Source organism: Emticicia soli, assembly GCF_037860775.1.
Lineage (GTDB): Bacteria > Bacteroidota > Bacteroidia > Cytophagales > Spirosomataceae > Emticicia > Emticicia soli.
Window position 1 is genome coordinate 1 of record NZ_JBBEWC010000008.1, and the last position, 115,343, is coordinate 115,343.

Annotated in this window: 100 protein-coding genes, 2 tRNA genes and 1 pseudogene (1 of these 103 running past the window's edge); 60 read left to right on the top strand and 43 right to left on the bottom strand. The window is 40.0% G+C overall.

Features of this window, described 5'->3' with window-relative positions; all coding sequences use genetic code 11:
- Positions 1-76: 76 nt before the first annotated feature.
- From WAE64_RS13785 to WAE64_RS13805, 5 genes are all read right to left on the bottom strand, one after another.
- A complete protein-coding gene (locus WAE64_RS13785) occupies positions 77-511 on the bottom strand; it encodes a type II toxin-antitoxin system death-on-curing family toxin (RefSeq protein ID WP_340237385.1) in 435 nt (144 codons plus the stop codon).
- A gap of 1 nt (position 512) precedes the next feature.
- Positions 513-1,523, bottom strand: a complete 1,011-nt coding sequence (locus tag WAE64_RS13790) for a DNA-binding protein (RefSeq protein WP_340237386.1) — start codon at positions 1,521-1,523, stop codon at positions 513-515.
- Positions 1,524-1,647: 124 nt separating this feature from the next.
- The gene (locus WAE64_RS13795; protein ID WP_340237387.1) at positions 1,648-2,136 is read right to left on the bottom strand and encodes a hypothetical protein; all 489 of its coding nucleotides are present in this window, start codon (positions 2,134-2,136) and stop codon (positions 1,648-1,650) included.
- Between the two features lie 206 nt (positions 2,137-2,342).
- A tRNA-Thr gene (locus WAE64_RS13800) sits at positions 2,343-2,415 on the bottom strand.
- Between the two features lie 158 nt (positions 2,416-2,573).
- The gene (locus tag WAE64_RS13805) at positions 2,574-4,835 is read right to left on the bottom strand and encodes a DUF349 domain-containing protein (protein ID WP_340237388.1); all 2,262 of its coding nucleotides are present in this window, start codon (positions 4,833-4,835) and stop codon (positions 2,574-2,576) included.
- Between the two features lie 405 nt (positions 4,836-5,240).
- Between WAE64_RS13805 and pdxH the strand changes: the two genes are divergently transcribed.
- The 3 genes from pdxH (at position 5,241) to WAE64_RS13820 (ending at position 8,557) form a co-directional block, all read left to right on the top strand.
- The gene (pdxH, locus tag WAE64_RS13810) at positions 5,241-5,882 is read left to right on the top strand and encodes a pyridoxamine 5'-phosphate oxidase (protein ID WP_340237389.1); all 642 of its coding nucleotides are present in this window, start codon (positions 5,241-5,243) and stop codon (positions 5,880-5,882) included.
- A gap of 145 nt (positions 5,883-6,027) precedes the next feature.
- Complete coding sequence (locus WAE64_RS13815; protein ID WP_340237390.1) at positions 6,028-7,629, top strand: GMC family oxidoreductase; 1,602 nt, start codon at positions 6,028-6,030, stop codon at positions 7,627-7,629.
- A gap of 307 nt (positions 7,630-7,936) precedes the next feature.
- Positions 7,937-8,557 carry a class I SAM-dependent methyltransferase gene (locus WAE64_RS13820; RefSeq protein WP_340237391.1) on the top strand — a complete coding sequence of 207 codons (621 nt, stop codon included), beginning with the start codon at positions 7,937-7,939 and terminating at the stop codon, positions 8,555-8,557.
- A 75-nt stretch (positions 8,558-8,632) separates the two neighbouring features.
- Here the strand turns inward: WAE64_RS13820 and WAE64_RS13825 are convergent, their stop codons facing one another.
- The 6 genes from WAE64_RS13825 to WAE64_RS13850 form a co-directional block, all read right to left on the bottom strand.
- The gene (locus WAE64_RS13825; protein WP_340237392.1) at positions 8,633-12,391 is read right to left on the bottom strand and encodes a T9SS type A sorting domain-containing protein; all 3,759 of its coding nucleotides are present in this window, start codon (positions 12,389-12,391) and stop codon (positions 8,633-8,635) included.
- Positions 12,392-13,200: 809 nt separating this feature from the next.
- Positions 13,201-13,836, bottom strand: a complete 636-nt coding sequence (locus WAE64_RS13830; RefSeq protein WP_340237394.1) for a Crp/Fnr family transcriptional regulator — start codon at positions 13,834-13,836, stop codon at positions 13,201-13,203.
- 267 nt (positions 13,837-14,103) lie between these two features.
- On the bottom strand, positions 14,104-14,517 hold the full coding sequence (locus WAE64_RS13835; protein ID WP_340237396.1) for a DUF1761 domain-containing protein: 414 nt from the start codon (positions 14,515-14,517) through the stop codon (positions 14,104-14,106).
- Between the two features lie 243 nt (positions 14,518-14,760).
- A complete protein-coding gene (locus WAE64_RS13840) occupies positions 14,761-15,453 on the bottom strand; it encodes a helix-turn-helix transcriptional regulator (protein WP_340237397.1) in 693 nt (230 codons plus the stop codon).
- 119 nt (positions 15,454-15,572) lie between these two features.
- The gene (locus WAE64_RS13845) at positions 15,573-16,205 is read right to left on the bottom strand and encodes a hypothetical protein (RefSeq protein WP_340237399.1); all 633 of its coding nucleotides are present in this window, start codon (positions 16,203-16,205) and stop codon (positions 15,573-15,575) included.
- Positions 16,206-16,369: 164 nt separating this feature from the next.
- A complete protein-coding gene (locus WAE64_RS13850; RefSeq protein ID WP_340237400.1) occupies positions 16,370-17,290 on the bottom strand; it encodes a sugar phosphate isomerase/epimerase family protein in 921 nt (306 codons plus the stop codon).
- A gap of 583 nt (positions 17,291-17,873) precedes the next feature.
- Here WAE64_RS13850 and WAE64_RS13855 point away from each other — a divergent pair.
- Positions 17,874-18,071 carry a hypothetical protein gene (locus WAE64_RS13855; protein WP_340237402.1) on the top strand — a complete coding sequence of 66 codons (198 nt, stop codon included), beginning with the start codon at positions 17,874-17,876 and terminating at the stop codon, positions 18,069-18,071.
- Positions 18,072-18,227: 156 nt separating this feature from the next.
- Here the strand turns inward: WAE64_RS13855 and WAE64_RS13860 are convergent, their stop codons facing one another.
- Positions 18,228-19,403 (bottom strand): WG repeat-containing protein, encoded by a 1,176-nt coding sequence (locus tag WAE64_RS13860; RefSeq protein ID WP_340237403.1) that lies wholly within the window; start codon positions 19,401-19,403, stop codon positions 18,228-18,230.
- A gap of 700 nt (positions 19,404-20,103) precedes the next feature.
- Between WAE64_RS13860 and pheT the strand changes: the two genes are divergently transcribed.
- From pheT to WAE64_RS13875, 3 genes are all read left to right on the top strand, one after another.
- Positions 20,104-22,536 (top strand): phenylalanine--tRNA ligase subunit beta, encoded by a 2,433-nt coding sequence (gene pheT / locus WAE64_RS13865; protein ID WP_340237405.1) that lies wholly within the window; start codon positions 20,104-20,106, stop codon positions 22,534-22,536.
- 354 nt (positions 22,537-22,890) lie between these two features.
- The gene (locus WAE64_RS13870) at positions 22,891-23,154 is read left to right on the top strand and encodes a hypothetical protein (RefSeq protein WP_340237407.1); all 264 of its coding nucleotides are present in this window, start codon (positions 22,891-22,893) and stop codon (positions 23,152-23,154) included.
- Positions 23,147-23,758 carry an ATPase gene (locus WAE64_RS13875; protein WP_340237409.1) on the top strand — a complete coding sequence of 204 codons (612 nt, stop codon included), beginning with the start codon at positions 23,147-23,149 and terminating at the stop codon, positions 23,756-23,758. The genes WAE64_RS13870 and WAE64_RS13875 overlap by 8 nt, the downstream gene beginning before the upstream one ends.
- 23 nt (positions 23,759-23,781) lie before the next feature.
- Here the strand turns inward: WAE64_RS13875 and mce are convergent, their stop codons facing one another.
- From mce to WAE64_RS13890, 3 genes are all read right to left on the bottom strand, one after another.
- On the bottom strand, positions 23,782-24,186 hold the full coding sequence (gene mce, locus WAE64_RS13880; RefSeq protein ID WP_340237411.1) for a methylmalonyl-CoA epimerase: 405 nt from the start codon (positions 24,184-24,186) through the stop codon (positions 23,782-23,784).
- 327 nt (positions 24,187-24,513) lie between these two features.
- Positions 24,514-24,936: a DUF6010 family protein gene (locus WAE64_RS13885; RefSeq protein ID WP_340237413.1), complete on the bottom strand. Its 423-nt coding sequence runs from the start codon at positions 24,934-24,936 to the stop codon at positions 24,514-24,516.
- 168 nt (positions 24,937-25,104) lie between these two features.
- Positions 25,105-25,857, bottom strand: a complete 753-nt coding sequence (locus WAE64_RS13890; protein ID WP_340237416.1) for an MBL fold metallo-hydrolase — start codon at positions 25,855-25,857, stop codon at positions 25,105-25,107.
- 174 nt (positions 25,858-26,031) lie between these two features.
- Between WAE64_RS13890 and WAE64_RS13895 the strand changes: the two genes are divergently transcribed.
- Both WAE64_RS13895 and WAE64_RS13900 read left to right on the top strand, forming a co-directional pair.
- Positions 26,032-26,613, top strand: coding sequence for a TetR/AcrR family transcriptional regulator (locus WAE64_RS13895; protein WP_340237417.1), 582 nt, complete (start codon positions 26,032-26,034; stop codon positions 26,611-26,613).
- Positions 26,614-26,673: 60 nt separating this feature from the next.
- Positions 26,674-27,465 carry an SDR family NAD(P)-dependent oxidoreductase gene (locus tag WAE64_RS13900; protein ID WP_340237419.1) on the top strand — a complete coding sequence of 264 codons (792 nt, stop codon included), beginning with the start codon at positions 26,674-26,676 and terminating at the stop codon, positions 27,463-27,465.
- A 31-nt stretch (positions 27,466-27,496) separates the two neighbouring features.
- Here the strand turns inward: WAE64_RS13900 and WAE64_RS13905 are convergent, their stop codons facing one another.
- The gene (locus tag WAE64_RS13905) at positions 27,497-27,895 is read right to left on the bottom strand and encodes a hypothetical protein (RefSeq protein WP_340237420.1); all 399 of its coding nucleotides are present in this window, start codon (positions 27,893-27,895) and stop codon (positions 27,497-27,499) included.
- 819 nt (positions 27,896-28,714) lie between these two features.
- Between WAE64_RS13905 and WAE64_RS13910 the strand changes: the two genes are divergently transcribed.
- The 3 genes from WAE64_RS13910 (at position 28,715) to WAE64_RS13920 (ending at position 33,748) form a co-directional block, all read left to right on the top strand.
- A complete protein-coding gene (locus tag WAE64_RS13910) occupies positions 28,715-30,244 on the top strand; it encodes an ATP-binding protein (RefSeq protein WP_340237421.1) in 1,530 nt (509 codons plus the stop codon).
- A 267-nt stretch (positions 30,245-30,511) separates the two neighbouring features.
- Positions 30,512-31,933: an Asp-tRNA(Asn)/Glu-tRNA(Gln) amidotransferase subunit GatA gene (gene gatA / locus WAE64_RS13915; protein ID WP_340237424.1), complete on the top strand. Its 1,422-nt coding sequence runs from the start codon at positions 30,512-30,514 to the stop codon at positions 31,931-31,933.
- A gap of 276 nt (positions 31,934-32,209) precedes the next feature.
- Complete coding sequence (locus WAE64_RS13920; protein WP_340237426.1) at positions 32,210-33,748, top strand: lytic transglycosylase domain-containing protein; 1,539 nt, start codon at positions 32,210-32,212, stop codon at positions 33,746-33,748.
- A gap of 473 nt (positions 33,749-34,221) precedes the next feature.
- Here WAE64_RS13920 and WAE64_RS13925 read toward each other — a convergent pair whose 3' ends face one another.
- From WAE64_RS13925 to WAE64_RS13945, 5 genes are all read right to left on the bottom strand, one after another.
- Complete coding sequence (locus tag WAE64_RS13925; protein WP_340237428.1) at positions 34,222-34,497, bottom strand: hypothetical protein; 276 nt, start codon at positions 34,495-34,497, stop codon at positions 34,222-34,224.
- Between the two features lie 440 nt (positions 34,498-34,937).
- Positions 34,938-35,213, bottom strand: coding sequence for a hypothetical protein (locus tag WAE64_RS13930; protein ID WP_340237429.1), 276 nt, complete (start codon positions 35,211-35,213; stop codon positions 34,938-34,940).
- A 284-nt stretch (positions 35,214-35,497) separates the two neighbouring features.
- Positions 35,498-38,125, bottom strand: coding sequence for a DNA mismatch repair protein MutS (mutS, locus tag WAE64_RS13935; protein WP_340237432.1), 2,628 nt, complete (start codon positions 38,123-38,125; stop codon positions 35,498-35,500).
- 121 nt (positions 38,126-38,246) lie between these two features.
- The gene (locus WAE64_RS13940; RefSeq protein ID WP_340237436.1) at positions 38,247-39,164 is read right to left on the bottom strand and encodes a helix-turn-helix domain-containing protein; all 918 of its coding nucleotides are present in this window, start codon (positions 39,162-39,164) and stop codon (positions 38,247-38,249) included.
- Positions 39,165-39,238: 74 nt separating this feature from the next.
- Positions 39,239-40,075: an NmrA family NAD(P)-binding protein gene (locus WAE64_RS13945; RefSeq protein ID WP_340237442.1), complete on the bottom strand. Its 837-nt coding sequence runs from the start codon at positions 40,073-40,075 to the stop codon at positions 39,239-39,241.
- A gap of 345 nt (positions 40,076-40,420) precedes the next feature.
- Between WAE64_RS13945 and WAE64_RS13950 the strand changes: the two genes are divergently transcribed.
- From WAE64_RS13950 to WAE64_RS13970, 5 genes are all read left to right on the top strand, one after another.
- Positions 40,421-40,843 carry an OsmC family protein gene (locus WAE64_RS13950; protein ID WP_340237444.1) on the top strand — a complete coding sequence of 141 codons (423 nt, stop codon included), beginning with the start codon at positions 40,421-40,423 and terminating at the stop codon, positions 40,841-40,843.
- A 363-nt stretch (positions 40,844-41,206) separates the two neighbouring features.
- Positions 41,207-41,425, top strand: a complete 219-nt coding sequence (locus WAE64_RS13955) for a hypothetical protein (protein ID WP_340237446.1) — start codon at positions 41,207-41,209, stop codon at positions 41,423-41,425.
- 244 nt (positions 41,426-41,669) lie between these two features.
- Positions 41,670-43,931, top strand: a complete 2,262-nt coding sequence (locus WAE64_RS13960; RefSeq protein ID WP_340237448.1) for an acyl-CoA dehydrogenase family protein — start codon at positions 41,670-41,672, stop codon at positions 43,929-43,931.
- A 303-nt stretch (positions 43,932-44,234) separates the two neighbouring features.
- Positions 44,235-45,455 (top strand): DUF2809 domain-containing protein, encoded by a 1,221-nt coding sequence (locus WAE64_RS13965; protein WP_340237449.1) that lies wholly within the window; start codon positions 44,235-44,237, stop codon positions 45,453-45,455.
- A gap of 154 nt (positions 45,456-45,609) precedes the next feature.
- The gene (locus tag WAE64_RS13970; RefSeq protein WP_340237451.1) at positions 45,610-46,404 is read left to right on the top strand and encodes a thymidylate synthase; all 795 of its coding nucleotides are present in this window, start codon (positions 45,610-45,612) and stop codon (positions 46,402-46,404) included.
- A 144-nt stretch (positions 46,405-46,548) separates the two neighbouring features.
- Here WAE64_RS13970 and WAE64_RS13975 read toward each other — a convergent pair whose 3' ends face one another.
- The gene (locus tag WAE64_RS13975) at positions 46,549-46,941 is read right to left on the bottom strand and encodes a DUF2141 domain-containing protein (protein WP_340237453.1); all 393 of its coding nucleotides are present in this window, start codon (positions 46,939-46,941) and stop codon (positions 46,549-46,551) included.
- Positions 46,942-47,120: 179 nt separating this feature from the next.
- On the opposite strand from WAE64_RS13975, the gene WAE64_RS13980 reads away from it, so the two are divergent.
- The 3 genes from WAE64_RS13980 to WAE64_RS13990 all read left to right on the top strand — a co-directional run bounded on the left by WAE64_RS13980 (position 47,121) and on the right by WAE64_RS13990 (position 49,919).
- The gene (locus WAE64_RS13980; RefSeq protein WP_340237455.1) at positions 47,121-48,842 is read left to right on the top strand and encodes a PHP domain-containing protein; all 1,722 of its coding nucleotides are present in this window, start codon (positions 47,121-47,123) and stop codon (positions 48,840-48,842) included.
- 93 nt (positions 48,843-48,935) lie between these two features.
- On the top strand, positions 48,936-49,499 hold the full coding sequence (locus WAE64_RS13985; RefSeq protein ID WP_340237456.1) for a Crp/Fnr family transcriptional regulator: 564 nt from the start codon (positions 48,936-48,938) through the stop codon (positions 49,497-49,499).
- Between the two features lie 93 nt (positions 49,500-49,592).
- Positions 49,593-49,919: a DMT family transporter gene (locus WAE64_RS13990; protein ID WP_340237458.1), complete on the top strand. Its 327-nt coding sequence runs from the start codon at positions 49,593-49,595 to the stop codon at positions 49,917-49,919.
- A 283-nt stretch (positions 49,920-50,202) separates the two neighbouring features.
- Here the strand turns inward: WAE64_RS13990 and WAE64_RS13995 are convergent, their stop codons facing one another.
- Together WAE64_RS13995 and WAE64_RS14000 are read right to left on the bottom strand one after the other, a co-directional pair.
- On the bottom strand, positions 50,203-50,463 hold the full coding sequence (locus WAE64_RS13995; protein ID WP_340237460.1) for a hypothetical protein: 261 nt from the start codon (positions 50,461-50,463) through the stop codon (positions 50,203-50,205).
- A 63-nt stretch (positions 50,464-50,526) separates the two neighbouring features.
- Positions 50,527-51,249 (bottom strand): carboxylesterase family protein, encoded by a 723-nt coding sequence (locus WAE64_RS14000; RefSeq protein WP_340237461.1) that lies wholly within the window; start codon positions 51,247-51,249, stop codon positions 50,527-50,529.
- Between the two features lie 314 nt (positions 51,250-51,563).
- Between WAE64_RS14000 and WAE64_RS14005 the strand changes: the two genes are divergently transcribed.
- The 7 genes from WAE64_RS14005 (at position 51,564) to WAE64_RS14035 (ending at position 59,008) form a co-directional block, all read left to right on the top strand.
- Positions 51,564-54,395 (top strand): outer membrane beta-barrel protein, encoded by a 2,832-nt coding sequence (locus tag WAE64_RS14005; RefSeq protein WP_340237462.1) that lies wholly within the window; start codon positions 51,564-51,566, stop codon positions 54,393-54,395.
- A 156-nt stretch (positions 54,396-54,551) separates the two neighbouring features.
- Entirely contained in the window at positions 54,552-54,887 is a 336-nt protein-coding gene (locus WAE64_RS14010; protein ID WP_340237463.1) for an ArsR/SmtB family transcription factor, read from the top strand.
- 61 nt (positions 54,888-54,948) lie between these two features.
- The gene (locus tag WAE64_RS14015) at positions 54,949-55,803 is read left to right on the top strand and encodes an arsenite methyltransferase (protein WP_340237465.1); all 855 of its coding nucleotides are present in this window, start codon (positions 54,949-54,951) and stop codon (positions 55,801-55,803) included.
- A 3-nt stretch (positions 55,804-55,806) separates the two neighbouring features.
- Positions 55,807-56,223: an arsenate reductase ArsC gene (locus tag WAE64_RS14020; RefSeq protein WP_340237467.1), complete on the top strand. Its 417-nt coding sequence runs from the start codon at positions 55,807-55,809 to the stop codon at positions 56,221-56,223.
- 169 nt (positions 56,224-56,392) lie between these two features.
- The gene (locus tag WAE64_RS14025) at positions 56,393-57,565 is read left to right on the top strand and encodes a hypothetical protein (RefSeq protein WP_340237470.1); all 1,173 of its coding nucleotides are present in this window, start codon (positions 56,393-56,395) and stop codon (positions 57,563-57,565) included.
- A 15-nt stretch (positions 57,566-57,580) separates the two neighbouring features.
- Entirely contained in the window at positions 57,581-58,444 is an 864-nt protein-coding gene (locus WAE64_RS14030; RefSeq protein ID WP_340237472.1) for a chromate resistance protein ChrB domain-containing protein, read from the top strand.
- A gap of 57 nt (positions 58,445-58,501) precedes the next feature.
- Positions 58,502-59,008, top strand: coding sequence for a hypothetical protein (locus tag WAE64_RS14035; protein ID WP_340237473.1), 507 nt, complete (start codon positions 58,502-58,504; stop codon positions 59,006-59,008).
- A gap of 119 nt (positions 59,009-59,127) precedes the next feature.
- Here the strand turns inward: WAE64_RS14035 and WAE64_RS14040 are convergent, their stop codons facing one another.
- On the bottom strand, positions 59,128-59,499 hold the full coding sequence (locus WAE64_RS14040; RefSeq protein ID WP_340237476.1) for a hypothetical protein: 372 nt from the start codon (positions 59,497-59,499) through the stop codon (positions 59,128-59,130).
- Between the two features lie 343 nt (positions 59,500-59,842).
- On the opposite strand from WAE64_RS14040, the gene WAE64_RS14045 reads away from it, so the two are divergent.
- From WAE64_RS14045 to WAE64_RS14055, 3 genes are all read left to right on the top strand, one after another.
- Complete coding sequence (locus tag WAE64_RS14045; RefSeq protein WP_340237478.1) at positions 59,843-61,210, top strand: FGGY-family carbohydrate kinase; 1,368 nt, start codon at positions 59,843-59,845, stop codon at positions 61,208-61,210.
- A gap of 123 nt (positions 61,211-61,333) precedes the next feature.
- The gene (locus WAE64_RS14050; RefSeq protein WP_340237480.1) at positions 61,334-62,350 is read left to right on the top strand and encodes a zinc-binding alcohol dehydrogenase family protein; all 1,017 of its coding nucleotides are present in this window, start codon (positions 61,334-61,336) and stop codon (positions 62,348-62,350) included.
- Positions 62,351-62,481: 131 nt separating this feature from the next.
- Positions 62,482-63,573, top strand: a complete 1,092-nt coding sequence (locus tag WAE64_RS14055; RefSeq protein ID WP_340237481.1) for a fatty acid desaturase family protein — start codon at positions 62,482-62,484, stop codon at positions 63,571-63,573.
- Positions 63,574-64,060: 487 nt separating this feature from the next.
- Here WAE64_RS14055 and WAE64_RS14060 read toward each other — a convergent pair whose 3' ends face one another.
- The 6 genes from WAE64_RS14060 to WAE64_RS14085 all read right to left on the bottom strand — a co-directional run bounded on the left by WAE64_RS14060 (position 64,061) and on the right by WAE64_RS14085 (position 69,884).
- Positions 64,061-64,735 (bottom strand): response regulator, encoded by a 675-nt coding sequence (locus tag WAE64_RS14060; protein WP_340237483.1) that lies wholly within the window; start codon positions 64,733-64,735, stop codon positions 64,061-64,063.
- Positions 64,736-64,903: 168 nt separating this feature from the next.
- Positions 64,904-65,704: a sensor histidine kinase gene (locus WAE64_RS14065; RefSeq protein ID WP_340237484.1), complete on the bottom strand. Its 801-nt coding sequence runs from the start codon at positions 65,702-65,704 to the stop codon at positions 64,904-64,906.
- Positions 65,683-66,333 (bottom strand): hypothetical protein, encoded by a 651-nt coding sequence (locus tag WAE64_RS14070; RefSeq protein ID WP_340237485.1) that lies wholly within the window; start codon positions 66,331-66,333, stop codon positions 65,683-65,685. The genes WAE64_RS14065 and WAE64_RS14070 overlap by 22 nt, the downstream gene beginning before the upstream one ends.
- Before the next feature lie 259 nt (positions 66,334-66,592).
- Positions 66,593-67,021, bottom strand: a complete 429-nt coding sequence (locus WAE64_RS14075) for a hypothetical protein (RefSeq protein ID WP_340237486.1) — start codon at positions 67,019-67,021, stop codon at positions 66,593-66,595.
- A 772-nt stretch (positions 67,022-67,793) separates the two neighbouring features.
- Positions 67,794-68,423 (bottom strand): orotate phosphoribosyltransferase, encoded by a 630-nt coding sequence (gene pyrE / locus WAE64_RS14080; RefSeq protein WP_340237488.1) that lies wholly within the window; start codon positions 68,421-68,423, stop codon positions 67,794-67,796.
- A 174-nt stretch (positions 68,424-68,597) separates the two neighbouring features.
- Positions 68,598-69,884 (bottom strand): hemolysin family protein, encoded by a 1,287-nt coding sequence (locus WAE64_RS14085; RefSeq protein ID WP_340237490.1) that lies wholly within the window; start codon positions 69,882-69,884, stop codon positions 68,598-68,600.
- 173 nt (positions 69,885-70,057) lie between these two features.
- On the opposite strand from WAE64_RS14085, the gene WAE64_RS14090 reads away from it, so the two are divergent.
- The 4 genes from WAE64_RS14090 (at position 70,058) to pxpB (ending at position 76,139) form a co-directional block, all read left to right on the top strand.
- The gene (locus tag WAE64_RS14090; RefSeq protein ID WP_340237492.1) at positions 70,058-70,729 is read left to right on the top strand and encodes an NUDIX hydrolase; all 672 of its coding nucleotides are present in this window, start codon (positions 70,058-70,060) and stop codon (positions 70,727-70,729) included.
- Between the two features lie 182 nt (positions 70,730-70,911).
- Positions 70,912-72,408 (top strand): T9SS type A sorting domain-containing protein, encoded by a 1,497-nt coding sequence (locus WAE64_RS14095; RefSeq protein ID WP_340237493.1) that lies wholly within the window; start codon positions 70,912-70,914, stop codon positions 72,406-72,408.
- A gap of 655 nt (positions 72,409-73,063) precedes the next feature.
- A complete protein-coding gene (locus tag WAE64_RS14100; protein ID WP_340237495.1) occupies positions 73,064-75,076 on the top strand; it encodes a thioredoxin domain-containing protein in 2,013 nt (670 codons plus the stop codon).
- Between the two features lie 394 nt (positions 75,077-75,470).
- Positions 75,471-76,139, top strand: a complete 669-nt coding sequence (gene pxpB / locus WAE64_RS14105) for a 5-oxoprolinase subunit PxpB (protein WP_340237496.1) — start codon at positions 75,471-75,473, stop codon at positions 76,137-76,139.
- Between the two features lie 15 nt (positions 76,140-76,154).
- Here the strand turns inward: pxpB and WAE64_RS14110 are convergent, their stop codons facing one another.
- Positions 76,155-76,505, bottom strand: a complete 351-nt coding sequence (locus WAE64_RS14110; protein WP_340237498.1) for an RNA polymerase sigma factor — start codon at positions 76,503-76,505, stop codon at positions 76,155-76,157.
- Positions 76,506-76,801: 296 nt separating this feature from the next.
- On the opposite strand from WAE64_RS14110, the gene WAE64_RS14115 reads away from it, so the two are divergent.
- From WAE64_RS14115 to WAE64_RS14160, 10 genes are all read left to right on the top strand, one after another.
- Positions 76,802-77,122 carry a hypothetical protein gene (locus WAE64_RS14115; protein ID WP_340237500.1) on the top strand — a complete coding sequence of 107 codons (321 nt, stop codon included), beginning with the start codon at positions 76,802-76,804 and terminating at the stop codon, positions 77,120-77,122.
- 90 nt (positions 77,123-77,212) lie between these two features.
- The gene (locus WAE64_RS14120) at positions 77,213-77,692 is read left to right on the top strand and encodes a hypothetical protein (protein WP_340237502.1); all 480 of its coding nucleotides are present in this window, start codon (positions 77,213-77,215) and stop codon (positions 77,690-77,692) included.
- 63 nt (positions 77,693-77,755) lie between these two features.
- Positions 77,756-78,865, top strand: a complete 1,110-nt coding sequence (locus WAE64_RS14125) for an alcohol dehydrogenase catalytic domain-containing protein (RefSeq protein WP_340237504.1) — start codon at positions 77,756-77,758, stop codon at positions 78,863-78,865.
- Positions 78,866-79,004: 139 nt separating this feature from the next.
- On the top strand, positions 79,005-79,835 hold the full coding sequence (locus tag WAE64_RS14130; RefSeq protein WP_340237505.1) for an alpha/beta hydrolase: 831 nt from the start codon (positions 79,005-79,007) through the stop codon (positions 79,833-79,835).
- A 241-nt stretch (positions 79,836-80,076) separates the two neighbouring features.
- Positions 80,077-81,027, top strand: coding sequence for a 5-oxoprolinase subunit C family protein (locus WAE64_RS14135; protein ID WP_340237506.1), 951 nt, complete (start codon positions 80,077-80,079; stop codon positions 81,025-81,027).
- Between the two features lie 91 nt (positions 81,028-81,118).
- Positions 81,119-81,874 carry a LamB/YcsF family protein gene (locus tag WAE64_RS14140; protein ID WP_340237508.1) on the top strand — a complete coding sequence of 252 codons (756 nt, stop codon included), beginning with the start codon at positions 81,119-81,121 and terminating at the stop codon, positions 81,872-81,874.
- Between the two features lie 416 nt (positions 81,875-82,290).
- A complete protein-coding gene (locus WAE64_RS14145) occupies positions 82,291-83,607 on the top strand; it encodes an MFS transporter (RefSeq protein ID WP_340237510.1) in 1,317 nt (438 codons plus the stop codon).
- Between the two features lie 256 nt (positions 83,608-83,863).
- A complete protein-coding gene (locus WAE64_RS14150; protein ID WP_340237511.1) occupies positions 83,864-84,613 on the top strand; it encodes a hypothetical protein in 750 nt (249 codons plus the stop codon).
- Between the two features lie 433 nt (positions 84,614-85,046).
- Complete coding sequence (locus WAE64_RS14155; RefSeq protein WP_340237513.1) at positions 85,047-86,162, top strand: glycosyltransferase family 4 protein; 1,116 nt, start codon at positions 85,047-85,049, stop codon at positions 86,160-86,162.
- A gap of 88 nt (positions 86,163-86,250) precedes the next feature.
- Complete coding sequence (locus WAE64_RS14160) at positions 86,251-87,435, top strand: glycosyltransferase (RefSeq protein WP_340237515.1); 1,185 nt, start codon at positions 86,251-86,253, stop codon at positions 87,433-87,435.
- A 34-nt stretch (positions 87,436-87,469) separates the two neighbouring features.
- Here WAE64_RS14160 and WAE64_RS14165 read toward each other — a convergent pair whose 3' ends face one another.
- The 4 genes from WAE64_RS14165 to WAE64_RS14180 all read right to left on the bottom strand — a co-directional run bounded on the left by WAE64_RS14165 (position 87,470) and on the right by WAE64_RS14180 (position 91,861).
- Complete coding sequence (locus tag WAE64_RS14165; protein WP_340237517.1) at positions 87,470-88,132, bottom strand: endonuclease III domain-containing protein; 663 nt, start codon at positions 88,130-88,132, stop codon at positions 87,470-87,472.
- A 114-nt stretch (positions 88,133-88,246) separates the two neighbouring features.
- Positions 88,247-89,224 (bottom strand): NAD-dependent epimerase/dehydratase family protein, encoded by a 978-nt coding sequence (locus tag WAE64_RS14170; protein ID WP_340237519.1) that lies wholly within the window; start codon positions 89,222-89,224, stop codon positions 88,247-88,249.
- 84 nt (positions 89,225-89,308) lie between these two features.
- Positions 89,309-90,295 (bottom strand): alginate O-acetyltransferase AlgX-related protein, encoded by a 987-nt coding sequence (locus tag WAE64_RS14175; protein ID WP_340237521.1) that lies wholly within the window; start codon positions 90,293-90,295, stop codon positions 89,309-89,311.
- Positions 90,296-90,451: 156 nt separating this feature from the next.
- Positions 90,452-91,861 carry an MBOAT family O-acyltransferase gene (locus WAE64_RS14180; protein WP_340237523.1) on the bottom strand — a complete coding sequence of 470 codons (1,410 nt, stop codon included), beginning with the start codon at positions 91,859-91,861 and terminating at the stop codon, positions 90,452-90,454.
- A 268-nt stretch (positions 91,862-92,129) separates the two neighbouring features.
- Here WAE64_RS14180 and WAE64_RS14185 point away from each other — a divergent pair.
- From WAE64_RS14185 to WAE64_RS14215, 7 genes are all read left to right on the top strand, one after another.
- A tRNA-Arg gene (locus WAE64_RS14185) sits at positions 92,130-92,203 on the top strand.
- A gap of 619 nt (positions 92,204-92,822) precedes the next feature.
- Positions 92,823-93,632, top strand: coding sequence for an oxidoreductase (locus WAE64_RS14190; protein WP_340237525.1), 810 nt, complete (start codon positions 92,823-92,825; stop codon positions 93,630-93,632).
- 1 nt (position 93,633) lies between these two features.
- Positions 93,634-94,203 (top strand): Crp/Fnr family transcriptional regulator, encoded by a 570-nt coding sequence (locus WAE64_RS14195; RefSeq protein ID WP_340237526.1) that lies wholly within the window; start codon positions 93,634-93,636, stop codon positions 94,201-94,203.
- 756 nt (positions 94,204-94,959) lie between these two features.
- Positions 94,960-95,169, top strand: coding sequence for a hypothetical protein (locus WAE64_RS14200; RefSeq protein WP_340237527.1), 210 nt, complete (start codon positions 94,960-94,962; stop codon positions 95,167-95,169).
- A gap of 46 nt (positions 95,170-95,215) precedes the next feature.
- Positions 95,216-95,557, top strand: a complete 342-nt coding sequence (locus WAE64_RS14205) for a potassium transporter KefB (protein ID WP_340237528.1) — start codon at positions 95,216-95,218, stop codon at positions 95,555-95,557.
- Between the two features lie 204 nt (positions 95,558-95,761).
- Positions 95,762-97,081 carry an amidohydrolase family protein gene (locus WAE64_RS14210; protein WP_340237533.1) on the top strand — a complete coding sequence of 440 codons (1,320 nt, stop codon included), beginning with the start codon at positions 95,762-95,764 and terminating at the stop codon, positions 97,079-97,081.
- A 118-nt stretch (positions 97,082-97,199) separates the two neighbouring features.
- On the top strand, positions 97,200-97,787 hold the full coding sequence (locus tag WAE64_RS14215) for an ankyrin repeat domain-containing protein (RefSeq protein ID WP_340237535.1): 588 nt from the start codon (positions 97,200-97,202) through the stop codon (positions 97,785-97,787).
- Positions 97,788-97,798: 11 nt separating this feature from the next.
- Here WAE64_RS14215 and WAE64_RS14220 read toward each other — a convergent pair whose 3' ends face one another.
- Positions 97,799-98,203 carry a hypothetical protein gene (locus WAE64_RS14220; protein ID WP_340237537.1) on the bottom strand — a complete coding sequence of 135 codons (405 nt, stop codon included), beginning with the start codon at positions 98,201-98,203 and terminating at the stop codon, positions 97,799-97,801.
- A gap of 121 nt (positions 98,204-98,324) precedes the next feature.
- Here WAE64_RS14220 and WAE64_RS14225 point away from each other — a divergent pair, with 121 nt between their 5' ends.
- A complete protein-coding gene (locus tag WAE64_RS14225; protein WP_340237538.1) occupies positions 98,325-98,960 on the top strand; it encodes a heavy metal-binding domain-containing protein in 636 nt (211 codons plus the stop codon).
- A gap of 83 nt (positions 98,961-99,043) precedes the next feature.
- Here WAE64_RS14225 and WAE64_RS14230 read toward each other — a convergent pair whose 3' ends face one another.
- Both WAE64_RS14230 and WAE64_RS14235 read right to left on the bottom strand, forming a co-directional pair.
- The gene (locus WAE64_RS14230; RefSeq protein WP_340237539.1) at positions 99,044-99,850 is read right to left on the bottom strand and encodes a helix-turn-helix domain-containing protein; all 807 of its coding nucleotides are present in this window, start codon (positions 99,848-99,850) and stop codon (positions 99,044-99,046) included.
- A 75-nt stretch (positions 99,851-99,925) separates the two neighbouring features.
- Complete coding sequence (locus WAE64_RS14235; RefSeq protein ID WP_340237541.1) at positions 99,926-100,948, bottom strand: SDR family NAD(P)-dependent oxidoreductase; 1,023 nt, start codon at positions 100,946-100,948, stop codon at positions 99,926-99,928.
- Between the two features lie 405 nt (positions 100,949-101,353).
- Here WAE64_RS14235 and WAE64_RS14240 point away from each other — a divergent pair.
- Positions 101,354-102,202, top strand: a pseudogene (locus tag WAE64_RS14240) (PDDEXK nuclease domain-containing protein); the annotation flags it as partial.
- 44 nt (positions 102,203-102,246) lie between these two features.
- On the opposite strand, the gene WAE64_RS14245 reads toward WAE64_RS14240, so the two are convergent.
- Positions 102,247-102,777 carry a DinB family protein gene (locus tag WAE64_RS14245; protein ID WP_340237543.1) on the bottom strand — a complete coding sequence of 177 codons (531 nt, stop codon included), beginning with the start codon at positions 102,775-102,777 and terminating at the stop codon, positions 102,247-102,249.
- 364 nt (positions 102,778-103,141) lie between these two features.
- Here WAE64_RS14245 and WAE64_RS14250 point away from each other — a divergent pair, with 364 nt between their 5' ends.
- Positions 103,142-104,299 (top strand): PKD domain-containing protein, encoded by a 1,158-nt coding sequence (locus WAE64_RS14250; RefSeq protein WP_340237545.1) that lies wholly within the window; start codon positions 103,142-103,144, stop codon positions 104,297-104,299.
- Positions 104,300-104,339: 40 nt separating this feature from the next.
- Here WAE64_RS14250 and WAE64_RS14255 read toward each other — a convergent pair whose 3' ends face one another.
- Complete coding sequence (locus tag WAE64_RS14255) at positions 104,340-104,888, bottom strand: DNA-3-methyladenine glycosylase I (protein ID WP_340237546.1); 549 nt, start codon at positions 104,886-104,888, stop codon at positions 104,340-104,342.
- A gap of 327 nt (positions 104,889-105,215) precedes the next feature.
- On the opposite strand from WAE64_RS14255, the gene lepB reads away from it, so the two are divergent.
- Positions 105,216-106,373, top strand: a complete 1,158-nt coding sequence (gene lepB / locus WAE64_RS14260) for a signal peptidase I (RefSeq protein WP_340237548.1) — start codon at positions 105,216-105,218, stop codon at positions 106,371-106,373.
- 175 nt (positions 106,374-106,548) lie between these two features.
- Here the strand turns inward: lepB and WAE64_RS14265 are convergent, their stop codons facing one another.
- Positions 106,549-107,067, bottom strand: coding sequence for a hypothetical protein (locus WAE64_RS14265; protein ID WP_340237550.1), 519 nt, complete (start codon positions 107,065-107,067; stop codon positions 106,549-106,551).
- Between the two features lie 469 nt (positions 107,068-107,536).
- Between WAE64_RS14265 and WAE64_RS14270 the strand changes: the two genes are divergently transcribed.
- Positions 107,537-108,385, top strand: a complete 849-nt coding sequence (locus WAE64_RS14270; RefSeq protein ID WP_340237552.1) for a glycine-rich domain-containing protein — start codon at positions 107,537-107,539, stop codon at positions 108,383-108,385.
- A gap of 179 nt (positions 108,386-108,564) precedes the next feature.
- Here WAE64_RS14270 and WAE64_RS14275 read toward each other — a convergent pair whose 3' ends face one another.
- Positions 108,565-109,269: an NUDIX hydrolase gene (locus WAE64_RS14275; protein WP_340237554.1), complete on the bottom strand. Its 705-nt coding sequence runs from the start codon at positions 109,267-109,269 to the stop codon at positions 108,565-108,567.
- A gap of 122 nt (positions 109,270-109,391) precedes the next feature.
- On the opposite strand from WAE64_RS14275, the gene WAE64_RS14280 reads away from it, so the two are divergent.
- The 4 genes from WAE64_RS14280 to WAE64_RS14295 form a co-directional block, all read left to right on the top strand.
- Positions 109,392-111,029: a carboxylesterase/lipase family protein gene (locus WAE64_RS14280; protein WP_340237556.1), complete on the top strand. Its 1,638-nt coding sequence runs from the start codon at positions 109,392-109,394 to the stop codon at positions 111,027-111,029.
- Between the two features lie 183 nt (positions 111,030-111,212).
- Positions 111,213-112,814 (top strand): carboxylesterase/lipase family protein, encoded by a 1,602-nt coding sequence (locus tag WAE64_RS14285; RefSeq protein WP_340237558.1) that lies wholly within the window; start codon positions 111,213-111,215, stop codon positions 112,812-112,814.
- 501 nt (positions 112,815-113,315) lie between these two features.
- A complete protein-coding gene (locus WAE64_RS14290; RefSeq protein WP_340237560.1) occupies positions 113,316-115,286 on the top strand; it encodes an alpha/beta hydrolase domain-containing protein in 1,971 nt (656 codons plus the stop codon).
- Positions 115,287-115,325: 39 nt separating this feature from the next.
- On the top strand, positions 115,326-115,343 hold the 5' end (the start) of the coding sequence (locus WAE64_RS14295; protein ID WP_340237561.1) for a CitMHS family transporter. 1,278 nt of this gene lie beyond the right edge of the window; only the first 18 of its 1,296 coding nucleotides appear in the window; it begins with the start codon at positions 115,326-115,328; the stop codon falls past the right edge of the window.

The following is a 115,343-nucleotide window of genomic DNA, read 5'->3' on the forward strand; positions in this document are numbered from 1 at the left end:
TGTTTAAAGTAAAATTAACATTTTAGCTAAATTTTACCTTGACACAGTTTAATTTACAGTCTCCATAAAGATTTATTTATAACCCACTTTTAGCCGCTATAATTTTTAACTTCAATGCTTCACTATAATCATTTTCATAAATCAATGAATAGATTATCTCAAACAATAAGTCTTTATCGATTCTATTATCAGCTACGTCAACTGCAATATTTTCTGTTTCCTGAATGAATCTTCTCACAATAAGCTCGCAATTATTAATCTCAAGAAAGTACGCCGATAATGCTATTGACGCTCTTTTGTTACCATCAGCAAAGCAATGATTTTTATTGATGGAAAAAAACAAATGGGTGAGTTTATCTTCTAGCGTTTCATAGTAAAAATCGTTTTGAACATGCTCTAGTGTGCTTGTTAGTAAACCAGCATTCAGAATACCAAACGAGCCACCACTGGTTCTGATAATTTCGTCATGGGTAAAAATAGCGTGTTCTGTATCGAAGTATTGGAAGCTCATTTTATCTGTCTTTTAGTCGTTTAAAAACGTCTAAAAGTTCAGGACTATCCACTATCCTTTCTATTAGACTTTTGCTTTTTTCTCCCAGAAATTTTTCATAATCAGTGCTGCTCATTGCACCAATATAAGATTCTAACTTGGTGTGAATCGCATCACGCAAACTATAATCTCTGCTAGCCATGTTTCTTCGAGCTTCTTCTAAAAGAGGAATCCAGAATCTTTGTTGAGTAAAGTCATTTATTAGTATATTCAATTCTTCTGGTGCTAGCTTTCTTTGTAGTTTATCTGACTGTTGTTTCATGGTATCAGCAATACCAATTTCAAATGAAGAAATTAACCTCAAGATGTCAGAATACATAGTATCTCTTTCATTCTCCTTTTCTTCTAATTGTAATATAGCTTTATACTCATTGGCATCTTCCTTAAAAATAGCTTTGTATATTGCATCTTTATAATAGGCATATTTATAATTACCCATTTCCAGATACAAATTCAAAGCTTGTGTAAACTCTTTGTGATATAAAGGTTCTTGCAATGTCGCAATCAGAAAATCTTCATCTCTTTGATTGATGTACTTTGTCGAACCTCCCAGTTTTTGATTTAAGGTATCAATTACTATATCTAAAATTCTACTTCGTAATGCTTTCGCTTTTTCGCTTTCAGTAAGAAGCATTCCTAAATTTAAGAATGAGCGAAAGTTAAAAAGACCTAACTGAGGAGCTTTTAAGCCCGTTTTTAATTCCCCTTTTAACTCGTCTTTTAATTTTTTAAGTAAACCTCCTTTAAAGTTTACATAGCCATTGCGTTTTAACTCCTCTTCATATTTTATAAGATATCTTTTAGTAGTCCTTTTATCAATACCAAAAAAAGTTTCTACTTGTTGACTTGTGAAAAGATATTGCCCCTCGAATAGTATTCCTTTTATCCCTATATAGTTTTGTATATTTTCAATAGCAATAGAGTTGTTAAGGATATTTTGTCTGTCTATTTCTGAGTTCGTTAAATCTTTCATAGTAGTAATTCTAAATGTTTGTGACATTAATGTCACAAACGTTGTGTAATATGTTGATTATAAGGGATTTATTTTTCTTAAAATTAGTTCTTCTATTTATTCTTCGAAGTAAAATACGATATACCTAGCAGAAGCAGATTTTTATTTTCAAGTTTAAAATGAAAAATAGTATGGCTATAAATATGATTGTTCCATGTAAATAGGAATAAACTCTATCTCTCCTAAAATAATCCTTATTACTATATATTTTTTCAACATCTTTTTTTATCATATTGAATACTGGTTCTGCTATTGAGCTCGCACGTTCTGCTCGTTTCTGGTGCATTTTTATAAAAGGTCTAGTCTTAGTAATAAAAATTATTGCAACAACGTTTATCACCAAAATAAATAAAAATGCTATAAAAGAATTTGCAGTAGTTAATTTTTCAGGGTCGCTTAAGCATAATACACACAGACCAGCGCTTATTGTAATAACATAGTTACAGAAATTTTCTCTTCTTGACTCTAATTTATCTATTCTATCATATTGTGATTGATAGAATATGTGAAAACTTTCATAATGGTTAAAATCATCAGTCTTTTTAGGCTTTTTAGTCTTTTCTATATCTTTCATTTTAATATAAACATAAGGCGTTTTAATTGACTAGGTAATTAGTGAGAGACAAATTGAACAAATGTTAAATATTGCCGTAAGTTTTGTTAAAGATAATTTAGTATTCTGGATAAAAACAAAACCTAAAGTATTTTTATTTTGCGGTAATTTTTTTAATACAAAACAAAAAAAACTCCAAGACAAAGTCTTGGAGTTTCAATTTTAAGAGCCCCCAGCCGGGATCAAACCAGCGACCTACTGATTACAAGTCAGTTGCTCTATCAGCTGAGCTATGGAGGCATTTTATTTCTGATTTCAGCGCTTCGTGTTACCCGTTGTTCTGATTTCGTGATGCAAAATTAGTACTTTCTGATATACCACGCAAGCGTTTTTTTGAAATATTTTTTAATAATTTCTTAACTCGTTGAAGGCCAACGAGTTAAGAAATAAAATTTTTTTTAATTCGCTGCTACTATGATTTTCAACTTCTGTTTTAGCTCTGCTAATTCTTTTTCTGCGCCTTTTATTTTCTCTTCGTACTCGGCACGAACAGCATTGGCGTTTTTAGAACGTGCAAAAAATTCGATGTTGTTTTGCCATAGACTGATGTCGTCTTCAAACTTCTTCATCTTACGACGAATATCGTTTTCTTTCTTATCAAGCTCTCTGCTGTTGCCTTTGTCGTTTTTCAAGGTAACATCAACTTCGTTTTGCAACAACATTTTTTCTTTCTCTGTACCACTTACGCCCGAGCTGGCTTTTACATAGGCATTAATGGCATCAACAAAGCGGCGTTGAATGTTTTGCATCTCTTTGCGAGGTACAAAGCCTATTTCGTTGTAGCGTGCCTTAAAGCCCGGTAATTTGCTTAGGTCGGCTTCGCCTGCTTTGGCTGCGGCTTCAATCTCGTCGCAAAGGGCAATTTTCTGAGCCAGGTTTGCCTCGTATTCTTTTTCTACTTCGTTGCCTTTGGCACGTTTGCCGTTAAAGAAGGCATCGCAGGCTTTCTTGAAACGGTCGTAGATTTTATCTTTGAATTTCTCAGGTACGTGGCCAATCGTTTTCCAGGTTTTTTGTAGTTCTACAACTCTGTCGGTATTGGCAGGAGAGAAGTCGCCCGATTCCAACAATACTTCTACTTGCTCGCACAACGAAGTTTTGGCTTTCAGGTTGCTTTCTCTTTCGGCTTCCAGTTTATTGAAGAACTCACCTTTGTTACGGAAGAAAGTTTTCAACGACGACCAGAACTCACGGCTGATTTCCTTGCCTTTTTCTTTCGGCATGGCACCTTTTATTTCGTTCCATTGGTCTTGTATCGCCAATATCTCTTTCGTTTTGGCGTTCCATTCGTTTATACTATCAGTATTGAAAGCAATATATGGTTTCAGGTTCTCAACCAATCGAGATTTTGCCTGATAAATTTCTTCCTGCAAAGCACCCGCTTGCGACGATTGCTCACGGCGTTTGTTATGAATAATATCAAAGGCTGCTTTCAGGCGTTTCCAAAGCTCGTCTTGTGCTTCACGCTGTGCCGGGCCAATGTGTTTGTATTCTTCCAACAAATCATTCGCCTGGCGTAGCGTAGTGTTGCTCAAGCCGCTTTCTTCCAAAGTTTTGGCTATGGCTTCAATGCGCTCTACTATCTCGGTTTTGGCCGTCAGGTTTTTCTTGCGGTCAAGGTCTTTCAGTTCGTTCTGAATATGACGGATACTGAAATATCTGTCAATCAAAGCGTTGTAGGCCGACCACAACGAAGTATTGTGCGGAGAGTTTACGTTTCCGGCCGCTTTCCAATCTTCTTGTAGTTTCTTAAATTCCTGCCAGTTGTTTTTAGTACCGCCTTGCTCTTCTTGCTCTACTATTTCACGCAGGCGTTGTAACAAACCTGTTTTGCGTTCGAAATAATCTTCTTTCTGGCGTTCTATTTTCTGGAAGAAACCATTTTTTGCATCACGTATCTGAGCGCTCAATGATTCAAAACGAACCACAAAATTGTCGTTCTTAAACTCAAAGCCCTCGTTGTTGCCGTTGTCTGCAATATATTTTTTCAATGCCTCCGATTTCTCACGTGCTTTCAGGTCATCAAATATCGGTTTGATTTCCTTCATTACGTTGTCGGCATTTTTTACGTCTGAAATATTAACACCCTCGGCTTTGATAGAAGCCAATAGTTTTTCGCCAAGGTCTACGAAATCCTTTTTAGAGAAATTGCTGTAATCTACCTCTTCAGTGCTAACAGGCGCAGCCTCTTCGTCTCCTAATTCAAACGAATGAGGTAGTTCCTCGGCGCTCGCTTCTTCAACCTCAACCGGCTTCGGCGATACCTCTACCATTACCGTTGGGTCGGTGCTTACTACAATTTCTTCCATTGGGCTTTCGTCAGCACCCAACACAGGCGTACCGGTTTCGTCGGTTGCTGCGGGGTCTGTTACAATAGCAACGTTTTCAATGGGAGCTTCTGTTGTTGTCGGCTCATCAGTAGTAGTAGCCGAAACAGGAGTTTCTTCTGTGCTTTCAGCAACGGGCGCATCATCGTTCACCTCTTTTGTGCTGTTTTCAACAGGTTCTTCACTTGAAGTGTCGATGGAATCTTTCGGTTCGTTCATAATTTCTTTAGAGTCTTGAGTATTGGCCGAAGCCTCTGCATCTGTTAAAGAAGATTCTTTTACTTCGGCAGCATCAGTCACGGTTTCTGCTAAATCGAGTTCTTTGTGCGTCATTTGTAAATGTTACGATTCGTAGTAACGTGGAATGTTTTCATTAAGATTTGCAAATGTAATAAATATACTAATACTTTTGCTTAACAATCCACAGAGAGTATTTGTAAAAATTATTTATCGGGAAAAACCACCTGATTTTAGCCCAATTAAGCAATATTTGCACTTACTCTATGGTTTTTGAAAATAAATTTACTTGATTCCCCAACCCGATAAGCATCAGTTAGTAACAAAAGGCCTGAGTGCTAAAGTTGTTTTTATTTTAGAAAGACCAACATATAGCGGCCGGAGGAAAATAAAAAAGACTATTGTATCATCAGCGCCATGCTACCAGGTGTCGGGTTTGTTCGTTAAACTGAACAGTCTCTATATTTAAATACGTAAAAAAGGCATAAAACGTTGCAAAAAATGAATAAAAAAACAGATGTAGCATCGCTTCGACTTAATTATTTACTCAACGAATTAGTTGAAGAAAATGTTTTAGAAAACCCCATTAAACAATTTGAAAAATGGTTTAACGAGGCCGTTGACGCAAAAGTGCTTGAGCCAAACGCCATGCATCTGGCTACAATCTCCAACGGTAAGCCACATGGCCGAATTGTACTGCTAAAGGGATTTGATGAGAACGGATTCGTTTTTTTTACGAATTATGAAAGCAATAAGGGTAAAGAAATGGCCGAAGTGCCTTTTGCTTCGCTGACATTCTTCTGGGGTGGGATGGAGCGACAAGTGCGCATTGAAGGACAGATTGAAAAAACCAGCGCAGCGGAATCAGACGAGTATTTTCAGGTGCGCCCACGTGGTAGCCAGATAGGGGCATGGGTTTCGAAACAATCGAGCGTTGTGAGCCGTGAAGAATTAGAAGCCCGCCAGCAGCAGCTTGAAGCACAATACGGCGATGGGTTTATTCCACGCCCGCCACATTGGGGAGGTTACAGGCTGATACCCGAAAAAATAGAATTCTGGCAAGGCCGCCCCAGCCGCCTGCACGACCGTATATTGTTTACGGATATTGACGGTAGCTGGAAAATTGAGCGTTTAAGCCCGTGATTTTGGGATGAATGTTGTGGATAAACCATTGCTTGAATTAGATTTTTTAAATGCCTCATTGGGTAGAGACAGGGCACTGCCCTGTCTCTACGTGTACACATTAAAAATTTGTTACGTTCATAATTCAACCTAAACATTCAACACCATGACCTACGACTACATCATTATCGGAGCCGGTTCGGCGGGCTGTGTGCTGGCCAATCGCTTGTCTGAAAACCCAAACCACAAAGTGCTGCTCATTGAAGCAGGCGGGCCTGATAAGAAAATGGAAATCCATATTCCGGCAGGCTATGCCAAACTACACCGTACCGAGGTCGACTGGGGCTATTACACCGAGCCGCAAGCCCACGTATTGAACCGACGCATTTATTTGCCACGTGGCAAAACGCTGGGTGGGTGTAGCTCAACTAATGCAATGGCTTATGTGCGGGGTAATAAAGAAGATTACAACGATTGGGCCGATATGGGTAACGAGGGCTGGTCGTATGAAGAAATTCTGCCTTATTTCAAGAAATCGGAGCATAACGAGCAGATTAATAACATTTTTCATGGGCAGAATGGCCCGCTCAATGTAACGTTTGCCAAGCATTACAAAACACCATTTACCGATGCATTTGTGCAGGCTTGCGTAGAAAAAGGCTTCAGCGAAAACAAAGATTATAATAGTGATAAGCAAGAGGGTGTATCGTTGATGCAGTTTACAATAAAAGATGCCAAGCGACACAGTGCCGCCACGGCGTTCTTGAAGCCAGCCATGAGTCGCCCGAATCTGATGGTTTATACCAATACTTTAGTAAAACAGGTTTTGATTGAAAACGACCGAGCCGTTGGCGTAGAAGTGATACGTGGCCGAAACAATACCGAAAAGATTCTGGCCAGCAAAGAAGTGATTCTTTCGGCAGGCTCTTTCAATTCGCCACAAATACTCATGCTATCAGGTGTGGGCGATAAAGACGAACTCAAAAAAGCGGGCATAGCCTGCAAAGTAGAATTGCCAGGCGTAGGCAAAAACCTGCAAGACCACCTGTTTATGGGTGTTACGGCACTGTCTCGCCAGCAATTCGGGCAAAACCATCATTTATCAAAGTGGAATCAGGCGAAGGCATTGGCGAAATATCTTTTCACCAAAAAAGGTATCCTGACAATCGGGCCTTTAGAGGCCACAGCTTTCGGCATGACCGACGATAGCCCCGATAGAGTTAATTACCAATTCCACTATGCCTCGGTACAAAATGGCGACGATTATACGGTTGATATGTATGATATCACAACCTATCCGCTCAATGACGGTTTTACTGTTCTGCCAACTTTGCTTCGGCCTAAAAGTAGGGGTTATGTGGGTATCAGAAGTAATAATCCGCTCGATGCACCGCTTATTCAGCCTAATTTCTTATCAGAAGAGCAAGACAGTATTACGTTGCTGAAAGCCACCAAAAAAGCCATTGAGGTAATGAACGCCAAAGCCTTTGATGTGTACCGAGACAGGTTGATTACCCCACCCGACCAAAGCTCTGACGAGGCTATTTTGTTACACATCAAAAAGCAGCTCGAAACCGTGTATCACCCCGTAGGCACCTGCAAAATGGGAAACGATGAAATGGCAGTTGTCGACGACCAACTGCGAGTAAAAAACATAGAAGGGCTAAGGGTAATTGACGCCAGCATTATGCCAACAATTGTATCAGGCAACACCAATGCGCCTGTATATATGATAGCCGAAAAGGGGGCAGATTTGGTTTTGAAATAGGGGAGGACTTTTAATAAGAATTGTAAGAGAAAATATTAAAAAATAAATAATTCCTATTTCGTAGAGACGACATGCTGGCGTCTCCAAGGGTTTGTCAAAATATTAAAATTTAGCTATTGAATTCCATCTTTCAAATGAAATTCTGGGATTTCATAGACCAATGGAGACGCCAGCATGTCGTCTCTACGGAATAGGATTTTTTAAGGAATTTTCGTTGGCCAACGAAACAAAAATAGCCTATCATAACCCATAAAACAAATCTAAAATGATAGCGTTTTCGCTCATCATCTAATACATAATTAAACCCATGAGCAAGAATCTTAAATCCCACTGGGACGAAGTTTATAAAACTAAAAATTTTGAAGAAGTAAGCTGGTTTCAGGCTGAACCCGAAACCTCAATTCAGTTTTTTGAGAAGCTAAAACTGCCTAAAACCGCCAGTATCATTGATATGGGCGCAGGCGAAAGCCGTTTCGTTGATTATCTGCTCGATAAAGGCTATTCGAACATAACATTGGTCGATATTTCGGAAGAAGCACTCAATAAAACAAAGGCCCGGTTAGGTACAAAAGGCGAAGCACTTAAATACATTGTAGCCGATGCCGCAAAATTTAAAACAACCGAAAAGTACGATTTCTGGCACGACAGAGCCACTTTTCACTTCCTGACCGAAATAGAAGACATTGAGTATTATACCCAAAATATCTGTCGGTCGCTCAATTCAAAAGCTTATTTCCTGATTGGAACATTTGCTGAAGGTGGCCCGAAAAGTTGTAGCGGTTTAGAAATCAGTCAATACTCAGCCGACGATTTGAGCGAAGTATTTGCCCGTTGTCTCACACAAGAAAAGAGCCTCAAAGCCACCCACAAAACCCCTAACGGTACGGTACAGAAGTTTACATTTTGTTTGTTTAAATATGATGGGTGAAACCACATATTACATAAAAGACAGGACAACCTGCCCTGTCTTTTATGTAATAATAACGTACTAAAAAACTTCTCACTATTCTTTATAAATCACAACCTTTTTTGTCTCAACCGTATTATTTGCTTTCACTCTTAAAAGATAGGTTCCGGTTTGGTGAGTGCTTGCATCAAAGTCAAAAATATTACTTCCTTTAATTCCCGAATAAGTTTTAGATTTAATTTCACGGCCAGTCATGTCAGTTAAACCTACATTTACTTCTCCGTTCTCAATCAGGTTTACTTTAACTTTTATAGCGCCGCTTGTCGGATTCGGAGCTACATTCATAAATTCTACTTTTTCTTCAAAAGTCCGTGATGTTTCATAGGCTACTCTTAAGCCGCTTGGACAACTTGTACTTTCGAAGGTAAATAGGCGGTAATCTTCAACTTGGTCAGACAGATTGCCGTAAATTTGCAGACGGTTAGCATTCCCACCACTTTCATGGTCCCAGGTGTTTTGGTTACTTGGCGCACTTATTCGGTACGAGCCTGAATTGTTCTCAAAATTCCAATAATAATAATTGTTGCCTGACACAAAAGTACCCAAAACCATAAAACTACTATTGGTTACAGTATTGGCTTTTATTACCCGTCCGGTACCATCCATACTTGTTATTTTATAAGAACTACCAACCGATTCGAGTTTCCATTTCTGGTCGTTCTGGTTATTGGCGGCATTAATTTCAACACCTCCGCCCGACATCGCCTGTAAGTAATTATTATTAACAACCGATTTGATTTTATAACAATTGCCACTCACAATGCTGCCCGGTGGAAGCGATTCATTAGAAAAATAAGGTGTCCCATCTGACCAATTAAGTTGGTTGTAACCCGAAGGCGTCGGGAACACCGTTGAGTTTGGCACTTCTAAATTGTCATAATTACTACTAGGCCACGAGAAACAATTAACAAGATTGGCATAGTTACTATTGGCAAGCGTAACATCAGAGCGTTGAAGCATACCTGCTCCACGAACCACAAATTTATCAGGATTAGAAGAGATTCTTTGTGTAAGCCAGTATTGACCATGAAAATATCGAGCAACAAGCGTTTCACCTGTTACAGTCCATGTTCCCATAGTGAGGTTGTCTGAAAGTGCAGCGCATTGTCCGGCAGAGTAATAAGGTGTTCCGTCTTGATAATGAAGAAGCGAATAACCCGCAGGTGTCGGGAACGTCGTTGAGTTTGGTACTTCTAAATTGTCATAATTGCTACTAGGCCATGAGAAACAATTGACAAGATTGGCATAGTTACTATTGGCAAGGGTAACATCAGCGCGTTGAAGCATTCCTGCCCCACGCACCACAAACCTGTCTGGGTTCGACCCGATTTTTTGTGTAAGCCAATATTGGCCATGAAAATACCTTGCTATGAGCGCATCACCCGTTACAGTCCATGTTCCCATAGTCAGGTTATCCGAAATGGCCGAACATTGGTCTGTTGTGTAGTAGGTTACCCCATCTTGTCCGGTGAGCATAGTATAGCCACTTGGTGTCGGAAACTGGCTTGAGTTTGGCACTTGTAGGTTACTATTGCCGCTACTTGCCCATGAGAAACAATTGGCCAGACCCGCATAGTTGCTGTTGGCAAGCGTAACATCAGAGCGTTGAAGCATACCTGCGCCTCTCACAATAAATTTATCAGGACTAGACCCAATTTTTTGTGTGAGCCAATATTGCCCATGAAAATACCTTGCCACGAGCGCATCACCCGTTGCAGTCCATGTGCCCATGTTTAGGTTGTTCGAAATAAGCGTACAAGGGTTTGTTGTATAATAAGCTGTGCCATCTTGCCCGGTAAGCATAGTATAGCCGCTTGGCGTAGGAAACTGGCTTGAATTTGGTACTTGAAGATTGCCATTGTTACTACTCGCCCAAGAGAAACAACTGGTCAGATTCGCATAATTGCTGTTGGCAAGCGTAACATCAGACCGTTGAAGCATACCTGCCCCTCTCACAATAAATCTATCTGGGTTAGAGCCGATTTTCTGCGTTAACCAGTATTGGCCATGAAAATACCTAGCCACAAGTGGGTCACCTGTTGTAGTCCATGTACCCATGTTCAGGTTGTTCGAAACCGTCGAGCATCCGCCTACAGTTGCGCTATTCCAGCGTGCTGTTCCCAGAAATATCTGTCTGCCAGTAAGCGTAATGGTTTGGCTCCACCCGTTATAGCTTACAGTAACTTGCGTTTGTGTAGTTGGCGACGGTGCATAGGGATTCATAGCTGCTACAAGAATAGAATCTCCGCTAACCATTCCTCGCCAGATAGGAATATCGGTCATGCCTTTTGCATCTTTTTTAAAGATAGAAAAGAAATCTTGTCCGGCTGGTACAAAATGAATAGCGTTAGGGTCTTGCAGAATATGGTTAAAATGAGACAACCTATGCAAACCTTTTATTATGTATTCATAATGATGCTGGTTATGGTCGTTACCCATAATATCCCAGATATGGAAACCATCAGCACCAGCAACAATCGAAAATATAGCGTTGCCTTCACAATAAGCAGGGTCTTTGAGTGCCCACGTCAGGGTAGGGTCAGAGTTATACCTATCGTCTTTCATCCAATACCACGGTACTACGGGTTTATTGGGTGCCCATGCCTTTGCAAATTCAATGTCTTTAAGAATAAATTTCAGCCAACGCCCCGAATTCTGGCTGTAACTGCCACTCCAACCGCCATCGGTATAAGAGTTTACACCAATATGGTCGTAACCATCTAGTAAATGATTCCCAAACTGTGTGAAATTGGTGGTATCACGGTACATCATGTTGGTAAAGCTTACATCGCTTATAGCCTGTTGCCAGGTATAGGTAGTATCTCCGAATTTATCAGGTTCTTCAAGGTTGGTTGAATAATTACCAATTAAGGGCTTATCTACTACCGGAATCTGGTTAAATGCCTCTAAAACAGCATAATAACTTTTAATCTTGGCCTTATACCATTGCTTCTTGAAGTCGGCAAAGGGTAAAGATTGATACGATACAGGCATACCATTTCGCTCGGCCGATGCCGTAAAACCCGGTATCGATTCGTTCGAATTACAATTTGGATTTTGCACACATGCCAGAAAACTGTTTATGCCAGATGCCACCAACAAACCTGTGTTTGCATCTACATTAGAATAGGCCCGTTCCAGATTATACACCAACTCAAAATCAATACCTACCATATCCATGTTTTTGATTAAGGTACCGGCACTATCAACAAACCATGCTCTTAAATTTTGTTGGTTCTGAAAATTATAAGGTAGCGGAGGCGTTGAAGGAATTGGTGGGTTTCTGTTCGGGTTATAAGATAAATCACCGCCTTCCATAATGACATATTTATAACGCAGAACGGCTTCGTCGTGTGCAGCCTGATTGGTGTATCCTTCAAAACCCGAATTAAACGTAAAGGCAACTGTTTGCATTTCAAGGTATCGTTTTTTTCGTGGCGATTGCCACGAATCAATCGGTGATAGACCTATCTGATGCGTATAGCCCAGCTCATTTACCCATGTTTGGGAATGTGTAAAACCTCTTTTGAGAGGAGCTGTCCAATCCAGCCCAGACCACGAAAAGCCCGGAAACCAAACCAAATGATATTTGCTCGGAAGATGAAACTCCGGGAAGTTGGTCCATGAAATGGAGTTCAGATGCGTAGTATTATAGGCATTGGTAGTGTACGGATAATCGTAATTGACGAGATTGCTTGTTTGCGCATTTACCTGATGAACCATACCTGATAAGAAACTGAGAACCAGAGCAAAACCGCATAAAAGGTTTCGGAAAGAATTGTGTAAGTTTTTCATGATAATTAGATTTTTTGAGTTTATAGTACTAAGCAAAAAGAGTAATGAGGTAATCTTGAATGAACCGAAAAAATGATTTTAAGATTATTAATTGTTTGATTATTAAAGTATTAAGGCAATGGCGAGCCTCTTTCAATGTGCTAGATTGAAATACCTTATACTTAATTTAAGTGACTTTTTGGCCTAGAGGTAATCTAAAAAATGATGTGTGGACTTTTAAACTAAAGCCATATACGAATGTATTATTTTCGTGTACGATGCTCCTAAATACTCAATTAGTCAACTAATGATGGTTTCAGGGAATAATTATATTTTTTGTTAGCAGTTTGTTTCATAGCTCAGCTTTATTCTTTGCCAATGGCAAAGCATAGGTATCCTTTATTGCCATAAAATATGGCAACGATAATTTTATTGAAATTTTTACTTTTGTAAATCTAAACGACTTGTCGAAAAGGATTAATCGACTATGCTAAGAAGTAAAAAATCAGCCTTAACTTCGCTCTTGGCATTACTATTTTGTTGATACAAATGTACAGGGGTGCAGTAAAAAATAAAATAGACTTCTGTCTATATAAATCTTTCAAAAAATAGACAGATGTCCATTTTTTGAAAGAAGTCGTTTAGGATTTTAATTTCAGTTTAAAAATAGTGGTATTTTGAGCGAGCCAAATCAAATGATGAAGCCCCGAATGGAATTCCATAGCAGAGCTATGGTTGAAATTATTTGATGCAGGTGTAGCCAAAATAACGCATTTTTAGACGAAAGAAATAATCCTAAACAACTTCAAAGTTAAAAAGCATATCTCAATTTATTTTTTTATAGGCAAAGCCCGAATCCTGCTTAAATGCCTGGGGCTTATATTGAGATAAGTAGCTATTTTTTTCAACGAAATGCGTTGGTGAAGATGTGGGTATAACTCAATGAATTTTTGATACCTTATCAGCGTGTCTTTTTCTCTTAGTAACTCAAGGCGTCTTTCATATTCAATCAATGCTTTCTCATAAAAAAGCCCTAAGATTTTTCGGCCTTGAGGCATAATTCCCAGCAAAAAATCAAGGTCTGTTTTGGGCATAGTTATCACCACAGAGTCTTCTTCTGCCTTTATATAACACTTCGAAGGAGTGTTTTCCAGAAAACTTCTTACGTTATAAACAAAGTTGCCTTCTGCCATAATCCACGATGTATACGTATCGTCTTCATAGATACTTTCAAAATCGTTCAGATAAACGGTTTCGGTAGCACCCTCAGGCGGGGTGTAGTAGAATTCACGCAAAAGCCCTTCAGAAATGTAAATGATGGTATCAGAATATTCGCCTTCACGAAGAAGCAATTCGCCTTTTGCATACTTTTTTACTTCTATACATTTTTTTATTGTGTTTATTTCGTCTTCGCTAAAATCAGCGGCTATTCTGAGTAGTTCAATATAAGTAGATTTAGGGTTCATGGGTGCACAAGCATTTTTAGAAATATGGGAATCGGTACTCCAACAGAGATTTAGCTTAAAAGTAAATAATTTGTGCGTAGTGAATTAGATAGAGAGAAATAAAAATTATAAGCAAGATATTTCTGATGTTGCGTTGATAAGTATTTTAATAGGAGAGGCTTAGGGCTAGAAGAATGTAATGTACATTAAAAATATGAAAAAATCAAGACAGGGCATTGCCCTGTCTTGATTTTTTACGGACAGATTTTTCAAGAACTTACCTTAAAATCACTTCATTAAAAACAAAATTAACCCAGCCAATAAAATCCCCACCAGATGGTATGAGCCGCTGATAGCACTATACAAAATTGGCCTAGGGATATTGGGGTTAATAGCAATATTTGTAGTATTGGCTACCAGAAAACCAATACCAATAAGTAAGCAAAACTCAACCATACCACCCATAGACTGAATATTGAGCGCATACATTAAAATAGCACTCGTAAGCGTAACTACAAATGTACAAATAGCAGGGCCGGCAATAAAAATCGGATTGTTGGGCAGGGCTTCGTTGGCTTTTCCGAGCGAAATTTTATAAGCCTTGGCGAATAGCAATGTAAACCACAAAGCCCCAATGCCGTTGTAGACGATAAAGGCCAATAAAACACTAATCCAATTCAGGTTTGCTAGTTGATTAATCATAAAATTGTTTGTTTTTGTTTATGATGCAAACTTAGCGGTGACCTGCGACAACCATATGTCAAAGGTGTTTTAGTGTCTATAAAGAAATTGTTTAAGTTAATCTTGTTGAATTGAAAAAGTTGCTTTTTGTTCAATACTTCGCTTTAAAAATCCTCATTTAGCTCTGCTAAACTCCGGTTTTTAAATCTCGTCTTGAAGCAAAAATCATTCTTTTTCTTTTTCAAAATTTAACTTAAACAGTTTCTAAGATTTATCAAAAAATTCCTGCAAGGTCATTTTATGGGGTGTAAACTTTTCGGGCATTATATCCAGACTCTTTATTCTATCGATACGGAAATACCTGAAATCTTCCCGAAGCCTACACCAGGCTATCAGCAGCCAGTTGTTTTCTTGGGTGCTTACAATGGCAAAAGGCTCAATCAAGCGTTGCGTTGTTTCGCCATCTTTATTGGTATAGCTAATTTTTGTAATAGTAAAATTGGTAAGCGCATATTGCAAATCAGATAATACATGGCTGTTACGTTCCCGATTAATATTAAGGTCGAAACGGGTACGCTCGGTCAGTAGATTGGTCTTATCTTTTATGTTGTGCCGCAGCACAGCCTTTATTTTATCAATGGCCTCAATATAATCTTTCACAAAGGCCGAATCCCTGTTTTTCAGCACCAGTTGTTCGGCCAGTATCAAAGCATTTGCCTGATTTTCGGTAAACATAATGGGCGGAATCCGGTAATCTTCCATCAACGAATACCCCTTGCCTTCTTCCGTAACAATGGGCACACCTGCCTGCTCCAATGCCTTCATATCTCGGTATATTGTACGGGTACTTACGGCAAACCGCTCGGCCAGTTCGGCCGCTGTGAGCATACGTTTGGCCTGCAACTGGGTAAGAGTAGCAGTCAGTCTCGAAAGGCGTTTAATATCATTGCGGCTCATTTGTTACAATTTTTGATTACCTGAAAAGCAAATATACATGTTGAAATAAAAAGAGACAAGGCGAGTGCCTTGTCTCCGATGGTCAATCTTCTGAACCGTTTTTCTGACTTTAATACCTCTTAACGGGCATTTGCAGTAATTATGATAAAAACAGTTGAAATAGCAGTGCCAATAGCCCAGTTTTTCCAGACTTTCTTCGACTTTGTCTTTTTTGCTTGTGTATTATAGCCTTTAGCATATTCGGGGTTATTCTGATACGCTTCAATATTCGGTACACCCAAATTATGTAATTTTGGTGTAGTTGCACTACAAGCTACTGCAGGTATAAGGCCAATTAGGCCATTTAGTAAAAGAGAGGTTATCAGGGTGCCACCTTTACCGCTGTTTTGTCCGGTATAGTATATTTCGGCGTCGGCTACTCCTTTGTCATAGGTGTACTTATTGCCCTTTGTACTCAAAAGACTATTCCCCGACGGACTGCTTTCAAAAAATATTTCGTTGGCAGTAGGTTTATCGTTAGAGAAAATATCCTTTTGCCCATTTTCGTATTTTATCATCAAAATAGTCGATTTCAAAATAGTGTAGGTAGGGCCTTCAAGATTTTCAAATTTCAGATAACTGATTTCCTGGTCTTTTACTTCTTTTACTTTGGCTTTAATTTCTTCTCCGGTTTTCAGAAAAATAATGTCTTGTGCATAAGAGTTTATAATTAGTACGCAGCATAAAAAGGTAGTGATAATTGTAGGTCTCATAAAATGTGTTTGAACGAGATTGGTTTTGGTTAAAAGGTGCAAAAATACGTATATAGCTAAGAAATGTATTAATTCGGGATATTTTTATTTTAGAGATTTGAGCGCAAAAAAAAGACAAAGCAATAAGCCCTGTCTTAAATAGCATTATAGCAGTTTCCCCAAGCTTATTTCAAATACCGCTTCCTGAGCATTTGCATCATATACACATTTATACCCCATTGGTCGGCGAGTGGTTGCTTGGTGTAGGGGAGGGTGGGCAGGTAATTTGGCGGACCAAACTCTGTAAGTACAGTAAGCGTATCGCCCGATTTTATTTTATATTCAACCACCTTATCCCACCAGGCTAGGTGTGCTTTTACTACGTTTTCCCACTCGGGGGCTCTTGGGTCGTTTACCTGTGGCCCTTCCTGATGACCGATTCGTGAGTGTATATGGTCTACTCTTGCCAGCGCAGCCTGTACGGCCTCGGTCTGGTCTTCAAGCAGCGACTCATGCACATTGCACCAATGCGAAATATCGAGCGTAAGGCGCAGGGCAGGGTTTTTCTCTATAAAATTATGAGCAATATGTGCCGCAAAGAGCATTCGGCCACGGTGGGTTTCGTGCAGAATCTTGATGCCGCTTTTCTGGCTGGCCTCTGTGGTATGGTCAATAAAAAGTTTATTTTGCTCATAAGTAAAATAATCTCGACCACTATGGCAATTGATATACAAAGGTTTATGGCTCGACAGCACAGTGGCATTTACCGCTTTCTTGAAAGTTTCCAGGTGTTCTTTAGCATCTTTTTGATAACCACCGCATAGAAAACCCACTTCTAGCTGATGCTTATCAAGTGCAGTAAACAATTCCTGTTGGTCTTTCTTTTCGTTAGGCCACCACATCTCAATACCATCGTAACCTTCTTTTTTTGCGGCCGCACAAAAGGCATCGGTAGTACCAGAGAAACCCCAGTTAGTGGCGAGAACTTTAAGTTTTAAATCGGCATTGGGTGTTGTTTGATAGGGGTTTTGTTGCGCCACGGTCTGGATAGCATTAAGCATGATTCCACCTCCGGTGCTTGCACCTAAAAAATCTCTGCGGTTCATAGTATAATAAGGTAGCTGTTTAAAATCGTTTTGAAATTAGTGAAAAATCGTGGGTCAGTAAATGAATTTCTGAAAGAACTTTTTGAGTAAGGCACAGGTAATCGGGCAAAATTTTAATACTTACTCACTGCAAATAAATACTAGACCGCCATACTACTTATACTTATATTAGCTGCTAACCGAAAGCTCATAGTATAAAAAGTGTGTTAAGGCTTCATATACAATTACCTGCAAATCTCGCCAATTATCTAAGTAAACCTACCACTTATCGCCACCATCTACCACTTTGCCAAAATATACCGCCACTTACCGGAAATACACACCATTTAACCCTCATTTCCTGCCATTCACCGAAACTATCCGCCATCTTTCCGCTATTTTCTACCACTTGTCGATACAAACTGCCACTTATCGGTCTAACCTTACCAAACGTCGCCGTTTAATACCAATTATCTTGGAAATGTTTCCGAAAAAGCTTTAAATTTGTCTTTTCATCGAAAACGGTCCCAAATCTCCCTTTGAACGATGTATTTTTGTAACATCAAACCAACAGGGACGATAACCCAAACTATTGAGTAAAAAAATGAAAAAGATTCTGACAATTGCTATTTTAACAATTTTAACTTCAAGTGCCGCTTTTGCTAACGATGACAAACCAACTACTAAAGAGACAAAAGACGAAAGCTCTAAAGTAGTAATCTCAAAAGAGTCAATGAAGTTAATCAAAAAAGAAAGAAAGAAGTTGAGTAAAATGTTTAAAGAAAAAAATCTGATGTGCTAATGATTTAAGCATTACAACACAAAAGAAAACAAAACAACAAAGGCTGAAAAAAAAGAGTACAACGGGAAGAGGAACAAACGATGAATGATTTTAACAAAAAAAGCGAAATGCCGAAACGGCACCTCGCTAATTGAACAGAGATTAATTCAATGTAAACTAATCGTTGTTTATGCTTGATAAAATGCTTTTTGGCATTTGATTATCAGGAAATACCTCACGTCCGTTTTTATTAATAAATCCACTTTTGCCGAAAAGACTGATTCTGGCCAAACCCTCAGAAAAGTTGTAGGCATCATCATAAATCAATGGTATGACTTCCTGCCCGGATTTGTCAATGAAACCGTATTTGCCATTATTTATCGCTCTTGCATATCCATCCGAGTATCCCCAAAGATTATCATACTTTGCAGGCACAATTTCTTTACCGGTTTTGTCTATCACACCAAATTTTTTGTTGGTATAAACAATTATCATTCCTTCTGAAGCTCCCTGAATAAAATCATAGGTACTTGCTACCAAATCAGCACCGGTTTTGTCAATTACTTTCCATTTATCGTGGTTGCGTACTACGGCTAATCCTTCCGAATAATTATCTACTTCTTCGTAGTTGGCGGCAATCACCATATTGTTGTTGGCATCAATAAAGCCCCATTTTTTAGCGTCGTTTTTTACAGCGGCTCTGCCTTCAACAAAACTTTTGGCACCTTTATATACCATCGGAATCACCTCTTTGCCTTTGGTATCTATGAAACCATATTTTCCGGCAACGGCAACCATCGCAAGGCCCTCTGAATAACTCTCTACTTTATCGAACTGTGGTTTTGCCACAAAATGGTTTTTCTCGTTTATTACACCCCATTTGCCCTCTTGTTTTACAAACGCTAGGTTTTCTCTGAAACTCAATGCTTTGTCGTAATCAAATGGCACTTTTACTTTACCTTTTTTATCAATAAAACCCCATTTGTCGCCAAGTTTAACAGCGGCCAACGAGTTTGAGAAATTCTGTACATCGTCATATTCAAAAGCAATAACCTCCTTACCTGCTTTGTTCATAAAACCCCACTTGCCATCTTTACGAATCGCAGCCATATCTTCGGTCATGTCGTAGGCGCTTTCATATTTAATTGGCGCAACTTCTTTGCCTTCTTTATCAAGAAAACCAACTTTATTGTTTTTCTCGATACGCACAACGCCCGATTGGAAATCAGTAAAATTAACATCAGAAGCAGGTTGGGCTTTTTCGGGTGCTTGCGCAAGCGCAGCCTGTGCTACCAGCAGCGACAGCCCCAGTATTGCACTTTTAGCAGTTTTTATGTTTTTTCTCAAAGCCATTGTCTTAGTTTTTATGGAGTTAAAGCCCTTATTCACTGAATATATTGTAATATAGATAATGCGAAACTTATGCCAATAGGTATAAAAAGCTTGGAATCTTACTAAGCGGATACATTTTTTGGTTTCCCACAGTGAGGCAATCAAGAAAGATTTAAAAAATATTCACGCATAGCATTCGATATGAATCCTTACAAACTCAATGCCAAGTTTTACGCTATACGTATAATATTATTTAGTGGATACAAAATAAGTTTTTGAAAGGGTTTTGATTTTTTGGCACGGTAGCGGATAAGCACCAGCATAGGGTATTTTTACGGGGTTTTGCCTGAGTTTAGATTTGTACTATTTTATTATCACTCAAGGTAAAATAGTGCTTATCAGTAATTTGTCTTTTATCGAAAACACTATTTATAACATCATAATAGAGATTGACGGAGAAATCAGAAATAAAGTTATAGTAAAAAAGCAGTTTTTACGCAACAGCATCAACCAAGATATTACCCCACCTACAACAATATATTTAAGCTAAATCTTTATCTTTGCCAAAATTTACTGGCTAGCATTACAGGCATAAAAACAATTGACAATCAGTAAGTGAACGAAGCAGATATAGTATATAAAACCTAATCACTCATTCGCTCAATCACTAAATCACTCAATTGGCATAATCCTCGGCCATTTCACTACAATTATTGTTTGCATGAAAATTTCGTATAATTGGTTAAAGAGTCTGATAGAGATTAATGAATCACCGGAGGAAATCGGAAAATTATTAACAGGCACTGGCTTAGAAGTTGAAGGAATTGAAGAAATAGAATCGGTAAAGGGCGGCCTGAAAGGCTTTGTGATAGCAGAGGTGCTTACCTGCGAAACCTTTATGGTGAAAGAAAAACAATTGAGCCTTACAACTGTTGATATTGGCACCGAAACCCCTTCGACTATCGTTTGTGGCGCAGCCAATGTACGTGCAGGCCAGAAAGTTGTGGTTGCTACCCTTGGCACAACCATTTATTTTGCCGATGGTAAATCGTTCACGATTGACAAACGCAAGGTTTACGGCCACCCATCAGAAGGCATGATTTGTGCCGAAGATGAAATCGGTATCGGAACATCGCACGATGGTATTCTGGTTTTGGATACCGACCTGCCAAATGGCACGCCTGCTGCTAAATATTTTGCCTTAGAACCTGACTTTCAGATTGAGATAGGTCTTACGCCTAACCGTGCCGATGCGGCCTCACACTATGGTGTAGCCCGTGATTTAAAAGCCGTGTTGGGTCGTGAAATAAAATTGCCATCGGTTGAAAAATTTGCTGTTTCTGCACAGAAAACAGATTTTGAAGTAATTATCGAAAACACCGAGGCTTGTCCACGTTTTTGTGGGCTCGAGATTCAGGGTGTTACCGTGCAGGAATCACCTGATTGGTTGAAGAAAGCATTGCTCTCGATAGGTTTAAACCCTATTAACAACATTGTAGATATTACCAATTATATATGCCATACGCTTGGGCAACCCATGCACGCCTTTGATGCCGACGAGGTAACAGGCAAAAAGATAGTGCTGCGTGTGCCAGAGAAAGGAACAAAATTCGTAACGCTTGACGGTGTAGAAAGAACTCTTTCTGGACAAGACCTGATGGTGTGCAATGCCGAAGAACCAATGGCTATTGCAGGGGTATTTGGCGGACAAAAATCGGGTATTAAGGCTACTACAAGCAATGTGTTCTTAGAAGTAGCTTATTTTAGTCCGGTTTGGGTGCGTCGCACGGCTACGTTTCATACCCTTAAAACAGATGCTTCTTTCAGATACGAGCGTGGCACCGACCCTAACATGCCGCCGTTTGCTATTAGAGTAGCGGCCTTGTTGATGCAAGAACTTGCTGGAGGCACGATTCTGGATGGTGTGATAGATAATTATCCGGCGCCAATCGAAAACCTTACTATTACAGTTAAACACAAAAACATCAACCGTCTGATTGGTAAAAACCTTGACGATGAGCTGATTCATACGATTCTTCAGAGCCTTGATATAAATGTGTTGAGCGACGACGCCTACGAAATGACCGTGAGTGTGCCGCCATACCGTGTTGACGTAACCCGTGAGGCCGACGTAATTGAAGAAATTCTTCGCATTTATGGTTTCGATAACATTGAGCTTTCAGAAAACTTACAGGCCGATTACCTGTCGAGTTTCCCTGATAAAGATGCCGATAAATTGCAGATGCGCTTAATTGAATTGTTGGCAGCCAATGGCTTCAATGAAATTCAGACGCTTTCAATCACCAAACCTGCATATAACGATGCCCTGCAAAGCCTTGCCAAAGGCGGACAGGTAACTTTGTTGAATCCACTAAGCGAAGAATTATCGGTAATGCGCCAGAGCCTATTGCTGACAGGTATGGAATCGGTGGCTTATAATATCAATCGTCGCCAGAAAGACCTGAAATTGTTTGAATTTGGCCGTTCGTATTTCACGAAACAAGAAGAAGGACAAGATAAAAAATACAAAGAGAGCAAGCACCTGAGCTTGTGGCTAACGGGCAACCAACAAAGCGAAACATGGCAAACAGCCAGCACGCCTGTGAGTTTCCACGATTTGGCTTTGGCAGTACAAAAAGTACTGAAAGCCATGAAGGTAGCAAAATTTGATACCCAAGAGCTAAGCTCGCCTGTGTATCAATATGGCCTTACTTACATAGTAAACAAAAAGCCTATTGTGAGCCTTGGTTTGGTAAAACCATCAATAGCCAAATTGGCCGATGTAAAACAAGCCGTTTTCTATGCTGATTTCGATTGGGAATTCCTTTTGAAACAATATTCGGAGAAAGTAGCTTATGTTGAAATAGCGAAGTTCCCGGAAGTACGCCGAGATTTATCGTTGGTGATAGATTTGGCTACGAGTTTCGACCAAGTATCGGCCATTGCCTACAAAGTAGAACGTAATTTACTGAAAGCCGTAAATATTTTTGATGTTTACCAAGGCGAAAAACTCGGCGAAGGCAAAAAATCATACTCGGTAAGTTTTATTTTGTTAGACAAAGAAAAAACACTCACCGACGAGACCATCGACAAAACAATGCAACGCCTGATAGCCGCCTACGAAAAAGAACTAGGCGCAATAATCAGAAAATGAAGTTGTTTAGTAGTTTAATTTCTGTTTAAAAATAGGGGTGTTTTGAGCGAGACAAATCAAATAATGAAAGCCCGAATGGAATTCCATAGCAGAGCTATGATTGAAATTATTTGATGCAGTCACAGCCAAAACAACACATTTTTAAACGAAAGAAATAATACTAAACAACTTCAATAATATAAACACAAAAAAGGCTCTGGAAACAGGGCCTTTTTTGCTTTGGATTGATAAGTAATATTAAACAGATTATCTACTCAATAATTTGGAATGATTAGAATGCGTTTTAATGCTAAAGCTGAATTTTGAGGAAAATTGAATAAAAATGCTTAGTTTTACTAAAACAAAGAAATCTAAATGCGAGTCTTGAATTATAATTTTGAAAGCAGAGTTACAAAACGTATCACCACACTACGTAAACAAAAACATGAAGCTGGTTTTCCGTTTATGGTAGAGAGCTATGGCGAATTACCTACCAATCAGGCATATATGGAATATGCTGATGGACGGGTTGAAATTGTAGAATTTGACGATAAATTTCAAGACTATGCGAGTATAAAAGAACTTAAAGGAAAAGATTTAAGCGATTTTCGTCAAAAATATAAGCTTCAAGATGCCTGAGTTATTTGTAATTACAGGAGCAAATGGTGCAGGAAAATCTACCCTTTCAGCAGATTTATTACCCGCGTCTTTTTCGGCTTTAAAAGTTTTTGATGGAGATAAATACTTTGTAGAACAATTATCATTGATTTTTCCTGCACAGATTAGGTCTCCTAAATATGCTCGTGATGAAGCCTTCAAGAATACGGTTGATTATTTTGAATTATTGGTAAGTCAAGCAATCAGCACTAAGTCTGATTTTGCATACGAAGGTCATTTCAGTAGTGAAGCTCCCTGGACTGTTATTCAACAATTCAGAGAAAACAATTATCGCATCACGATGTTTTTCCTGATGGTTCGAAATTTAGAACTATCTCAGAAGCGGGTTACTGAACGGGTAAAAACAGGTGGGCATTTTGTGAAATATAACGAAGTGGAACGCAACTATTATGGTAATCTTACCCAATTAAACAAACATTACAATCTGTTAGATGAGCTTGTAATTGTAGATAACACAACAGATGCAAAGTTGCTATTTCATAGCGCAAGCAATACCCAAATATTTAAAGCAAATAGCTTACCTGATTGGTTCTCTGAATACTTGCCTGCGCTTTCTGAAATATAACATAGATATGTAAGGTAAAAATACTATCTCCGCTCCTGACACAACTCAACCAAAACCCCATTGCTACTTTTTGGGTGCAAAAAACACACTAACTTATTATCGGCTCCGAGTTTGGGTTCGGCATTTAGTAACACAAAGCCCTCGGCTTCAAGGCGTTTCATTTCTGCCAGAATATCGTCAACTTCAAAAGCAATGTGGTGTATTCCCTCGCCCTTTTTTTCTATAAACTTTGCAATAGCACTAGCTGGATTACTAGCTTCCAATAGCTCTATTTTGGTTTCGTTCACCTTAAAAAAAGAAGTCAGCACGCCCTCACTCTCCACCGATTCAGATTTATATGGGGCTATATTCAGCAGTTTTGTAAACAACTCATTTGACGCTGCCATATCTTTTACGGCAATACCTATATGTTCAACATTAGTAAGCATAGAAATCAGGTTTTGTTTGTAGCAAATTAGGGATTATTTTGGGAAGAATAAAATTGGGGTGGGTGTGGAGGGAGGATTTTTATTGTAAATTAAATAGCCACGACCTTTAGATAGTAGATTAAATAAATGAAGTTAAATTTAGGCTAAAAGCAAATGATTTAGCAGTCTCATAGAGACGTAGAGACGTATTGCGATACGTCTCCAAATGACTATCCATGTTTTTGAACGAAATATGGGCACATTGCCTCGAAAATTTGAGAAATCGCCTTTTTCTTCTTATTTGAGGAACGTTTATTTCTTGAATCTTAATAAACAGATAGCAATTAACTAGGCATTTCGTATTGCCCCCTTCCCCCTAAACCAATCAAAAACATTTGGTGCACCCATAAAAAGCCAGATAGCCAGAATCGGGTCACAGATAGCGCAGCCGAGCGAAGAGGAGGGAGCCATTGGTACTATTGGGTTGGCATATAGGTGGTGTAAAATATCATAGACCGTATGCACCAACCAGCCTGCGGCCAGAAACTTATAGTTTTTTAGCCCCTTAAAAGCCAGAAAAATCATGATTACGCCTAACGGAAATTCAAAATAACCTAGTCCGCTGCTCCAGTAGGTAGCACCTGCTCCGGCAATAATTAATGCGTTAATAATTTGTCGGTTGGGTTCTTTTACCAACGAGAAAAGCATGATATATACGCTTGCGATGAGTACAGCGCCGAGGGCTGTCATAAAAATAGATTCCGGTGTCATTTGCTTGTGTTTAACATTGCAAAATTCCGGCTTTATAGCTAAGCAGGTTAGTACATAATAGGCTGATTTTAGGATTTTTCAATCATTCGGCCATCGCACAAGTTTTAACCATCGTTTGGAGTTGAGGCTTTTTCTGACTAAAACACCCGACAACAAACGGCCAAGAGCTTATGCTTCCGTTAATTTCATTACCGATTTTTTGAAATCATGATAAAACAGCAATGTCCAGTTTTCGGCTTGGGCTTGTTCAATCCAGTGTTTTCTCGATTCCTGAGCCTTTTTACCATCATAATCGTTTTTATAAGCATAGTTTTTTTCGACATACGCCGTGCGAGGTAGTTCATCAGCGGCAAACAAAACGGTTTCGTTCACTTCCCTAATCCAGATAACCTGATGAAATGGTGTGTGGCCACCACTTACGGCATAGCTAATATGTTCGTTGATTTGCCCTTCGTCGCTTTCCAGAAATTCTATTTGTGCATGATTACTCAGCCCCAACAACGTTGGCTCATGGTACGAAGCATTTCCTTTTTGCGCAAGGGCATAATCAAGCTCACGTTTTTGGAGATAATACGTCGCATTCGGGAAATTTAGTTGATACTCACCATTGTCAAGCGTTTGGCCTAGCCCTCCTGTATGGTCTTTGTGCAAATGAGATAATATCACTTTCGTAACATCGTCGGGCTTTATACCCAGCTTTTGCAGAGCACTCATAAGCTGTAACTGGCCATCTTTGGCAAAACCCAGCCCGGCATCAAGCAAAACTATATCAGACCCAACGCTGATTAAAAACGGTTGTACGGTCAGTAGAACACTTCCAGCCGGAATATCCGTCATTCGGTCGGTTTCTTTGTTAAAGGGTACAAATACTTTGGTCGAATCAACCGTAAATAAGCCTTCGTTGAGTGGAAAAATCTTCATGTGTGCGCTGGGTATAGTATTAAAAACTGATTTATATGCCAATGATTAATAAAGAAGCTATTAGCCCCTTAGTAAATCAACAGCCCCAAAGGCTTATAATGTTCCCGATGAAGTAATTGTTTGGGAGTTGAAACAAATTTACTAATTTTGTAATGTTCAATACAAAAATAAAATATGAGAGGCCGACCAGTTGTTTTTGAAAACGAAGAACTCATCAGTAAAGCCCAGCAGGTTTTCTGGGAGAAAGGCTACACCGCTACTTCGCTCAGCGATTTGCTCGCTACAACAGGCGCAGGGAGTGGCAGTTTCTACAATACCTTTAAAGGCGGTAAAAAAGAGGTTTTCGGTAAAGCTATTCAGCAACGCCGTGCCGCATTTATGGCATTTAAAAAAGAACTTGAGCAGAGCGAATCACCTATCGAACTCATAAAAGCTTTTTTCAGAAGCATTGCTCATGAGCCTGTGGCTTCGCACCAACGGGGCTGTATTATAGCCAATACGGTGGTTGAAATGACCTATATTGATGCCGACCTTGAGAAACAAGCCGCTGATATATTGAAAGAAGTAGAGCAGATGTACACCGAGGCCATCAGGCAGGCACAACAAAAACAACAAATAAGTAACCAGACCGACGCCAACATTCTAGGCAAATACCTGATTACCTTCTGGTGTGGGCTCAACACGCTACGGCGAATATACCCCGACCCGCAACTGCTGGCACAACAAATAGAAATGCAATTAGCTGTACTCAGCTAATTTTTTTAGGTATTTATGTATCAATCATTACAAAAATAAAAAAACTATAAACCCAAAAATATGGATTTGAAATTAGAAGGAAAGAGGGCCTTTATTAGTGGTTCTACGCAAGGCATAGGCTATGCCATTGCTCAACAATTGCTCAACGAAAACGCCGAAGTAATAATTAATGGCCGCAATGCCGATAAAACTGCGCAGGCCGTTGCCCAACTACAAGCCGAGTTCCCGAAGGCAAAAGTAGCTGGCATTGCTGCCGATTTTGCCAATGCCCAAGCGATAGAAAACTTACTTGCGCAATTAACCAACATAGATATGCTAATAAACAACGTCGGTATTTTTGAACTGAAAGACTTTGAAAGCACCTCAGATGCCGACTGGCAAAGGATGTTTGATATAAATGTAATGAGCGGCGTGCGATTATCACGGCATATATTGCCACAGATGCTTGCCAAAAACTGGGGTAGAATCCTGTTTATCAGTAGCGAATCAGGTGTGAATGTACCCGAAAACATGATTCACTACGGCATGAGTAAAGCCGCCATGATGGCCGTAGCCAACGGCGTATCGAAACTAACCAAGGGCACAGCAATAACAGTAAATACTATTTTGGGAGGCCCGACTTATTCGGCAGGTGTGGCGGCTACCGTTGAGCATATTGCGCAGACACAAAACCTGAGCGTAGCGCAAATGAAAAATGCCATTGTGCAGCAAACCAATCCAGATTCATTATTGCAACGCTTCATTGAGCCGGCAGAAATTGCCTCATTAGCTGCGTATCTGTGCAGTCCCTTGGCAGTTGCAACCAACGGCGCAAGTTTAAGGGCTGATGGTGGGGTTTTGAGGGTTTTGTGAGAATCAGTGAGGAACTACGGACCTAAGCATTTCAGAGTAAAATCTCAGGGTAGGGGTGAAAAATCTTGTAAACCCGCCAGCCTATGTACCCAATGCCAAAACAAAACAAGGCCAATGTTTGCCATTTGAAAAAGCTAAGCGCATTTACTTTTTCTATCACGGTTTCGGGAAGCATAAAAAATCGACGTATCAAGGCATATAAAAAGGCGAGAAATACACCAAATACAAGGCTGATAACAAAGTTTATGCCGAGCCTGCTCAGCAGATAACTTTCGGGGGCAGCCGTGTAAAACTCAAACATCGCTTCGGGCGACAGTAAGGTTTCTTTAGTTATAAATGTGGTATTGAGCAACACAGCCATAAAGCCCCATACTGATATAGCACAATAGCCAAAAAAAGTAAATAAAATAACTCCGAAAACTGCTTTCATCAAGGCGTGCTAAATGCTATTATGGTTTATAAAAGTAGATAATTATTCTGACACCAAAGCATTTGTATTGTATTTAGACGTAATTTTCTGTTCATATTTTTATATCTACAAAGCAAAAAATACGTAAGAAATCCGCCGAATAATATATAATCATTGCCGCATTTCTGAGCAAAATAAAGTTTAATAAATCTAAATAAAAAGAAGGAGACTTCAAGAGCAACAGCTAAGAATTGTATCAAATAAAAAAAGTACGCCGTTTAATCAAAAAAAACGGTATAGTATTTGTCCTATTAATAGAATACGCTTCTCACAAAACGCCGAAAACGTAAGTTTATTATTCGTTTTGAGAGAAAGTTAAGCAATACACGATGAAATTACCCGATTGACTCAAGTCCTTCACCTCAATTTAATATTGACAAAGACCGTGCCAATCACCAAGTACCCACAGCTAATTCATAAAGAGAGATTATCGAGCAAGCAAGTATTTTTACCTGTTTTTATTCTTATTTTAAATTAAAAATAAGCGTGCCAAAACCCATTTATCGTTACTGGTAGATGGCAACAGCGAAGCTTATCAGATGTCCCCATCTGAATTTAGTTTCAGACCATAAGGTGCCCATTGATTTCCCTGTCCGGGAAAAACTTTGCGCTCATATTTGCTTGTTTTCCAGCTCCGAATTGAATTATATAAAAACGGCCATCCTTTATAATTAACCACATCACCAACCATTACTAAACGTGCTTTGATGTAAAAGCAATGCGGGAGCCTGTGCGCCTGATTGCCAAAATAACTCATAACCCAATCTTATCACTAAGAGTATGAAACAAGTTATGGATGCCGACAATTATCATTTATTATTTGCTGAATTAATTAACGAACATTTACCCAAAAACCATTCAAGGTATAAATTCATGGATGGTTTTCTGAACGCTGTTAACAAACTGTGTGTGAACTTCGAACATGAAAAAGAACAACTGAAAGCGCAGGTGCGCCCAAGTGAACGAAGATATGCCGAAGCTAACCGAAAACTACAGGAAGAAATTGAGCAAAAAAGGGAATCTGTTCAGAAACTTACAGAGGGAATTGCAAAACTTGATTTACCCAAGCATTACAAACTACCCGAATTTAATGATGATAATCTGTTCGAAATCGCTGTATTCATTAAAAAACTGTTGATTTATCAACAAGGCATCGAAATCCAGTTAAGAAGAGCAAAAGATGAAGCCGACAAGGCCTCTGATGCCAAAACTGAGTTTTTATCGATGATGAGCCATGAGCTCAGAACACCGCTAAACGGAATCATTGCCATGACCTACCTGATGCAACAGGAGAAACATAGCGCTGAAATGACCGAAAATCTGAAGATTCTTCAGTTTTCGACCGAAAACCTGAATGTGCTTATCAATGATATTCTTGATTTCAGTAAGATTGAGGCCGGCAAAGTTGAACTCGAAAACATTGAGTTTAACATAAAAGACCTACTGACGAACATCAAGAAATCGATAGAAGTACATGCCGCCTCTAAAGAGGTAGAGATTGATTTGGAATTTGACGACAGTATTCCCGAAAACCTAGTCGGCGATCCACTGCGCCTGAGCCAGATAATGAATAATCTGGTAAACAATGCAGTGAAATTTACCGACAAAGGGCGCATCAGCATGAAAGCCCGCATGAATTATCTGCTTAATGATTCGGTGGCTATCGAGTTTTCGGTGAAAGACACTGGCATTGGTATAGCCAAAGAAAATTTATCGAGAATCTTCGAGAAATTTGCGCAGGCCGAAAAGCAAACAACCCGCCGTTTTGGTGGCACCGGCCTTGGGCTGGGCATTACCAAAAAACTGGTAGATTTGCACGGTGGCAAAATCAATGTATTGAGCGAGGTAGGGCAGGGCTCAACTTTTTATTTTACAATTGAACTCCAAAGAGGCGCACAGCCCGAAAGAGTTTTAAGAAAAGAAGAAATGCTCGACGAACAAACCCTGAAAGGTACGAAAGTACTATTGGTAGAAGATTACCCTATTAACGTAAAAATTGCAACCAGATTTCTGGAAAAATGGGGAATGCACTACGACACCGCCGCCAATGGCCGGATTGCCGTTGAAAAACTGGCGCAGAACGATTACCAGATTGTATTAATGGACCTCTTAATGCCCGAAATGGATGGTTATACAGCTACCGAAAATATAAGAAAATTCGACAAAACAACGCCAATTATTGCCCTTACCGCCTCTGTATTAAACACGCAAGATAGAGTATATCAGGTAGGCATGAATGGTTTTGTTACCAAGCCTTTTAACCCCAAAGAATTGTTTCAAAAAATTAACAAATATGCAACAAGAGCCTGAATCCCTACCTCTTGATTGAATACCTACCTAGTAAGAAAAGACATTAACCTAGCTCAAAGCCTCATTCTTTTATGAATGGGGCTTTTTGTTTTAGATAAGGTTTATGCCCCATTTTGTAGGCAATAATCTCTGGCTTTCATTTCAATTCTGAAAGTTTTTTAGGAAATTGCAACTTCAAACAGTTTTAAACGCCAAAGCTTACACTTTGTAAGTGTAGCGCAGGCACTATTTTTAAAAAAGGCAGATTTCAAAAGAAAAACCTACAAAATGGCGAAATATAATTCATTAAGAGAAATTCAGGAGGCTATCAGTAAGCAAGAAACATCTTGTGTTGAATTGGTTAAATATTATCTGCAACGAATTGAAGAAAATAAAAATCTTAATGTTTTTTTAGAAGTATATGCCGACGAAGCCTTGAAACAGGCCGAAGAGGTTGACAATAAAATCAGAAACAACACAGCAGGCCGCCTGGCCGGAATGGTGATTGGTGTAAAAGATGTGCTGGCACACCAAAACCACGGGCTACAAGCTGCCAGCAAGATACTCGATAAATTTGAGTCGCAGTTTACGGCAACGGCTGTACAACGTGTGATTGACCAAGACGTGATTATTATAGGCCGCCAGAACTGCGACGAATTTGCGATGGGTTCATCAAACGAAAACTCGGCTTTTGGCCCTGTGCGCAATTATGCCGATGCCAGCCGTGTGCCGGGAGGCTCTTCGGGGGCTTCGGCAGTAGCAGTGCAAGCCGATATGTGCCTGGCTTCGTTGGGCTCTGATACAGGCGGTTCGGTGCGCCAGCCGGCTGCTTTTTGTGGCGTAATTGGGGTAAAACCTACTTATTCACGCATATCAAGATGGGGCCTTATTGCCTACGCTTCGTCGTTCGACTGCGTTGGGCCTATCACCCGTGACATTGACGATGCAGCCCTGTTGCTCGAAATTATGGCCGGTGCCGATGAGTACGACACCACCGTTTCAACAAAGCCGGTGCCTGCGTATTCGGCAAATCTGGAGCCTAAAAAACACTACCGCATTGCCTACATGAGAGAGGCCCTTGAAAGCGAAGGGCTGAGCGAAGATGTAAAGCAACGAACTTTTGAGAAAATAAATTGGTTAAAAGACCAAGGGCATGTGGTGGAAGCTGTTGACTACCCATTGCTAAAATATCTACTTCCTACTTATTATATACTTACAACTGCCGAGGCCAGTTCTAATTTGTCTCGTTTCGATGGCGTAAAATACGGCTATCGGGCGGGTGCAGAGAAGATAAAAAATCTGGAAAATTTATACAAGAAAACCCGTGCCGAAGGATTCGGAGCAGAGGTGCGCCGACGCATAATTTTAGGTACTTTTGTATTAAGTGCAGATTATTATGATGCTTATTATACGAAAGCACAGAGGGTTCGTCGTTTAATAAAAGAATCGACAGATAAAATCTTGTCGACATACGATTTTTTAATTTCGCCTACTACTCCTACACCAGCTTTTAAAATTGGAGAAAAATCGGAAGATCAGTTGCAAATGTTCTTAGCTGATATTTTTACAGTGCAAGCGAACGTGATTGGCAATCCGTGTATTTCGATACCGAACGGTCAGAGTGCTGACGGTTTACCGATTGGAATACAGGTGCTTGGCAAGAATTTTGAAGAAAGTGAATTGCTTGCTTTTGCCAAATTTTTGCAGTGATAATAAGCACAGAAGAGGTCTGAGAAAATCGCCCTGTTTGCTTCAAAATGACCGCTTTTTGTTGAACAATGAAAAGCCCGAACACGCATTTTGAAACAAAAACTTTGACTCAAACTAATTCTAAAGCCCTTATTATTTTTTCAGAAAAATTTGAAAATATCAAAAAAAACTTTACAATTACTTGACAAACAAGAGGTTATGGTTTAACTTTGGAAAAGTTTGCTTTCCTATATCCATAACAAAAGCTAAGGTCCCTTAGTTAACGAGATTGAAATTATGACATTATTCAAGAAGTTGCTCGTTCTATCGAGTCTTATTGGCAGTGCCAGTGTTGCGTCGCATGCCCAGTCTGTAATCCCTCAAGAAGCCATTCCGGTTTCTGTGGAAGACACCACAATCGCTGAGCAAATCACCCCTGTTGAGGCCTTTATTCCTTCTGCTGATGTTAACAGAGTACGTGAAGGTTTCCAGCAAATGCAAAGAACAATGCCATTAGAGTATAATGCCACTGTTCATAGTTTTGTAGACTACTTCATCTACAAAAAACCGAGCTTCACCAAGCGTATGCTTGAAAGAAAAGATTTTTATTTCCCGATTTTCGAGAAATACCTCGCAAAGTATGAAATGCCTGACGAACTTAAGTATCTCGCACTCATAGAGTCAGGTCTGAATCCGAAAGCCGTGTCAAGAGCAAAAGCAGTTGGCCTTTGGCAGTTTATGAAACCAACCGGGCGTGAGCATGGCCTGAGAGTAGATGAATATATAGACGAAAGAATGGACATCGAAAAATCTACCGATGCTGCTTGTAGATATTTCAGACAATTGTACCGCATCTTTGGCGACTGGGAACTTGTACTTGCTTCTTACAACACAGGCCCAGGTAATTTGAGAAGAGCCATCCGCCGAGCAGGCAATATTACTAACTACTGGCAACTTCACCCTTATCTTCATAAAGACACCCGCACTTATGTACCACAATTTACGGCTATCATGTATATGATGCATCATGCCCACGAATATGGTATTGTGGCCGAAGACTCATTGAAAATGGGGCCGAGAGATTTCCAGACCATTACGGTTGACGGCTACGTAGACCTTGAGACTTTCAGTAATGCAAGTGGTATCAGCATGGACGATATTCAGTTGTTAAACCCTCATTTCCTGAAAGGTTTTGCACCAAGCTGGAGCCGTGGATTAGATATAAAAATACCTGCCGAAAGTTTTGCTTTCTTTCAGGAGAACCGCCAGATGATTCTGGACTCGGCATCAAGAGACCACGGGCCTGTAATGCTGGCGTCAGACCGCCAATCACAAGCCGAACCGGGTGTGATTATCATAGGTGGCAACACCAAATATGCCACAGCCGATGATGCTGGCGGAGAAGACGACGAAAACGTAAAACCCGAGCGTGTTGAAGAAGAAGTGAAAAAGATACGCAAGGTTAAGAAACGAGTATACGTTGTTAAACGAGGCGATGTGCTAAACAGAATAGCCGAGAAATTTGATGTTGATATGTACGACATCAGAGTTTGGAACAAGATGAAGTCGTCGAAAATAATGGTAGGCCAGCGCTTGGTGATACTCGACGATGACAACGAAGAAGTAGCCGAAGTAGAGCGCACCATAAAAGCCGAAAGAAAAAGCCATAAAGAAATTGAGCGTACAAAACCTAAGTACCATGTTGTACAAAGAGGCGACACGCTTTGGAAAATTTCACAACGTTATGGCGGTATCTCTATCGAGAAAATCAAGAAAATGAATGGTTTGCGCTCAAACAGCGTAAAAACAGGACAGAAATTGAAAATAAGCACTTAATAAGGCTTAGCTGATATAATTGAAACGAGGCCGTCTCAAAAGAAAACTGCACAAAATATTATTTGGTAAGGCTTCAACCCCACACCCCAACCCCTCTCCCCAACAATGGGGAGAGGGGCTTTTTTGTCCCCTCCCCATTGTTGGGGAGGGTTAGGGTGGGGTCTTTCCCAAATATTATTTGGTATAGAAAACTTTTGAGACAGCCCGTTTTCATTGTATGGAGTTGAGAAATAGAGATTCTGAATTATCCTATTAAATCAATTGCATGCTCCTTAAATCTTGAACCCTAATAAGGTCATGGCAATTGAATGCAACTTTTGCTATTAAACTATCTATAAAACCGAAAGCCGATTGAAAAATATTTCTGAGAGTGAGACTGGCATACAACTCTGTATACGCCAGATGATAGATTCTAATAAAAACAGCCGGTAAATATCATAAAAACAAAGGCGGCAAATTCAGCCGCCTTTATGCTAAGTAAGAAATTGTGCAATAGTATTCTCTATTTTTTTAATGGGAACTAAGAAAGGCTTATCTGTAATAGTTACTTCTATTTTTGTAGCGGAACTTTCGGTTTCCGATAATACAAGATAACTGCCTTTGATATCACCAATCGGTGTATCGAGGGTAAACATTCCTTTGTTGTTATCGCCATTAAAAACGCCACCTTTTGAAGTGATTGCGCTGTTGGCTGTAACTACAAATTGATTGGAAGAACCCGGAAAATCGATGTTAAACGATGATGCCATTGTACTAAAGTTTAATGGTGAGGTTATGATTCAATAATGTGTAATTTACGCAAAAAACTTAAGGTCACCAACCTTTTGTCTATATTTAAAACAACAGATTATTTGGCAAAGTTCGCTTTGCATACTATCCCGATGCGCATTTTAAGGAATAAGCCTAAACCTTAAAATGCTTTATACTCATAAAATTCGGCTTTTATAGCTTATAGTTAGTAGGTTAAATATAATAGCCGAGAAAAATTTTAAGGTAGATTAAATTTATTTTTTAAGCTAGATTAAAAAAAAATTAATATTGCTCTTCATACGAATTCCATTCTTGTTAAAAGCTATATATTGTAGAATTTTAAGCGAAGTGGCCATAGAGAAATTGCTATAAAATTGAGGTATTAGAAGAGCCTCCTGTGTAGGCTGGAAATTAATAAAGTTTCAGATAAATATCTCTGTTAGAGTTTAACATAACTTCCTAGTATAACCATTGTTAGACCATACCCAAGAAAAGCAAGCCATAAAATTGGCGTTAATTTATTTATTTGTTTCACAGCTTCATTATCTATGTCTTTATTTAATGACACAGGATTAAACACTTTTTTAAGTAAATCAAAATCATTTTTGTATTTCAATTTAAAGTAATTATATCTGAGTTTAAAATACTTAAGACTTAAAAAAACTACGGGTAAACCCAAAAATACAACAGTTAAAAAAGTTAAAAGCGGCGACATAGCATTATTGGTTAAGTCACTTTGAAAGATTTTCAATCTGGTAACAAATTTAAATCCAATCTATGGAAAAACTAAAGATAGATCCAATAAACCTCTATAATATATTATTATCACAATACTATTTTTGGATGTATAATGAAAGTCTCCTGTGTTTGGTAGAAAAGTGAATAGCAAACCGACTCTGCGTGAATGAGGTACAAAAACGCCGAGTCTCCTTGGCAGGCATTAGCCTAATGCACACGGGAGACTCGGCTCATACAAAATTCCTATACGCCACTAAAACCTTACGCCAGTTTCACCAGTTCGTTTAGTTTCAATAAGGCTTCAATCGGCGATAGCGTGTTTACATCTATTGCCTTCAATTTATTTTTCAGTTCTTCGATTTTTGGGTCTTGTGGCTCAAAGAAACTCAACTGCATATTGTTTTTAGGTGCTTGTTGTAGTTTCTCTTTGTTATCTTCTTTTATATGGTCTTGCTCAAGGTGGTGCAGTATTTCGTTGGCTCTTAGTACCACCGACTGCGGCATGCCGGCCATTTGCGCTACATGAATACCAAAGCTATGCTCACTACCGCCTTCTTTCAGCTTACGCAGAAACACCATTTTATTATCAACCTCTTTTACAGCTACATTGAAGTTTTTGATACGGGCAAAATCTTCTGTTAGCTGATTTAACTCATGGTAATGCGTGGCAAAGAGCGTCCAAGGCTTATGTTTGGGGTGATTGTGCAGGTATTCGGCAATACTCCAGGCAATACTTACACCGTCGTAAGTGCTTGTCCCACGTCCGATTTCGTCCATGATAATTAAACTACGGTCGCTTAGGTTATTCAAGATACTGGCGGTTTCGGTCATTTCAACCATAAACGTCGATTCCCCCCTCGAAAGGTTATCACTTGCGCCCACACGAGTAAATATCTTATCGACCAAGCTCAATTCGGCACTTTCAGCAGGCACAAAACTACCTACCTGTGCCATTAGCACAATAATGGCCGTCTGCCGCAATAACGCCGACTTTCCGGCCATATTCGGGCCTGTTATGATAATAATCTGCTGGGTTTCGTCGTCCAGAAACAAATCGTTCGGTACATAGCTTTCGCCGAGTGGCAATTGTTGCTCAATTACCGCATGGCGGCCTTCTTTTATATTGATAACCTTGGCATCGGTAATGCGTGGCTTACAGTAGTTGTTTTTGCTGGCTACTTTGGCAAAAGATGCCAGGGCATCGAGCACCGAAATAATGCGGGCGTTTTGCTGTATCTGTGCCACAAATTCGCCTGCGGTAGCTACAAGGTCATTGAAAATCCGCTGCTCTATCTCAAATATCTTGGTCTCGGCAGTCAGAATCTTGTCTTCATATACCTTTAGTTCTTCGGTAATATAACGCTCGGCATTTACAAGGGTTTGTTTGCGAATCCACTCGCCCGGCACTTTGCTTTTGTGTGCATTTGATACCTCAAGATAATAGCCAAAAACCTTGTTATAAGATATTTTTAAAGACGGAATCCCCGTGCGTTGAGATTCACGGTTCTGAATTTCAATCAGGAAGTCTTTACCCGAAAAAGCAATTTTATGGTATTCGTCGAGGTCGGCATCGATACCCGACTTAATCATGTTTCCCTGATTAGTAAGCACCGGCGCTTCGTCACGTATTTCACGCTCAATTTTATCGACCAGATACTGGCAATCGGTTAGCTGATTAAGGTATTTCTGCAAAATGCTGAACTCTTTGCTGCCTATCTCTAATAGCTTTTTGATAGGTACAATCTGTGCCAGCGCACGTTTCAATTGCACCATTTCTCGTGGGTTGATACGCCTAACAGCCACTTTAGAAATCAGCCGCTCAAGGTCGCCGATAGGTTTCAGCAATAGTGCCAGATTTTCGGCAATTTCGTCGTTCTTTACAAAAAACTCAACCGTATCAAGTCGCTCTTGTATCAGGCTTTTTTCTTTTAGTGGCAATACCAACCATTTACGCAACAGCCGTGCGCCCATTGGTGTAATGGTGTGGTCGAGCACCTGGATAAGCGGCACGCCGCCCTCGTGCTGGGCAAAAACCAGTTCAAGGTTACGAATCGTGAATCGGTCGAGCCATACGTATTTATCTTCATCGAGCCTTGTGAGGCGTGAGATATGGCCCACTTCCTTATGCTCGGTGTCAGACAGGTAGCGAAGAATCACACCCGCCGCCACAATGCCCTCGGTGAGGTTTTCTACCCCAAAACCTTTGAGCGATGAGGTACGAAAATGGTTGATGAGCAGATTGTAGCCAAAATCATATTTATAGGCCCAGTCTTCAAAACAAAACTCATTGAATTTATCGCCGAAAAGTGTCTGAAACTCGCCACGGTGTTTTTTGCAGTATAAAACCTCTGAGGGGGCAAAACTTTGCAGAAGCTTATCTATATAAGCCGTGTTTCCTTCGGTTGTCAGAAACTCGCCCGTAGAAACATCTAAAAAAGCAATCCCAAAGTAATCAGGCTTAGCAAAATGTACCGATGCCAGATAATTGTTTTGCTTGGTGTTCAGTACGTTGTCGTTGAACGATACCCCCGGCGTTACCAGTTCGGTAACACCTCTTCGCACAATGCCCTTGGCTGTGCTTGGGTCTTCGAGCTGGTCGCAGATGGCCACACGTTGCCCTGCTCTTACGAGTTTAGGCAGGTAGGTATCGAGCGAATGGTGCGGAAAACCCGCCAGTTCTTCTTGTGCACCGCCATTATTACGGCGAGTAAGCACAATACCTAATATCTTTGAAGCCTTGATGGCATCTTCGCCAAAGGTCTCATAAAAATCGCCCACCCGAAACAAAAGCATTGCTCCGGGGTATTTTGCCTTAATCTGATTGTATTGTCGGTTGAGAGGGGTCTCTTTTGCTTGCTTAATTAACTCTTCTTTAGACGGACGTGCCACTTTGTATGAATTTTATCTCCTAAAACTGCCAAAGTTACACATTTTTGTTGAGCCAAGCTAGCATGAGTAAGGTCGGAATTTTATGTGGGAATAGATTTTTGTTCTATTAATTCCACTCCCATCAATTAAACGCCTGCCTAAAAGCTAGTGGAGAAAAGTTGGTTTTGGTCTTGAACAATTTACTGAATGATTGCGGATGCTCAAAGCCCAAATCATATGCAATTTCGCTGACCGATAGGGTAGTGGTCGATAATTTCTCTTTTGCTTTATCAATCAGTTTATCATGAATATGCTGCTGGGTATTTTGGCCCGTAAGCACTTTTAACAAACCCCGCAGATAATTTGGCGACACATTCAGGGCTTCAGAGATATATTGCACCGTAGGTAAACCGGATTTTTGTAAATCTTTATGGTTAAAATAATCGGTCAGCAATTGTTCCAGACGGTCGAGTAGCTGATGATTGGCTTTTTTGCGGGTGATAAACTGTCTGTGATAAAACCGCTCGGCATAATTAAGCAGCGTTTCAATCTGCGAAACAATAATTTGCTGACTAAACTTATCGATATTAGCATGATACTCCTGCTCAATATGCGCAACAATATTGTTTAAAGTATTTTCTTCTTTGTCTGATAGAAATAGTGCCTCATTTACAGAGTAATCAAAGTATTCGTACTGCTTAATACCTTTGGCCAAAGAGGTATTCCATATAAAATCGGGATGGATGAGTAGCATCCAACCCGAATGTTTTGGCGGCGAATGGGCATCAATCGAAATATTAAAAACTTGTCCGGGAGCCATAAAAAACAGTATGCCTTCATCGAAATCATATTCTTGCTGGCCATATTTTATTTTAGCTCCCGAGTTTCGTTTCAACGAAATAGAATAAAAATCAAGTATCCAGCTATATTGCGCAGTATCGGCCGGATGCTTTATCTGGGCGTAGTCTACCACACTTATCAGCGGATGCTGCGGTTTCTGCAAGCCACGCAATTGATGAAACTCGCTGATGGTTCGTATTCTATGTGTTGTTGTTGCCAATGCCTTATTGTTTATGGTATACAGCCGCAAAATCTTTTGCAAAATCAGTAAGTTTGGTTGGGCTCAGAACCGGCTTATTGCCGTAATAATCTTCGTACAATACCCCACCACGGCGAGCGGCGTTCATTTCCATTACGCCTTCCTTGGGCGGTTTCGGGGTTCATGCCTGCTGTTATCATGCCGTTCAGGCTTTGCTCGTCTGACACCTCCAACCATTTTACATCGTTTCTGCCTATTGCCTCGCCAAGTGTATGGGCTATTTCATTTGGCGATATTTCGTCGCTGGCTATGTATCGAACACTTCTACCGCTAAAAGGTTTTTCGATTTCTTCGGCAATCACAGCCGCAATATCTGTGGTTGATACCCACGGTTCTTGCTCGTGGCCGCCATAATTGGCAATAATTACGCCTTTGGCTTTTATGCTTGGTATAAACGCAAACATATTGTAATAAAATCCAACCGGACGCATAAACTTAATATGCACATCGGCTGGCAATTGGTTAAGGCTTTTTTCAACGTTGTAATGAAACCTCAGAATCCCGTTACCCTCGGCCATGTGTGCGCCAATGCTGCTTAGGTGAATAATCTGTTTTACGCCTGATTGCTCCACAGCCTGTCTGTAATTCTCTCCAATTTTACTTAAACCCGCCACAAAATCAACACTATGGTCGAAAAAACTATTATGGGCGAGCGTTTCCATTAAATAAACTACGTCGGCACCTTTAAAAGTACGTGCCAGAAAATCAACATCTTCCATTGTTCCGATGGCGGCCTTTGCGCCTAAATCTTCAATGGCTGCTTGTCGTGCCTGATTACTGCTGATAACCGTAACCAAATGCCCTTGTTGCACTAATGCCTGTGTTAATGGCTTACTGATGTGTCCTAACGAACCTGTTACTACTATTTTCATTTTTTGTTATATTTATAACGCAAAATTCAGCAGAAGGCAGGAGACACACGTAGCCAAAACGCTCTTTGTTGTAGTCAAAAAAAATATAGGTTCAAAACCCACATTGCGTGAAATAGATTTTAAGGTTTTAATATATCTTCCTTGTAGGACGAAAATATCCTTTAGGATAATATATTTTAAATGCCACCCAACGGGATTAATAGGAATATTTCGAATATCTGATTGTTTAAACCAATCGGTGCAATCCGGAAACTTTACCAAGAGCGTTAAATGTTATGAATAAACAATATATTTGTGGCCTATTAGTTTCACGAATAAGTATCCAGCATTACAACAAATAAAAATATGAAAGTTGAATTAGTAAGAGTAGACGATGCGTTTCATTTTGAAGCGAACGGCGCATCAAGCGTAGGCGTAAACATTGATGCCAATGTTGATATTGGTGGCCATAATCTCGGCGCTCGCCCAATGGAATTGCTCCTGATGGGCTTGGGCGGTTGCACAGCCATCGATGTAATATTGGTTCTGAAAAAACAACGCCAGGTAATTGAAGATTTAAGAATTTCGGTAGAAGGCGAACGTGTGCAGGTAGAAGGAACAGAAATGAAACCTTTCAGAAAAATAAACGTACACTTTGCGTTTAAAGGCACAATCGACCCTGAGAAAATAGAAAGAGCCATTAAGCTCTCGATGGAGAAATATTGCTCGGCCACAGCGCAATTATCAGCCTCAGCCGAAATCACGCATTCATATTCCTTGAATCAGTAGCCTATATTTACTTTTTGAAATGATGTTTTATAATCACAACTAAAAATTGTAACCTTAAAACATCATTTTCTGTTGAGGCGGACGGCTAGTCTACGATTAAAAATCAGCCAGAATATATTTCTAAAAGAAAAAAACTATCAGATTTTTAATTGTACGAGTTTAAATGATGCCTCTTTTGCGGACGGCTAGTCTTGTGTTACTTTTTTTCAGGTAAAAAAAGTAACAACACTCCAACCATAAAAAAAGTAAAGAACTATATTGGTTTAGAGTCCTAAGTTGAAATTGATAATTGCATGATGCACTTGGCATAGTGTTTGTTTCGTTAAAAACATACGTGTTTTTCAACAATAAACATACACTATCATGAAAACTTCAATCACCTATCGTGTGTTGGCAATTGCATTTTTAAGTGTTTTTATCGGCGCATCGGCCCAAGCCTTTGACTGGGGTAAAAGCAAACGAAAAAAAGACAAGCAAGAAGCCAAGTGCTGCAACAAAGCAATGGAAAAGGAATGTGCCAAAGAAATGAAGCAAGCCAGCAAAAGAGCAGCTAAAACCAACAGCGAAAAAGAAACACGCTGAACCAATTGCTTGTATTAACAATCCCTAGTATATATTTTTCTGTTTTGATTACGTAAAATGGTCCTCGAATGGTTCGAGGACTTTTTTTTGTATTAATTCCAATTAATCAAACCCTAATCTACCAATCACTAAATCGCTCATTCACACAATCACTAAAACAATATTCCCTAAGTTGCTGTTGGCTATTTATGCATTAATTACATATATTTACCATTATCAATTACACAACCTTAGTACAAATCACATGGAGAACACAAAATTCAAGGCATTCTTGCCACATTTCTATTTAGTATGGTCTGACGACCTCCTGACCCAAAAAGAGTTAGCTTCTTTCAGAGAATTTATAGATAATCAAAACTGGCTTAGTGAAGAGGAACAAGAAAAACTGCTGGCTAATATTAATATCTCTACGCCACCCTCAAGACCTCAGCTAAACAAGTGGAAAGCCGAAATTGAAGAAGGCTTGAAAAACCTGCCCGAAGCCAAAGATATTTTTGATATTTCGGTATGGTTGTCAGATAACAACCCCGATATTATAGCGCAGGAACAAGCCTTTACGGCGCTCGAAACCCAATTAGGTTTGGCAGGCGAAGAGGCTATCAGTCAGTTCAAGACCTTGGGCAGCAGCTTTACTTCGGTGCACCATACCGTTAGTAGTTTCGATACCGCAAAACTCACCCAGATACTTGATGGCGACACCGCCGATATTATAAAAAAAGTAAAAAGCGTTATCAGTCGGCCAGAATTTGCCTACGAAACTTCAACCGATATTGATGTGTATCGCCAACGGGTTTTTGAATGGTGCAAGATATTGGCCGACGAGAATCTGGGGAATATGGCTTACCCGAAAGCCTACGGCGGTGGCGAAAACATAGAAGATTACTTTGCCATAATGGAAACCCTGAGCTACCACGACCTGAGCCTTGTGATTAAATTTGGCGTGCAGTTTGGGCTTTGGGGCATGAGTGTGATGTCGTTGGGCACAGAAAAACATTATAAAAAATACCTGAAAGACATTGGTTCTTTAGAACTGCCGGGCTGCTTTGCCATGACCGAAACCAATCATGGGTCGAATGTTAAAGGCATTGAAACCACGGGTACTTATAACCACAACGATGGCACTTTTACCATAAATACGCCACACCCAAATGCCCAGAAAGAATACATAGGCAATGCAGCAAAGCATGGGCAAATGGCAACGGTATTTGCCAAGCTGATAATTGATGGCAAAGACTATGGCGTAAATGCCTTTGTGGTGCCATTGAGAGATAAAAAAGGAAAAACCGTAAAAGGCGTTACCATTGGCGACTGTGGCCATAAAATGGGCTTGAATGGCGTAGATAACGGCACTATCCGCTTCGATAACGTGGTGATTCCGAAAGAAGATATGCTGAATCGCTTTGCTTCGGTAAACGATGCAGGCGAGTTTGAAAGCCCGATTCCGAGCGATAACCGCCGTTTCTTTACCATGCTTGGTACTTTGGTAGGCGGGCGCATTGGTATTCCACGTTCTGCGCTTTCGGCCTCAAAATCGGGCTTGTCTATTGCCATTAAATACGGCGACCAACGCCGCCAGTTTGGGCCTGAAGGTGGTTCTGAAGTACCAATTCTCAATTACCGTATGCATCAACGCCGTTTGATACCGCTATTGGCTAAAACCTATGCCATGCACTTTGGGCTGCAATACCTTACGAGTCGATTCTTACATCGCACCGAAGCCGAAATGCAGGAGATAGAAGCACTGGCTGCCGGAATGAAGTCGTACGTAACCTGGAGTGCCAGAGATATTCTGCAAGAGTGCCGTGAGGCTTGCGGAGGCAAGGGCTATTTGTCGGAAAACCGCATTGATGCCTTGAAAAATGATACCGAAATTTATACTACTTTCGAGGGAGATAACACCGTGCTGATGCAATTGGTTGCCAAAAGCCGCTTGGCCGAGTTCAGGAAATCGTTCGAAAATCTGGATAGTATGGGTATGCTGAACTATGTATATGAGCAAACCAAGATTGTGATTATGCAGAAGAACCCAATGGCTACCCGCAATACCGATGAAGCCCATTTGCTCGATGATACATTCCATAAGAATGCCTTCGAATACCGTGAGAAGGTGATTCTGGCATCGGCCGCCAAGCGTCTGAAAAAACTGATTGACGGCGGACTTGACTCTTACGATGCCTTCAACGTGGCACAACACCAGATGCTAGATGTTGCACAGGCTTACCTCGACCGCCTGATGCTTGAGCAGTTTCAGCAGGCAGTTAATGCCATTGAAGATGAAGGCGTAAAAACCATACTTACTAAGCTGAAACAATTGTTTGCTCTGTCGCAAATTGAAGAAAACAAAGGCTGGTATCTGGAAGAGGGCTACATGGAAGCCGTGAAAACAAAGGCTATCAGAAAGCTCGTAAACCAGTTATGTTGGGAAATAAGAACCGACGCTGTACCATTGGTTGAAGCCTTTGCTATTCCGGATTCTTGTCTGGCTGCGCCTATTGCGTTTTTGTAATGGTTCAGCTCATATAAAAGGTATGTTTTTATTCTGATAATATGTTAAAAGTCTCCCTCTCCAGTTGGAGAGGGAGATTTAGAGGGTGAGGACAATTACCGTCAATTTCACTCAATCCTCCAATACTGCAGAAAATACACGCCAAAAGTCTACACTACAGCCCACAGATTTTCCCTAAATTCCATTTAGCCCTCAATTCTTCTCCTATAAACCCCGAGTATCACAAAAAATCTCATAAAATGTATTGCTATTATACTTTCAATAAGTAACTTTGTTTTACAAAGTACTTTTAATCTTTTTGATATGTTCAGTTTCAGACCTAAATATGCACTATTGGCTATTGCTTTTTTCGTAATCGAAGTACTTATTGCCATTTATGTGCATGATTCTTTCGTACGGCCATTCGTGGGCGACTATCTGGTGGTTTTTCTGGTATATTGTTTTGTGCGTGCATTCTTCAATATTAATTATCTGAAAGCCGCTGTCGGCGTATTGCTTTTCTCGTATCTGATAGAAACCCTGCAATACTTTCAGTTTGTGCAGCGTGTGGGGCTGGCAAAATATAAGATTATGGCCATTGTACTGGGCACAAGTTTCGAATGGTACGATATGCTAGCCTATACCTTAGGCTTCATTACCATCATTCTGATAGAATACCGTAGGGGGAGAAGCGTTGAAATTTACCCCAAAACAAGGCATTTAAACACAAGCGTCATGACAGATTTTGTTGACAAAAACTCGATAGTAAGAAAAGTCTGGAGTAATCCTGATGTGATATTGTTCATCTTTGCAGGTTCGGCTGCCGAATTTGCCTTGAACAAAGCGGTTGATTGGCTATATTTTACCGGAAAAATACCTTCTGACCCTCTCGGTCGACTTTTTTCAACTGTGCGTTATGCACAAATGATTGTTTTCTCTGACACCGAAACAGCCCATAAAACCATCGATAAAATAAACGGTATTCATCAGGGCGTTGAGCAAAGCCGTGGCGCTCGTATTCCTGATTGGGCATATAGAGATGTGCTTTATATGCTCGTCGACTACTCGATTACAGCTTACGAATTACTTGAAAGGAAGCTCGAGCCAGAAGAAAAACAAGAACTTTTCAGGGTTTTTCAGGAAGTAGGCCAAAGAATGGGCCTGAAAGATTTACCACAGAATCATGAAAGCTGGCTACCATCGCGTGAAAAGCATTTGCAGGAAGACCTGCTCAATGGCAATTATACAGCCGACCTTTTTCAGCAATACAAAAAACACTTGGGCACGGCACGTTACCTTATTTTATTAGAATGCCAGAAACTAGTTGTTCCGGCAAGGGTGTCGCACTTATTAAATTTTGGTAGCTCCTTTACGGCAAAAACTTTACTTAAGCTGTATTTACTAAGTCGCCAACTGAAAGCTGATAAACTGGTGAAGCATTTTTTATTACCAGCCGAATACAGCGACCAGATACGAGACCTTGATTATAACCAAGCCGCAAAGGCAAGGCAAAAAGAGGCTGGAAACCTTGTGGCGCAATTTTGATTGGGGCTTAGCTTTGCTATTAACTATAATTGCCTTTATGTAGTATGTAAAGAATTAGTAGGGCTAAAATGTTTAGTTTTGCAGCAAACAAACTTTTATTCGGTGAAAAAAATAGATTTGCTACCTTTGCAAAAATATTACGCCAAAACTCCCCATGAAACAATACCAGGATTTACTCCGTCATATTCTTGAAAACGGAACACGAAAAACAGACCGCACAGGCACAGGTACTATCAGCGTTTTTGGGTATCAGATGCGGTTCAATTTACAAGAAGGTTTTCCGCTCGTTACAACCAAAAAAGTACACACCAAATCTATCATTCATGAGCTATTGTGGTTTATCAAAGGTGAAACCAACACGGCTTATCTGAAAGAAAACGGCGTGTCTATCTGGGACGAATGGGCTGATGCCGACGGGAATCTGGGGCCTGTATATGGCAAACAATGGCGTAGCTGGGCAACTACCGACGGTCGCAGTATCGACCAGTTGAAAGATGTAATCAATACCCTTAAAAAATCACCCGATTCACGCCGTATCATTGTTTCGGCCTGGAATGTGGGCGAACTTTCAGAAATGGCGCTTATGCCTTGCCATGCGCTTTTTCAGTTTTATGTAGCCGATAACAAACTTTCGTGTCAGCTTTACCAACGCAGCGCCGATGTATTTCTTGGCGTGCCCTTTAATATTGCTTCTTATGCCTTGCTTACCATGATGATAGCGCAGGAATGCGGCTTAGAAGCGCACGAATTTATCTGGACAGGTGGCGATACACACATTTATCTGAATCACCTGGAGCAAGTTGAATTGCAATTATCAAGAGAACCACGCAAATTGCCTAAAATGTGGATGAATCCTGAGGTAAAAAGCATTTTCGACTTCAAATACGAAGACTTCAAACTAGAAGAATACGACCCATACCCGGCCATCAAAGCTCCGGTTGCGGTTTGATGATTTTCCGTCTTGAACTTTGATTTACCTGATTAAATGATTAAAATGACTTTTAGTGACGTAATTATTATTAATCAGAGTCATTTCCTACAACAATCAGCGAAATCAGGTTAATCAATTAAATCAAAGTTCAAGACGAATAACTTACTTCAAAACAATCTCCAGAGTCTTATTCTCTTTCAACCAGAACAAGCTTTCGTTAAAATCTGGTGGGCCCATTACGGCCTTTACGTTGTTCGACATCCCCCAGTCTTCTTTCGGAATCCCAAACATACCTGTGTCGAGTTTTTTGTTATCGTTTTCATCATGAAATACCCTTACTGAATACTGTCCTGCGCTTAAATCAGTAATATCTACCGTTACCTGTTTATTTACGATAGGCAACATCAGGCGTTTAAGCGATTTTTTCTGAGGCGATAACACCTCCAACATCAACGTACCTTTGTTGCTTTCAAAACCTTTGATGTTTACTTTCAACACCGGATTCTGCGCCACTGCAGCCACAGAAATTAGCATAAAAAACAGTACCTTTCTCATAATTTATTGCTTACTTTGGATTTTTGAAAGATCAGCGAATAAATTCGCCGGCTAATGTAACAAAGGATTGCTTTAATATTTTAATGCGGACTTAAGTCCGCTTATGTAAGTAAAAATTCCTTTGTTGTTTTAGGCACTGAATTTATTCGGTGAAAACAATATTCAACAAATATACACACATGGTTACGAATTCCTATATCATAGAAACACTCGAACTCACTGCAAAGTTAATGGAATTGCACAATGCAGACGAGTTTAAAATAAGAGCCTACACCAACGCAGTTTTTTATTTAGATAAATATACCGGAGATTTAGCCGTACTAGATTTCAGCCAGCTTACGCAGATTCAGGGAGTAGGGAAGATGATGGCCGGAAAAATAGTTGAGATTGTAAGTTCGGGCACTTTGCGTGAGCTGCAGGAATTACTCACCACCACCCCCGAAGGTGTGATTGATATGTTCAGAATCAAAGGTATTGGTGTAAAAAAGATAAAAGTCCTTTGGAAAGAACTAGGCATTGATAACATAAACGACCTGCAAATTGCCTGCGAAAACGGCACAATTGGTAAAGTAAAAGGCTTTGGTGGCAAAACACAGGAAGCAATATTGGCATCGATAGCGTTTTTGAATAGTCAGGCAGGTAAGTTGCGCATGGATAAAGCACAAGCATTGGCCGAAGTGATACAGGAAGATTTACAGAAATATTACGCCAAAGTTGAAATATCGGGGCAAGTACGTCGCAAAAACGAAGTTGTAGATTCGTTGCTATTTCTTGTTTCGAACACTGAGCCACAAACTGGTGGATTCTTTGCCGCTTTGCCCGAAAGTTTTGTTGAAAACGCCAAGGCTTCGTCGCCTTTCACGTGGCGAGGCAGTTACCTTGATAACAAAATTGACCTCGAAATAAAATGGGTACCTCAGAACCAGTTTCTACACAAGCAATTTGTGTATTCGGCTGATGCCAATCACCTGAAACACAAAAACGAAAAAGGACAAACCCTGTTGAAACTCAGCAAAACTGATGGTTTGAACAACGAAGAAGAAATCTACGAAAAATACGGTATCCCCTATATAATTCCAGAAATGCGTGAAGGTGATTTTGAGTTCGACTGGATTCAAAAACGCAAGAACGAAGACCTTGTAACCTGGGATAGCCTGAAAGGTATTGTGCACAATCACTCGACTTATTCTGACGGTCGCCACTCATTAGAGCAAATGGCCACTTATTGTCAGGAGTTGGGTTTTGAGTATCTGGGTATTGCCGACCACTCGCAATCGGCGCAATATGCCTCGGGCTTGCTCATTACAAAAGTGCAGCAGCAGCACGCCGAAATTGAGCAACTCAACAAAAAACTCAATGCCGCAGGAGGTAAACCTTTCAAGATTCTGAAAGGCATTGAATCGGACATTCTAAGCGATGGTTCGTTGGATTATCCCGACGAAGTACTGGCAAGTTTCGATTACATTGTGGCATCTGTGCACTCAAACCTGACCATGACAGAGCCACGTGCCACCGAGCGACTGATAAGAGCCATCGAAAACCCTTATACAACTATTTTAGGCCATCCAACGGGGCGTTTGTTGCTATCTCGCCAAGGCTACCCGATTGATTATAAAGCCATAATAGATTGTTGTGCCGAAAATGGCGTAATAATGGAAATCAACGCCAGCCCGTATCGCCTCGATTTAGATTGGCGTTGGATACAATACTGTATCGAAAAAGGTGTGATGCTTAGCATAAACCCCGATGCTCACGAAATGGAAGGTTATCACGATATGCACTATGGCGTAGCCGTAGCCCGCAAAGGCGGCCTAACTACCGACATGACCTTTAACGCCCTAAGCCTTGTGGAAATGGAAGCGTTTCTGGCGAAGCGGAGGAGTAGAGCATTGGTTGGGTGATATGATAGACAATAGATGAGTAATTAATTGGATTGGTCTTTCAAGGCTAATCCAATTATAGTTTTTATTTCTGTGCTAATGATGCTTTAACTCATGCAAATCCAACAAATCCTCAACCAAATATACCCATTACCAGAGGCTTCGCTGGCGCAGTTGTTAGCCTGTATTGATGAAGTTAGTTTCCCACGAAAACACCTTTTACTAAAAGCCGAGACTATTGAAAAGAAAATCTATTTCATCAAAAAAGGCATTGTAAGGGCTTATGCTTATCAGAACGATACCGAAATTACCTTCTGGTTTGGCAAAGAGGGCGAAACCATCATATCAATGAAAAGCTATGTGGCCAATCAACCCGGCTACGAGAATATAGAATTATTAGAAGACTGCCAACTCTACGAACTACAAACCGAAAAACTGCAAACCCTTTTTGAGCAAGATATTCACATAGCCAACTGGGGCCGCAAGTTTGCCGAACAAGAACTCATAAAAACCGAAGAACGCCTCATTGCACGCCAGTTCAGCACAGCAGCCGAGCGCTATACCGACCTGATTAAAAACCATTCAGATTTGCTCCGCCGAGTATCGCTCGGCTATATTGCTTCATATCTGGGTATTACGCAAGTGAGCCTGAGCCGCATAAGAGGAGAAAAACGATAAACAAAATCGTTTTTTAACATTTGTAAAAGGATTCCGATTCGGGCAGCCCGACCTTTGTACCAATATTTAAACATAAAGAAAGTACAAAGACACATGAACTGGATAATATTAATCATCGCCGGATTATTTGAAGTCGCATTTGCCACCTGTTTAGGCAAAGCAAGAGAAAGCACAGGCACCGAAGCCTATTGGTGGTACACAGGTTTTGCCGTATCTTTAGTAGCCAGTATGCTATTGCTCATGAAAGCACTGCAAAGCCTACCCATCGGCACAGCCTACACCGTCTGGACGGGGATAGGGGCAGTAGGCACGGTGTTAGTAGGTATATTGATTTTTAAAGAGCCAACCAATTTCTGGCGGATATTCTTTTTAATGACCCTTGTCGGCTCTATTATTGGGCTGAAGGCTATTTCGCATTAGAACAAGAAAGTATTTAAAGATAAATAGGTTATACCTTCTGAATGAAATTAGAATATGACATCCCTATGGGTATGCCCAGTCGGGCTATAAAATTGCTCATTTTTGAGTTCCGGAGGAACGTTATATTGGTAGAAAAATAGGTATTTTAAGTGCCAATATCCCTTAGGGATAATACATTTCTGAGTCCCGTTTTTAGAACAGCATTTAGTAGTCAGTAATAGTCTGCAGCATAAAAAAAGCCTCTAAAAAGAGGCTAAAAATAGTATCAAGATTATTTGAATGATTACTTGTTGAAAAACAAAGAATCAAAAAAACGCAGATTCCAGAATGGGATAAAATTATATTTCAGGTCTTGCTTATTTATTTTCCCTATCGCAATTAGTCGGTTGCCTGAAATATAAGGATGATACACTAAAGCCCATACAAGTATAGCAATGGCAAAAAATTGAGAGCTTACCAAATCAAGTTTTGATACCAGCATCAATATTGATAGTGGAGCAAAGATTAAAACATAAAAATTCAATGGATTCTTGAGTGATTGCATATCGTTATAGGGTTTTGATTTCAATCTACAAAACTTTTGGTAAAAATGCAACCCCGTCGGCCTTCACTTCCCTCGCTTCCACTTCAACATCCAATCATAAATATCATCTTTTTCGTATAGATACTGTATCGTATGGCCTTCATTTTCTAGTTTGGTGAATGTAACATTACCCTTGCATTGCTCCAATACTTTTACAACCCGCTCCGTTTCGCTGATAGGAATAATGTTATCGGCTATACCGTGGAAAGTCCAGATAGGCATCTTTTTCAGTGTACTGCATAGCCTTGTCATATCGCTGTCGTTTACACCTCCGCAAAGCGGCACTATGGCTGCCAATTTATCGGCATGGTCCATACCGCCTATAAAAGTGCCATACCCGCCAAGGCTGATGCCTGTCAGATACACACGGTCGGTATCAATTCTGTATTTACTTTTAAGCTCGGTATAGAGCGAATCAAACCAGTTTTCGCTGCTCCAATACTTACCGTCAGGGCACTGCGGCGACACCACAATAAAGTTAACCTCCTTGCCTTTGTCAATCACGTAGGGTAGGCCGTAGCCTTTTAGTTTGTTCAAATCATTTCCCCTATGCGAGCTTCCGTGCAGGTAAATAATCACGGGGTATGGCACAGTTTTTTCGCCATAATCCTTGGGTAAGTACAACAAATAGTTGTAGCGTGCCTTAGGTTTATCGGTTGGCTGGGCATAAGTGCTGTGTTCACAGTTAAATAAAAACAAAAAGAGTAAGGCAAAACAGAGGTAAAAATGCTGCTTGAGTATATACATCACGAATATTGGTTTAAATGCTTGAATATCAGTTTTTTGTATTGATTTTTGGTGTAAAGGTATGCCCGTATACGTTTTTGCTGGCTGCAAGTGCAATTTTACAGAGATTAAATTTTATTTTCTCCATAGTCGAAACATAATTTTAGCTTAATTTAAATAAATGATATTAGATTAATACAATACCAATGTGTAGATAATCGGTCTATTTGATGTGTTTTATCTACACAACTTGCAGGTTGGTCGCCATATTCTTAAGGGGTACTAAACTTTATACCCTTTTATTATTCTAACGTAATGTTAACGATTTACTAACAATGAATAAGCATCTATTTATACTATCACTCACACTTTTAGTTTCTGCTAAAGTCTTTGCTCAAGGAGTAGAAGTAACAGGAACGGTACAAGAGGCCAAAACCAAAATAGCAGTGGTTGGTGCCAGCGTATTTTTAATTAACCAACAAGATAGCACACAACGCAAAGGTGTGCAGGCCGATACTGCCGGTTTCTTCCGATTCACAGGGGTGCAGGCTGGAGCCTATAAGGTTCGAGTAACATCAATCGGCTACGACGACCTCGAAACCAAAGTTACTGTTAGTAATAGCAACAAGAGCCTCGGTACGCTAATAATGGGCGAAAACGCCCGCCAGTTAAGCGAGGTTGTAGTGCGTGAAAAACAGATTCGGGTAGAGCAAAAAGGTGATACTGTGCAGTATAATGCCAGTGCCTACAAAACAAATCCTGATGCCTCGGCCGAAGACCTTGTGAAAAAAATGCCCGGTGTAACCATCGAAAATGGCGTAGTAAAAGCACAAGGCGAAGATGTACGTAAAGTAACGGTTGATGGGCAAGAATTTTTTGGTGATGATGCTACACTGGCATTAAAAAACCTTCCTGCCGAAATTATCGACAAAGTTCAGGTTTTTGACCGCCTCAGCGAGCAAGCCCAGTTTACAGGTTTTGACGATGGCAACTCCGTGAAAACAATTAATATTACTACCACACAAGGCAAAAATAACGGACAGTTCGGCAAAGTTTATGCTGGATATGGCGAAAACGACCGCTATCAGTCGGGTGTGAGCATGAACTTGTTCAAAAAAGACCAACGCCTTACTATTATAGGTTTATCTAATAACATCAACCAGCAAAACTTCTCGAACGATGACATCCTTGGCGTGTTGGGCACCTCAGGCGGTGGTGGTGGTTTTGGTGGCGGCGGCGGCGGTGGTGGCCGTGGCGGCGGTAATTTCGGTGGTGGTGGCGGTGGCCGCCCTGGTGGTGGCGGCGGTGGCGCAAGCGCCCGTGATTTTATGGTAGGTCAACAACCGGGTATTGCCAAAACTACTTCAATAGGTTTGAACTATACCGATAACCTTGGTAAAAAAGTAAAACTGAACACAAGTTATTTCTTTAACTCGGCCAATAATGGTAATTCAAGTGAGTCGCACCGTGAGTATTTAGGAACATTACCACAAACCTACGATGCCGTAAGCACAACCGGAAACGACAATATGAACCACCGGATGAATATACGCCTTGAGTATAATATTAATAAAGATAACTCAATCATATTTACGCCCCGCATCAGTTGGCAAGATAATACCTCGCTTTCAACACTCAACGCACAGACAATACTCGATGGGTCGTTACAAAACACAACCGAAACATCAAGAAACTCAAACAACAAAGGGTTTAATTTGTCAGGAGAATTGCTATACCGCCATAGATTTGCCAAACAAGGTCGTACATTCTCGGTAAGTTTACAAAATAACACAAACGACCGCACAGGCACTAGCAATCAGTACTCTATCAGCCGCTTTTTCTCGCCAACTGATACAACCCAGATTATTAACCAACAAACCAAGTCATTAACCAATAGCAACCGTATTTCGGCCAACTTAAGCTATACCGAGCCTGTGGGTAAAACCGGACAATTACAGTTCGACCACAACATATCGTATAACATGAGCAAGTCTGACCGCCGTGTGAATGCATTTGACGACGAAACGAATACTTATTCTATTCTAAATCAGGGCCTGAGTAGTGTTTTCGATAACGACTACCTTACTAACCGCTCGGGTGTTAGCTATCGTATCCGTAGCAAACAATCGTTCTTTACTGTTGGCGCAGCTTATCAGAATGCACAATTGGCCAGCGAACAGACATATCCGCTTACACAAAACGTGAAATATACATTCAACAGCATTTTGCCAAATGCCATGTTTAATTTCCGTTTCGAAAACAAAGCTAATTTGCGTGTATTTTACCGCACCAATACCAATGCGCCATCGGTTAACCAATTGCAAGATGTTATCGATAACAGCAACCCAACGCAATTATCAACAGGTAACCCAGACCTGAAACAAGATTATTCACACTCGGTGTCGGTGCGTTTTGGTTCAACACAATCAAAAACTGCGCAAAGCATCAATATTTTTGGTAATGTAAGCTATTCAAACAACGCCATTGTGCAGTCGACATTCATTGCCGACCAAGATTATGAGCTTGCCAATGGTATTATACTCTTTAAAGGCTCCCAATTAAACAAACCTGTAAATATGGATGGCCTGCTCAATATCCGTTCGTTTGTGAGCTATGGTATTCCGGTATCATTCATTAAGTCGAACGTCAATTTCAATGCTGGCTTTAGTTATCTCAAAAACCCGAACCTTATCAACAACGCCAAAAGTTTTACCAACAACTACGGCATAAACGGTGGAGTAGTGGTGAGCAGCAGCATGAGCGAAAAACTCGATTTCACGGTTTCGTTTTCGCCAAGCTACAACATTGTGCGCAACAGTTTGCAAACCAACCTGAACAGCAATTTCTTTTCGCAAAACAGCAACCTGAAAGTTAACTGGTTGTTTGGTAAAGGCTTTGTGTTCCAGACCGAGGTTGTCAACCAATCGTACTCTGGTTTGGGTGCAGGTTATAATAGAAGCTTTACACTTTGGAATGGAGGTTTAGGTTATAAATTCCTGAAAAAACAAGCAGGTGAGTTACGCTTCAATGTATTTGATATTCTGAAACAAAACAACAGCATCAGCCGTAACGTATCAACTGCCTACGTAGAAGACGTAAGAAACATGGTACTTGGCCGCTACTATATGCTCACATTTACCTACAACCTGCGTAATTTCAGATTGTAAGAATTTTTAGAAATCATATATAAATCAAATCCCCGCTGTGCAAATGGCGGGGATTTTTTGTAGGAATTTTTAGGCAATAGCTTCAATTCGGTAAATAAAAATTTGGAAAACAAAATCTATGTCGTATATTTACGTCATAGATTTTTATTTTTAACAATGACTCACGCCAAAACACAATTATTTGAAGCCAATCAGCAAGAGATTGCACAAATAGCCAAAGCACTTGCGCACCCGGCTCGTGTAGCCATCATTCAGTTTCTTGCCAAAAAGCAGGTATGTATTTCGGGCGATATTTCAAATGAATTACCACTTAGCCGAACAACAGTATCACAGCATTTGCAGGAGTTAAAAGCCTTGGGTATTATACAGGGCGAGGTAAGCGGGCTTAATGTATGTTATTGCCTCGACCTGAAAGTAGTAAAGCACATCAAGCATATTTTCAATATTTTTTTCGACGAAGCATTGGCTAATCCTCCGGCGCAATGCTGCTAAAATTTTTTGCTTATATATGTCGTAATTATACGTCATAGTTCATTTTTAATTATATAATACCATGTCAAGTTCAGAACAAGATTTAAAAGAATTAGTAAGGCAGAAATATAGCGAAATTGCCTTGCAGGAAGTAGAGGTAAACAAAGCATCGTGCTGTGGAGCAGGGGCTTGCTCTACCGAAGTGTACAACATAATGTCAGACGACTACACCGAGCTGTCAGGCTACAATACCGATGCCGATTTAGGTTTGGGCTGCGGACTACCAACCCAATTTGCCCGCATCAAAAAAGGTGACACAGTAGTAGATTTAGGCTCTGGTGCAGGCAACGATTGCTTTGTAGCAAGAGCCGAAACCGGAGAAACCGGCAAAGTAATAGGCATCGATTTTACAGAAGCCATGATTACAAAGGCACGCGCAAATGCCCAGAAACTTAACTATACCAATGTAGAGTTTCGCCAGGGAGACATAGAGGATATTCCGCTGAGAGATAATACTGCCGATGTAGTAGTAAGCAATTGTGTGCTAAATCTGGTGCCAAACAAAGCAGCGGTTTTTGCCGAAATAAAGAGAATACTTAAACCGCAGGGGCATTTCAGTATTTCGGATATTGTATTGCTTGGCGAACTGCCCGAAAAAATTAAGTCAGTAGCCGAAATGTATGCAGGTTGCGTATCGGGTGCTATTCAGAAAAAAGAGTATCTGCAAATGATTCAGGATGCAGGCTTTCAGAATGTTGTTATCCAGAAAGAAAAACAAATAATTATTCCAGACGATATTCTTGCCAATTATCTTGATACCGAAGAAATTGCCGCTATGAAACAACAAGAAGGCGGCATTTTTAGCATAACAGTTTATGCCCAGAAAGAAGCACTAAGCAAAAGTAATTGTTGCCCACCTGAATCAAACTGTTGCTAAAATATGAAGAAAGTACTGATTTTGTGCACAGGTAATTCTTGCCGTAGCCAGATAGCCGAGGGATACCTTAAGTTTTTTGCAGGCGATAAGGCAGAAGTTTACAGTGCCGGAGTAGAAACACACGGCGTAAACCCAAGAGCCATAGCTACTATGCTTGAGGACGGAATCGATATAAGTGCCCATACCTCAAACCATATTGATGAATACATGGCTATAGACTTTGATTATGTGATTACGGTTTGTAACAATGCGCTCGAACGCTGCCCTTATTTTGCAGGTAATGCCCAGAAACTACACCATGATTTTCCGGACCCTGCCAAATTTCAGGATACTGACGAAACAAAAATAATGGATGAGTTTCGTCGGGTACGAGAGATGATAAAAGCCTATATGCAGCAATTTGCTGTTTCTTCTTTATAATTATTAGTTGCCTGAGGTTGGGGTATCAGGCAACTAATTCAAACCCTTCGGCCGAAAAATAAATATTTTATTAAAACTAGGTCGAGAATTTTCTGGCTTCATTTTTTTGAGGCATCTTGCATATAATTTTATTGAATTCAAATACCCTTATATGAAAAAACTCTAACTCATGAATGCTGTTTTATTAAAAAAATTACGATTCTACCTAATTCAAATTCTCGCACTTATTATCATCATTGAACTGTTCTCTTTTGTTGCCATTCGTCTGTTTCACATTGGCTTGCCTCCTAAAGTTTACTCCAATCAGTTTTTACCATTTTTTGTTGATAACAACAAGGTTTTTGGCGCATGGCACTATGCCAATGCCACCACCAGGCACATTGGGCCATGCTGGAACGTGGAATACAAATTTAATAGCTACGGTGCTCGGGATTCTGAAAAACAAAAAACATCAGACAAAAAACGTATTTTATTTCTGGGCGATTCTTTTATTGAAGGTTATGGAGTAAATGAAGAAAACCGCCTCACAAACATAATGGAAAAAGAAACAGGCATTGAGTGCCTCAACTTTGGTACATCGGGCTCGTTTGGTACTACACAAATGCGCTTGCTTTACGAAACCAAAGCCAAAGATTTCTCGCACAATGCAGTTGTGCTCTCTTTTTTTCCGTTCAACGACCTTGTTGACGACGATTACGAGTTTGGTAAATCGTTTTTTTATACCAAAAACCGTTACCGACCTTATATGGTAAAAGATTCAATCAAAAACGATTATGAACTAATCTACCACGTTGATGCGCTAGAGAAATCGCAGGCACATCCTGATAGTGTTATCAGACGCAGCACCGCCGATTTATTCCGTGATATTTATTATTCAAATACACACGCAATCAATAAAATAGGGGCCTTCATCACCGATTTTACCTATACAGGTGCTATGGTTAATTTCATTGCCGACCGCATTAAGTTTATGCAGGCTGGCACCGAGAACACCTATAAGAGCGAGGTATTTAAGCAGCAAAACGCCAAAGGCATGGAGTTGTTTCAATACAATGTAGCCAGATTAAAAACCGAAATGGGTGCAAAGCCCCTCATAATTTTACTCATTCCGCACCCGCTCGACCTGATTGAGTACAAAAGCACTAAAAAGAGTATTTTCCGTGATGAACTTTTGCGCTTCTGCCAAGCCCAAAACATTGTACTGGTTGATTTGCTTGCAGATTTCGATAAACTCGAATCAACAGAAGGCTATTTTTTGCCATGCGATGGGCACTGGTCGGCCAAAGGCAATGAGTTTGTATCACAAAAACTGAAAGAGAAACTGAAGGGAATTAATTTATAGGTACGCAATAAAACTATGAAATGGATAACCCGAGAAAGACCCAAAATTGATCGTTTGGCTTGTCCATGGTTAATCAGGAAATATGTAGATTCTAATGCCCAGTTTTTTTATGTACCTTTTGATGAAATATTAAAAAAGGCAGCAGAACTAAACGCTATTCCGTTTGACATTCCGGATGTAGAGTTTACACATTACGGCGACCAATGTACATTTGATTACATAGTTAAGAAATATCAGATAACCGACCCCGCCGTTCATATTCTTGCTGATATTGTAAGGGCAGCCGATACCGACAGATATAGTATAGCCAAAGAGGCTGCCGGGCTAGGTGCTATTTCGGCCGGATTGGCTTATAATATCAGAGACGACTACCAATTGCTTGAGCAAGGCTATATAATTTATGATGCCCTGTATAGCTGGGCAAAGCACCTTTACCAACAAAAACACTTACAGAATAGCCCTTTCGAAAAACTTTTGCATGAAGTTTATCATAAGATTCTGAAAGAAAATGATAAAAAGAAAACGCCTGTTTGGGTAAAAGAGCTGAAAAATATTATTCAAGACCAGATTGATATGCAATTCACGTTTGACTTGAAAAAAATCTCGGATGAACTAACCCTTAATCCATCGTATCTGTCAAGAGAATTTTCTAAGTATTTCGATGACCTGAATTTCGGCGAATATGTAAGAAAAAAGCGTATCGAAAAAGCAATCGAATTGATGCAGCAGCCAGAATATTCGCTTACCGAAATTGCGTATCTTACGGGTTTTTCTGACCAAAGCCATTTTACACGTTCTTTCAAACATATTACAGGCGAAAACCCATCAGCATTTAGAAATAAACTCAAAAAAAGTAAAGTAGATACAAAAAGTAAATAGCGTCCTATTTTAGCTCTTTATCCCAGCATAGTTTTGCGCATTACAAAATTCAAAACTATGTTTTTAAGATTCTTCTTTCTGTCAATTTTCTTATGCAGTACTGGGTTTGCTTATGCCCAGAATCAAGCAACTGTTACACATCCCAGAGTAGCGGCTTATGTTGGTATTGTGCACCCAATTGTTACTTTTAGCGAGCATACTACCATCAACTTTAAAGATAACTATATAGTGGGTTTCCCGGTAGGTATCAATCTATGGAAATCACATAAAATAGGTTTTTCTTTAGAAATAGTGCCGCATATATTAGCCGAAAAAGCTACTAGCCGCATGAGCAATCTATTGATCCATCCAGGAATTTTAGTATCGCTTGGCAAAGGCTATACTTTTGCAGGTCGTGCGGCTTTTGAAACCACAGGTCGGTATGGTGTTACGCCCGTGTTCAATAAAGTTATCAAGAAAAACACTAATAGTAATTACTATATAGCTGTACCAATGCCGCTTCGGATGGGTAATAACCGACCTTTATCGTTTACACTCGGCTTTCAGTTCGGCCTGAGTTTCTAAGAACTTAAAGCGCAATTTATGAAAATAATCTTTCTGTAATCAGTAGTTTACTTCATATAAAACACACCAACAAAAAAGGTAGCCCGCATGGGCTACCTTCTATATTGAACTTCACTTTACTATTTCAAAGCCATTTCATCATCTCGTTCAATATCTTGCGCTCTTTTGGTGGCTTCTTTGTGGCCGCTATTGGTAAGCAAATTCTTTTGTTTATAATTTTTGTGCCTGTTGCCTAATTTAACATCATAAACCGTGCTCGAAGGCTCTGGCGTATTAACATGTGCTTTATAATTGCGGTGATTCGCCAACGGATTTGTTGTGTAATCGTCTGACAACGCAATTTGAGACTGTTGAGCAGGCTTGCTCTTCTTTGCTAATAACAGATTTTGCTGCTTATAGTTGGCCGGAGGCGAAGTTTTGCTCTGAGCAAATGCAGTGGTTGTTATCGCAAGCGCAGATAACACCACTAGTGTGGTTATTTTCGTTTTCATTGTTTTTTCGAATAAATTTTGTGTATTAGTACTTACCGTACTACCTATATAACGGCATAAATACTCAAAAAGTTGCGGACAAATTTAAAATTAATTTTTTTTTAAGGTTGTCTGATAAATTACACATATAAGATGATTACCGCCCGATTGTTAGTAAAAAATCCCTTATGCCCATAAAAATGTTCTTATGGTTTGGTATAAGCAATATAAGTACTTTTACTCATTAATCAAAACGAAATTAAAAAATCATTATTCTGGCAATAGCAAAAGAATTATGAAGCGCAAAAGTGCATTAATTGAAACTTGTTTCTTAATTTTGAAACCAAAACACTCATACACATAAATGACTGAAAAGAAAACTTCTACGCCTGTTTGTGCCGTTTTTGATATTGGTAAAACAAATAAAAAATTACTTGTTTTCGACCAGAATTATGAACTATTAAAAGAAGAACAAGTGCAGTTGGAAGAAAGACTCGACGACGACGGTTATCCTTCTGACGACCTGCTTCAACTCACAAACTGGATAAAAAATAGTTTTCAGGCCCTCTCTCAAAATCCTGATTTTACGATAAAAGGGCTGAACTTTTCGGCATACGGTGCAAGTTTTGTGCATTTAGATGGCAATGCCAGGCCCGCAACTGCCCTCTACAACTACCTGAAGCCTTTCCCGAAGCCTTTGCGTAAGTCTTTTCTTGAAAAACACGGCAGCGATGTTTTCAGAGAAACCGCCTCGCCCGATTTAGGTATGCTCAACTCGGGTTTGCAGTTATACTGGCTCAAAGAGCAAAAACCTGCGCTATTCCACCAGATACGCTATTCGCTGCATCTGCCGCAATATTGTAGCTTTTTGTTTAGTAACAAGGCCATCGCTGAGATAACCAGCGTAGGCTGCCATACAATGCTCTGGGACTTTGATAAAAACAATTACCACGCATGGGTAGAAGCAGAACACCTGCACTCGGTTGAGCAGGCGCCCATGTTAAGCAACAATGTTTTTACCGATGTTATACCAAATCTGGCTATTGGCGTAGGTATCCACGATAGCTCTGCGGCTTTGGTGCCATACCTTAAAACCTTCGACGAAGACTTTATCCTGCTTTCTACGGGCACTTGGGCTATCAGCCTTAACCCTTTCAACGATACCCCGCTTACAAGCAGCGAACTGGCCAAAGACTGCCTCTGTTACCTCAATTACGAAGGTAAACCCGTAAAAGCTTCAAGAATATTTGCCGGAAACGAGCACGAGCGACAAATAAAGCACCTGGCGAGCTACTTCAACGTGCACGTAAATTATTATAAAGACGTGAAGTTTGATAGTAACTTAATTGTGTATCTGCGCAATAAATTCAAACAGGCAACGCCTGATACTGCCGATGTGTTGCTAGACTGCCCATTTGTAGAGCGAAACATCAACCTCTTTAAATCTTACGAAGAAGCATACCACCAGTTTATGCTCGATTTGGTGGCGCAACAAATAGCTTCTCTGAAACTAGCCATTGGCCGCACCGACGTAAGAAAGATTTTTGTTGATGGCGGGTTCTCAAAAAACGAGATTTATATGAATCTACTGGCCGATGCCTTTTTCAATAAACAGGTTTTTGCTTCCGAAATCGCCCAGGCATCTGCCCTTGGCGCTGCCCTGGTAATCCACGAACACTGGAACACCCAGCAAATCCCCGAACAGATTATTAATTTGAAAAGATACTTTTAAAAATGGTGAATTTTGAATGGTGAATTAGCGAATAAATCAGGTAGTATCATTTATGATTAGCTATTTTAATTATTTATTCGCTAATTCACCATTCGCCATTCACAATTAGCTCCCCAAACACAAATGAAAACCCTCACGCTACAAGAAGCCGGAAACTTTGTTTATGGAACACTGCCCGAACCAACCAATATTGAAGCCCACGAAGCACTCGTGAAAATACACCGCATAGGTATATGCGGTACCGATTACCATGCGTATCGTGGTCGGCAGCCTTTTTTTACTTATCCTCGTGTGTTGGGTCATGAATTGGGTGTTGAGGTAATAGCCGTCGGAGAGCAGGTAAACAACATAAAAGTTGGCGATAAATGCTCGGTAGAGCCATATCTGAACTGTGGGCATTGCCAACCTTGCCGCAACGGCAAAAGCAATTGCTGCGAAACCCTGCAAGTGCTGGGCGTGCATACCGATGGCGGCATGGCCGAATACATGAAACTGCCTGCCAATAAACTTTATGCATCGGCAAAACTAAGTTACGACCAACTGGCTCTGGTTGAAACCCTGGGCATTGGTTGCCATGCTGTAAATAGAGCCGACATTAAGCCTGCCGATAAAGTGCTTGTAATAGGAGCGGGGCCAATAGGGCTTGCCTGTTTGCAATTTGCCAAAATAAAAGGAGCTAAAGTAGTAATGCTCGATGTGAACGAGTCAAGACTAGCCTTTGCCAAAAACACCATGCAGGCCGATGCAACCGTGATGGTTTCAGACAATAGCGCTGACGATATTAAGGCTGCTTTTGATGGCGATATGCCTACGGCCATTTTTGATGCCACAGGCAACCCAAGCTCAATGATGCGTACTTTTGAACTGGCAGCCTTTGGCGGCAAAATCATTTTTGTAGGCTTGTTTCAGGGAGATTTAACTTTCTTCGACCCACTCTTTCATCGCCGTGAGCTTACTATTCTGGCAAGCCGCAATGCTTTGCCCGACGATTTCAGATACATCATTCAATTAATGGAAGAAGGCCGCATTGATACAAACGCCTGGATAACCCACCGCATAGCTTTTGATGAGGTAGCGAGTAGCTTTGAGAGGCTTTTGCAGTCGGGTAATGAGTTGGTAAAGGCACTAATTGCGGTTTAAAACAACTTTTTTAATAATAAAGTGCTATTAGGGCAATAAATTTTTCAAGTAATCGTATTAAAATTATAATTCTCCGAGAAATAATTGTAGATTACACAAGTTTATAACCCTTACCTACCAAAACCCATTTAATGAAAGCTTCAAAATATGCGAGAGTGAAGTTCCTGAATAAGGATAAATCACTCTTTTTTTCTGCCCTGCGTGAAAACGTGGATGCCTATTTTTATGAGAATCAAATTGCTAAAACCGGAGGAAACAAAATACTTACAAAAGCTATTTGCTTGCTCACAATCTACATTGGCTCTTATGCCATGATACTCTCAGGTTTTTATTCAAAATGGCAAATGCTGGCTTTGGCTGCGCTTATGGGCGTTGGTGTAGCCGGTGTTGGCATGTCAGTAATGCACGATGCCATTCATGGCTCTTTTTCAGAGCGTAAATGGATAAACAAATTGTTTGGCGCATCGCTATATCTGCTAGGCGGCAATGTCTATAACTGGGAGATTCAGCACAATAGACTGCACCATACCTACACCAATATTCATGATGTTGACGAAGACATAACGGGTAAATTTCTGCTGAGGCTCTCATGTTGCGACAAGCACAAGGCAATTCACCGTTTTCAGCATATATATGCCTTTTTTCTATATAGTTTAATGACAATCTCGTTTCTGTGGAAAGATTTCAAAGAGATTTCGCTCTACAACCAGATGTCGAAAACCGGGCTTGTAAAATCATTCCCACGCCGAGAAATAGTGTACCTTATTATCGGTAAACTTGCCTATATATTGATTATAGCTGTTTTGCCTATTTACTTACTCGATTTAACTTTCGGACAATGGTTTATTGGCTTTATGGCTATGCACTGTGTAGCAGGGTTGATATTAAGCACAATTTTTCAGTTGGCGCATATAGTAGAAGGTGCTAGCCAACCTGCACCCGACGAAAAAGGTAATCTGGAAAACTCGTGGGCTATTCATCAATTGCATACCACAGCAAATTTTTCGAGCAGAAACTACGCCCTTTCGTGGTATATCGGCGGGCTTGATTATCAGATAGAACACCATCTTTTTCCGCATATTTCGCATGTGCATTACCGTGCTATTTCACCAATTGTGCGTAGCACTGCACAAGAATTTGATATTCCGTATAACGATAAAGCCTCTTTTGCCAAAGGGCTCAACTCACATATCAAAATGCTAAAGCATCTCGGAAGCAACTAAGGCACTTATAAACAAAAACTGTGTAATATTGTGTTTGGTGTAATGGCTATTAGCCACAATGTACACAAAAACACAATGTTACACAGTTTTATTTTATAGCGTTCTTAAATACTATTCGTCTTATCTCACGCCCTTTGTTTGGTGTTATGTGTTTAGCCACAATGTACACAAAAACACAATGTTACACAGTTTTATTTTATAGCGTTCTTAAATACTATTCGTCTTATCTCACGCCCTTTGTTTGGTGTTATGTGTTTAGCCACAATGTACACAAAAACACAATGTTACACAGTTTTATTTTATAGCGTTCTTAAATACTATTCGTCCTATCTTACGCCCTTTATTTGGTGTTTTGTGTTTAGCCACAATGTACACAAAAACACAATGTTACACAGCTTTATTTTACGCTCTCTTAAAAATCACTAAATCGCTCAATCAATCATTCATTCACTAAATTATTCGCTAATTCACCATCCACTATTCGCCATTACAAAAGCGCCGACGGGTCAAGCAAATTGTTTTTAATTGCAAAAACCACAAGCCCTGCTGTGTTGCGCACGCCTGTTTTTTCGAGCAGGTTATTGCGGTGGCCATCAACAGTGCGGGTGCTTATAAATAGCTTTTCGGCAATTTCCTGCGCTGTGTATTGGCGGCAAATCAGGTCTAGCACTTCAAGCTCACGTTGCGTGAGTGTCGACGGGATATTGTCCTGAATCAGCAAGCGGGGCTTTTTGCCTTGCATTCTGTTTTTCATGGCTTTCAGAAAAACCTCATTAAAATAGAAGCCTTTTTCTATTACTGCCAGAATCGCCTTTTCAACCTCGACTGGTTCAACGTTTTTAAAGAGGTAGGCGTTTATGCCCAACTCCATCAGATGAGCCACAAAACGCTCATCGCTATGTACCGATAATATGATAATCTTAATATCAGGGTACTCACTATGTAAAATCTTGGTGGTTTCTACCCCGTTAAGTTCGGGCATCGATAAGTCGAGCAGAATAATATCTGGTTTAGTCTCAATTACCTCAAGTGCCTCAAGCAATGTTTTTCCATTATCAGCTTCTAGCGTTATTTGTGTATCGGCAAGCCCATTAATTATGGCAGCCATACCTTTACGGAATAGAATCTGGTCGTCTGCAATAGCAACGTTAATTTTTTTCATAAATCAGGTTTAATCAATACATGGTATTGATTGATAAAATAGTTTTGTAAACAACAGCAGTTTGAGGTAGAGTCAGAGTAAAAGATGTAAATCAGGTAAAGCGATAGCCTTACCAAGAGTAAAGTTCTTCGAGTTGGTGTAATTACAAACGTGATAGCTAAACTTCAATCAATTAGGTAGCGGAATCTCAATCCTCACTTTTAAACCTGCATTAGGCGATGTCTCAAATTTGGTAGTACCATTCAGTACCTTTGTGCGGGTTTCAATATTTTTAAGTCCTAGGCTTCGTTTCTGGTAGGCTTGCGTAAAGTCAAAACCCTTGCCGTTATCGGCATAATTGAGCAATAATACCGAGTTTTCTTTGCGCACATCAATCCGTATCTCCGAGGCTTCAGCGTGCTTTACAGCGTTATTCAGTAGTTCTTGCAATAGCCTATATGCTGCCAGATTAATCGTATTACTGATATTACTCAGGTTGCCCACATTTAGTTGTATATCAATATCCGAAACAGCCAGTATCTTTTCGCACAAGCCTTCAATGGCGTATGCCAGCCCAAATTCTTCCAATCCCTGTGGCAACAAATCGTTCGAAATCCGCCTTACGTTATCTATGGTGTTATCAATTAATTCTTTATATCGGCTGCCGGCAGTTTCCATCTCGGGCACTTTTCGGGCGGTCATTTCGCCCACGAGCAAACGCATCACAGACAACGAAGCACCAACTTCGTCGTGGAGGTCACGGGCAAGGCGTTTGCGTTCGCCTTCAATGGCTTCAAGGGTACCATAGAATAACTCTTGCTGATGCTTTGTTTCAGCCTCTTGCACGCTCATTTTATGCTCGAGCATACGTCGCTGATAAAGCACCATAAAGATTATAATACCACTGGCTAACAAAAAAAGCATAATAGTACCACCTATTATCATAACATACATATCAACAGATGCACCTACTGTCGAGGACTGTGCCATAAGCCAATTCCGATAAAAACATACATTAAGGCTACTAAACAGGCATGAATTGCCCACGATAGCATACTTAGCTGTATATCCTGTGTTAAGATTAAATTGCCGAGAACAAATAAAAACAGACTACCTGCAAAGTAAAACAGAAATCCGGCATTAATCCAAAACAAAGGAGATTTTTCTATCGAAATTATTTCAAGCGATTTTATAATTTTATAATAAGCCGTTATGGCGTAAAAGACAACAAACAAGCACTCAAGCCCACGAGGGTAGGAATTATACTCAAAAATTGATTGAACAAAAATTACATTTAGTATAGCCAGTGCTGTAAACAAAACAAAAATCCCATAGATGAGCTTAGTATTCAGAAAAGCACCCAGATACTCTTTATAAAACCATGATATTATACCAAATTCTACAACCGTATAAAAGTGGAGAAAGGGTAAATTGTTTGTTTTAAAAACTGCTGAGACAACTATGGCTATCAATTGGAAAATCAGAACAAAAGCAAGGTAGTAACACATTACTTTTAGCTCTTTTTTCATATACTTTCGCCGATAAATGGCAACAGCTATCGGAAAAAATAACACAAACGATGCATACGTTACCAGCCATGTTGTAATTGCTTTAAACATCTGGGTATTTTGTTAGGTAAATATTAGCTCCACAAATATAAGTATCGGCAGAGCTAATATTAGTACTTTTTTTTTAGCAAAGGTTGTTTTGAGTTGACGGAGGACAGTGTCAGGCATTCATTTCAATAGACAAAGTGTAATCACTTTAGGTTTTTTCCGAAATGCAGTCACATTACATTTCTTGTTTTACTATTAAAAGGGGTAAGGATTAATTACAAATATCTTAATTCTAAAGTGATTCAATTAAACATCTTGCTGCTTACTTCACATTAAGTGCACTGGTGGTGTCGCAGAAAGGCGGGCAAACCCTTGAGAAGTCGTTTACAAAATAGAGTCCATTTTTGTCAGGACCATAGTCTATCATGTCTTTGATATCCAATCTGGTTTTGGCATCTACATCTTCTGGCCCAATTGCATTAACAGAGATTAAATGAGGGCGATAAACGCCATCTTCTGTAACTTCCAAACCAATGTAAAAACGAATCCAGTTTGCTTCTGGTGCCATTGCAGAAAGCGCGGCTAAGTTATCTTTTGTGATAGCAAAGGCTTTCATTTCACTTGGCTGGATTTGCGGTTGAGAAAGGTCAAAATTTACCCAGTTTCTAACCCATTCCTGAGCAGTTGCTAACGGAATTTTGTACGGGTCTGGATTTGGCTCTCCGTGGTTTTTTGCAAGGTCTGTGTTCATGTTTGTTTCTAAAATAATAATGGTTTGGTATTGGCAAAAGTAGAACTTTTGGAAGATGTGAATATACGTAAAAATACCTGTTTTTTTATAGTCCCTCAAAATGAAGTTCTCGAAATTTTGTTTTACGGAATAAAATACTTTGCGAATTTGAAGCAAATTTGCCTGTAAAAGCTGTCAGAACAAGTTAAAATAGGTAAATGATAGGGTAAAAAAACACATAAAAATAAAAAACAGGTATTTTTACGTATTTATCATGCGGTTTTTTTTCTCAATTTTGACCCATCAATTTTTAGTGAGATATAAGCGCAATAAATCATAAGCAAATATCATCCTAACCACTTTTTATAAAACTCATGCTGTAAAGCAAAACATTAATAAGTAGTAATACATAAGTATTGCAGAAAACAGTTTACACAACAAAAGATTTTAGTAAGAATAAAATAGGGTTTGGCCTAAACAACACCAGCAAATGTTTACTTATTATTAGTAACTCATTTCTCCTTCTTTTTATTCTTCAATCTCCCTTTCAAGTTTTATTACTAATCAAGTATATTTTAATAAAGTGTTTAACCACTGAGTTTCTCGCAACGACCGACAAATTCACTAATTTCAGCAAGCATTATGAATTGTATTGATTCCTCAGTGTAACCCCGTGTAAAACTCAGCGCAACTCCGTGGTAAAAAATCACTCATTCACTCAATCACCAATTCATTAAATAAAAAAAGTGAAACCTGTTTCCAGATTCCACTTTCATATAAAACTCGGTATAGTTTACACACCCCAGGTTTCTGGCTTTCTACGCCATTTTTTCAATGAGTCGAGCGATTCGGCCGATATATAATCTTGTTTAATCGCCTCGTCAATCAAAGCATTATAATTGCTCAATGTTACCAAAGGCACTTGCTTGTCGGCAAAGTTTGTATCGGCAACTTTAAAACCATACGTAAAAATAGCCACCATACCTACAACCTCAATACCCGCATCACGTAGGGCATCAACCGCTTTAAGTGAGCTGCCACCTGTCGAAATCAGGTCTTCAATCACAACTACTTTCTGGCCTTTTTCAATACGTCCCTCAATCTGGTTACCCATGCCGTGTTCTTTCGGTTTTGGGCGCACATAAGCAAAAGGTAAGCCTAGTGCTTCGGCCACCAAAGCTCCTTGCGGAATACCCGCCGTGGCTACACCTGCAATGAGTTCGGCATCGGGAAAATGTTTTTTTATGGCTTTGGCCAACGATTTTTTAATAAAGGTTCTTGCCTCAGGATACGACAACGTTACACGATTATCGCAATAAATAGGAGAGTTCCAACCCGAGCTCCATTTAAAAGGCTGCTCAGGGCTTAATTTTACTGCTTTAGTCGATAACAAATAGGAAGCAATTTTGTGGGAAGTATTCATCTAAAATATAATATGTTATATAAATATTGAGTGAATTTTTGTCTGAACCTTGATTTACCTGATTTTAGGATTAACCTGATTTTATTAAATGGATTTTTACTAATCTTTTATCAGTATAAAAATAATTCAGTAAAATCAGATTAATCAGGTAAATCAAAGTTCAGATAAAAATCACTACTCTTCTTTCTGTACTTTCATTACCAGAATTTTATCGATACGGTTTTTGTCCATATCAATAATTTCAAATTCGTACTCGCCCCATTCAAATTTATCACCGGTGTCGGGTATTTCTTTCAGAATATTCAGCGCAAAGCCACCAAGGGTATCAAAGCCTGTGTATTCTTTACGATTGTTTATCTGTATCTCAAAATGATTCAGGAAATCATCAAAAGGCAAAGAAGCATCTACCAGAAAACTACCGTCTTCACGCTCATGGATATCATACTCAAATTCATCATCTACCGAAATATCACCTACAAGGGCATCCATAATGTCGTTAAGGGTAATTATACCCAACACACTACCGTATTCATCAATAATAATACCCACATGGATACGTTCTTCACGGAATTTCTCTAATGCCTGATACGCATGGTTGTTTTCCGGAATCAGCAAAGGCTCTTTCAATAGATTTTCCAGGTTATGTAATTCTATGTTCAGGTCTTTACCCAACAAGTCTTTGATGTAGAGCAAACCAACAATATTGTCGATACCATCTTTACAAACCGGATACACCGAGTGCTTTACGCTAATGATTTTTGCAATGTTTTCTTCAACCGAATCATCAATGTCAAGCATCGTAATCTCGTTACGGCTGGTCATAAGTGTGGTAATTTTTCTGTCGCCCAGATGAAACACATTTTGCACAATCTCTTGTTCAATTTCTTCTATGGCGCCACCTGTTGTGCCTTCCTGAATCATCGATTTGATTTCTTCTTCCGTTACAGAGTTTTCGCTTTGCTGAATACCCAGAATTTTGATAACCAAATCGGTCGATTTTGTTAATAACCAGATAAACGGTGAGGTAATTTTAGACAGGATATTCATTGGCCCTGCTACCACTTTAGCAATGGTTTCGGGGTTGGCCATACCAATACGCTTAGGTATAAGTTCACCAAACACCAATTGCATATAACCTATTATAAGTACTATTAATGTAACCGCTGCTTCGTTGGCGTATTGTGCAGGGATACCAAAGTCGAGTAAGAAAGTCTTCAGGTGCCCGCTCAGGCTATCGCCTGAAAAAATACCGGTCAAGAGACTGATAATCGTGATTCCGATTTGAACGGTCGATAAGAAACGATTAGGTGAATTTGCTAAGTCGAGAGCCGCTTGTGCTCTTTTATCGCCATTTTTACTTAATATTTCGAGTTTAGTTTTGCGGGAAGATACCAAGGCAATCTCCGACATGGAGAATACACCGTTGAGTACCACTAAAAAAAGGATAATTAGAATTTCCATTTAAAAGTTTTTGACCCGACGATTCGACGGGTCAGATGGTGATTAGAATGCAAAATAATATCTTTTATAGATATTGTAAACGAAATGTGTATTATAATTTTTTTATGACTTCTTTTACTTCCAAAAAAATTACGAACTTTGTCGCCTGAATCAAATCTGCCTGAACAAAACAAATGGTTATCTTCATTGACGACAAACCTGTAAAAATTATTAGTAAAAAAAAGTTTCATAACCTGCACGGCAGTGATTTTGATACAATTTTAGATGCACGCCTTGAGCAATTAAACGAAAAAAAATTCAAAGGCCATGTGATTGTTCTGAATACAACGGCCTCAACCATCGAAAAGTTCTTTAGGCTTATAGCTGTCAGTAAAGACTTTGAATATCAGTCGGTTGTGTTTGTTGTTGAAGACAAACAAGCAATAGCCGAGCAGATAAAAAGCTACTACAAAGTAGTGAAAGCAGCCGGTGGCGTGGTGTATAACCACGAAAACAAAATACTGATGATGCTTCGCCTGGGCAAATGGGATTTGCCAAAAGGCAAACGTGATGATGGCGAAGACTCAAAAACAACCGCCCTGCGCGAAGTAGCCGAAGAGTGTAATATAAGTGTAAATTTGGGAGAAAAAGTATGCACAACCTGGCACACCTACGCAATGGGTGGCAGCAAAATACTGAAACGCACCAAATGGTATAGAATGACCTGCACTGATGATTCGGCCATGAGCCCGCAGATTGAGGAAGACATTGAAGAGCTACGCTGGATGGACGAAAAACAGGTTCAGCAAGCATTACTTAATTCGTACAGCTCAATCCGCTATGTTTTTGATGAGCTAAACAAGTAAGTGTTTTTTGCGTTGTTATAGAGTATAGAAATCATAAAAATCTGATTTGCTTGAAAAGATACTTGAATATAACCCCACCCCAGCCCTCCGTGCGACGGTGGGGTTCTTTCACTTTACTTATATCTATCTTACTTTCATTTTTCCACCAATCACAAGCCCAATCGTGTGGAGGGAATACATTTGTGTTAAAACCGACCACAGAAAACCGTACGATTGAATGGCAGAAATTTCCTGAGTTTAGCTTGCCTTTTCAGATTGTTTATGGTGGCCCTCGTTTTGGCGATGCACACAGGTTGCCGCTTCGCTATGGGTTTAGCCATCTGGCAACGTTTGAAGGGGCCGACGATAACCTGCCAAAAAGCCAAAGGGCTTTTGCATGGTATGGGGTAGCCTATGCAGGCACCAATCAACCCTGGGAAACTGCCCGGAGTCCTTGGGGAAATAACCTTGATGGTTACCGTGCCAAATGGCAGCACGAACTGGCAACAATGCCCGAGGTTGATTTGCTTGTACCTGACCTTGAACGACAGATAAAATCGAACGATTCGATTCTTCTGCTTAAAAATCATCCGGCAACGCCAATCGCTTACCAGAGTCTTGATAATAATGCTTTTATTACCCAATATAAAAAAGATTTACAGGCACTTTATGCCGAGGCATTTGGGTTTACTAAAGCCAACAAGTCGGCGCAGATAGGTGGCTATTCCGATTCACCTATTCTGAATACATATATCAATATTTCGGGTAATTCGTGGCAACGCTGGACAACAGATGCGAGTCTGCTCAACTATTTGTTCTACGATTATTCGAGAAACACCATAGGCGGCGAAGTTTATAACCGACAAGATTTCTTTAGTCCCTCGGCTTACTATTATTACGATTATCCGCACCCGCTAGCACCCGACTATCTGGCTTATCTTTTATTTCAGATAGAAGTAAACAAAGCATGGGCACCAAATAAATCGATAATTCCGTTTGTGTGGCTGCGCTATAGTTATGTAACAAGTGCCGCCCGTAGTTTTGTAAAACCATTTATGGCCGAAGCCACCGCTATTTTTCCGTTCTTTTCGGGTGCTGATGGCCTATGGTTGTGGGACGACCCGTCACTTTTTGCAAACAACGAAAACTTTAGTGCGTACGAGCATTTTATTCATGGGCTTTATAGGCTTTCTCTATATAAAGATATGTTAAACGGCGGCCAACTGGTAATTCCGCAACCTGCCCGTGAATATGTCGACAACCGCAAACCTATCTGGCGGGGCGTAGCCAAAGGAACCGATTTTCTGGTAGCTGCACACAACCCTTATGCCAAAGACGAAAACGAGGTAGTAACCGTAGAAGCTACTTACAACAACTGGAAAGTAAACGTAACCCTGAAAGGCTATGAGGTTTTTCTATGCAAGTTTGATATGACACTCCTAAGCACAGAACCAAAGCCGCTTTCAACAGTCACAATTTACCCGAATCCATCGCAGGAACAACTTAATATCAGCATAAACAGCCTTGTGCCACAAAAAGCCCAATTGGAAATCATTGATGCCACAGGTAAAATCCTGCATCAGGAAAACACCACATTACAACCAGGTGAAAACAAAAAATCTTTGGGAATCAACCACCTGCCAAGCGGAGTTTACATTTTCAAAACTCTGAACCAAACCAAGAAATTTGTGAAAGAATAGTGGCATAGGGCATGGGGGTAAGGGCATAGGGCAAAGAGGTAATGGTTGTATATAATTTTCGTGGCTCACCGAATAAAACGGAACGCCGTCCCGGTCGATGCCTAATGTAACAAAGGAATTTATTTGTATATAAGCCTGACTCACTAGGATTTAAGAAATGAGCGTTCTTCAATTTTTTACAATAGATTTTTCAAGGTGTGCAAAGTAGAGACAGGGCAATGCCCTGTCTCTACAAAACCGTGCATTCCAAAGAACGTTTATTTTATGAAACATAATAAGTCAGGCATTTAATGGCAAATATATTTTTAGATAAAATCCTGATATCAAAATAACAACTAAAATTAAAGTCCTTAAAACATCATTTCCTGTTGAGGCGGACGGCTAGTCTACGATTAAAAATCAGGGGAAAGACTATTTTATCAGAAATGAATTAAAGGATTTTTAATTGTACGAGTTTAAATGATGCCGGCTTTTTTGGTTACTTTTTTTCCGGTAAAAAAAGTAACAACACAAAACGATAAAATCTTTTGAACCAAAGTATGCTTTTTAATAAATCTATAATAAGCATCACCCAATACACAAACAAACCCACATTAACCGAACAACTTAAGCCATTCTGATGTTTCTAACATCAAAACCAATTCCTCAAAAAAATATGCCAAATCAACTCATTCACGAAACAAGCCCTTATCTGCTACAACACGCCCACAATCCTGTTGACTGGTATCCGTGGGGAGAAGTGGCCTTGCAAAAGGCCAAAGCTGAAAACAAGCCTATCTTAGTGAGCATAGGCTATTCGGCCTGCCATTGGTGCCATGTAATGGAGCGTGAATCGTTCGAAAACAAGCAGATAGCAACTTTAATGAATGAGCACCTGATATGCATAAAAGTCGACCGTGAAGAACGCCCCGATGTTGATGCCATCTATATGGAATCGCTGCAAGCAATGGGCGTGCGAGGCGGTTGGCCGCTCAATGTATTTCTGATGCCTGATGCACAGCCTTTTTATGGCGGCACTTATTTTCCGCCGCAAAACTGGGCAAATCTGGTAGTGAGTATTAAAAGAGCTTTCGACGAAAACTACGATAAATTACAGGAGTCGGCCGAGGGCTTTACGCAGAATATGCTTTTCAAAGAATCAGAAAAATATGGCTTGCAAGCCGACGAAGAACTGGTTTTTAGTGAAGAAGAACTCGTAACAATTTTTAACCGCATTCGGGTTGATTTTGACTACGAAAAAGGCGGCATGAACCGTGCTCCAAAATTCCCGATGCCAAGTATTTGGAAATTCCTGTTGCGCTACTATGCCACTACAAAAGACGAGCGAGCTTTGCAGCACCTCGGCCTTACGCTTGATAGACTGGCACTAGGTGGCATTTATGATATTCTGGGCGGCGGCTGGACACGCTATTCGACCGACGAAGACTGGAAAGTGCCCCATTTTGAAAAAATGCTATATGATAACGGCCAGTTGGTATCGGTCTATGCCGAAGCCTACGCCCTTACCAAAGACCATCTTTATAAAGAGCGTGTTGCACAAACCATTGAATGGCTCGAAAGAGAAATGACCAGCCCCGAAGGTGGTTTTTATTCAGCACTCGATGCCGATAGCGAAGGCGAAGAAGGGAAGTTCTATATCTGGAAAAAGAAAGAAATAGATTATCTGCTGGCCGAGCAGGCGGAAGAGTTTAATCAGGCATTTAACATAACAGAAGCAGGCAACTGGGAGCATGGAAACAATATTCTGCACCTTGAAGAACGCCTGTGGGGTGTTGATAACAACAAGTGGGATAAAATGTTTGGCGTTCTGATGGCTGAACGTGACAAACGAATACAACCGGGCCTTGATGATAAAATACTTTGCTCATGGAACGGCCTTATGCTAAAGGGCTTGGTAGATGCTTATCGCTACATAAATGAGCCTAAGTTTTTGAGAATAGCGCTCAATAATGCCCATTTCATCAAAGAAAAAATGACTGCCAGTGTGCTGACAGAAGATGGCAAAGAAGCCCGTGGACTTTGGCACAATTATAAAAACGGCAAAGCCACGCTCGTGGCATATCTGGAAGACTACGCCAGCGTGATAGATGCCTATACTGCCTTGTATCAGGTAACGTTTGATGAACAATGGTTGAAAGAAGCCGAAATGCTGGCCGATTATACCCTTGCAAATTTTTATGATGCCGAAGACGAGTTTTTCTATTTTACCGATAGCCAGGGCGAAGAACTGATTGCCCGAAAAAAGGAATTGTTCGACAACGTAGTACCGGCCTCAAACTCAATTATGGCCACTAATTTATATAATTTGGGTCTCATACTCGACCGTCAGGATTTTCTATCTATCAGCAAGTTGATGCTCAATAAAATGAAAAAACTGGTGCTTACCGAGGTGCAATGGCTTACCAACTGGGCTACATTGGCTACCCAATTTGTAAAGCCAACAGCCGAAGTAGCCATAGTAGGGGCAGAGTCGCTCAATGTAAGAGCTATATTAGACGAAACCTATGCACCAAACAAAGTATATGTAGGTACAGCCGAGGTATCAGACTTGCCATTGTTACAGCATCGCACCGCCAAAAATGGCGAAACCATGATATATGTCTGCTACGACAAAGCCTGCCAGCTCCCCACATCAGACATCACCAAGGCATTAGAATTAATGCGTTGAAATATATAGTAATTGTAGGTATAAAATTAGAGTATGTTTAAATTTTATTATTCTGACCGAAAAGGACATATTTTTAAGTCAGACAAGGCGTCATTTTGCAGATGTAGCCGGCAGCTACATCGAAAAAATGCAACGCAGTATGGCTTAAAAAGATGACTTTGGAGGTCGAATGATAATTTTTAAACATACTCTTAATTAATAGTATTTTACCACGGAGTGTCACAGGGTTTTGCACTGAGTTACACAATGTCTAACTCAAAATTCTCTGTGAAACTCGGTGTTGTAAACTTGGTGAAACTCCGTGATTCAAAATTTTAATAGCAATTGATATTCTCTTTTTACTTAAATGTAAATAATCATTCATTCGCTCAAGCATTAAACCACTCAATTAGTAATGCAATTCAAAATATTTGCCCTTAGCGATTCTGCCATTACAATTGATTTTGGCGCTGTGATTGATGTTGGTATCAACACAATTGTAGGGCAATTATTTGATTATTGCAGCAAATACCCTTTCGATGGTTTTAAAGAGGCTGTTCCGGCGTATGCCTCGCTGACAGTCTTTTATGATGTGTTACAGATAAGAGCTTCGAATCCTGATGCCAAAACAGCATTTGATATAGTACAAAACTACCTCACAGCGGCCATACAAAGCCTAGAATCAGCAGAAGTTAAAGAACCAAATCTGATTGAAATACCTGTGATATACGATGGCGAAGATTTAGCGTTTGTAGCGAGCCATAACAACCTAAGCACGGCCGAAGTAATACAGATACATACCCAAGCCACTTACAGAGTATATATGATGGGGTTTTTACCCGGTTTTGCTTATCTGGGTGGTATGGACGAACGCATAGCTACTCCCCGAAAAGTAAGCCCAAGAGCCAAAGTGCCCGCAGGGAGTGTAGGCATAGCAGGCAAGCAAACAGGCATTTATCCCCTCGAAAGCCCCGGCGGTTGGCAACTTATCGGGCATACAGATACACCCTTTTTTACCCTTGGTTCTTCTGACCCAACATTGCTAAAGGCCGGAGATTTGGTGCGGTTTGTTGCCGTGAAATAATACTTTTATCTCACCTTAATTAGCTATCTTAAAATCACCCCTTATTACCTTCAAATGAGATTCATTTTTCAATGCCGAAGCTTGGTGGACTGTCAGAATTTTTTGAGTAATTCGATACAGCCAGGCAAATAAACTGGTCTTTGAAGCATCGTAGCTGTCAATATCATGAAAGATTTTGGCAAATACCAAGCCTAATAAATCATTGGCTAGTGTTTCAGAAGATGCTGTTTTAGAAATCAGGCCATATAAAGCACCTGCATAGTGGCTGTAAAGAATATCGAAACCTCTTTTATCTTTATTTTTAAGCAGAGATAACAATGCTTCTTCTTCAATGTTGAGTTTTTCTTTGGGTGAATTCTGTGGCATGATACGATTTTATGATGCTATTACAACAGCATTATATATACGTAAAAAAATATGCCAGCTATGATTTGGGAAGATGATTGGACAAAATGTAGGTGATAAATAAATATTTTTCTCGCAGACGATTTCTATAAATAATATCCACTTTTAGTAGCTTTGCTTAATCAATACCGAATAAGCTATTTGTTTATGAACCTAACAAAGAAACCTAGAAACTGTTTAACCGACTACGAGAAGGCAATGGGGAAGTAATATGTGAGCATTGGTAGGAAGTTTTATCGTAAAATAGTTTTTAGAATATGATGCATTTTGTGACTATCAAAACCAACTCATTTAAATCATTCTTACAACTATTTGATAAGAATGAGATTTTAGAAGATTTTGAATTTGGATGCACAGGATACCAAAAAGAAGGGTATATTGACGAAAAAATATTTAATGGTTTACACAGAGTTGAGGATATTCTTAATTTCGATTACGACTCTGATTGGCCAGCTTTATTCAATGCCAAAATAGATAAAATGGAGATTGTATTTATTGGCATTACTTATCATGAACGATATTACAAAGTATGTGGAGAATACTTTAAGCTAAGAATCTTGATTGATAAAATGATATAACTAAATGCATTTAAACCTGAATTTTATATTTATTCGGATGTTAGTCAGGTTTATGAATAATTTATTTTATAATCTAAAACATCATTTAATATGGGGCTCGATATTGGTATACGAATGAATAAAAAGGTTGAATCAGTTTATTTAAAAGAAAAATTTCATCCTTGGGTTGAAGAAGATTTTGATTTCGGATGTTTAAGTAGGGGGTATTGTAGCTTAATGTTGTTGCAATTTGAATCAGGGAATGAAGAACTTTTTATCGATTTAAAAAATGTTTTTGGATATGATTGTACTTTCCTCCAAAGGCCTAAAGTAAATCATGTTGAAGAGGGAGAGGATACACTCTTTCAGTTCGGGTGGGAAGAAAGTGAAAGATTTTTAGCACAACTAAAGGAATTAAAATTCATAATTGACAACAAACAGAGCTTTATAAAACCATCTCATTGGCCACTTGAATGGGGAGAATATTTTATTACAGATGGAAGTTTTTTTAATGATATATCCAATCTCGTTGAAGTACTTGAAATTTGTAATGCAGAAGGCGTAACAGAAGTCTGTTATGTTGTTGGATAAATTCTGGTTCAGCTCGCATTTCACCAACTCAAAAACTCTAAAACTCTAAGAAAACAATAACCTATGATACAAGCAAAAGCCGCCATCGCCGACGGACAAGGAAACTTTACGATTCAGACCATTGAAGTAGACGATATGCCCGTGTGGGACGAAGTGCTGATTCAAGTAAAAGCCGCAGGTATCTGCCATACCGACTGGGACTCGCAGTCGTGGGGAAAGCCACTTATTATGGGACACGAAGGCGCCGGAATAGTAGTAAAAGTAGGCCCGAAAGTAAAAAGCCTGCAAGTGGGCGACAAGGTGATATTGAACTGGGCAATTCCATGTTACCAATGTTTTCAATGTCAGGAGGGTAACCAGCATATCTGTGAGGTAAATTCACCGGTTACAGCTGGTAACAAAGTATCGGGCGGACACGCTCGTCTGGAAGCAAGCACGCTCAATGCAACACCCATAGAGCGTTCTTTTAGCCTCGGCACTATGGCCGAATATACATTGGTACGTGAAGCCGCTTGTGTTAAAATCAATGTTGATATTCCCTTTGCTTCGGCAGCTATTATTAGTTGCGGAGTCATGACAGGCTACGGCTCGGTGGTGAATGCTGCCAAAGTAAAAGCAGGGTCGTCGGTCGTAGTTTTGGGTACAGGTGGGGTAGGGCTCAACGTGATTCAAGGCGCCAGAATTGCCGGAGCCGCCAAAATCATAGGTATTGATATTAATGCATCTCGCCTCGAAATGGCTATCGAATATGGCGCTACGCATACCATTCTGGCATCAAAAGATGATGTAGGCTTGTTAGAAGCCGCCCAACAGGTAAAATTGCTCACCCAACGAGGCGCCGACTATGCCTTTGAGTGTACGGCAATTCCGGCATTAGGAGCAGCTCCGCTAGCTATGGTGCGCAATGCAGGCATGGCCGTGCAGGTAAGCGGCATTGAGCAGGAAATTAATATAGATATGAACCTCTTTGAGTGGGATAAAGTCTATATCAATCCACTCTATGGCAAGGCCCGCCCGCAAATAGATTTCCCGATTCTGCAAGAACTCTACCAAAAAGGCGACCTGATTCTTGATAAAATGGTAACAAGCGTATATACCCTCAACCAACTCTCCCAAGCCTTTGCCGACATGCACCACGGCCTAAACGCCAAAGGAGTAATTGTGTTTGAGTAGGAATAAATGTTTTAATACTTTACCACGGAGTAACACAGAGTTTTGCACGGAGTTTCACAATTAAGTTCATATACTAGCTCCGTGTTACTCTGTGAAAAACTCTGTGATACCCCGTGGTTAAAAGAAAAAACGCATAGAAATGTCAAAATTCTTTACAATAGAAATATCTGACCCAACTTACGAGCACGACAAGCTCCGTTGGATAACAGTAAAAAGCAAAGCCCTCAAAAAAAGAGCCGATGTAAGCATTTTTGTGCCAGCAGGCATCATTAAAGGCATCGTGATACTATTGCATGGCGTGTATGGTTCACATTGGGCATGGTCGCTCAAGGGAGGCGTACACAAAACTACTCAGCAACTGATTAATGAAGGCAAGATAGAACCCATGCTTTTGATTATGCCCTCTGACGGACTATTTGGCGACGGAAGCGCTTATCTGCCTCACCACACCGAGAACTACGAAGACTGGATTGTTTCAGACCTCCGAAACCTAATTTATGAGATTCAGCCTGACCTGAATCCTGATTTACCATTATTCATCACAGGACTATCGATGGGAGGTTACGGTGCTATGCGTTTGGGCGCAAAATACCCGCAGGTATTCAAGACTTTTTCGGGTCTATCATCAATCACCGAATTTGGACAACTGAAACAATTTCTGGAAAACGAAGACGATGCCCTATTGAAAGCAAACGTTTTGGCAGAAGAAAGCACCCTGCAATGGATGTTAGCCAATAAAAGCCTTTTACCGCTATTCCGATTTGATTGTGGTAAAGAGGATATACTGATAGAAGCCAACCGCCAATTGCATGAAGAGCTGCAAGCAAACGATATTCCACATATTTACGAAGAGTACGAAGGTGCTCACGATTGGCCCTACTGGCAAGCCCATATAGTAGATACTTTGTTGTTTTTTAATGAATATTTAGTAAATAAGCGCTTGAGTGATTGGATACTCAACTTGCATTGATTATTTTTTAAGTAAAAAGAAAATATTAATTGCTATTAAAATATTTTACCACGGAGGTTCACCAAGTTGAAAACACTGAGTTTCACGGAGCATTTCGAATTAGACATCGTGAAACTCTGTGCAAAACTCCGTACACTCTGTGGTAAAATATTGTTAATTAATTTTGTACCCTTACTTATGAATATTTGTTTAAGAGTTAATACTCACCAACTTTAATCACTTAATCACTAAATCCCACTTCATGCAATTCATAAAATCAGGTATATTAAGCACTTATCAGGATACAGGTCGAAACACCTATCGGTATTTGGGTATAAATCCAAACGGCGCAATCGACCTCATGGCCGTTCGTTTGCTGAATATCCTGTTGCAGAATCAGGAAAACGAAGCCGCCATCGAAATCCATTTTCCATCGCCCGAAATATACTTCGAAAATAATACTATAATTGCCGTTGGAGGTGCGGATTTTAACCCTTATCTGACTGATAAAAGCCAAAATGAAATTGAAATAAATAACTGGCAATGCACTTTTGTATCTGCTGGCACTACACTTAAATTTAAGAAAAGACATTGGGGTCAAAGAGCCTATATTGCCGTAAAAGGCGGCTTTCCGGCAACAGAATGGCTCGGAAGCAAAAGCACTAATAACCTGCTCGGCTTCAATGGCATAAGCCCCAATCATTACCTGTCAATACCCGAACACACAAAACCAGCAGTATTGCCCTATTTAGGTTTTTCTATGCGTCCGCCTTATTCGGCTTCGCCGACAATCAGGCTAATCAAAGGCAATGAGTTTGATGCACTTACAGCCGAAAGCAAAGAGCGTTTAGAAAAGCAAGAGTTTACTATAAGCCAACACTCAAACCGCATGGGTTACCGCTTGGTAGGAGGGGCTTTAAGTTTAGAAAATCCTCTGGAATTAATCTCGTCGGCAGTAGATTTCGGCACAATCCAACTATTACCCGACGGCCAACTGATTATACTGATGGCCGACCACCAGACAACCGGAGGGTACCCGAGGCTAGGCAATGTAATTAGTGCTGACCTGCCGATATTAGCGCAATGCGGCCCAAAAGACGTGCTCAAATTTCAATTCATCTCACAGGCCGAAGCCGAAGAATTGTTAATTTTGAGAGAAAAAGAAATAAAAAAACTAAAAGCGGGTATTGATTTAGTTGAGACTTTTAGATAAAAAAACTCTCCTAAGAAATCCTCTCCCCACAGTTGGGTCGAACCGCCGATGCGGATAGGGCAGGGTGAGGGGTTTTAAACCACAATGTAACATGCAACACATAGACCTTAACTGCGACATGGGCGAGTCGTTTGGTGCCTGGACAATGGGCAACGACGAAGCCCTGATGCAATACATTTCGTCGGCCAATATTGCTTGCGGCTTCCATGCCGGCGATGCCTCTATTATGCGCAAAACAGCCACCCTTGCCATGCAAAAAGGTGTAGCCATAGGCGCACACCCGGGTTTTGCCGATTTACAGGGCTTTGGCCGTAGAAATATGGCACTCAATGCACAAGAGGTTTACGATATTTGTGTTTATCAGATAGGCGCAATGCTCAACGTAAGCAAAGCTATTGGTGCACATTTGCACCATGTAAAGCCTCATGGGGCTTTATATAATATGGCCGCTAAAGATGCAGCAATGGCGCAGGCCATAGCACAAGCAACAAAGGATAGCCAAGAAGATTTAATCCTTTATGGCCTATCAGGAAGTTTGCTGATTAGCGAAGCCGAAAAAATAGGACTAAGAACAGCCTCCGAAGTTTTTGCCGACCGCACCTATCAGGCTGACGGTAGCCTTACGCCACGTACACAGCCAAACGCCATGATTGAAGATACCCATAAAGCCGTGGCGCAGGTTATCAGAATGGTAAAAGAGCAAACGGTGGTTTCAACCGAGGGCAAGATTGTACCAATCAAAGCCGATACCATTTGCATACATGGCGATGGCCCTCATGCCGTAGCTTTTGCCGAAGCCCTGAACGAAAAACTAAAAGCCGAGGGACTGATTATAAGGGCAGTATGAAAAAATAAGTGCTCTAGGCTTAAAAATTAAAGATTTATTTGCTAATTCGTCCTTAAATAGAACACCACCGAATTATCAGGATTCACAACATAAACGTTCTCTGGAGTGCCTTATTTTGTTTGTGAGGCTATCTCAAAAGTTTTTTATACCAAATAATATTTGGAAAAGACCCCACCCTAACCCTCCCCAACAATGGGGAGGGGACAAAAAAGCCCCTCTCCCCACAGTTGGGGAGAGGGGTTGGGGAGTGGGGTCTCTACCTTGCCAAATAATATTTTATGCCGTTTTCTTTTGAGATAGCCTCCTACTGTACGCACCTTAGCAGCAAAACTGTAAGAAATCAAAGAACGCTTATTTCTTGAAACCGAATTATTCGGTGTTAGATAAATTAGCAATTAATAACACTTACCGAAGAAATGTTTCAAAAAAATCAGAAGAAAGTCCTGAATGCCTGGACAATGTACGATTGGGCCAATTCAGTACACAACCTTGTTATCATAACTGTTGTTTTTCCAATGTACTTTCTGGCTACCACATCAACCAAAGATGCCGACGGAAATGTTATCAACGATGTAGTAAATTTCTTTGGCTTTCAGGTACAAAACTCGGTTCTTTATTCTTATACTATCTCGGTAGCTACGCTTTTACTGGTATTTCTGAACCCGATACTTACACCCTTGGCCGATTACAGCGGTCGCCGTAAGTTTTTCATGAAAATCTTCTGCTACCTCGGTGCTGCCAGTTGTGCCTATTTCTATTTCTTTACTCGTGACAACGTATCGTTCGTAGTCGTGGCCTTTGGTCTTTCTATTATGGGTTGGGGCGGTAGTATCGTATTCTACAACTCATTTCTGCCCGAAATAGCCACCGAAGACCGTTTCGATAACCTGAGTGCCCGTGGTTTCATGATGGGCTATATCGGTAGCGTAATACTATTGGTTTTCAACCTGATTATGATAATGAAACCCGAGTTTGTTGGCCTAACCCAAGCCGATAGCGACTCAGGACTCACGGCCCGTATCTCGTTCCTTACGGTTGGTATCTGGTGGGCATTGTTTGCACAGATACCGTTTTATTACCTTCCAAAAGACCAGGTGCGACCACTAGCCGGCAATTGGCTAAGAAGTAGCTTTAGTGAGTTAGGAAAAGTATTAAAAGAAGTAAGACAAAATAAACTGGTTACCAAGTTTTTATTAGCCTTTTTGTTCTACGATATGGGCGTAATGACCGTAATCTACGTAGCCACAATATTTGCCGATAAAATACTACACATCGAAAAAACTGGCCTTATTGTTACCCTTTTGCTTATTCAGCTAATAGCCATTCCGGGTTCGTTTTTGGCATCTTGGTTATCGAGCAAATTTGGTAATACCAAAGCCTTATTAATAGAGATTTTTGTTTGGGGTTTAATGCCACTGGCAGCCTATTTTACCACAAGCCAATACGAGTTTTACGGCATTGCGGCCGTGGTTGGCTTGGTAATGGGTGGTATTCAGTCGCTTTCACGTTCTACGTATGCCAAACTGATACCCGAAGGCACCGAAGACACCGCCTCATATTTTGGGTTTTATGATATTGTCGAAAAAATTGCCATCACCGTAGGCACGCTTTTGTTTGGTTTTGTTGAACAGATTACGGGCAATATGCGCAATTCTGTATTGGTGATACTTGTCTTTTTCATCATAGGCTTTTTGTTGATGATGCGAATCCCATCGAGAAAAATTTATAATTAATTCAATATACGAATGTTCAAAAATCCCTATCTTTGCAGGTAGGGATTTTTGTTTTGTGACTACCCGCTTGTAACGCACGCCCTATCACTCGTTGAACACACTTTATGAACCAAACTCTGTGATGAAAAAGTATTTACCACTCTTTTTTGTGCTGTTTTCTGTTGTTGTGCCATTTGGCGCTCATTTCTGTATGTTGATTATAAAACCAATTCTACAATCGCAACCATCAAATTAATTAATATTTCAAAAAAACGCTATGCTAAGAAAATTTACTTTCCTTGCACTTATTGCTGTGTCTTGTGCAAAAGATGACAACTCTCCACTGGTTATTTCTGATGTTGAAATTAACCTCAAGTATGACAAACAACACCAGTATTCTATCAAAAGAGGTAACAAAACATTAGACAACTCGGCTGTAAAATGGGAGCTTAATGACAAAAACCTTGGAACGATGGGTACCGATGGCTTATTCAAAGCCCGCAAAGTGGGTACTTCTCATGTAAATGTTACCTATAACGGAGCTCTGGCTCAAGGCAATATTAATGTAACGCCTTACAGCAATCTTTTCACAGAACCAATAATGAAATTTGGCTCATCTATGTCTGATATTAAGTATTTAGAAAAAAGAAAGAAAATTGCTGAAACTAATAATGGAATTATGTACGAAGGTGAAAATAGTAAAATACAACGTGTTGCGTATGTATTTGACAATGATAAACTAATCACAGCTTTGGTTATTTTTAAATCAACTACCGCAGTAGCAGAAGAAGCTGGTTTATTTTACAAAGAAAGATACCCAAAAGTTGTTATTGGCGACCCATACATAATTTTTGTTGATGACGATAAAATTAAAATTGTTGGAATTGGTGTAGACGACGATTACGGTCTAGTAGCTATTTATGCACGTTCGGATGCAGGATTAAGAACGAATAGTTCTAAAGCCTTAACAGAAAAACATCGTAAAGTAATTAATGAATTAAAAGCGAAATTGGCTAGCAGTAAATAATGCTGCATAAATTGGTACAACAAATGGGCAGGTAACTGCTCATTTGTGTTTATAAGCTATTAACTAAGCTAAATATTAGCACAATGTTCTCTTTTTTTGTTAATTTTGCCCTGTATTCAGCTACTACACCCACCAAAAATGCGTGTTAGCTATTTATCAATTAGTAAAAAAGAAATTCGGTTCTACTATATATTCCGAAACTCTCGCTAAATTACCGTCAACAAACAAACCAGAGGTAGTCAATCACCTCATCGAATGGCATTAATAGTTTTTTATCTTCGATAGCCTTAAGATGTCCAAAACTAGTAATGTACAATAGCATACCTTTATTTAGAGTAGAATATTTTGTTTTTGTTTAGAATTTAGAAAAAGTGTAAGCATTTTGTATCTATTGCTTTCCTAAACATAGATACGCTTACGTACATAAGCCTTTATGAAAGTCCTTTTCGATCATCAATCCTTTTCGGGTGCAAAATTTGGAGGTGTAGCAAGATATTTTTATGACCTGATGCATAACCTGAAATACCACCAGGGGGTACAAGTTAGTTTATCATTACTTTTTTCAAATAACGAGTATCTGAAAAATGCCGACGTGAAGAAACCCATGCCTTTTGGTTATTTTCTTGGCCCGGGGCTTACCAATACCTTGTTTTCGCATATCAATAGAGCTAATAGTGCTTTTCAGATAACCCGTCATAACTACGATATTTTTCATCCGACATATTTCAACGATTATTTCAAGACATTTCTTGGTAAAACACCTTACGTAATCACACATCACGATGCCATTCCTGAGAAATTCGGCGATAAATATGCCTCGCTCGATGGTTTCACTAAAGATTACAAGCAGCGTGTGCTAGACAATGCGGCCAGAATAATTGCCGTTTCGGAAAACACTAAAAACGACCTGCTCGAAATATTTAATATTGCGCCCGAAAAAATAGATGTAGTACATCACTCAACGCATTTTGCAACTTATAAGCCTGACGACGATTTTGATATTGCAACCCCCGAAAGATACCTCTTGTATGTCGGGAATCGGGACAACTACAAAAATTTTGATGTTTTTTTGAGAGCCATAGCACCTATTCTGAAAAAACAGCCAGACCTGCACCTGATGTGTGCCGGCAACGGAAAGTTTACCGATATTGAGCAAAAGTTGTTTTATGAGCTAGGCATACACAAGCAAGTGTTGCACCAGGAAATTCAGAATGATGATGTTTTGTATCGAATCTATCAGAAAGCCACGGCGTTTGTGTATCCCTCATTATACGAAGGCTTTGGTATTCCTATCCTCGAGGCTTTTGCCTGTGGGTGTCCGGTTGTGTTGAGTAATACTTCATGTTTCCCCGAGGTAGCACAAAATGCTGCGCTGTATTTCGACCCCAAAAATAGAGAGAATATCACCCACGAGGTTGAAAGGCTGCTTGACAATGCCGAACTAAAGTTGGAACTGGTGAAAAAAGGTTATGAGCGCCTGAAAGACTTTTCGCCTGGCAATACAGCCAGAAAGACTTTAGATACATATAAAAAGGTGCTCGGAAAGTAAATCTTTTATATTTATCGCACTTGAGTTTTATCAATACAACGCTGTGTTTACAGCAGTTTTATTATTAACCGAACCGAAAATACAAATTATGCGAGTAATTATTTGTGATATTTATGTGAAATTAGTAGGGCATAATTTAGGGCATATACAAAATATATTACGTTTTTTAGAACAAAACCCAAGCGAAACCGAATATGTGTTTTTGCTGAATCCTGAGGCCAAAACAATACCTTCTATACGCACATCGGCTAAAAACGTACAGATAACTTTCTTTACCGACGAAGAATTTGCACCACATACATCGGGCATTAGCCTGATAAAATCGACCCAGTTTCTCTGGAAAACCATCACAAAATATATAAACGACTGGAAAGCCGACAAGCTTATATTGATGATGGTCGATATGTTTCAGCATACTATAGGCAGTAGCCGAACTCCCTGCCAGATTACAGGTATTATGTTTAACCCTTATCCGAGGGTGATTCCGGCGGCAGATACGCTTCGTGCCAAACAGCAAACCGCCATTACCAAAGCCCGCAAGATATTTACTTCGTGGTGGATGATACGCAATAAGCAGTTGAAGAAAGTATTTATCTTTAACGACAGGCAAACGGTAAAAAACATGAATGAAACACTGGGCACAAAAGTATTTACTTACCTGCCCGACCCCGTTTATGATTATCCATCAAGAGCCGATTTAGTAATAAGAGAAAAATATAAAATTGCTGCCAACCGAAAAATATTGCTGGCTTTTGGCATGATAGACAGCAAAAAAAATGTGGCGAATCTGCTGCGAGGTTTGCAGGAACTAACAGCAGATGAAGCCGCTAAGGCTTGTTTGCTGGTAGTAGGTAAAATAAGAGCCGAATATGAAGAGCCATTGGCCGAAGCCATTGCAGAAGCAAAAAAACTACGCCCTGAGCTTCAAGTTGAACTGGAAAGCCGATTTGTTGACGACGACGAGATGGAATCTTTTGTTGGGCAGAGCGACGTTATCTCTCTGGCCTATGTAAACTTCTATTCATCAAGCGGCGTTATCGGCTTGGCTTCAAGGCATAATAAGCCTATCATTGCCACCAAATTTGGTGTAGTAGGCGACCAAACCCGTGAATATAAACTTGGCTTAACCGTAGACGGCCACAAACCAGAAGAAATAAAAGCGGCTTTTCAGTATTTTTTAAATACTGCCAAGCCAGAATATCCACAAAGAGCGGCTCAGTTTGTAGCCGAACACACCAGCGAAGCCTTTATCAGAACATTGCTGGAGTTGTAATATATGCTTGTTGGGGCAAACTTTCAGTTCGCTTTTATCTATGCTTTGTTACGCCAACCTGCTCGCAAAACTCTAGCACAGGGCAGGTGCTGCATTTGGGTAAATTACCTGTGCATATATGTTTACCAAAAGGCATTAGCAAGCGGTTAATATCAATCCATTGCGCAATTGGTACTTTGGCTTCCAGTTGTTTAAGCGTCTTTTCAGGTTGGTTTGTTTCTACAAATCCCCAGCGATTAACTACCCGATGCACATGAATATCTACACTTATGGCGGCTTGTCCGGCTGCTACACCCAATGCAAGATTAGCACATTTAGGCCCAACGCCCTTCATGGCTGTTAGTTTTTCAAAGTCGGCGGGTAGTTTTCCACCATATTCTTCAATAGCTGTTTTAGCAATGCCCAGCATCGTATAAGCCTTTTGCTCGGGGTAAGAGCTCCCAAATAGTATTTGCGCCAGGTTTTCGGGGCTTAGTTGCAAAATTTCCTGCGGTGTGCGGGCTACTTCAAAGAGTTTTAGTGAAACCGGAATCGTAGTTTCGTCAAAAGTACGAATAGAAACAATGCAAGAAATCAGTTGCTCAAATAAAGAATTATAGCCACGCTCGGCCAACTCAAACATAGCAGCTTTCGGAAAAGGCTTAACGGCCTGCTCAATGCGGGCAAGCATAAGCGTGAGGTCAAAGTTGGGCTTCATAACAGAGTTTTGTCGTAAATATCTGAGTAACAAAAAATCTGTGCCACTTATAAATGCAAAAAAGCTGGCCAAATCAAGTTTAGCCAGCTTCTGTATATTTACAAGTCTAATTTCTTAAACCAATTCTTCTACTTCTTTAGAAGCTTGTTCCGAAATCCATTGGTAGGTTTTAGTAATACCTTCTCTCAATGATTGAGAAGGAGCCCAACCAAGTTTTTCCTGAATCAAAGCATTGTCAGAATTACGACCACGAACACCCTGTGGGCCAGGAATATTTTTGATAGTAATTTTTTTGCCAGAGATTTCAGCAATCATTTTAGCGAAATCGTTGATAGAAATCATTTCTTCCGAGCCGATGTTTACAGGGCCAGAGAAATCAGACTCCATCAAACGGCGTACACCTTCAACACACTCATCAACATATAAGAACGAACGGGTTTGTTTGCCATCGCCCCAGATTTCGATAGTACCGCCATCTTCGGCCTCAATTACTTTGCGGCAGATAGCTGCAGGTGCTTTTTCTTTACCACCTTTCCAAGTGCCTTGCGGGCCAAAAATATTGTGGAAACGAGCAACTTTTACTGTAATACCCAAGTTGCGTTGGTAAGTAAGGTACAGACGCTCGCTGAATAGTTTTTCCCAGCCATATTCGCTATCAGGTGCAGCAGGGTATGCCGACTCTTCCGAACATTTAGGGTTTTCAGGGTCAAGCTGGTTGTATTCAGGATACATACAAGCCGACGACGAATAGAAGATTTTTTTCACACCTGCTTGTTGCGCAGCGTGTAGCATGTGTAGGTTACAAAGTGCCGAATTGTGCATTACGGCCGCATCGTTTTCGCCTGTGAAGATATAACCTGCCCCACCCATATCTGCTGCTAACTGATATACCTCATCAAACCCACCTTCAACTACTTGTTTACAAACTACCGGGTCGGTCAAATCGCCGATTACAAAATCATCAGCATTTCCGTTTCCGTATTCATTATATTTTAAATCTACGCCTCTCACCCAATAACCTTCACTCTTTAAGCGATTAACCAAATGGCCTCCAATAAAACCACCTGCTCCACATACCAGTGCTCTTTTCATAGAAATAATTATATGCTATTAAGTTATAAAATAAACATCTAAATAAAGTACAAATTTAGTGAACGTAGCCGTATAAAAAAAATATTATAGTTTCTGATTTACAGCATTCACCCAAATCTGCTTCCCTTGGCAGTTCCAATGGGTATCGCCAGCATCATAAAGCATTTTTTTTGAGGTGCTTATAGGCGTATAAACATCAATAAATGGCATACGTAAAGCGGGGCTTTGCTGAATGCGTTCAATCAGGTGGTTGTATTCGCCTAGTTCAGTACCTAATATTGCGCTTTTGTTTGGGGCAATGGTAAGATATACCTCATCAAAGCCGTTTTTTTTATAAAAATCGTAGGTCTTGTTTACATTCTCTACCAAACGTAAAATTTCTTTGTCTGAAATCTTATCGAACGACGAAGTAATACCACTCGGCTTTGCATCAAGTTCGTAAAAAATATGTTTTTTATCTTTCGAAACCACCACATTACTATCGGTTCTATTAAACAGATTGTAGTTAAGCATGGCCTTCAATTCTTTGATGCTCAGAAAAAAATCAGACGAAAACAATACCGATTCGTGGCGTTCGCTACTATACCAGAAACTTGATTTAGCTTCTTTTGCCAGCGCTTTTACTGCTTGTTGGGTGTTAGGCTCGCCAATTGTTAGATTTTTGTAGGGCTCTGCAAAACGCTCTCTGAAGTGACGCTCAACAGTCTCAATAATCAGGATGTTTTTCTTGGTTTTGTCTAATTTAACAAAAGGTTGTGCGCCTATAAAGAATCGCTCAAAGCCACCGCTTACAAAATCTCTGGCTTCAATACGGCCTTCTTCTGTAAAACTATCGCCAATCAGATACAAAGTTGTATTAGGTTGGGTTATGGGCATATCGGGCTCAGGACACGTTTCTTTAGCCACCCTGAATTGCGGCAGATTTGAAAAACGATACAAATCGCCATAGCGATAATCGTCTTTTACCAGGTCTTTTTTATACAGCCATTTGGCAATATGTGGCGAAAAACCCAATAGCCACAATACCGAAAAAACGATTAATGCCGTGTATTTTATTATTTTTTGATTCATTTAAGAATATCTTTTTGGAGACATAGATAAGGCTTCAAGAAATAATTGCCTATAAAAATGCCAAATTGGGTAGAGACAGGGCATTGCCCTGTCTCTACATATATATCAAAGGCGTATTTTTTATTTTATGAAGGTTAACCAGAACCTCTCTAATTTCTAAAACTGAAAATAAATAAACTGGTTCGATTCAAATACACCAAAGAAATAACAAATTACCATTAACAAAATAAATGTTATATAAAATCTTGTGGTGTTAGCTGTATCTATAACCTTATAGAACTTTTCTTTCAATAATAAACCTGCAATCAGCAACCAGCAAAACAGCATTTCTACATGGTTGAACGGCGAATTGATAGTTGTGCCATAACTGCCAAACGATAGTATTTTCTGTAATATAATCTTGGCGTTTCCTAAACCTCTGGCCCTGAAAAACACCCAGGCGAGCATCACGAGCACAAACGTAAACAACAGGTTGAAAGGCTTGCGCAAAAAGGCAGGAATAATATTGATTTTTGTTTTGAAATACTCGTCACGCAGTTGTGCCGCAATCATATATATGCCATGCAAAGCCCCCCAGATAACAAAAGTCCAGGCGGCACCGTGCCACAGGCCGCTCATCATCATCACAAAAAAACGGTTGAAATACTTGCGGCCTTCGCTAACCCTGTTGCCGCCCATCGGAATATACAGATACTCTCTGAACCAACCCGAAAGCGAGATATGCCACCTACGCCAGAACTCCGATATTGAGGTCGAGAAATAAGGTGTATCAAAGTTTTCCATCAATTTAAAGCCCATTACTCTGGCCGTACCGAGTGCAATATCAGAGTAGCCCGAGAAATCGCAATAAATCTGGAAAGTAAAGAAAACAGTACCAATCAAAAGCGTGAGGCCGTTGTGGTCTTGCGGGTTGTCGTAGCAATAATCAACCATCAGGGCAAGGCGGTCGGCAATAACCACTTTCTTAAACATACCCCATGCAATACGCATCAGCCCTTCTTTCAGGTTATTGAAATCATACTTAAAAAAGCTATGAAACTGCCACAACATATTTTGCGGCCGCTCAATTGGCCCGGCCACCAATTGCGGATAAAACATTACATAGAGCGAATAAACGATAAAATCTTTTTCGGCCTTCTGATTCCCCCGATACACCTCAATTGTGTAGCTCATGGCCTGAAAAGTATGGAACGAAAGCCCGATTGGCAAGGCAAAGTCAAGAAAAGCAAATGGGGTAGGGGTATCGAATTTTGCTAATATAATTGCCAGATTGGTATTCAGAAAATTGTAGTATTTAAAATAAGCCAGAAAACCAATATTGGTAATAAGGCTCAGTACCAGCAACCACTTTCGTTTTGAGCCTGTGGCGTTGGCTATCCAGATACCTGCAAAATAGTCTACAACAATGGTAACAAATAAGATAAGAATATAAATAGGCTTAAAAACAGCATAAAAGTAGCAACTTGCCAGAAGCAACAACCAGATTCGGCCTCGGTGTGGTAAACTGAAATAAGCTAAAGTAACAACAATAAAAAAGAAAATGAATTGTAATGAATTAAATAGCATTCAGGAGTTTTTATAGTTCAAAAATTCAAGTTTCAAAGTTCAGAGTAATTATCAAAGTTTCAAAGGTATTTTTGCAGAGAATATTTAGTAAAAGGAGATTTTGATGAAGATTACCCACCGGTTTCTAATGGAGAAGCAAAATTAAGGAGTGATGAATCTTGATGAAGCAGAAAAGATGAATGATAAATTTACAATTTTTTTACTTGCGTTTTGAATTATAAAATGAAAACACTACATTTGCACCACAATTCGGGAAAACACCCGGAACGGATCCGTAGCTCAGCTGGATAGAGCAACAGATTTCTAATCTGTGGGTCGCAGGTTCGAATCCTGCCGGGTTCACGTAAAAGCCTTATAGTCAAATGATTATAAGGCTTTTTTATTTAACAGCTTTCTAATCTGTGGGTCGCAGACGGTCGGCCGCTGCCGTTCGAATCCTGCCGGGTTCACGTAAAAGCCTTATAGTCAAATGATTATAAGGCTTTTTTATTTAACAGCTTTCTAATCTGTGGGTCGCAGACGGTCGGCCGCTGCCGTTCGAATCCTGCCGGGTTCACGTAAAAGCCTTATAGTCAAATGATTATAAGGCTTTTTTATTTAACAGCTTTCTAATTTGTGGGTCGCAGACGGTCGGCCGCTGCCGTTCGAATCCTGCCGGGTTCATAATTGCTGTTTAAACATTCCCTTACTTACCCCCATAATAGCAGAGAATAGAGAAGAGCTGCTGTTCTTTTTTATCTTCCCTATAGCCCCTCTTTATCAGTATCATACCTTTTATAATACACGTTATTGGAGAAGATTCTGTCTTAACTTTTTACTTTGTGACCGCTGCTGCAAAAGCTTAGATATTCACATTTATTTTTTTGCTCATCAACAAACATTCAAATCGCTTTTTGCCATATGACAAATATTTTGATTTTTAAATGAGCAACCTTTGCAGGGTTAACAAAAGAATAAAGAAATGAAAACAGTATTGATAACCGGAGCATCATCTGGTATTGGAAAAACAACCGCAATTTTTCTGGCACAAAATGGGTACAATGTGTACGCCACCGCACGCAGGGTAGAAAAAATGGAAGAATTAAAAAACTTCGGTATTAAACCCCTATTTTTGGATGTTACCAAAGAAGACAGCCTTGTGGCTTGCGTGCAACACATTCTGACAGAAGCTGGCCGAATAGACATTTTAATTAACAATGCTGGGTCGGGCTACTATGGGGCATTAGAAGATATGCCGATGGCTGATGCAAAATACCAATTCGATGTAAACGTTTTCGCCGCAGCCCGCCTGATGCAATTGGTTTTACCAAGTATGCGTGCAAACAAATACGGCAAGATTGTAAATATTTCATCAATTGGTGGCAAAGTAACATTGCCAATGGGCGTGTGGTATCACGCAAGTAAATTTGCCATCGAGGGATTGAGTGATGCGCTCCGCAAAGAAGTTAAAGCGTTTGGCATTGATGTGATTGTGATTGAACCAGGCGGAACAAAATCTGAAATGACGGGTTTAGGAACCGAATACCTAAACCGTATCTCGGGCAAATCAGTATACAGCCATTTGGCAAAAGGGGTCAGTAAAATGTATGCAACAACTGAGAAAAACGCATCTGACCCGATTGTGATTGCCAAGCTCATAAAAAAAGGCATTGAGGCTAAAGTTCCTAGAACAAGATACGCAGGCGCTTCAGGTGCTAAGTTTATGTTATTTTTGAAAACAGTATTATCTGACAGAATGTTCGATAACTTGGTGATGAGCCAGATGAAATAATATGGAAACAGTAATTAACTATCTGCTGCATTTTGGAAACCTGAACCCGCAACAGATTGACTTCATAACTGAAAAAGGAAGGGCATTAACGCTTGCTAAAGATGATTATTTTTCGGAGGCAGGAAAGATTGCAAAACAGGTTGGGTTTATTCTGGAAGGTATTCTCAGGGTCTGTTATTACGACAACAAAGGCGACGATGTTACCAAGTATTTTATCGATGAAAATAATTTTGTGGTAGATTTGCACAGTTTTGATAACAAAATTCCTTCCTCAGAATATGTGCAGGCCGTTACAAACGCTAAACTCATTGTTTTTTCGAAGCGTGATTGGGAGGACATTGCCGATACCATAGTAGGCTGGGAAAATATAGTAAACAAAATCATCAAAAAATCGCTGATTCAAAAAATTGAAAGGCGTAGTCCACTGGTTTCTGAAGATGCCACCACCCGTTATTTGGCATTTATGGAAACATACCCGCAATTGGTCAATCGTATCCCACTTTCTTACCTGGCATCTTACCTGGGTATTACGCAATCGTCTCTGAGCCGGATAAGAAAAGGCATACGCTGAAAACTTGTTGGATAATAGCAAACGCCTCTTTTTAGTTAGGCTATACCGAGGTATCAGATTTTTAATCAACAAAAAAATGATAGACACTTAATAGTTGCTACTTGTGTTCGTCAATATGATTTATACAAAACTAAAATCTACACCGCTTGAAAAGCTATTAAAAGATTGCTCAATAGCTTTAGATTTATAAACAAATGGGGTCGGGTTTTGTGCCTGCGAGATTACTTAAAGGGGCTGTCTCAAAAGTTTTTTATACCAAATAATATTTGGAAAAGACCCCACCCTAACCCTCCCCAACAATGGGGAGGGGACAAAAAAGCCCCTCTCCCCACAGTTGGGGAGAGGGGTTGGGGAGTGGGGTCTCTACCTTGCCAAATAATATTTTGTGCCGTTTTCTTTTGAGACAGCCTCTTTTATTTAAACAACATTCTAATATGCAGCTCGCCGACGGGTCGGCCGTTGCTGTTCGAATCCCCAATTACTGTTAAAACTATATTTCTGACCCCAATTTTTGTGTTTTTTAGCAAATCACGGATGCAATTTGGCTTGTCAAAAAAAAAAATGCATTTTTTTGCTTTGAAATGCAAAGTACTTTTAATTAACTTTGAATCGCAAAGTACTTTTGGTGTTTCGAGAGAATCAATTTAACAATGGATTTAAAAACAAATATGAAAAAGCTATTACTTAAGACGCTGCACGCTTCAAGAACAAAACAATCTAAAGCAAAAATCTTTTCACTTTTATAAACGACAAATTATGAAAAACAAAGCAGGTAAAATCATTGGCTTCATTGTAGGCATGGGGGGCTTTCTGGCATGGTTTAAAGTATTTATATTCGACACCATTCCACGAGAAGAAGAAGTGCCACCCGGATTGGCGCTTCTTACTTCAATTTTCTGTGGCTTAGTATTGGGCTTTGCAGGTAATTTATTGCAAAATTATATACGAAAACAAAAATCAATCTGAAAAGAGACTCTGAGATCTTATAATACACTAAACAGGCATTCAAATCATGACAGCGAAAAACAATTTAACAACGCAGGGTTTTAATAATCCACTATTAATCAAAAGAGTACTTATTGGTGCAGCTATTGGCTTGGTACTGATTCTTAGCTTTGTGTTAAGAGCAACAAAACCTGTTCCGGCGCATTGGGGGCAATTCTGGATGATACAACCGCTTATTATTACCCCATTAGCCGGGGCAGTAGCAGGTGTATGCAATCATTTTCTTGATTTTCTGCGTAACGAGGGCCGCACACAAAAGCTAATTGCCAACCTATTGGCCGTGCTTATTTATATTATAGGCTTATGGATGGGTACTGTTTTAGGTTTAAATGGCACTATGTGGAATTAGTTTTGGTGATTTAAGTTTGAAGGGTCTGCTCCATTTTGAGCAGGCCTTTTTTGTTAAATATCAAAATACTATAAACCCTTTTTTTACTGAAATACATGAGTTATCGATTTAATAAACTTACCTATGCCCTTGTTTTGCCTAAAAAAACATAGCTACATTTTATAATTATGCTCAATACTTTACCTTTGAAAAAAAACGACACTGATGAGTGCTAAGAATATATCGAGAAAAGATTTTATGAAAGATTCGGCAATGGCTTTAACCGGACTTGTAGGCGCACCGACTTTGTTTTCAGATAAAAGGCCAATAGGTATGCACAATGCAAAAGAATATACACTAAAAAACGTAAGGCTCGAAACCGGATTTGACTATGAGGGCGATGAAGTAGTAGCCACTAAAACCGATTTGTTTTGTATTGAAATAGCCGACGGAAAAATAAAAAAAATATTACCCAACAACCCAAAAGCCAAAGCTATTGATGCCAAAGGTTTGCTGATGCTGCCTGAATTTAAAGATATGCACATACACCTCGATAAAACCTTTTATGGTGGGCCGTGGAAAGCTACCCGAAAAAGGCAGGGTGGGGTAAAGGGCATGATTGCACTAGAGCAAAAGATTTTGCCCGAAATGCTCAAAACCTCTACCGACAGAGCCGAAAAAATGATTGAATTGCTCCAATCACACGGTTCTGGCTATGCCAGAAGCCACGTGAATATTGAGCCTACGTCTAAACTAGATTCGCTGAAAAATCTGCAAAAGGCATTAGAGAATAAAAAAGCAGGCTTCGGTGCCGAGCTGGTGGCTTTTCCGCAACATGGCATTTTCTACACCGATTCGGCGCAGTACATGAAAGAGGCCGCCACTATGGGCATTGATTACATAGGTGGCGTAGACCCATACTCGATTGATGGGAGCATCGAAAAAGCAATGGATTTTATTGTACAACTGGCTTTAGACCACAACAAAGGTATTGATATACACCTGCACGAGTCGGGCGAATCGGGTTTGAAAACAGTTGAGTATCTGATTGACCGTGTAAACGAAAATCCGACTCTGAAAGGGAAATCGTTTATAAGCCATTGCTTTGTATTGGGGCGTATCGAAAAACAAAAACAGGAAGAAATAGCCGAGAAACTGGCCAATGCCAAAATCGGTATTATGTCTACCATTCCGTTCGGTGGGTTGCTTATGCCCATACCAACTTTGTATAAATATGGCGTGAATATCGGTACCGGAAACGATAGCATAATTGACCACTGGAATACGTGGGGCAGCGGCAGCGTGCTCGATAAAGCAAAACTTATGGCACAGTTATATGGTTATAATACTGAGTTCGACCTTTCGAGGAGCTTAAAACTGGCTACTTACAATGTATTGCCGCTCGACGATAAGGGGAATCGGCAATGGCCAAAAGCAGGCGATGCCGCCGATGTAGTGCTGATAGATGCCAGTTGCTCGGCCGAGGCGGTTTCGAGGGTATCACCCGTTAAATCATTGATTCATCAGGGAAATATCGTTTACTGAAAAATCGTTTAAGCGTATGTTCTGGACAAAATCGGGAAGCATTTTTTTTCTATTTTTATATTTATGCCTGCAATCGTGCAATAGCAGCGCAGAGGTAAACAACCAAAACAATCCACAAATGATAATCATTGAAGCAGTTGAGACAGGAAATGTAGCAAAAGTTGAAAATGAATTAAAAAAAGGTGTAGATGTAAATACCACCAACAAAAACAAACAATCGTTGCTACTGATAGCCACACACCGAAACGATGTAAGGATGGCCGAGCTACTGGTCAGGTACAGGGCGAACGTTAATCAGCAAGACCAGATACTTGACTCGCCGTTTTTGTATGCGGGTGCAGCGGGGCATCTGGAATTAATACAATTATTTCTAGCCAATGGCGCACGTTTCGATGTATTCAATCGCTACAATGGTACAGCCTTGATTCCGGCCTGTGAGCGTGGGCATATTGCAGTAGTAAGAACGCTGGCTAACACAAAGGGCTTCCCGATTGACCACATAAACCGATTAGGTTGGACTGCCCTGCTCGAAGCCGTGATACTCGGCAATGGCAGCAAAACTTATTTTCAGATTGTGGAAATATTGATTGAGGCCGGAACAGATGTGAACATTGCAGATAAGGATGGCGTAACGCCATTGCAACACGCTAAGTCAAGGGGTTTTACACAGATTGCCGAATTGTTGTCAAAAGCAGCTCAAAAGTAAATAGCAAGCATTTAAAGCCCCTGATAAACTCTTTTCTCGAGCCAAACGAGGCTGATTATCACAAGGCATTCAAGCAGAAAATAAGCCATACCTAATGGTGTAAGCCTGCTATAATAATACCATACCAAAGCAATTGTAAGGCCACAATAAAGCAGGTTTGCCACCATGATTATGTTTAAAAAACTTCGCCATCGGCTTTTAAGCAAAACATAACACGCCAACGAGTAGAGCATAAATACGCAGGCTACCGCAGCCAGGCAATGTAATACATTTACGGGCATACCAAAATAGACTTCAAAATTTGTAAGCACAAATGCCAGCAGTATAGCTGTAAGCATAGCCCCAAGGCCATCAATCAGAAAAATGGTTTTAGGTTTTGTTGTGAGGGTTTTTAGCATTGGGTTGGTATAATTCATCGATTAACTTTATGAAATGGTCTCAAATTTATTGAACATTTCTAATCATGAATCTTTTTTATTGTAAAAAGAGGTATTTTTATCACCATTACTCATCTTTAAAACCTATCAAATTTAAACAATGGAAAATTGTCCAAACTGCGGTGCTAAAATAAACCCAAATTCTTTTTTTTCTCCGAATAGCTTATTATCACAAAAAGAAATTGATTTAATTAACTATTTTACTGAGGATAAAATAGAGGGTTACTGTACTAATTGTGGTTCACAACCATTTCAAGAAGCGTTAGCTTCGTTGAATCTTGAGATTGAAGAAATTAAAGAGAAACAAATAAACGCATTGAGTAATAGCGTCTTATGTTTAAATCTTCAATCACCTTTAGGATGGGACTATGACATAGTAAATATAGTTACATCCAAAGCTACTATAGAATCGAATTTTCTTAGGGGTTTAACTCAAGAAATCAATGATTTATTCGGAGTAGAATCAGGTGTTATATATAAACGAATATCAGAAACTGAAAAAAACTGTTTAGATATGCTAAGAATTCATTGTTTAAGGTTTGGGGGGAATGCGGTAATTGGTGTTAATATTAGTTATTATGAAATAGGTGAACAAAAGAGTTTAATAATGATTTGCATCACAGGTACTGCAATTAAAGTAAAAAATACTTCTGTATTTCCAGAAGAGACAAGAAAAGGGGTAGAGGATTTTAATTTTTATACGCAAAAGCTATGGGAGCTAGAACAAATAAAATAGCTTTAAGTGATAAAACATAAATTGAAAATAAATCCACACGCAGAAATAAAATATCATTGAAAGTTAGCGTGTGGATACAATTTTTACTTCAACAAACTCTGCGGCGGATACCCGAAATGATTTTTGAAAGCATACGAAAAATGCGATAGATTCTCGAAACCTACCTCAATATACACATCGCTTGGTTTGCGTTGTTTTTCCACAATATGGTAATGCGCCAGTTGAAGCCGTTTTTCATGTAACCATTTTTGAGGTGTAGTCTGAAAAACCCTCGAAAAATCACGTCGGTAAGTAGATAGACTACGGCCAGTTAAGTACGCAAATCTATCAAGACTCATGTTAAACATATAATGCCGCTCCATAAAATCAGCAAGATTTATTTTGCCCGGCTCTTCAAAATTGGCTAAAATTCCATCAACACTTTTATCGATTGAGCGCAAAATACTTATGGCCTCTTCAATCTTCACGTCAGCCAATTCTGCCGGAAAATCTTCCCCTAAATCAAAATAATAAATCAGCGATGCCAGACAGCTTTGCAACAAAGTGTGTTTGCTAAAACTATATACTTTTTGCAAGGGCTGCGAGCGACCAATGGCTTTGTGGCGGGCATAAAAATCTTTTAACTTTTTTACGGTAAGATACATAGCCACCGCCTTGTGCGGCTTACCATCTTTCGGGTAATTAATAACCGTTGTTAACTGATTACGAGGTATCAGAAACACATCGCCGGCATTAAAAGTATAAACCGCATCGGCTTGTATAATCTTGGTTTCGCCCGATATAAACCAAACCAGAATATGATGCTCAAACATCACTTCGGTTTTAAAAAACTTTCCGCTAAATTCAGATAGCTTAATATCAGGGGCAATATAATGTGTTTCAAATTCCATGATTTGCTTGGTAAATAAACCCAAACCGAAAGTAATGATTCGGCTTGGGTTTTCATCATTTTTATTTTCTATTTCTTAATCAACCCTAAAAACTACCCCTGTCAATTCCTCGCTTAAAGTCCATAAACGTTGGGCATTGTCGGCATTTACTGAGTAAGGTTTTACCCCTCGCAACGAGGCTGGGTTGGCATAATCATGGTTTATATTGCCTTCGTCTAAATCTGCAATGTCGCCATTTTCGCAATAAACTCCGCCAATGCCGTTTAATTGTGGACTTGTGGCACACCAAACTGTTGTAGCCGCTCCTTGTGGAATAGTTTTAAGTGTTGCCGCTACCTCGGGTTTAATGTTTCCGGCCTCGTCGTGCGTACCCATATGCTGAAACAAGGCCATTGGCGCCACCCGCCCCAAGTCTGTACCATTTACCGAACCCGGATGCACCGCAAAAGCCCTCACATTAAAAGCCTTGGCTCGGTGGTCAAGCTCAACAGCAAAAAGATTATTAGCCGTTTTAGATTGCCCATAACCCTGCAAAGTTTCATACTCACGATTCAGAAAATGGGGGTCGTCAAAATCAAAAGGTGCCATCTGATGTCCGAACGAAGAGACACTTATTACTCGTGCGCCGCCGCTCGCTTTTAGTGCAGGCCATAGTCTGGCTGTTAACTGAAAATGCCCCAAATGATTGGTAACCAGTTGAGATTCATAACCTCGGGCATCTCTTATCAGCGGCACCCACATAATACCCGCATTATTTACCAGTATCTCAAGCGAACTGTGAGTGGCCAGAAATTTCTCGGCAAAGGCATCGATAGAATTGGCATCCATCAAATCCATCGCTTCAATACTTACATTGGCTATACCTTTTAAGTTATTCGCTGCTTTGTTCACATCTCTGGCAGGTGCAATTACTTTAGCTCCTGCGGCTACAAAAGTCTTCACGGTTTCGAGGCCGATTCCGGCATAGCCACCAGTTACGATAATAGTTTTGCCACTAAGGTCAATACCTTGTATTACCTCATTTGAGCTTGAAAAAGCATTAAAACCTGAGTTAAGAGGTTTTTGTGAAATTCCGTTGTAGTTATCTTTTAATTCCATCTCGTTAAATAATTTAATAAGACAAAATTAGTGGGTGCTCATGAAACAGATTTTGCTCAGAAAGTCAAATTGCTTTGTTTTAAACGTCAAGTTTTGAATTGACGGAATATTTCTCTGAAGTAAGGATTGGAAAAATAGGCGGCTCGTGCATACAACTATTTCAAGCTGTTCTCTCATTAATAATTACCATCTCTAAAGGAGCTTAAAGGTCTAAATAGTGTATATTTGTAATGACAAACAAGTTATACAATGATTGAGTCAATATCTAAAAACCTATTCATTAAAATATCGGCTTTACTAGAAAATTCTCAAAAGCAGGTATTAAATTTAGTTAATCAGACGATGGTTCTTACATATTTTGAAATTGGGAGGATGCTTGTAGAAGAATAACAAAATGGAAAAGAGAGAGCAAATTATGGAAAGGCCTTAATCTCTGATATTTCAAAAAGGTTAACTCAGAATTTTGGTAAAGGTTTTTCTGAGACTAATCTTAAACAAATGCGGCAATTTTATTTAATCTATTCAAAAAGTCAGACACTGTCTGACGAATTTAAATTAAGTTGGTCTCATTATTTAAAATTAATGCGTATTGAAGACGATAATGAACGTAAATTTTATGAAATAGAATCAGTAAAAAATAATTGGAGTTTAAGGGAATTACAACGACAGTATGATTCTGCCTTATATATAAGATTATCACTTAGTAGAGATAAAAGTAAAACACTGGAGTTATCAATTAAGGGGCAAGTTATAGAAAAACCTAAGGATGCTATTAAAGACCCTTATATATTAGAGTTTTTAGGTTTGCCTGAGAAATCAGTATATTCAGAGAACGATTTAGAACAACGCCTAATAGACAAATTAGAACATTTTTTATTGGAATTGGGTACAGGGTTTACTTTCGTTGGAAGACAAAGTCGTATTACTTTTGATGAAAGGCATTTCAAAATTGACTTAGTATTTTACAATAGAATTTTGAGGTGTTTTGTATTAATTGATTTAAAAATAGGTGAACTCAAACACCAAGATATAGGTCAGATGCAAATGTATGTTAATTATTATGATAGAGAAGTACGCTTGAAAGAAGAGAATAAAACCATAGGTATTATTTTATGCCAAGATAAAAGCGAAACAGTAGTAAGATACACATTGCCAGAAAATAATGAACAAATTTTTGCAAGTAAGTATTTGACAGTCTTACCTAGTAAAGAAGTCTTAAAAAGATTAATTGAAGAAAATGGGTCCGAATTTTAAATATCGAAAGTGGGCTTGGGAAGTATTTCCTAAGCTCACTTTTTTTACCACTCCACCGCCGCATTTCCATCAATAAGCCAGGCAAAGCCATGAATGTTTTTGGCTTTTAGTCGCTCAATAATCTGCGCTGTGTGGTGCTGAATATGTCTGATATTTGTGAGGTGTAATTCAAGCCTCGTAACCGGATACCATTCAAAACCAGAAGGCTCCTGAATGGGTAATGCACTGATGTTTTGGTGTAGATTTGCCACAATATCATCAATAAAAGCAATTAATTCGCTTGGGGTATGCGTGCCCTCAACAATAACACCCTCTTCTGGGTGTTCCCACTCATTGACACCACTCAAACTCTCAGCACCTCTGATGGCGTTTTCCCAGAGCACAAATGTTTCGGGCGAAGGCGACAAATACATTTTTGTGCCATAAAGTGTATGAAACGCCAATTGCCATGTCGGCTTATTGTATTCCTTGCTGTTCCAGTGTTCTGCCGGTACTTTCTCAAGGGCATTGCGAAGCATTGTCAAAGCCGCTTTGTATTGCGATTCTAATACTTCAAAAATTAGTGTGTTTTCCATTTTTCTCACGTTGTCTTTTCAATTATGACACAAAACTACCAAGTGTGGCATCAGCGTGTGCTCTGCTACCCACCTAGAAATGGCTGATAAAATCTTTAAGCAAATTGCATGGGGGAATAATACAATAGCTCATGTTAGCGTATGATTACCAAACAATTTAGACCCTTATTTTATGCTAAACAAATCTTTTAATTCCTTATTACTTAGGTTACCAATTTGGATTTAACAAATTACTATAATTGCTTTCAAAAATCAATTTCAGACCGTTAAATAACTAAATTGCCATTAAATAAGCACTTGGTTTGATGTTGAAACCTACCTATAATTTAAACATTATATTTATGCTGCAATATCAACTTACAGCATGAAAACCATACTTATTTTATTGTTTGCGCTGGGCTTTCTGAGCGCTTGCAAAAAAACAAATACAGAAAATGTTGTCCCAGAACCCGAATTAACAAAATTCTTTAAGAGCGAAAGCACGGTGAGCTATGAAAGAAATGCACAAGTGAATATTCGTGCAAATATTCTGAAACTTAAAAAGAATACCTATGTAAGTGTAGATTGGGGCGATGGCAATAAGGATTCTGCCAACTTGATTCTGGGCGAAATAGACCCGGCAATTTCTTATGTTTCTTTCTCGCATAAATATCAGAAGAATGATAATTACAAAGTGCTATTAAAAGCAGTAAATAGCAGCATGACCGACACCCTAAGTGTGCCAATAACTATCACTAACAAAGAAGTGCCACCCGTTGCCGATTTCTCTTACGAAATACTTGAGGGTGGTAGGGTGAAGTTTAAGAATCTATCGAAAGGCAACATTGCTACATATTATTGGAGTGATTCAAAAGTAGGTTATTGGACTTATGAACAAGAACCCCAATTTATTTACGAGCTCAATGATACCTATAGTGTATCGCTTACCGTGAATGATTCTTTGGGGCAGTATTCTACAATTGTAAAACAGATACCTATCATTAATGCTAATGGAAGGCAATTGGCTAGCTTTAAAGGTACTATTTTCGGAAAAGATTATGATTGGATTGAAAATAATGTAGATTGCCGTGCATTTTTGCGTGAAATAGACCCAGGCCGTACAGCCCTTATTAATTATTTTACGAAAAGCGTTAGCCCCGATGAACACTGGCAGATAAGCGTGGTAGGCACATTTTATGTAATGAGTGCTATGTATTTCGACCCGGTTAAGAGATATACTAAGTTTAAAGAAAACCTGACCGTGGGCGTAAAAAGTGTAGGGAATCAGGGCACAAACCAATGGAATGCAGGTATATATCTGCAAACCCAAGCAAACGACGGATTTAGATATAGGTTTTTTAATGATGACCCAAATGCTTCTATTGAGATTACAGAAGTAAAAGAGGTCGACCAGCCCGGTTTGTTTAAAGATGTTTATAATAAAGCATTCTGGGTTACATTTAAACTCAAGGCCGAGTTTAAAGATTTGGGCAAAATAGAGGGTACGCTTAAAACACGCTATATGGTTTATAGAATCATGTGATGAAATAAATAAAAATCAGCCAGATAAAGGCGTAAAATCATCAGACTTTACGCCAAAGTGGTTGCTCAACCAAAACCTTTTCATAAACAGGGCATGATTCTGTGTGTGCTCCCGGCAGATACCCGATACTCATCAGAAACTCGTTTACAATCTCGCCACCCGTAAAGCGAAATGTTTTCTTAAACAACTTCACCCATTCTTCTTTTGTACGAGGGTGGTTGGCTTCCAACCATTTTTCGAACGAACCATGCGATTGCTGTAAGCCAATAATGGTACGGGCGTTTTCGATGGCTGCATTAATTTTTAGTTTATTCCTGATTATACCTGCATCGGCCATTAGTCGCTCACGGTCGGCTTCGGTGTAGTTGGCTACCACTTCAATATTGAAATTATCGTAAGCGGCTCTGAAAGTCTGTTCTTTTTTAAGAATAGTTTCCCAACTTAGGCCCGCCTGATTAATTTCAAGAATCAAACGGCCAAAAAGCTCGTTGTCATCATGTATCGGGAAACCATAATGATTATCGTGGTAGTTTTTGTGCAATTCTTTCTGCGCACCACTCATGCGCTCAATATAAAAACAGTATGACATAGGGGTATAAGTTTTAGTCTGCAAATATAAGAGTATGCTGTGTAACAATAGCTACACGAGATGAGGAGTATGTTTGAGTTTAAGAAACTGTTTGAGTTAATCTTATTGAATTGAAAAAGTCGTTTTTTATTCAATACTTCGCTTTAAAAATCCTCATTTAGCTCTGCTAAACTCCGGTTTTTAAATCTCGTCTTGAAGTAAAAAACGCTCTTTTTCATTTTCAAAATTTAACTCAAACAGTTTCTTAAATTGAAAAAATAAATTTCCCCATAACTAAACCATTTCTTTGCTTATTTGTCAAAGCCAAGCAATCTTATTTAAAAGCTAATGACCGACAAAATACCTACTACCGAACCCCCAAAAACTGCTGTACAGAAACCCAAAAAGAAATCTCCTTTCAGAGAGTGGCTCGACTCCGTTGTATTTGCCGTTGTAGCCGCTTCACTTATCCGTTGGTTATTGTTTGAGCCTTACACAATTCCGAGTGGCTCAATGGAAAATAGCTTGCTGATAGGTGATTACATTTTTGTAAGTAAATTTCATTATGGTACTCGCACCCCAAAAACTATTCTGCAAGTACCACTCACACACCAGAAAATATGGGGTACTGAAATTCCGTCTTTCGTTGATTGGATTCAGTTACCGCAATTTCGTTTACCGGGCTTTACACATGTAAAAAATGGCGATGTGGTGGTGTTCAATTACCCGGGTTGCCCCGAAAGACCCGATGATTTTGGTGGATTTGATAAATATCCGGTCGATTTACGAACCAACTACATCAAACGTACCATCGGTATTCCGGGCGATGTGGTCGAAATGAAAGAAGGGCAAACCTTTGTAAACGGTAAAGCGTTTGCGCCTGTACCCGGCTTACAGATGGAGTATGAAATAGAAACCAATACACAGATAAACGAAAAGATTTTTGTAAAAAATGGCATTACCGAGTTTGGACAGATGATAAGTGCCGACGACAAAACGCTATATATGGTAAAAGCCACCGAGCAGGCCATAAAAGATTTAAAAGCCCTCGATTTTGTGAAAAACGTTCGCCCATTGGTGCAAGCGCAGGGCGATACCAGCAATCTGAACAATAATATATTCCCGTATAATTCTCGCCTGTTCCCATACAATCGTGACAATTTTGTGCTTACTGTGCCGAAAAAAGGCGTTACGATTCAATTAGATGAAAAAAACATTGCCATGTATAAAGGTATTATTACAACCTTCGACGGAAACGATGATGCCAAATACATCAACGGGCAGATAGTGCTCAATGGCAAGCCTATTACTTCTTATACTTTTAAGCAGAATTACTATTTCATGATGGGCGACAACCGTCATGGCTCCGACGATTCCCGTTTCTGGGGCTTTGTGCCCGAAGACCACGTGGTAGGTAAAGCTGTATTAATCTGGATGTCTATCGACCAGAACGGTAGTTTCCTGAATAAAATCCGCTGGAATCGTTTGTTTAGTGTTATTAAGTGATGAGCAGAGGGCAAAGGGGTAAGGGCGCAGGGTATTGAAAAATGAGGGAAACTTTTATTATTATTAGTTTAAAATTCCCCTCATAAATAGGCTTTGATGCAGTACTTGCTAATATTACTCTATGCTATTTCCCCTTGACCCTATGCCCTCTGCCCCATGCCCTCTGCCAATTAAATCATTTCGCCCAATCAGGCACTGGTGTTTTAGGATTGAAAAGCTCGGTAACGTAGTAATCTCGGCGCATAGTTTTGTTACAAGAGTTATCGCCTTCAATAGGATAGATGCACGGCTCATAATGCCCGTTGCCTTCGGTACTCATAATGCTACTTGGTGCCTTATTAGGTAAGAGGTCATCACGATGTAGGCGATTCAAAAAGCAATGGCCTAATTCATGAAACACTAATGCCTCACGATTTTGATTGGGGGCATTTTCCCAGCATGCCAGATTAATCACAATTTCACGCTGCCCGTTTTTATCGCTGGCAAAGTGCCCGCAAACCTCCCGACTTTCTCTCTCGAATTTCATTCTAAGATTCTCAGGCACAATCTCAATGTTATGCTTCTTGGCTTCTGCCACAAAAGTAGCCAGAAAAGGCTGTAGTTTAGGGTCTATCTCATAAACCGTTGGTATTGTCTCTTTCTTGCTACAAGAGAGGCTAATTAGGAGTAGTAATAGTAGAATGGTCTTTTGCATAATTTTGTATATGTTTTCGAATAAGTAAAGAGAAAATATTAATTGTTATTAAAACTTTGAACCACAGAGTTGCACTATGTTTTGCACAGAGTTTCTCAGAGTGATTGAAATCTGAATTAAAATAACTCTGTGCATCTCCGTGCTTAACCGGGTGTCGGTCGCTCTGCGTAACTCCGTGGTAAAACGGCTCGCTGCGATATTGTTAATTAATTTCGTCTCCGTACTTATAAAAATATAATTTGAAAAACTCATTTTGAAAAATATATCAAGTGCTATCTCTTACGGTCATAAATAATTATAATTTAAATCCGATTAAATACTACTTTTCTATCTTAACGTCATCGAGTAAGGTTAAATAAAAATGTTTTATGGTGTACAACCTCTTCAAACTTTCCGCTGTCAATGAGCAAAATGAAGTGCTGAACAGCTCTTCTCTTACATAATCAATTTATAAACAAATTTGCTCTTTATGAAGTATGTATTTTGTATTATCGCATTTTTTTTATTTAAAATTGTCTCTGCTCAATCTTTTTCAGCAAATCCTTATACTGTTACGCTTCCTAATGTAAGCACTAATCAGCAAAATACCTTGTCTACTCAGCAGCCTGGTAGTTTAGTTTATAATTCTGAACAAAGTTCTGTTAACTATTTTAATGGTTATAATTGGAAGTCTCTCAGTAGTGGGCAGTATCCTAATACAAAGTATTTTACCTTACCTATGCATCTCACAACAAACAATGAGTTCGAGTGGATTGTACCTGCTAATGTCAATAAAATATTTGTAGAATTGTATAGTGGCGGAGGTTGTGGGTTTGATTCAGGTGGGGGGTGCGGTGGCAACTATGGTATTGTTACGGTTCCGGTTGTATCCGGACAGTTAGTGCGCTTTAAAGTAGGAGAAGGTTGTAGTAGGTTATATAATTCTAATTCAGGGGAAGCGAGTTATGTAAATGTAAACGACAATTATTTTACTGTATTAGGTGGCAATAGTTTCAATTTAACCAGTTATGCTTCACCATTCACTCTTAATATACCTAATGCTGAGGGTTTTGCTATTGCAGGCTCAAGCGGCACTTCAACAAAGGTGACTTATGCATATGATGGTACTGATGGCTATAAAATTTTTGAATATGGTAATGGAGGAAGTGCTCCATTCTATAATAATGGAGGGAAAGGCTCTAATGCAGTTAATAAGATAAATGCAGGAGGTAGTGCTTATGGAGCTACTTATGGAGGATTCCCAGGTGGTGGCGGCGGTGCTGTTGGGGGCGGCGGAAGTGTGAGAGGAGGAGACGGGCTGGTTATACTCCATTGGTAATCAGTTTTGCATATTATTGTATGTAAATTTACAAGAAAGCATAGCTGCGAATATAAGTAAGTGGTCTGACCCTAAATTTCCCCAATCAATTATCCGTTAGGTAAATAAGCAACATTTTCCAGCCAAAACACTATGCCGTGTGCCCTAAGTCCACGGCATAGTTCTTTTCCCTCCGCCACTTACTCCACACCCTCTTGCTTAAAACTATACAAAAACGGAGCTTTATGTGCCTTGCCCGAATATTGTTTGTCGTGGCGTTGCAGAAAATTAAGGCTTAACATTTTACGCTGAAAAGTAGTGCGGCGTAGTTTTTCGCCTAATATGGCCTCATAAACTTTTTGTAGCTCGTTCATGGTAAATAGGGGCGGTAACAAATTTACACCTACCAGTTTGCGTTCAAGGTTATCACGTAGGGTTTGCAAAGCTTTTTCTACAATCTGCTGGTGGTCTTGCATCAGCGGCGGTAGTTTATCAAGTGCATACCAATCGCAAGAGTCCGATAAAGCATCGGGCGTTGGCACTACCTTATCATAATTTATTAGGGCATAATAAGCAATAGAAATAAATCGGTCGAGCATCCAATGATTCTCAGCTACATCGTGCCCGTTGGCTTCCAGAATAGTTTTCATTACCCCAGGCTGAAAACGTGCCACATCGCCGAACGTATAAAACTGCTCAAGATAGATATTATCAAGCCCTGTGCGTTCTTTCAAACCTCTTCTTACGGCCGTGTTCAGGTCTTCGTCTAGTCTCACAAAACCACCGGGGAGCGCAAAAAAACCTGTATTATGGTATTTCATAATAAGTATTTTGAGCTTGTTGCCCGAAAAACCAAAAATGACTGAATCGTAAGCAATATGAGATAAATATTCCTTTACTTCCACGAGGCTGAGGGGTGTTTTTAATTTTTTGCAAATATAAATTTTTCAAAAATAAGTATGATTATTTCAAAAAACCAATTATTATTGTCACAAAATGAGACAATAACTAAATTTTATCAAAAAAAATGAGAAAAATATGCTATTTCGTTAGCCTATTTCTACTATCCAACATGATAGCAAATGCGCAGGGAAACAATAGCTTTGCCGTACAAACCACTATCGAAAACGGTGTAATAGAAGGAAACTATGATACTAAATCGGGAATTCAGACCTATTTTGGCGTACCATTTGCCAAACCACCGGTAGGAAACCTAAGATGGAAAGCCCCTCAACCCCTTGAAAACTGGAAAGGTGTAAAAGAAACCAAGAAATTTTCGGCAAGGCCGATGCAAACCGTAGTTTTTGGCGATATGAACTCCCGCTCAGAGGGCGTAAGCGAAGATTGCCTTTACCTGAACGTATGGACGCCTGCCAAACGTAATACCAAAGATTTACCAGTATTGGTTTACTTTTTTGGTGGTGGTTTTGTAGCCGGCGATGCCTCAGAGCCTCGTTATGATGGCGAAGCAATGGCCAAAAAAGGCATTGTAGCTGTAACAGTAAACTACCGTTTAAATATATTTGGCTTTTTTGCGCACCCTGAGCTAAGCGCCGAAGCACCTTATAAAGCATCAGGCAACTATGGCTTGCTTGACCAGGCTGCTGCCTTGAAATGGGTGCAAAAAAATATTGCTGCCTTTGGCGGAGACCCTAAAAAAGTAACTATCGCAGGTGAGTCGGCAGGTTCAATCTCGGTAAGTGCACAAATGGCATCGCCTTTATCAAGAGGTTTAATTGCCGGAGCAATCGGCGAAAGTGGTGCAGGTATCAACCCAACTTTAGCGCCTGTGCCATTGGCTGAAGCTGAGAAAGTAGGAGCAGAGTTTGCAAAAAATGCGGGCTACCCAACATTGGCGCAATTAAGAAAACTAAGTACTCGTGAAGTGTACGAGATTTATAACGAGTCGAAAAGATTTGGTTTCCCGACAGTTATCGACGGATATTTCTATCCTAAAACTATTGCGCAAATCTTTGCTGCCAAAGAGCAAGCGCAAGTGCCTTTATTGTTAGGTTGGAACTCGGCCGAAATTCCGGGGCAGGCTTTTATGTTCGGTCAGCCTTACAAAGACGAAGCCTACATTGCACGTGTGAAAAAAGAATACCCGAATGATTTTGAAGAAGTATTGAAACTGTATCCGCACGGTTCAGAAAAAGAAATTGAGTTGTCGGCTACCGCTTTGGCCTCTGACCGTTTTATTTCTTACAGCACCTGGAAATGGTTTGATTTACACCGTAACAACAGCTCGCAACCTGTGTACCGCTATTTGTACAGCAAACTACGCCCGGGCTTGGTTGACCAAACTATGGCATCTGGCCTGGCAGGTGGTACTGTTAAAAAAGATGGCAATACGCCTAAAGCACCAGAGCCTGTTGGTGCGCCGCACGCCTGCGAAATTGAGTATTGCATGGGCAACCTGCACTTGGTTAAGGAGTATGCATGGACAGCCGACGACTACAAAGTATCAGAAACTATGATGAACTATTTTGCTAATTTTATCAAAACCGGAAATCCGAATGGGGCGAAGTTACCTGAGTGGCCAGCAGCCAAAGCAGGTGACGCAACCCCTCCGGTGATGATACTGAACACGGAATCGAAAGCAGAAAACGCCAAAGACGACGCCCGCTATCTGTTTCTGGACAAAGCATATGGTAACAACAAATAAATGAGTGATGTCTGAACTTTGATTTACCTGATTTTATGATTAAACTGATTTTGTTAAATTAATTACTTAAGACTCTTTATGAGCAAAAAGTAAGTTCAGTGAAATCAGAGTAATCAGGTAAATCAAAGTTCAGATAAAATAATCACAAATCTCTTCTTTCATCCAATATCTATCCTTTAAGCAATGAAAAAAATTATCGTATCGCTGTTGGCGTTTTGCTTTGCAGCAGGTGCTTCGGCACAATTACAAACCGGAGAAAACGTAGCCGTAACCAATACCGATGCAGGTAAGGTGCGTGGCTATATTCACAACAAAATTTATACCTACAAGGGTATTCCGTATGCTGAGGCTAAACGCTTTGAGTCTCCGCAAAAACCTAAACCCTGGACAGGCGTTCGTAGCTCTTTAAGCTATGGCCCTGTTGCTCCGCTTATGACCCCGACCACAAGCGTGCAAGACGAATCAGAATTTGTATTTCACCACGATTGGGGCTTTACAAGCGAAGATTGTATGCGCCTGAACGTATGGACGCCGGGTATCAGCGACGGTAAAAAACGCCCTGTATTATTCTGGATTCACGGCGGTGGTTTTACTGCGGGTTCATCGCAGGAATTACCCTCTTATGATGGCGAGAATCTGGCTAAAAAAGGCGATGTAGTTGTTGTTTCTATCAATCACCGCCTCAATATTCTGGGTTATCTTGATTTATCAGCTTATGGCGATAAATTCAAACAATCGGCTAACCTAAGTATTGTTGACATGGTTGCGGCTCTTGAGTGGGTAAAAGCCAATGTTGCCAACTTTGGTGGAGACCCTAACAACGTAACTATTTTCGGCCAATCGGGTGGTGGTGCAAAAGTAAATACACTTATGGCTACCCCATCGGCTAAAGGATTATTTGCCAAGGCTGTCAACCAGAGTGGTGCATTCAGCACAGCACTTCTGGAAAAATCTGATACGCAGTTAATAGGTGCAGAGGTATTAAAAGCCCTTAACTTACAGCCCAATCAGGTAGATGAGATACAAAAAGTACCTTATGCCGATTTAGTAGCTGCAGGTAACAAAGCACTTAAAATTGTGGGTGATAAACTAAAAGCAGAAGGCAGAGCAACGGGTGCTTTTGGTGTAAGCTGGGGCCCAAGCCGTGACGGCGAGTTTTTACCTTATCAGTTTACTGATGCTAAAGCAGTTGAATTATCAAAAAATATTCCGTTGCTGATTGGTACTGTGAAAAACGAATTTATGGCTTCGTTGTTCAGCGGTATGTCGAATGCCAGTGCCGAGCAGGTAAACGATTTCTTGAAGAAAAGATACAACACTAAAGCTGATGCTTATATTGCCGCAGCGAAAAAAGCATTTCCGAACGATACAAAACCAACTGATTTGATGGACATCGATTTGATGTTCCGCCCGGGTGCAGTTGCGCAGGCAAATGCTAAAGCAACAGCAGGCGGTGCACCGGTATATGCCTATATGTTTACGTGGCAGTCGCCGGTGATGGATGGTAAATACAAAGCACTACACTGTATGGAATTACCATTTGTGTTTAACAACATTGCCCGTTGCGAAGAAATGACCGGAGGCGGAAAAGACGCATACGCATTGGCCGACAAAATGAGCCAGGCATGGATAAACTTTGCAAAAACAGGAAACCCAAATGCTAGCGGACTTCCGAAATGGGAGCCATATACAGTAGAAAAAGGTGCAACTATGTTTTTTGATAACACCAGCACTATTCGTTACCACCACGACAAAGAATTGCTAGAGGTTGTAGCACAAAAATAAAGTTTAGGTAAATGAGCATTGGGTGGTATTGATTTGATGAGCCAGTTGATTTCCCTGTTTATTTAGTGAGGTTTAAACAGGAAATATCAGCCTGATTACTGATTCGGTCGATATTACAAAACGAAATACAGGTTCAATCATCCAATAGCTTATTTGCTGATAATTTGTTCGTATTTCAAATGTTTCATACGCTTGGTTTTTCAATATTATTGATGGCTGCCTTGGTATAATCCATCAAATAATATTTTGGTTTATTCTATTCAGCAGAATATATTCGCTGATTCATTCTTGAATAACTCTCTGCTATATTTTAGCCAGAGAGTTATTTCTTAAAAAGCAATATTCTCTTTTAGCCAATAGAGCATACATATAATTTTACTAAAACAAAACTAGCTTCACGCCAGGGGTATAAATTATTCTGCATTGAGTAAAATACTCTGAAAAACCGCCTCTCCTTATTTTTGAGGAGAGGTTGGTGTGAGGTGAAACACTAACCCGACCATGAAAAAAGCACTCTTTCTGCTATTGTCCCTAAGCCTTTGGGTATCTACAAGCCAAGCTAAAATTGTCAGGATTTTTATTGATAAAACCGAACTCTATGCCAATGGCAGGCAGTTTGGTTCTGCGGGGCAATACCAACGCCTTACGGGCCGGGCATTTGGCGAAGTAAGCCCATCAGATATTCATAACAGCATCATACAAGATATTGCACTTGCGCCTCGTAATGCACGTGGAATGGTTGAGTACGAAATGGAATTTGTGTTGCTGAAACCGCTCGACTTAAACAAAAGCAATCAATTACTATTTTATAATGTTCCTAATCGTGGAAACGTGTTTCCGGCCGATACAAGCCTGATGAAAAGAGGTTATATTTACCTGTGGAGTGGCTGGCAAGGCGATATTTTTGGCGATAATAAACTAAAAATAAAAGTACCCGTAGCCACGCAAGACGGCAAAGAAATAATAGGCAGCCTGCACACCGAATTTATCGTGTCAGACAAAACACCTACACAAAACCTGAGTGCAGGGGCGTTTAGTGCCCAGTTTCATAAAGCTTACGAAACCGTTTCTTTAAATAATACTACTGCCACACTAACCAGACGCATTCATGCAGCCGACGAGCCCGAACTTGTACCCCATAACGAATGGGCTTTCGCCGATTGTACACAAGAAACTTTTCCGGGTAAACCCAGCACTACGCAGATTTCGCTCAAAGATGGTTTCGACCCAAATTATATTTATGAACTCAATTATACGGCTAAAAATCCACTGGTTTTGGGTTTGGGCTTTGCAGCTACCCGTGATATTGTTTCGTTTTTCAGGTATTCGCAGCAGGCCGATAATCTATTAGCTAACCAAACCAAAGCAGCCATAGGCGTAGGTGTATCGCAATGTGGTAATTTTCTTCGTAGTTTTCTGCATCTAGGCTTCAATGCCGATGAAGCCGATAAACCTGTTTTTGATGGCGTAAACGTACACATCGGCCCAAGAAGAATCACGCTTAATGTGCGCTTTGGCCGTCCGGGTGGCGGAGGTATGCAGCACGAAGAGGTGCTCTTTCCGGGCAACGAAGCACCTTTTACTTGGGCGAGCACCAAAGACCCGCTATCAGGTATTGAAGGTGGTATTTTAGATGTTTGCCAGCAACAAGGTTTTGTACCTAAAATTATGCATACCCTAAGTTCGACAGAATACTGGCAGTCTCGTATGTCGCTACGCACTACCGATGTGTATGGTACTAAAGATTTAGACCTACCTGAAAACCTGCGAATCTATCTGTTTGCCAGTACCCAGCATACGCCTGCTTTTAGCGCAAATATCAACAAACTCACAGGTTTTCCGTCGAACCCCAATAATTATATGGATGCCTGGCGAGCCTTGCAGATTGCCTTGGAACGATGGGTAATGGAAGGCCGAACCCCACCTAAAAGTATTTATCCGACCATTAAAGGTAAAACACTAGCTAAGGGAAGCGAAATCGGCTGGCAACCAATGGCAAATGTACCGTTCAGAGGGTTAGTGAATGGTATAGAAGTAAGAGATTTCGGCCCTGAATTTGATGAGAAAATGATGTCGGGGATTCTAAGCGAAAAACCGATTGTGAGCAAAGACAAACAATATACCGTATTAGTACCAAAAGTAAATGCCGATAACAACGAGCTGGGCGGCTTAACAACCCTTACGCAAAGAGTGCCTTTAGGAACTTACACAGGCTGGAGCTTGCGCAAAGCTGGCTACGGCGAGAGCGATTTGGCCGTGCTTGAGGGTATGTACATACCTTTTGCCAAAACAAAGGCCGAACGCTTAGCAAACAGCGATACCCGATTATCGTTGCAAGAACGTTACCAAAACGAGCGTAAGTATGCAAAAAAGGTAAAGAAAGCAGCCCTGAAAATGATAAAACAAGGACTGATGCTGCCGGAAGATGCCGAGAGAGAAATAAAGAAAGCCGAAAACCTGAAATTATTTTGAGTAAGACCCATTAACCGATAATTAATTAACCATACCCTTATGCTTGCACTTTTAGGT

Excerpts from the sequence above, each read along its gene's own strand:
- WAE64_RS13840 (WP_340237397.1), bottom strand. The coding sequence starts at position 15,453 with ATGAGCCGCAATGATATTAAACGCCTTTCGAGACTGACTGCTACTCTT.
- WAE64_RS14145 (WP_340237510.1), top strand. The coding sequence starts at position 82,291 with ATGTTTCAAAAAAATCAGAAGAAAGTCCTGAATGCCTGGACAATGTAC.
- WAE64_RS14180 (WP_340237523.1), bottom strand. The coding sequence starts at position 91,861 with ATGCTATTTAATTCATTACAATTCATTTTCTTTTTTATTGTTGTTACT.
- WAE64_RS13920 (WP_340237426.1), top strand. The coding sequence starts at position 32,210 with ATGACATTATTCAAGAAGTTGCTCGTTCTATCGAGTCTTATTGGCAGT.
- WAE64_RS14280 (WP_340237556.1), top strand. The coding sequence starts at position 109,392 with ATGAGAAAAATATGCTATTTCGTTAGCCTATTTCTACTATCCAACATG.
- WAE64_RS14285 (WP_340237558.1), top strand. The coding sequence starts at position 111,213 with ATGAAAAAAATTATCGTATCGCTGTTGGCGTTTTGCTTTGCAGCAGGT.
- WAE64_RS13790 (WP_340237386.1), bottom strand. The coding sequence starts at position 1,523 with ATGAAAGATTTAACGAACTCAGAAATAGACAGACAAAATATCCTTAAC.
- WAE64_RS14090 (WP_340237492.1), top strand. The coding sequence starts at position 70,058 with ATGGTTATCTTCATTGACGACAAACCTGTAAAAATTATTAGTAAAAAA.
- WAE64_RS13930 (WP_340237429.1), bottom strand. The coding sequence starts at position 35,213 with ATGTCGCCGCTTTTAACTTTTTTAACTGTTGTATTTTTGGGTTTACCC.
- WAE64_RS14055 (WP_340237481.1), top strand. The coding sequence starts at position 62,482 with ATGAAAGCTTCAAAATATGCGAGAGTGAAGTTCCTGAATAAGGATAAA.
- WAE64_RS14020 (WP_340237467.1), top strand. The coding sequence starts at position 55,807 with ATGAAGAAAGTACTGATTTTGTGCACAGGTAATTCTTGCCGTAGCCAG.
- gatA (WP_340237424.1), top strand. The coding sequence starts at position 30,512 with ATGGCGAAATATAATTCATTAAGAGAAATTCAGGAGGCTATCAGTAAG.
- WAE64_RS13785 (WP_340237385.1), bottom strand. The coding sequence starts at position 511 with ATGAGCTTCCAATACTTCGATACAGAACACGCTATTTTTACCCATGAC.
- WAE64_RS14225 (WP_340237538.1), top strand. The coding sequence starts at position 98,325 with ATGGAAAATTGTCCAAACTGCGGTGCTAAAATAAACCCAAATTCTTTT.
- WAE64_RS13995 (WP_340237460.1), bottom strand. The coding sequence starts at position 50,463 with ATGCAATCACTCAAGAATCCATTGAATTTTTATGTTTTAATCTTTGCT.
- WAE64_RS14100 (WP_340237495.1), top strand. The coding sequence starts at position 73,064 with ATGCCAAATCAACTCATTCACGAAACAAGCCCTTATCTGCTACAACAC.
- WAE64_RS14220 (WP_340237537.1), bottom strand. The coding sequence starts at position 98,203 with ATGAATTATACCAACCCAATGCTAAAAACCCTCACAACAAAACCTAAA.
- WAE64_RS14000 (WP_340237461.1), bottom strand. The coding sequence starts at position 51,249 with ATGTATATACTCAAGCAGCATTTTTACCTCTGTTTTGCCTTACTCTTT.
- WAE64_RS14045 (WP_340237478.1), top strand. The coding sequence starts at position 59,843 with ATGACTGAAAAGAAAACTTCTACGCCTGTTTGTGCCGTTTTTGATATT.
- WAE64_RS14200 (WP_340237527.1), top strand. The coding sequence starts at position 94,960 with ATGAAAAACAAAGCAGGTAAAATCATTGGCTTCATTGTAGGCATGGGG.
- WAE64_RS13860 (WP_340237403.1), bottom strand. The coding sequence starts at position 19,403 with ATGGCTTTGAGAAAAAACATAAAAACTGCTAAAAGTGCAATACTGGGG.
- lepB (WP_340237548.1), top strand. The coding sequence starts at position 105,216 with ATGACCGACAAAATACCTACTACCGAACCCCCAAAAACTGCTGTACAG.
- WAE64_RS13875 (WP_340237409.1), top strand. The coding sequence starts at position 23,147 with ATGCCTGAGTTATTTGTAATTACAGGAGCAAATGGTGCAGGAAAATCT.
- WAE64_RS14205 (WP_340237528.1), top strand. The coding sequence starts at position 95,216 with ATGACAGCGAAAAACAATTTAACAACGCAGGGTTTTAATAATCCACTA.
- WAE64_RS14170 (WP_340237519.1), bottom strand. The coding sequence starts at position 89,224 with ATGAAAAGAGCACTGGTATGTGGAGCAGGTGGTTTTATTGGAGGCCAT.
- WAE64_RS13845 (WP_340237399.1), bottom strand. The coding sequence starts at position 16,205 with ATGAGACCTACAATTATCACTACCTTTTTATGCTGCGTACTAATTATA.
- WAE64_RS14085 (WP_340237490.1), bottom strand. The coding sequence starts at position 69,884 with ATGGAAATTCTAATTATCCTTTTTTTAGTGGTACTCAACGGTGTATTC.
- WAE64_RS13825 (WP_340237392.1), bottom strand. The coding sequence starts at position 12,391 with ATGAAAAACTTACACAATTCTTTCCGAAACCTTTTATGCGGTTTTGCT.
- WAE64_RS14265 (WP_340237550.1), bottom strand. The coding sequence starts at position 107,067 with ATGCAAAAGACCATTCTACTATTACTACTCCTAATTAGCCTCTCTTGT.
- WAE64_RS13855 (WP_340237402.1), top strand. The coding sequence starts at position 17,874 with ATGAAAAAGATTCTGACAATTGCTATTTTAACAATTTTAACTTCAAGT.
- WAE64_RS14065 (WP_340237484.1), bottom strand. The coding sequence starts at position 65,704 with ATGGCACAGTCCTCGACAGTAGGTGCATCTGTTGATATGTATGTTATG.
- WAE64_RS14015 (WP_340237465.1), top strand. The coding sequence starts at position 54,949 with ATGTCAAGTTCAGAACAAGATTTAAAAGAATTAGTAAGGCAGAAATAT.
- WAE64_RS13890 (WP_340237416.1), bottom strand. The coding sequence starts at position 25,857 with ATGAAGATTTTTCCACTCAACGAAGGCTTATTTACGGTTGATTCGACC.
- WAE64_RS14040 (WP_340237476.1), bottom strand. The coding sequence starts at position 59,499 with ATGAAAACGAAAATAACCACACTAGTGGTGTTATCTGCGCTTGCGATA.
- WAE64_RS14165 (WP_340237517.1), bottom strand. The coding sequence starts at position 88,132 with ATGAAGCCCAACTTTGACCTCACGCTTATGCTTGCCCGCATTGAGCAG.
- WAE64_RS13950 (WP_340237444.1), top strand. The coding sequence starts at position 40,421 with ATGAAAGTTGAATTAGTAAGAGTAGACGATGCGTTTCATTTTGAAGCG.
- WAE64_RS14060 (WP_340237483.1), bottom strand. The coding sequence starts at position 64,735 with ATGAAAAAAATTAACGTTGCTATTGCAGACGACCAGATTCTATTCCGT.
- WAE64_RS13985 (WP_340237456.1), top strand. The coding sequence starts at position 48,936 with ATGCAAATCCAACAAATCCTCAACCAAATATACCCATTACCAGAGGCT.
- WAE64_RS14255 (WP_340237546.1), bottom strand. The coding sequence starts at position 104,888 with ATGTCATACTGTTTTTATATTGAGCGCATGAGTGGTGCGCAGAAAGAA.
- pyrE (WP_340237488.1), bottom strand. The coding sequence starts at position 68,423 with ATGAATACTTCCCACAAAATTGCTTCCTATTTGTTATCGACTAAAGCA.
- WAE64_RS14155 (WP_340237513.1), top strand. The coding sequence starts at position 85,047 with ATGAAAGTCCTTTTCGATCATCAATCCTTTTCGGGTGCAAAATTTGGA.
- WAE64_RS14175 (WP_340237521.1), bottom strand. The coding sequence starts at position 90,295 with ATGAATCAAAAAATAATAAAATACACGGCATTAATCGTTTTTTCGGTA.
- WAE64_RS13975 (WP_340237453.1), bottom strand. The coding sequence starts at position 46,941 with ATGAGAAAGGTACTGTTTTTTATGCTAATTTCTGTGGCTGCAGTGGCG.
- WAE64_RS14050 (WP_340237480.1), top strand. The coding sequence starts at position 61,334 with ATGAAAACCCTCACGCTACAAGAAGCCGGAAACTTTGTTTATGGAACA.
- WAE64_RS14250 (WP_340237545.1), top strand. The coding sequence starts at position 103,142 with ATGAAAACCATACTTATTTTATTGTTTGCGCTGGGCTTTCTGAGCGCT.
- pdxH (WP_340237389.1), top strand. The coding sequence starts at position 5,241 with ATGAATAAAAAAACAGATGTAGCATCGCTTCGACTTAATTATTTACTC.
- WAE64_RS14245 (WP_340237543.1), bottom strand. The coding sequence starts at position 102,777 with ATGGAAAACACACTAATTTTTGAAGTATTAGAATCGCAATACAAAGCG.
- WAE64_RS13925 (WP_340237428.1), bottom strand. The coding sequence starts at position 34,497 with ATGGCATCATCGTTTAACATCGATTTTCCGGGTTCTTCCAATCAATTT.
- WAE64_RS13795 (WP_340237387.1), bottom strand. The coding sequence starts at position 2,136 with ATGAAAGATATAGAAAAGACTAAAAAGCCTAAAAAGACTGATGATTTT.
- WAE64_RS13815 (WP_340237390.1), top strand. The coding sequence starts at position 6,028 with ATGACCTACGACTACATCATTATCGGAGCCGGTTCGGCGGGCTGTGTG.
- WAE64_RS14120 (WP_340237502.1), top strand. The coding sequence starts at position 77,213 with ATGGGGCTCGATATTGGTATACGAATGAATAAAAAGGTTGAATCAGTT.
- WAE64_RS14160 (WP_340237515.1), top strand. The coding sequence starts at position 86,251 with ATGCGAGTAATTATTTGTGATATTTATGTGAAATTAGTAGGGCATAAT.
- WAE64_RS14035 (WP_340237473.1), top strand. The coding sequence starts at position 58,502 with ATGTTTTTAAGATTCTTCTTTCTGTCAATTTTCTTATGCAGTACTGGG.
- WAE64_RS13885 (WP_340237413.1), bottom strand. The coding sequence starts at position 24,936 with ATGACACCGGAATCTATTTTTATGACAGCCCTCGGCGCTGTACTCATC.
- WAE64_RS13955 (WP_340237446.1), top strand. The coding sequence starts at position 41,207 with ATGAAAACTTCAATCACCTATCGTGTGTTGGCAATTGCATTTTTAAGT.
- WAE64_RS14130 (WP_340237505.1), top strand. The coding sequence starts at position 79,005 with ATGTCAAAATTCTTTACAATAGAAATATCTGACCCAACTTACGAGCAC.
- WAE64_RS13965 (WP_340237449.1), top strand. The coding sequence starts at position 44,235 with ATGTTCAGTTTCAGACCTAAATATGCACTATTGGCTATTGCTTTTTTC.
- WAE64_RS13910 (WP_340237421.1), top strand. The coding sequence starts at position 28,715 with ATGAAACAAGTTATGGATGCCGACAATTATCATTTATTATTTGCTGAA.
- WAE64_RS13895 (WP_340237417.1), top strand. The coding sequence starts at position 26,032 with ATGAGAGGCCGACCAGTTGTTTTTGAAAACGAAGAACTCATCAGTAAA.
- WAE64_RS14005 (WP_340237462.1), top strand. The coding sequence starts at position 51,564 with ATGAATAAGCATCTATTTATACTATCACTCACACTTTTAGTTTCTGCT.
- WAE64_RS14075 (WP_340237486.1), bottom strand. The coding sequence starts at position 67,021 with ATGAACACAGACCTTGCAAAAAACCACGGAGAGCCAAATCCAGACCCG.
- WAE64_RS14115 (WP_340237500.1), top strand. The coding sequence starts at position 76,802 with ATGATGCATTTTGTGACTATCAAAACCAACTCATTTAAATCATTCTTA.
- WAE64_RS13820 (WP_340237391.1), top strand. The coding sequence starts at position 7,937 with ATGAGCAAGAATCTTAAATCCCACTGGGACGAAGTTTATAAAACTAAA.
- WAE64_RS14110 (WP_340237498.1), bottom strand. The coding sequence starts at position 76,505 with ATGCCACAGAATTCACCCAAAGAAAAACTCAACATTGAAGAAGAAGCA.
- WAE64_RS14235 (WP_340237541.1), bottom strand. The coding sequence starts at position 100,948 with ATGGAATTAAAAGATAACTACAACGGAATTTCACAAAAACCTCTTAAC.
- WAE64_RS13805 (WP_340237388.1), bottom strand. The coding sequence starts at position 4,835 with ATGACGCACAAAGAACTCGATTTAGCAGAAACCGTGACTGATGCTGCC.
- WAE64_RS13970 (WP_340237451.1), top strand. The coding sequence starts at position 45,610 with ATGAAACAATACCAGGATTTACTCCGTCATATTCTTGAAAACGGAACA.
- WAE64_RS13870 (WP_340237407.1), top strand. The coding sequence starts at position 22,891 with ATGCGAGTCTTGAATTATAATTTTGAAAGCAGAGTTACAAAACGTATC.
- WAE64_RS13990 (WP_340237458.1), top strand. The coding sequence starts at position 49,593 with ATGAACTGGATAATATTAATCATCGCCGGATTATTTGAAGTCGCATTT.
- WAE64_RS13835 (WP_340237396.1), bottom strand. The coding sequence starts at position 14,517 with ATGATTAATCAACTAGCAAACCTGAATTGGATTAGTGTTTTATTGGCC.
- WAE64_RS13945 (WP_340237442.1), bottom strand. The coding sequence starts at position 40,075 with ATGAAAATAGTAGTAACAGGTTCGTTAGGACACATCAGTAAGCCATTA.
- WAE64_RS13960 (WP_340237448.1), top strand. The coding sequence starts at position 41,670 with ATGGAGAACACAAAATTCAAGGCATTCTTGCCACATTTCTATTTAGTA.
- WAE64_RS14190 (WP_340237525.1), top strand. The coding sequence starts at position 92,823 with ATGAAAACAGTATTGATAACCGGAGCATCATCTGGTATTGGAAAAACA.
- WAE64_RS13850 (WP_340237400.1), bottom strand. The coding sequence starts at position 17,290 with ATGAACCGCAGAGATTTTTTAGGTGCAAGCACCGGAGGTGGAATCATG.
- WAE64_RS14290 (WP_340237560.1), top strand. The coding sequence starts at position 113,316 with ATGAAAAAAGCACTCTTTCTGCTATTGTCCCTAAGCCTTTGGGTATCT.
- WAE64_RS13980 (WP_340237455.1), top strand. The coding sequence starts at position 47,121 with ATGGTTACGAATTCCTATATCATAGAAACACTCGAACTCACTGCAAAG.
- WAE64_RS14010 (WP_340237463.1), top strand. The coding sequence starts at position 54,552 with ATGACTCACGCCAAAACACAATTATTTGAAGCCAATCAGCAAGAGATT.
- WAE64_RS13830 (WP_340237394.1), bottom strand. The coding sequence starts at position 13,836 with ATGAACCCTAAATCTACTTATATTGAACTACTCAGAATAGCCGCTGAT.
- WAE64_RS14230 (WP_340237539.1), bottom strand. The coding sequence starts at position 99,850 with ATGGAATTTGAAACACATTATATTGCCCCTGATATTAAGCTATCTGAA.
- mce (WP_340237411.1), bottom strand. The coding sequence starts at position 24,186 with ATGCTTACTAATGTTGAACATATAGGTATTGCCGTAAAAGATATGGCA.
- WAE64_RS14070 (WP_340237485.1), bottom strand. The coding sequence starts at position 66,333 with ATGTTTAAAGCAATTACAACATGGCTGGTAACGTATGCATCGTTTGTG.
- WAE64_RS14025 (WP_340237470.1), top strand. The coding sequence starts at position 56,393 with ATGAATGCTGTTTTATTAAAAAAATTACGATTCTACCTAATTCAAATT.
- pxpB (WP_340237496.1), top strand. The coding sequence starts at position 75,471 with ATGCAATTCAAAATATTTGCCCTTAGCGATTCTGCCATTACAATTGAT.
- WAE64_RS14210 (WP_340237533.1), top strand. The coding sequence starts at position 95,762 with ATGAGTGCTAAGAATATATCGAGAAAAGATTTTATGAAAGATTCGGCA.
- WAE64_RS14150 (WP_340237511.1), top strand. The coding sequence starts at position 83,864 with ATGCTAAGAAAATTTACTTTCCTTGCACTTATTGCTGTGTCTTGTGCA.
- WAE64_RS14195 (WP_340237526.1), top strand. The coding sequence starts at position 93,634 with ATGGAAACAGTAATTAACTATCTGCTGCATTTTGGAAACCTGAACCCG.
- WAE64_RS14140 (WP_340237508.1), top strand. The coding sequence starts at position 81,119 with ATGCAACACATAGACCTTAACTGCGACATGGGCGAGTCGTTTGGTGCC.
- WAE64_RS14030 (WP_340237472.1), top strand. The coding sequence starts at position 57,581 with ATGAAATGGATAACCCGAGAAAGACCCAAAATTGATCGTTTGGCTTGT.
- WAE64_RS14215 (WP_340237535.1), top strand. The coding sequence starts at position 97,200 with ATGATAATCATTGAAGCAGTTGAGACAGGAAATGTAGCAAAAGTTGAA.
- WAE64_RS14125 (WP_340237504.1), top strand. The coding sequence starts at position 77,756 with ATGATACAAGCAAAAGCCGCCATCGCCGACGGACAAGGAAACTTTACG.
- pheT (WP_340237405.1), top strand. The coding sequence starts at position 20,104 with ATGAAAATTTCGTATAATTGGTTAAAGAGTCTGATAGAGATTAATGAA.
- WAE64_RS13900 (WP_340237419.1), top strand. The coding sequence starts at position 26,674 with ATGGATTTGAAATTAGAAGGAAAGAGGGCCTTTATTAGTGGTTCTACG.
- WAE64_RS14270 (WP_340237552.1), top strand. The coding sequence starts at position 107,537 with ATGAAGTATGTATTTTGTATTATCGCATTTTTTTTATTTAAAATTGTC.
- WAE64_RS14135 (WP_340237506.1), top strand. The coding sequence starts at position 80,077 with ATGCAATTCATAAAATCAGGTATATTAAGCACTTATCAGGATACAGGT.
- WAE64_RS13905 (WP_340237420.1), bottom strand. The coding sequence starts at position 27,895 with ATGAAAGCAGTTTTCGGAGTTATTTTATTTACTTTTTTTGGCTATTGT.